Raw genomic sequence first — 115,343 nt, forward strand, 5'->3', positions numbered from 1 at the left:
GGTGCGCAATTCCGGGTGGGTGGTCAGGGCTGTGAGTCAGAGCAGCTGAGGCGGGTGAGGTTGCTGGCGCGGCCGCGGGTCCAGTGGATGCTCGGTCCAGTGGGCGTCTAGGCGGATGAGGTTGATCGCGGTGGCGGGAGAAGGCGTGCTGGAGGCGGACTCTTCGGCAGCCCGCGGTAGCGGGCCCGGCGGATGCCGGCGATGTCGAGTGCCTGTCGGGCAGCGGCGGCGCGTTGCCGCGCCGCCGCCCCCTGGAGAACCGTGCGGGCAGGCTGGCCCCGCACACGGCTCAAGCAGGCCCCTATGGCTCACGGGCGGGCGAAGAAGGCTGGGCCTTGCCGGTGGCGGTGACAAGCCGTTGTCGGCAGGTGGGCGTGCAGGAGTTGGGCGGGTGGGGCGTCCGGTGCGCCCGGCCCGGTGATGACGATCGCCTTGGCGGGCTGATCGCTTTGCGGGTCGCCCGCGGCCTGGGCGTGCTTCCCACGCGATGGGGCTGGACGGCGGATGGTCAGCGTGCAGCAGAAGAGCTCCCGCAGAGCGGACAGCGGCCGTTCTGGCGGTTGAGCAGGTGCCAGTCGGCCTTGTCGATCAGCGGGATCACGTCCTTGCGCCGCCGCCGGGCCCAGTACTCGGTCAGTGCCGGGTCATCCGGAGACGCCCCGAACTTGACGAGCTGGTGCCGGACGATCTTCGTCCACGCGAACTTGGTGAGGAACCGTCCGCTGCCGCCGGTCTCCGAAGACCCACCGGTCACCCCGGCGGGGGTTGAACTCTCCGAAGTAGCGGTGCACGATCCAGTCCTTTGGCTTGTTCGCGTGTTCGTGCTTGGCCCACTTGTAGGCGAGCTGCCACACGTAGAAGTCCAGCGAGCTGAAGACCCTGCTGGACACCCCGATCCGGAAGTAGGCGGACCAGCCCCGGATGATCGGGTTGAGGGTCCTGATCACCGCCTCGGCATTGGACCCGCGCAGGTCCCACATCTCGGCGGCGAGCCGTTTCCGGATCCGTTTCACGGACGCCTTGCTGGGTTTGATCAGCAGTTTCCGGTTGCGATACAGCCGGACGTGGAAGCCCAGGAAGCAGAAGCCCTCGGTGAGGCGCACGATGCGCGTCTTGTCCTCGTTGAAGGCGAGCCCTCTGGGTTCCAGCCAGGCGGCGAGCCGCTGCTTGACCTCCTCGGCCTGCTCACGGCTGTGGCACATCGCCACCAGATCGTCTGCGTACCTCACCAGCACGGGGCTCTTGCGCATCACGCTCCCGGCGTGGATGCCGCTCGCGTGATACCGCACCCCGGCGGCCTCCTCCATTCCGTGCAGAGCCACGTTCATCAGCGCGGGGCTGATCACGCCCCCAACGCAATGGGCAACTTCTGCTTCGAGGTGACGCTCGGCTACCGGCGCTTGGAACTCCTTCCTCGCGCGGAGGGTGGCGAGCGCCGCTACGGGTGGTAGGTTTGTGACATGGTGCGTGGTGATCGTGTCGATAGCGTCGAGTACGCCCGGCGGGTCAACGCCGCCGCGGATCTGGTCGGGGCGGGTGCGCCCGTGGCCGCAGCCGCCCGCACGTTGGCGAGTAGGTACGGGGTGTCGGTGCGTCAGGCACGCCGGTATCTGGAGCAGGCCATGGCCGCTGGACATCTCGAAGTCCCCGAGTCGAGCGTGGTGTTCACTGTCAAGCTGCCGGAATCGCTGGCAGGACAGATCCGCGCCCGTGCCCACGAGAGCGACCGGGCGATCTCCGCGGTGGTGGCCCAGGCCCTGGCCGAATTCCTTGAGCGGGGTGCCCCGAGGGGCGGCCGGGCAGGTGAGCGGCCGGCCGGTGGAGGTGGAGGCGGTCTTCGACCGTCATGCGGCGGCGGACTTGTCCGCGGCCTATGCGGCGTTGGTTCCGCAGCGGCGGGCCCGGATACGGGATCGCCTGGAGCAGGCAGGAGTGAGCGATGACCAGCGTGGCGATCTACGCCCGGGTGTCCTCGGCCCGGCAGAAGAAGGACCAGACGATCAGCTCGCAGACCGCGGCCCTGCGCGCGCACGTCGCAGAACAGCGTCTTGAGCTGCCCGAGGAGTGGGTGTTCGAGGACGAGGGGCACTCCGGGGCGACCCTGGTGCGGCCCGCGCTGGAGCGGTTGCGCGACCTGGTCGCCCAGGTCGGCGTGGATGTGGTGCTGTGCTATGCGCCCGACCGCCTCGCCCGCAAGTTCGCTTACCAGGCCCTGCTGGTCGAGGAGTTCGCCCGGGCAGGCACCCGGGTGGAGTTCGTCCGCGGCCCACGCGGCGACAGCCCCGAGGACCAGCTGATGGTCCAGTTCCAGGGCATGTTCGCCGAGTACGAGAAGGCCCAGCTGATGGAACGCTACCGGCGCGGGAAGACCTACCGGGCCCGCTCGGGGGCGGTGAACGTGCTGGGCGGAGCCCCGTTCGGCTACCGCTACCTGCGCAAGACCCCGCGAGTGCGGGGCCACCTACGAGATCGTCGAGTCCGAGGCGGCGCTGGTGGTCGAGCTGTTCCGCCGCTATACCGACGACGGGGTCTCCATCGCGGACCTGACCCGCTGGCTCACCGACAGCGGCACTCCCACCCGCACCGGCAAGACCCGCTGGGACCGCAGCGTGGTCTGGGGCATGCTCAAAACCCCGGCCTACCAAGGGCAGGCAGCCTTCGGCAAGACCCAGATCCTCCACGAGTCCCCGGGCCTGAACCGCCGGGCCCGCCTGGAGGGCCGCAGTACTCCGCGCGCCGTCAAGACCGCCGACCGCCCCCGCGAGGAGTGGATCACCATCCCCGTTCCCGCGCTCGTCACCCCGGCCACCTTCGAACGCGCCGCCCAGCGGCTCGCCGACAACAAGCGCTTCGCTTCGCGCAACAGCAAGGTCCCCTCCCTGCTTCAGGGGCTGTCGGCGTGTGTGAGCTGCGGATACGGCTACTACCGCACCTCGACCACTACTTCCTCCGGCAAGAAGATCTACTACTACCGGTGCCTGGGCTCCGACGACTACCGCTACGCGGGCGGCCGGGTCTGCACCAACAAGCCCGTCCGCGCCGACTACCTCGACACCGTCGTCTGGGACCACATCATCGGCATGATCGCCGACCCGCACCTGATCCGGTCCGAGATCGACAAGCGGCTGGACCGTGCCCGCACCTCCGACCCCGCCACCCGCCAGCGCAGCCGTCTCGAACTGGCCCTGGCCAAGGCCACCGCAGCGATCACGCGCATGATCGAGGCGTTCCAGGAACAGCTCGTCACCATCGATGAACTGCGGGCCCGGATGCCCGGCCTGCGGGCCCGGGAGAGTAACCTGCGTGGCCAACTCGACGCGCTGGAAGCCCAGCTCGCCGACCGCGACGCCTACCTCAAGCTCGCTGACGACCTCGAAGGCTTCCTCGCCCAGCTCCGCGAGAACGCTGGGACAGCCGAGGTCCCCGAGCGCCAGCGCGTCCTGAGGCTCCTCGTCAAGGACGTCCTCGTCGGCCCCGAGAAGATCACCATCCGGCACCGCATACCCGTGCGTGAGCGCACCGCCGACGACCAGCATCAAGATCAAGACGCTACGGAGGGTGACTCATGCCCGAGTTACCCATTGCGTTGGGGGCGTGATCACACCGCCCTGGGGAGTTCCTCCCCGGTCTCGGTGAGCCGACCGTCCTCGACCACACCGGCCCGCAGCCACTGCGCGACCAGTTCCCGCGCGGGAAACGTGCCGAGCCGCCGGAGCAAGTGATCATGGTCGATCCGGTCGAATGCCGCCGCCAGGTCCGCGTCAAGTACCCATGGCCGACCAGGGTTGGGGCCCCGGCAGGTCAGAAAGATGGACTCGATCGCGTCATGACAGCCACGGCCGGGCCTGAATCCGTAGGACCTCGGCTCGAACCGTGCCTCCCACTCGGGCTCCAGAGCACCAAGGACCACAGCCTGAAGACAGCGGTCCAAGATCACGGGAATGCCGAGCGGACGCCGACGCCCGTCGGGCTTCGGCACATACACCCGTCTGACGGGCCGGGCCGTCCACGACTCGGAGCGGTGCTGCACCCAGTCGGCCACCTCGGCCTTGCCGGGCGCGGTCAGCACCACCTTGCCGTCGACGCCCGCCGTCTCGCGGCCAGCGTTGACCTCCGTCACCCGCCGCACCGCATGCAGTGCGTTGGCGCGGGAACGGAGCATCAGCTTCTGCAAATTGCGGACCCTCTTCAGGTCCCCTGCCTGTGACGCCGTGAAGATCCTCTGCCGCAGCCGCCGTACGTCGTCATCCACCCGCTGCCAGTCGATCGACAGCCAGTCGGTGACATCGTCCTCGGGTCCGTTCACCACCGCGATCACAGCCGGAGCGGCATCTGCCATCCCGGCCTCCTTCACCGCCTTGGTGTCCAACTTGTCCCTCGGTTCCATCGCCTTCGGTCATCGTCACTTCACAGGCCCACCAGACCCACGTCAGCACCCTTTCGGGTCCGGGCAGCTGCCCGTATCCGGCCGGTTATACGAGACGACCGGCGGAGGGGCCGGTCATCGTGTCCCGCTTTCCCGCTGCCTTTCGGCCGCCGGCGTTCGCTTCTTGGGTCCTCCTGTTCCCGCCGGGGAGTTGAGCTCTCCTCGCGGTCGGCCAACCGGGCACCGGATAACCGGCCCCGGACCCCGACGGGGTTTCCGCGTTGCACACGTACGAGATCCGACTGGGGTGGGCGCCCCCTATGCCCCGGGAACAGCGGTGTCCTACGACTGCAACTCACCTCTTACAGTCGCCGCTTGCCGCCTCTCAACGGCCGGTTCCTGGACTCCGGCAGAGCGATCCATCATCCGGGCTGATACCTGACGAGACATCAACCAGGGGTTCACTCGTCGTTCGCCCGTCCAGTCTTCCCCTTCGCCTGTGGTCCCCGGATGGCACGGGCACCCTTGGGCTTGACCCCCTGAGCTCCGCACCCCGCGGTTACCCGCAACGCACGTCAGGGTGGGGACAGACCCTGGACACTGGCCCGGAACTACACCTTCAACATCGAACCTCCACTCGGTGTGTTCACTCGTATCGTGCGCCCTCGTGTCGCACGGTTGATGGTTCCTTCCACTCCGGCCCGCAGGGCGTACTTGTCCTTCCAGGTCTTGGTCTTCTGTTCGGCGCGGGCGGCGGCGAGGACGGTGTGCAGGTGCTCGGGGTAGAGGGTGAGCATGCGGTTGCCGCGCCGGGCCGAGGTGCACTCGGGTCGGACGGGGCATGCTTGGCAGTCCGTCTTAGCGAACTCGACGACGATGGCGTCTCGTTCGCGTTGTCGCACCGGGTGCCATCCGGTGCTGGTGTTGCCCTGGGGGCAGCGGACCCGTCGGGCTTTCCAGTCGATCCGGAAGGCGCTCTTGTCGTAGCCGGCGTGGCTCTTGGCCTGGGCGGATCGGTCGAGGAGGACGGGAGTGACCATGACGGTTCCGCGGCTGCGGGCGGTCTCGATCAGTTCGGCGGAGGGGTAACCGGAGTCCAGGTAGTGCTCGGCGGGCGGCAGGCCGCGGTCGGCGAGTTGTTGCTGGATCGGCGCGGTGGCCTTCACGTCCGGCACCGTCGACAGGGTGGTGGTCACATCCGTGATCAGGTTCGGCCGTCCCCGGACTTCGGCTTCGGCTTCGGCTTCGGCTTCGGCTTCGGCTTCGGCTTCGGGGAGTGTTGTCGCAGCTCTCGGTGAGATGGACCTTGTAGCCGAGCCAGAACAGGTCGTCGCCCTTGGCGGACCAGCGGGCGTCGGTGTCGTAGGGCGAGGCGAGGCGGAGATGGCCGGGCGGGACACCGTCCTCGTCGGCTTCCCGCTTGCTGACCACCTCCTTGCCCCGGCTGCTGGTGCGGACGGTGTAGGTCTGCACGAGGACTTGGCGCATGATGTCCACGGCCCCGATCTCCCGCAGCCAGGCCGGCGCGTCGGGCGACCAGACGGCCCGGCACAGCCGCAACGCGTCCTGTCCGTAGACCTGGGACAACTGGTCGCGCTTGACCTTGGAGCCGGGCAGTTTCCAGCTGTCGACCCGAGGTCCGTAGCGGTGGGCGAACTCCGGCACGTCCACGGCCCGGGCCAGCCAGTCCGGTGCCGCGACCGACAGCGCCTCCAGCGCAGCCCGCACGCTCTCCCCGGCCAGCTCCAACCGGTTCAAGTCCCGTACCGCGCTGACCACATGGGTGGAATCGGTGCGCTGCTTTCCTCCCGCGGCCACCAGCCCGGCGTCCACGCAGTACTCAAGGAGCCGGTCGAAGACGACACGCTCCATGCCGTTGCCGACCAGGCGGGCCCGGAACCGGGGCAGCACACTGTGGTCGAAGCCGGTGTCCGTCAGCTCCAGGCCGAGGGCGTACTCCCAGTCGATGGCCCGTATCGCCATCGCCGCGGCCTGCCGATCAGTCAAATTCTCCGCGAACTGCAACACCGTGACCAGCGACAGCATCCCCGGCGACAGACCCGGCGCCCCACGCACCCCGAACGCCTCGGCGAACGGCTCATCGGTGAAGACCTCCCCGAGCCGGTCCCGCACCCGGATCGCCAAACTCCCCTGCGGGAACGCCGCCCGCGCGACCCGCACCGTCTGCTCCGGCACCGGCGGCAGCCCCATCGGCCGCAACGACATCACAACCCACCCTCCACGGCCGGACGACACGTAACGACCGCAGGAACGATCATCACCTACCGGTCAAGCAGCCGCAGAGAATTGCGCACCAGAGTCCTCCAGGCCCGGGAGGTTCCTCACCCCTGCCCGGCCGAAGTGCTCCAGCCCGCGAGCGAGAAGCGTTGAGCAGGGGGTACCGGCTACGGCTTGTACACGTACGGGGTCGTGGTGCTCAGAGCGGCGAAGCCGAGCCGCTGCAGGATCGGGCGGCTCTGGTCGGAGGCGTCCACCTGCAGGTAGTGGTAGCCGTGCTCGGCGGCGATCTCGGCGCGGTGCGCAACCAGCGCCCGGTAGATCCCCCGGCCGCGCCAGGCGGGTACGGTGCCGCCGCCCCAGAGGCTGGCGAACTCGGTGCCCGGGTGTAGTTCCATCCGCGCCCCGCAGACCGGCATGTCGCCGGCCATCGCGACGACCATGCTGACCGCCCCCGGGCTCTCGGCCAGCATGTCGAGCAGGCTCGGCCGCAACCAGTCCGCAGTCGTCTCGAACGCCCCCTCGTGCGCGGACAGCATGAGCTCCACGTCGGCTGGGGTAGTCACCGGGTGCAGCCGGACACCCTCGGGCAGTCCGCTGCCATCGGGCAGGTCGGCGATCCGGGCGATCATCAGGGCCTCGTCGGGCTCAGCCTCGAACCCGGCCGCCAGCAGCAGCTCGCCGAGATCCTCCGGCTGGTCGTGCGAGTAGAGCTTCCACTCGAACTCACGGCCCAGCTCGGTGAAGTACTGCACCTGCTCGGCGATCGCCGGTCGCGCGCCGTAGGCTCGGTCGAGGCCGGACCAGACGACCGCGCTCCAGCCGCCCTCGACGCCGACCTGCCGCACCACCTTGCCGACCCGCTCGACCCGGGCGCCGGGCGCGTCGGCGAGGGTATCCCGCCGCATCTGACGGTCGAAGAGGGCGAGTACCTCAGAAGTATCCATCCGCGCATTTCAGCACGGGCGAGAGGGTTCACCAAGCGGATTTCCGCCCACCTGAGGGGGCCGGGTCAGCCGCCGCAAGAACAACGGATATCGCTGACCTGGGGCGATGCCGTGGTTACTTTGCCGACTGCGCTGGGCGGGGCAGTGCGGCTGCCCCTGTCGGCTCGGCGAGCGCGAGTCGTCCGCCCTTCAGCTCGGGCACGTACTTGCAGATCGTGTCGCGGGAGACGCCGAGGAACTTGGCGATCGAGGAGACGGAGTTCTCTGGGTGAGTGAGCAGGTCGCGGGCGTGGCGCACCTGTTCCTCGGTCATGGCCGGCGGGCGGCCGAGCCGGGCGCCGCGGGCGCGGGCGGCGACGCTCCGCCCGAATCGCCCCGCTCCCGGCATCTTGCGGGCGTCGCACGCCGGTGGACGCCCGGCCTCCACCGGTGGCCTTGGCCTTCCCGGTATCGACCACCGCAACCCGGGGCTGTGGGGTGGCTGGGGACTGCATCAGCGCCCAAACCAGGGCGGCAATACCGGTGGCGCCCTGGACCGAGGCGGCAACCAACTGGCCGGTATCTGGGCTGTCCAGCAGCCAGAAGAACGGCGTCGACACGGTCAACACGACCGCCGCCACCATGACCGTGATCTTCCTACGTCGCGACACACCCACTCGCCCCCTCCCCGCAGCCGACGAACGCGCGCCCTCAGCAGCATGGATGAACTTCAACTGTTAGCACAGGACGCCTCTGCACAACCACCAGGTCCCCGCTCGCGTTGGAACTCACCGTCCCAGCGCCGCCCGGCACAGGTGGCAGGGTTCAGAACGGCCCCGCTACCGCTTTGCCTGCATCGGCGGAAGCTCCGCCTTCTCCCGGTCCCGGGGTGGGGTCGGCTGGTCATCCAGCGGGGCCCGAGGGCCGGGCATGGTGGCCGCAGCGAGGTTGAGACGGGCGTCCATGTCGAAATTGGCCTCTCCGTACGGGCGGACATGGGACCAGAAGAGCGGGGTCGGTCGAAAGCGCCGGTCCGGCGGGCGTGGAGCTCTGCCGCACTCCGGTTCACCGAGGATGTCTTGGAGCATGAGGGTGTTGACGTAGACCGCTTCCTTGAGGTGGCCCCGGCGCCGGAGGCGTCGTCGCCCTCCGTACCGCCACATGGTCGGGTCCGGCGTCGTCGTCCTGGTCGGTTGCCGGCGGCCGCCGGAGCCGGCCAGCCGCTCGATGGTCCTCCGCCGTCAGCCGTGAGGAGATCTGCGCAGTCAGCGACTCCTCGGGCGCCCGCAGGGCAGCCGCCACGATCCGGTCGCACCGGCCCGGCGTGGGCGGTTCACATGCTCTCCATGCGGCAATGTGCCGGCAGCTCCACCCGGACCTGCTCGGGCCTGCGTTCCTTGTGCGCAACGTGCTCGGCCGGATACGCCGTCAGCTTCTCCGCGTCCGCGACGCTGCACTCGCGGAAGCCGAGGTGCTCCCGGACCTACGCACGGTGGTACTCGACCGTACGGCCCGTCCAGTCGTAGGAATCCAGCGCCGTGACCGCCGCACCTGCACAAGACCGTAACTCTCCAGAACCTGCCTGCACATGACCGGGACAGAGCCTCACATGCCTATAGAAGAGCGGGACTGCCTGCACATCGCAGAAACAGGACAGAAAAATCCGTCAACTCACCCTTTACGTACGGGTGTTCGCTTCTGACGCGCTCCTCTGACGTCAGATTGGCAGACTTGTGGACGGGTTAAATGTTTGAGTTAAACGCAAGGGTAAATTCTGCTACTGTCCAGACTGGAGGTAGAGACACATGGCATCCGAGGAAGAGCTGTTCGCGAACATCGACGCGCTGTTGAACGAGGAGCCGCACCTGCCGCCTCCGGCGGAGCGGGCCCGGCTGCGTGAGGCCGCCGGTATCACCCAGGCCCGCCTCGCTACCGCGTTGAAGACGACGACCCAGTCTGTGAAGAACTGGGAGAACGGCCGAAGCGAGCCGAAGTCGCCGCGCCTTGATGCCTACCAGCGGCTGCTGAACGGGTGGGCGGCGAAGTATCCGGCCCCCGGTGCCGTCCCGGCTGCCGCGACGGTGCCGGCAGCGTTGGCCGCACCGACCGCGTCCGAGGTGGAGTCGGCAGACGCCCCGCAGTCTGTCGACGTTCCAGGTGCGGAGCCGGCGCGTCTCGCCACCCGGGCCGGCGTGACATCGCGGCGTCCGGCCCCTCAAAAGGCTGCAAGGCCGGTAGCCGATCCGCGGTTCCCGCATGGCCCGCTCGCGGTGCTGGGCGGTGGCGGCTCCGCGTACGGTGTCGATGGCATCGTGCTCGACTGCCCGGCGACAAGCGTGGTGGAGCTGGTGGAGTGGACGCTGCGCGAGTCCGGGCTCGGTGCGGCGCGTCTGCACCGCAACGGCAAGGACAGCGACCCGCTGATCGTGCTCACCGCCGCGGCCGCCGTGAAGCTCGGACTGCCCGAGCGCTTGGAGGGCCATGAGCAGCGCCGCTCCCTGCGCCTTGCAGAGGATCACCCGGTGGTCAAGCAGGTGGTGGAGGCGAAATGGCGGCTCACCCAGCGCGGGTTCGGGCCGTGGGCAAGGATCTACCGCAAGGTCCAGGGGCGCGAGCGGCAGTGCGTGCAGCTGGCGATCCTGTCGTGGGACGCCCTCGATGAGCGGTCCTGGCCCGGCGTTGCGCAGATGGAGCCGGCCGACATCGCCCGCGTCCTGGGCATCTATGCCCAGCGGGTCATCACGCCGCGCGGGTCGACTGCCGTGTCCGGGCTGGAGCTGATGACGGCGCTGCGCCCGCCCACCCGCGCGGTGCAGGACCCGGCGACGGGGAACTGGGTGCCCGGCCACAATCCCGGCTCGCTGGGGGCGGAGCCGATGGACCCGGCGCCGCCGGAGGCCACCGCCGAACACCCCGTCGTCGTCGACAGCGGCTGGAGCGGCGGGTTCCTCAACGAGGAGGCGTACCAGTGGGTGCGCGACGTCAGCCTGCTGACGGATGAGGAGTGCACGCTGCCCTACGCGGTCGGCCTCGACCTGAACACCGCCTTTCTCGCCGCAGCGGCCCGCCTGGTCGTCGGCCTGTCCGCGCCGGACCACTTCCGTGCCCCGACGTTCAACCCGAAGATCCCCGGGAGCTGGCTGGTCGATCTGTCCCACGTCGAGGTGGACCCGCGTCTGCCCTCGCCGTTCACGCCGGACGGCAGCCGCCCGGCCGGGCCGGCCTGGTACCAGACGCACACCGTCGCCTACGCCCAGGAACTCGGCTACAACGTCGCTCCGCTGGAGGGGTACCTGCGCCGCGAGACCGGCGCCTACCTCGATCCGTGGCACGACCGGTTGAAGACCGCCTACGTCGACACCCTCGCCGACCTCGGCGTCACCAAAGATCTGGACGACGCTGAGTTCCTCGCTGCGATGGAGCAGCACAAGGACGTGGACCCGGCGATGGCGGCCGTCCTCGCGGCCATCAAGGCGACCGTCAAGGGCGGTATCGGCAAGCTGCGCGAACGCCCGCAGGGCAAGAAGTACCAGGAGGGCGAGCGGTGGCCGGCCCTCCAGCGGCCGACCTGGCGTCCCGACATCCGCGCCGCCGTCATCTCCAAGGCCCGCATCAACATGCACCGCAAACTGCGCAACATGGCCACCATGACGGGCCTGTACCCACTCGCCGTACTCTCCGACTGCGTCGTCTACCCCAGCCCGGGCGACTCGCCGCTGGACTTCCTGCCCTACGCCGCGTCCGGCAAGCCGCAGCCCGGCGGCTTCCGACTCGGACCCACCCCGGGCCTGGCCAAGCTCGAGGGCGTCCAGTCCATGCTCTGGGCCGTCGACCTCATGGAACAGGGCTACAACCCCGCCCGCCACATCAAGGGCGGCGACGCCGTCCTCGACGAAGGAGAGTAGGCCGTGGCCGGAGAGATCGACGAGGCGATCGAGCGGGCCGACCGGGAGAGCTTCACCCGCCAGCCGCCCAAGACCCTCAAGGGCCAGATCGGCTACCTGATCCGGCAGTTGGGCAGCGCCAAGGCCGTTGCGCAGGAAATCGGGGTCACCGCCGACTCCGTCAACCGCTACCGGCGCGGCGCCCGCAAACACGCCCGCCCCGACGTCGCCGCCAAGATCAACGACGCCGCACGGCAGCGCTGGCAGCCCCAGGTCCGCAAACGCCGACAGCAACAAGCCGCCACCACCACCGGGATCACCGTGGAGACCAGGGCCCGCTTCGGGTACACCGCATCCATCGGCACGACCGACGACGGGCGCTTCCGCCGCCTCACCGTGCACCTCCCCCCGGCGTACGCGCAGCGCCTCTTCGACGCCCGCAACACTGGCGCCGGCGACCAGCAGATGCGCCAGATCATCGCCGAAGGACTCAAAGAGATCTACTTCCAGGACGGCGGAGCCCGCGCTATGGGGCTCTCCGACGTCACCCTCAACGACATCGACTACCTCGACCTCGACTACTGACCTCGCGCCGGCTCGCAGGCCAACACCTGCTTGTGACTGAGCGCTTCAATTGGCCAGTGAGTAGCTGAGTTGGCCGGCTGAGCAGAGGTGGCCCTGTCTTCGCCTTCCGAGCGTTCACCTCACGAGCGGACTCGTGCGTACGACCGCGCCGAAAATGCGATGACCTGCGGTGACGGAACGTGGCATGCTCGCCGCATGTCCAACGACATCGCCTATCCCGTCTTTCGGACACCCGACCCCGCACTCGCCCTGAGCGTCGCGCGTCGCCTCATGGGGGTCTGTACGGTAACCGGTGTAACTCCCGAGCTGGAAGCGACAGTTGATGACTGACGTGATGAGTGACATCAAGGCCGGGGAGGCCGCCGTGGGTGCGCTGGATGCTGTGGATGACAGTCTGGTTGCCGAACTGGTGGCCCGGGCCCAGGCCGGCGGAGTGAAGCTGACCGGCGAGGGCGGCCTTCTGGCGGAGCTGACGCGCAAGGTGCTGGAGTCCGCGCTGGAGGGTGAGCTGACCGACCACCTCGGACACGAGCCCGGTGAACGGGTCGAGGGCGGCCGGGAGAATTACCGCAACGGCCACCGGTCCAAGACCGTGACCACCGAGGTCGGCCCGGTGGAGATCGCGGTGCCGCGGGACCGGGCGGGCACGTTCGAACCGCAGCTGGTCAAGAAGCGCCAGCGGCGCCTGGGCGGCGTGGACGAGATGGTCCTGTCCCTGTCCGCGAAGGGCCTTACCCACGGCGAGATCTCCGCCCACCTGGCCGAGGTCTACGGCACGGAGGTCTCCAAGACCACTGTCTCCACGATCACCGACAGCGTGATGGCCGGCATGGCCGAATGGCAGAACCGTCCCCTGGACAGCGGGCGGTTTCTAGCGGTGATTGCGAATCACGGAAACTGTGATGCTATGCCCCAGTCTTGCATGACCTCGGACGGAGTACGGTCTCCCAGGACCATTCGGGGGCGCTCGTTGAGCTGACGGGCCACGGCCGTCAGGTTGCGCAGGGAGTGGACCGTAAGGTCGGTGCCCTTGGGGAAGTACTGCCGCAGCAGCCCGTTGATGTTCTCGTTGGTGCCGCGCTGCCAGGGAGAATGAGGATCGCAGAAATAGATCCGGAAGCCGGAGAGGGCCTCTATCTCTTCATGGAGCACGAGCTCGCGCCCCTGGTCCCAGGTCAGGGTCCGCCGCAACGCTCGTGGCAGATCGGCGGTCTGCGAGACCAGGGCGTCGCGCATCGGCTGGGCCTTCCAGCCGTGCGGCAGGTGGATCAGGCGAACGAAGCGGGTCGTGCGGTCGACGAGGGTGCCTATAGCGGACCGCTGAGCGCGTCCGATGATGAGGTCTCCCTCCCAATCGCCGGGCGTTTCACGATCGTTGACCGTGGCGGGTCGGTCATGGACGAGCGTCATGTTCTTGATCTTGTTGGGTGAGACGACGCCACGGCGTTGCCGCTTGCGGCGGGTGCGTCCGGTGCGCAGTCGGCCCTCACGCTTGCCCAGAAGGCCAGCGAACAGGCCACGGTAGATCGTCTCCGGACAGGCCCGCATGCGAGGGTTGTTCGGGTGCTCGCGTGCGAGGTGTCGAGCAATCTGCTGCGGGGACCACTTCTCGTCGAGCTTCTCGCGCACTGCCGCGCGCAGGGGTCCGTGGTCGCGGAGTTTCTCTTCTTTGGGGCGTTGGCGACGCAGGAGCGCCTGGTTGTGTGCCCACCAGGGTTCGTACTCCCCGTTCTCCTTCCGGCCGCGTCCAATCTCCCGGTAGACCGTCGAAACGCTCTTGCCGATCTCGGCGGCGATGACGACCGGGCTCCGCCCGGCGCGCAGACCGTCGGCGATGGCGATCCGGTCGTCCTGGGTCAGGAAGCGTGGCGAGATGGGAGGGTCAGGAATGATCATGCTTCCAGCATCGATGAACCAGTTGGACCCGCAGCTCACCGATACGCCCACTTGGCGGGCGGCCGCTGCCCCCTTCAGGCCCTTGCGCCGCAGCTCGAAGTACCGCCGTCTGGCCGACGACGGCATGCGATTGGCTCCTCCACGAGGCATGCGAACCATCTCCCCTTGGATGTTCGCAACCACCGATCGAATTCAAGGCGTGTATCCGGTCGTCTTCATCGACTGCGTGAACGTGAAGGTCAGGGATGGGCAGGTCGCCAACCGGCCCGTCTACATGGCCTTGGCCGTGACGGCGGAGGGGCATCGGGACATCCTGGGCCTGTGGGTCGGCGACGGCGGCGAGGGCGCCAAGTACTGGCTGCAGGTCCTTACCGAGATCAAGAACCGGGGCGCCCGTGATGTGCTGATGCTGGTCTGCGACGGCCTGACCGGTCTTCCGGACGCGGTCAACACGGTCTGGCCTGCGACGATCGTGCAAACGTGCGTGGTTCACCTCCTGCGGAACAGCTTCCGTTACGCGGCCAGGCAGGACTGGGAGAAGATCGCGAAGGCGCTCAAGCCCATCTACACCGCGCCGACCGAGGACGCCGCCCTGGAACGCTTCATGGAGTTCAATGAGGCCTGGGGAAGGAAATACCCGGCGATCGTGCGGCTGTGGGAAAGCGCCTGGGCGGAGTTCGTCCCCTTCCTCCAGTCCGATATTGAGATCCGGAAAATCGTGTGCACCACCAACGCAATCGAGTCCGTCAACGCCCGTATCCGCAAGGCCGTGAGGGCCCGCGGGCACTTCCCCACTGAACAGGCCGCGCTCAAGTGCGTCTACCTCGCGGTGATGAGCCTGGACCCCAAGGGCACCGGAAGCAAGCGCTGGACCATGCGCTGGAAAGCCGCACTCCAAGCCTTCGACATCACCTTCGACGGCCGGCTCACTGCCGGACGCCGGTAGAAACAATCAACCGAGTCCCACCGTTCGCTGTACAGACCCCGAAGCGTCCGCGTCGTGATCGATGAGGGACATCTCGGATGCCAGAGCGCGGGCAGTGTCGGCGAAGTATTGCTCGTCGGCACCAGGGGCGAGACCGAGGGGGACGCCCTGGCTGAGGCCGACGAACAGTGCCCTGAGCGCGGTGGTCAGGCGTTGTGCCTGTTGCGACGTCACGGTGCTTCCGTTGTGCGGCCTTCCGGTGAACTGCGCAATCAGATGGTTCTCCTGCGACCGGATGGACGTGGCGAGCTGGGACCCCAGGTCTGGGTCATGCAGGGCCATGTCCAGCAAGGTGATCTGGAGCGACAGGCGAGACAACGCGTCCGGAGCGTCACAACTGCGCCGATAGTACCGGGCGAAGGCGTCGACCGCTTCCAGCAGATCAAGTCCAGCGGGAACGGCCTGCTCGATCTCTTCGTAGTACGGCCGCAGGTAGTCGGCGACCAGGGCGACCACCAGGCCGTTCTTGCTCCCGAACAGTGAGTAGATGGCGCCGGTGGTCAGGTCGGCGCGTTCGGCGATCTCCTCAAGCTTGGCCCGGTACCCGTCCCGGGAAACGACCTGGAACGCAGCGTCCAGCAAGGCCCGGCGGTTGCGTTCCTTGGCCTCCGCTCTCGTCATTCTCATAGTTTGATTATTGCCGTAATCTCGTTACGAAACCAATCGGGACGAGCTTCAAGGAGGACGCTCATGGCCCAGGTCATGGCATCGCGGGTGACCCGCCAGACGGTGGGGGCCATCGCCGATGGCGCCTTCAAGGTGCTGCTCGGCACTGTCTGCATCGCCGGCGCTGCCCCGTTCGGCCGGTTACTCGGCACGCCAGCTTGGCTGATGGCTGTCTCAGGCGTGGCCCTGCTGATCGGCGGCGGCATCGAGATCAAATACACGCGCAGCCGGTCGATGCGCACTTACACGCAGCTCATGATTGCCTACGACAGCGGCTGGGTGTTGGCGGCCCTGGCTGGCCTCCTGATGGCATGGCGGGGCAGCAGCGCCGGGGGTGAAGTCTGGATGGGGTACCAGACAGCCGCTCCCATCGTGTTCGCCGCACTGCTGGTCGCCGCTGCCCCTATGCAGATGGCCTCGGACACTCACGCAGAGAACACCGCCCGTTGACAGTGGGGTTGATCGCCGCCCATCCAGACTGAACGAAAGATCCTTCAGCCTTCAGCTCAGCCTGTCCTCCCGAAAGCGCGACACCTCGGATTGAGCGAGACAGCCAACCCATCCCCGTCTCGCTCAAACTGAGGCACCCCAGGTCATGAACTCACGCTGCCTCACCGTCATGCCGGACCTCGTCCAGGCAGTGGGCCGGGCGCTGCGGATGCAGCCGGGCGAGGGCAAGATGGCCTCGCTCGTGGTTCCGGTGCTGCTCGGACCCGGCGAGACGCCGGACAACATGCTCACATCCCGCGCGTTCGGCGGGCTCGCCAAGCTCCTGGAGGCGCTGCGGGCACACGACGCGAGGATCGTGGAGACCCTCGCGGAGCAGCAGGCCCCGAGCCGCTACAAGCCCGTGGAAAGGGACGAGAGCGGAAAAAGCACGGGTGGGATCGGCGAGGGCTCCGGTGGCGTCAGTGCCCCCGCCAAGGCGCTGCTGAAGTTCTCCACGCCCCGCGACCCGGCCGCCCTCACGGCGTTCATCAACCTGCGGGTCCTCAACCCCGAACACGAGCACTGGCGACGCGGCGTGGAGGCCGCCGTCATCTACGCCCGCGAACACGGCGACCTGCGCGTCCCGTTCACCTACCGCGTATCGAAGGGCGAGGAAGCCGAGGGGGTCGGCTGGCCGGCCTCGCTCGCGAACTTCCCGCTGGGGCAGTGGACCGCCGACTGCCGGCGTTTCTACGCCCGCGGGGACATGGACGAGGACCGCATCGCGCAGCTGGAGAAGCTCGGCATGATCTGGTCCCACTTCGACGTCGCGTGGGAGGAGGGCCTGTCCGCCGCCCGTGGATGGGCGGCCGAACACGGCCACCTCCTGGCCCCGCTCGACGCCGCCCACCAGGGGTACAAAGTCGGCATCTGGCTGAAGAACGCCCGCGCCGCCGCCCGGCGCGCCCAGGACCTCGAACAGCGCCAGGCAGAAGGGCTCCCGGTCTGAGGTTCCCCCGCTGTGCGGGAGGTGCTGATTAGCTGTTCAGGGCGGGTTGGCGGGGTTTGACGTTCGCTTGTTCGGTCGTCGCCTGGTTGGCGTAATGCTTCTCTTCGAACTCGATGGGGCTGAGGTAGCCGAGGCGTTTCTGGATGCGCCGGCTGTTGTAGAAGCCGTCGATGTACTCGAAGAGTGCGAGGTTCGCCTCGGCCCTCGTTTCGAAGACGCGGCCGCGGACGCACTCGGTCTTGATGAGCATCCACAGATTCTCGGCGAGGTCGTTGTCGTAGCTGTCGCCCACCGAGCCCATTGATGCCTCGATTCCCGCCCGCAGCAGGCGTGTTGTGAGCTTGATGGATGTGTATTAACAGCCGTGGTCGGCGTGATGAATGAGCTTGCCGGGCTCGACTTCCCGGCTGGCGAGGGCGTACTCCAGCGAGGAGAGGACCAGGTCGGCGTCCGCTCGGGCGGAGGTCTCCCAGGCCACCACGCGGCGGGAGAAGGCGTCCCGGATCGCGGAGAGCCACAGGGGCCCCTCATCGGTGGTGATCATGGTGAGGTCGGTGACCCACAGCCGGTTCGGTGCGGGTGCGGTGAAGTTCCTGTCCACGAGGTCGGGGGCGAGAGTGGCGGCCGGGTCGCGACGGGTGAAGCCTTTGCCGCGTGGGCGGGGGCTGATTCCGTGGAGGCCGGCCTCGCGCATCAGGCGCTCGATCCGTTTGCGGCCGGTCGCGGTGCCCTCGCGTTTGAGTACGGCGTGCACGCGCGGGGAGCCGTAGATGCCCCCGGAGTCGGTGTGGATCTCCCGGATCCGCTCGGTGAGTTCCGCGTCCCGGCGGTGCCGTTCGCACGGCTCGTGCCCGGTGCGGCGCCACCGGTAGTAGGTGGAGGCGGGGATGTGCAGTTCCCGGAGTACGGGCTCGGCCCCGAAGCGGTCCTGGTGCTCGTCGATGAGTTTCAGAACCGTCGCGCCCGCCAGTACTACGAACGAGAGGGGCACCTTCGGGTGCCCAGGGGACACGTCGAACGGATCGTCACCGGCGACGGCCGCGAGAACCAGGAGGAACGAGACCTCAAGCTGGGATCGTGGATCAGCAACCAGCGCAGCAGGGCCGCCACGCTGCCGCCGGAGCGGGTGCAGCAACTGTCCGAGATCGAAATGCGCTGGCCGTAAGCGGCGCCGGACGGGCAGCGGGGCAGGGCAGGGCCAGGGAGGCTCAAACCGACCCGCCGCGTCCAGCCGAAGGCCATCACCCTCGTACCCAAACTGGTTTAGCCATTCAAGCAACGGCATTGCCCGCGCCCTTCGCTCTTCTCGTCATCGCTGTCGGGGAGAGGTACGGATGTGTCACCTCTCAGCCGCACGCCCGGGGCCATTTGTCCCGCAGCCACGCCAGGTCGGTCTCGGCGCGGGTACGGGTCGCCTGTTCACGGGTGAAGACGGCGTCCGTCTTGGTCAGGACCAGAACGTAGGGGCGTCCCTGGCGCCGGGTGGTGTGGGAGACGGGCAGGCCGGCCTGGTCGATGCGGCTGTGGAGGTGGCGGCGTCCGTCCTTCGCGAGCGGCCACTCCATGACGTGGCGGGTACGGGAGGTGAGGAAGGCGTCCAAGTCGGGGCAGAGTCCGCAGCCAGTCCGGCATGTCCCGGCCGGGGTGAGGGACCAGTCGTCGGCCGCGCGTACGGGGCGGGTGAGGGCCGCGGCGAGCCGGTCCTCGCAGTGGTCGGCGAGGGTCTGGAAGGCGCGGGCGGCGGGTGCGCCGTCGCGTATGGTCGTCGGCTGGCGGGCCGCGGTGCGCAGGGCGGGGAGCAGGCATTCCAGGGCGGTGTCCGGCAGGCCGCGCAGCGTGGCGGCGATGGTGTCGGCGGTCTCGGGCCCTGCCGCCTGCAGGACGCGGGCCAGTGATGCGCCGAGCCCCTCCATGCCTGTGCGGCGCTCCGTCTCGCGGCCTACGCCGAGCCAGCTGGTGAGCTGCTGCTCGACTGCTTGCCAGGCACCCTCGGCCAGCGGCGAGGCCATCGCGTCCCCATCGCCGTCGACGGCCCGCAGCGCGGTGCACAGGCCGGGCAGCGATTCGAGCCACGCCGCGCGGCCGGCCCCGGTGTACGCGCCAACCGTGCCGAACCAGCTGCTGACGGCCCCGCGGGCCCACGTCCGTCCGTACCGCGCGGCCGCTGCCGCGAGACCCGGGGCGTGCCGCTAACCCAAGGCCTCCACTCCAAAAGGCGCGAGGAGCATCGTGGCAGTGTCCGCTTCCCGCAGTCCCACCGCGACGGGCAGGGCGGCGGCGAAGAGCGCCGCGGCCGCCTCGCCCGAACCGTGGTGCTTCCAGAACGGGGCGAGCGACTGGGCGAGCGTGCGCGCCCGGTCGAGGTCCCCGGCATCCAGGTGGCCCTGAAGTTCCCGCAGTGCGCCCTCGGAGCCGGCCTCGGCGCGGGCCGTGAACGAGCGCTGCCGGGGCCACAGGACCACGGCGGCCCGCCGGTACCAGCGGTCGAGGGTGTTGCCGTAGTTGCCCATGTAGCCCTCGTACTCGGACTGGTAGGGCGTCAGGTCCTTGTTCTCGGTGGTGGCGCACACCTCGGCGTACGCGACGGGCAGGTTGATCTGCTCGCCGCCGGTGCCGTCCGGGCGGGTCCACCAGCTTAGCGTGATCTCGTCGTCGATCAGCTCGTTCAGTTCGTAGCTGGAGAAGTCGCCGCTGCGGCTGCGCTCGGCACCGGGTTCCCCGTCGGGGTCCAGGAGACATTCACCCTCGCACTCCTCGTCCTCGCAGTCGCCGTAGTGCTCGACCTCGCCGTAGTAGTCGTAGCGGTCGTACGGCGCATGCGCGTCCCAGGTCTCCTTCACCTCGGCCAACGCGAGGACCGCTTCGCAGTCCGTCTCTGCGGCGGCCTGGCGGAGCAGGGCGGTGCGGGTGGCGTCGGCTCCCTTGAGGCGGTCCCAGTCCAGGCCGCGCTGGGTGTACTCATGGTCGAGGAGGTACACGAGGCGGTTCGGGGGCGCGGCCTTCTGGCGGCCGTAGGCGTAGCGCTCTTCGGCCGGCTCGGTGAAGTGTTCGGTCAGGCAGTGGGCCAGATCGGCGACCGAGTCCCCGTCGTCCTCGCCAGCCGGGCGGATGCGTTCGGCGAGGAGGTTCATGGTGAGGGTGACGCGGTAGCCGGACTTGACGGGCTTGACCTCGTGCAGGCAGTCCGCGTAGAAGGCGGCGAAGGTCAGCTTCTCCCGGGACGCCTGATGGACGACGCTGCGGCCGGCGTGCGAGACGACGAGTTCGCCGCCGGTGTGGTGCGAGGGCAGCGAGACGACCAGGGTGCCCACCATGGAGTCGTCCTTCTCGGAGTCCTGGTGCGGCAGGAAGAACTGGCCCTTGCCGTAGACGAGCAGTGCGTGCGGCTCGGCACGTAGGACGACGGTGGGCGGCAGACCGAGCGCGGTGCGGACACCGTCGAGGACGCCGTCCAGGGTGCGGTCCCAGTCGGTGCCGCCGAGCGTGATGCGGTCCGGGGTGATCTCCCAGGTGTCGCGGACGCTGGTGTCGGACAGGGTCTGCTCGCCGCGGCCGAAGGATGCCTGCCGGGCCTGCGCGATCAGTTTCTTGGTGACCGGGGCACGCAGCGGCAGCGGCAGTTCCCCCACCCCGTCGACCTCGATGCTCAGCGCGCGGGCCGACATCTCGATACGGGTGCTGAAGTCCCCGCGCCGCTGTGCGTCGCCGAGCAGCTCCGCCAGCTGCTTCCGCGCTCCGTGTCCCATACTGTTTCGTCCCCAGGGGTGCAGCGTGCCGTATGGCCTGTCCCGGAAACCCTAACGCCGCGGGCAGTCCTTGTTCCCGGGCTGTTGGTCATGCGGCGAGGGCGAGTATGTCGCGGTAGCGGATGGTGTGAACCGTAGGTGATCGCGTTGCTGGTGGTAGCGCCAGTAGGCGTCGAAGTCGCTGTCCACGGAGAGTGGGACGTCCGGGTGAGCGGAGAGTTGATCTCCTTGTGTGCGGACAGCTCATCTCCTTGTCCGGTATGACTTTTCATCCCTCGGACGGCGGTCAGTTGGACGGGGTGAGAGGCTGGACGCCCTGACCGCGGCCACCACAGACATCAACAGCCTCACCACCCGACGCCACCGCACCCGCCGCTCCCCCGCACGTACCCACACATGACCACGTGCCCATAGACGTGCCTGCACCCGGCCGAACCGTCCGAGCAGCACGCCCCGTACCTGGGTCAGTGACACCGGATACGCACCCCGGCCACAAGACGCGGGCGTCGGCGTCCGTGCAGAGCACCAGATCAACCATGCTGGGCGCCACGTGGAGGCACATCTGTACCGGATGACCATGGCTGCTGTCAGTCTTATGCCGATTCACGTCAGTAGGGTGCCGAAGGGCTGCGATACCTGGGGCCTGGAGGGCAGTTCATGCCGTCCGGTTCTCGTGGGAAGGGCCATGATGCAGGGAAGGCGTGATGGTGATCGCGAAAGCGGTCCGGTGGCCGTGTTCCCGCCAGCGTCGGGCCGGGCGGCGGCAATGCCCCGACTGCTGGACCTCGACAGCCGCGGTGAGCTGAGCGCCGCGCATGTGCGCCTGGTGGCAAAGGCGTTGGGGAAGTCGGAGCGGACAGTGTGGCGGTGGCTGGCCGCTGCCCGCGAGGATCACCGCCTCGCACGGGTGGAGGCGCCCCATTTCACGGTCACCACGGAAGTCCGGCGGCTGCTGGCGCTGTGGGGCGGTAACGCCTCCCGAGTCCACGCCGAGCTGGTACAGCGGGCGGCCGACGATCCGAACGCTCCCGCGGTGCCCTCGCTCTCCACGTTGCACCGGGCGATCCGCCGGGACCTGACCCGCGGCGAGCGGGCCGGGCTGAAGAGCGGGGAAGCCGCCCGCCGTGCTCACGACGTGTTCGGGCAGCGCCCGCCGACGCACCGCAATGCGGTGTGGGAGGGCGACCACAAGCACGTGCCTGTCGAAGTCGATGTAGAAGGCGAGCTGGCCACACCGTGGGTGACCTGGTTCATCGACTGCGTCACCAAGGCGATCACCGGGGCCGCGGTCACCGCGCACGCTCCGAGCCGGGACGCGGTGCTGGCGTCCCTGCGGATCGCGATCACCCGCAGCGAGCCGTTCGGTCCGGTGGGCGGGCTGCCGGGTCAGATCCGGGTCGATCGCGGCAAGGAGTTCCTGTGTGCGACGGTCACCGCGGCGATGGGTGCGCTCGCCGTTCCCGTGACCGATCTGCCTGCCTATACCCCGCACTTGAAGGGCTCGATCGAGGCGTTGAACGACGCGGTGGAGGAGATGTTCCTCGTCTCCCTCCCCCGCTACACCGGCCGTCAGAAACTCACCGGTGGCCGGCTCGCCGACCCCGACGCCCCGCCTCTGACGTATGAGGCGTTCGTGGGGCTGCTGCTGGACTGGGTGACCTGGTGGAACACCCGCCACCACCCGTCCGCGTTGAACGGCAAGACGCCAGTCGAGGCGTGGCAGGCCGACGCGACACCGCTCACGGATGTGTCCCCAGGGCAGCTGGCGACGTTCGCCCTGGAGGACGACGGCCGTACGTACACGATCAGCACCAGCGGGGTGCGGTGGCGCCGCCGGGACTACCTCGCCCCTGGATGAACGGCCGTACCGGCACCAAGGTCTCGGTACGGCACCTGCCCCATCACGACGACACCATCGAAGTCTTCGACGCCACGACCGGCCGCCACCTCGGATCGGCGTTCCTGGCCGCTGCGGCGAGCCGGGAGCAGATCCGCTCCGTCCAGGCAGCACGGACCGCGGCCGCCCGGCGGCTCAAGGCCGATCTGAAGGCCGCGGAGAAACTGCGCCGCCAGCGCTTCGAAGCCTCCACCACCGCCGCCCCGCCCAGGCCTCTCACCTCCCCGACCTCCGCGCAGGCCGAAGAGGAACTGGGCGCAGCAGCGCAGACGGACCGCCGCGCGCTGGCCCGCCCCGGTCTCGTTCCGCACGGCCCCGCGCCCGATACCTGGGCCCGCCCGAAGCCCCCGCGCACACCTACTCCTGATGAGGACCAAGGCTGATGATCGCTGATCTGGACTACGGGCTGCTGCCCGACGAGAGCGAAGACCACTTCCTGGGCCTGGAGCAGGGGCAGTTGGTCGGCACCGACACGCTGCTGACCACGCGGGACAACATCGAGGCCGTCATCGAGGCGAAAGCCATGATGTGCGTCTACGGGCCGGCCGGATCCGGCAAGACGATGTCGGTGAACTCAGCACTGCGGCATCTCGCCCCGGACATCACCCATCGCCTGGAGCTGCGGGCCGGACCGACTCCCCGGGACATCCGCCACGGTCTCTTCCAGGCGCTGGGGCTGCCGGGTGAGCCGCCGGCCCGCCCGATCGAGTTCGACACCCTCCTCAAGGAGGCGCTCGCCGAGGAGTTCCGGGTCCTGGTCTGTGACGAGGCGCAGTGGATGAAGAAGACCGGGTTCGAGTTCTGGCGCCATCTGTGGGACGACAAACGCACCAACATCGCGGTGATCTTCGCCGGGGGCGACGGCTGCTACAAGGTCCTGCGCCGTGAGCCGATGCTGGCCTCCCGGATCTTCATCTGGCAGGAGTTCACCCGGATGTCCAAGGACGAAGTGAGGGAGACGATCCCCGCCTTCCACCCCGTCTGGGCGAACGTGGACACCGTGTTGATCGACGCGATCGACAAGCAGGCCGCCCACGGCAGCTTCCGCAACTGGGCCAACATCACCACCCACATCCTCGCCGGCATGAAGAAACTGAACCTCATAGAGGTCGACGAAGACCTCGTGCGCTGGGTCTACAGCAAAATCGGCGGCATGTAGTGACCATCGGCGGCCCACCACCGGTCACCGTCATCCACGACAAGGACGACCACCCCGCATGGACGGCCGCCGCGCATACCGCACACGAACCCGTCCTGGGTCGTCTGACCGTCGACCCCAGCCCCGCCAACGGAGCACCCGCCGCCCTCGCCCACGACCTCCTCTACGCCCTGGGCAAACGACTCCCCCAAGACGGAGAAACGTACGGGACATGGGCCGACTCCCAGCGCCCCGCCTGGGACGCCGTCGCCACCTGGATACTCACCCACCGCACCGGGCACCTCATCGTCTGCCGCACCGACCGCCTCACCACCACCCGATTCAGACAACTGCTGACCCTGCGGGAACGGTGCGGTATCCGCCTCACCCTCCTCTGGCACCGACCGGCCGGCCTGGCCCTGAGAACGCTCCTCGAAGAAACCCCGCACCACATCATCGAGACCCTCCCCCAGGCCCGTATCGCTCTTGACCGGACAGACCCCTCACTGACCGGCACGCGAAACATCGGACAGCAGCGGCACATCGAACCAACCCCTCGCCAGGACGACGGGCAGTGGATCAGCCCTCAGACGCCGCCCGCCGGCATGGTCATAGACCGTCCCGCACGCGCCCGGTGCCAAAGCGCACCCGAGCTCGCCTCCACAACGAGCGGCGCACCGTCCGCGCGAGGGCGTGACCACACACCAGCAGACGTTCTCGCCGCACGGCTGACCACGGTGGCACACCCCCTGCACGCCACAGCGCTGACCATCCACGCGGTCACCGGGGCAGACATCGTGGCCTCCCCCAAGGTGAAGGTCAACCAGGGGTCCTGTTCGGCTCGGTCATATGGTCTCCCACTCGCTCGGGGGCTGAGTGATCAGTCGAGGACGCCGATCTGTCGATGGGCCTCGATGTCTCATCTGGCCGTGGACGCGGGTTGTGTCTCTCGGAGGGTTCAGGAGGGCCTCGATCTGTCTTGCTGTGGCCTCGGTGGTCGTGCTGAGCCATGTGCGGCTGGTGCCTCGGAGGGGCGCCTGCACCGGGAAGCAGCGGTGGAATTCGGCGATGGCCTGTGTGACGACGTGGAGGTCGTCGCTGTGCCTACACATGACCGAGACAGAGCCGTACACGCCTACAGAAAAGCGGGACTGCCTACACCTCACAGAGACAGGACACCCGTCCCCAACTCTCAGCACCCACCCCCTGCCAGCACAGCCCTGACCAGCAACAACACACCCATGCTGTACCGACCGGCAACAAACCGACCCGCATCATCACCAAAAACGTCAGCACGAAATCGGCAACTGTGTCACCACCCGAACTACTCACCGCGACCATCTGAACAGCACAAACACCGCAGCTACCGCACTGACATCACAATGCCGAACCACCACCGCCAAAAAATCGCAGATCATCAGGCAGTTTCCGCAGGGGAAGAAGCATGAGCGTCAGGCATTCGGGGTCGTGGTAGTGCTCGATCAGCAGCTGCTCGGCCGGTCCACGTCGCCGCCCGCGGTCTCCAGGACGGCACGCACCGCCGTGAGGGAAAGCCGGTCGTGGAAGATCCAGTGCTTGTCGCCGAGCAGCTGGTAGAAGGCATCGACGGTGTCCGCCAACTCACGCATCTGCGTCTCGATCGACGCTGCTTGTTCCCGGCCGGCCTTCCCGAGCAGACGCAGCAACTTCAGCTGCCGGTCCAGTTCGAGGAATGAGGGAAGATCGCGAGCTGATTCGTAGGACATGCGGCCGATCGGGGTGTGCACCATGACCGCGTTTGGGAAAGCGCTGGTCAGCCGGTCGGCGGCCTTCTGCCCGCGGTGGGAGGAGCCGTTTCCACGGTGATCCCGCCGGTCTCGGCGGCCTGCTTTCGGCGGCGCTTGCGGACCTGGGACTGCCGACGCGAGCGTACGGCGGCGTTGATCTTGTCGGCGATGGCCTTGGGCGGGTGCTTGCGGTCGCCTTTGAGGTAGCGCTCCACCGACCGCTGGCTGACCCCGAGTTCCTGGGCGACGGCCCGCGTGCTCTTGAGTTGCTTTATCAGGTAGCCTATCTGGCCCTTGAGGGTCTTGGACGGTTCCTTCGTGAACGTCTCCTGGCCGGCGCTGCCGGCGTCCACGGCTCTACTCGCCTTCGTCGAACTTGGCGTCGTGGCCGTCGCCCTTGATGGACGCCTTCGACCTTGGCCAGGCCCGGCGTGGGACCGAGGCGGAAGGCGCCCGGGATCGGCTTGCCGGAGGCGCTGTAGGGCAGGAAGTTAAGCGGGGAGGGGCCGGGGCTCGGGTAGACGACGCAGTCGGACAGCACCGCGAGCGGGAACAGGCCGGTGAACTCCGCCATCTTGAACATCTTGCGATGCATGTTCACCCGCGCCTTACTGATGACAACTGACGGGCCTCGCCCCGTTCCTCTTCGCCAGCCGGGAGGTCAAGTGTCAGGGGCAGCACCGTCGAGATCGTCTCCATGACCGTCTGGCGGGCCACGCCGTGCCGAGACGGCCAGGAACCTCGGCAGCCTGTCGCCCACCCGGTGAGATCGCGGCGGATCGCCTCGAACAGCTGGTTCACCGTCTCCGCCGAGCCTGGCCTGTATTCGCCTGCGGATCACCATCGGCAGAGCCGGGCGCAACATGTCCCAGAGGTTTCAACCCTCTGGGACATGCTGCTGGGGGATGATGCGCCCGGGCGTCAGTGCATAGCCGACGGCGGAACGTTGGTCAGGTTCTCCTTCGTCAGCATCGTCCGGAACTCCGCCGGGGCGACCGTCTTCGTCCAGGCCAGCGCCTTGAGCCGCTTGGTGAGGGTGAAGTGGTAGTAACGGTCGTCGGGGTCGGCGAAGCCGTAAAGAGGCGGCGTGAACGGCGCATCTTCCAGAGCCTGCCAAATCCGGCTGGCGGCGGCGCTCGTGGCGAGTCGGCCCGCGCGGATTTCCTCGGTCCACGCGAAGGTCTGCTCCAGCAGCTCTGGCAGGCCGCGGGGCAGTGCGAACCAGAATGCACCCTCGCTCAGCCGATGCGTCGGTCGCCAGTCGCCGTTGCTGAGAGCGTGGTTGCGGGTGCTCTTCAGCGACAGGGCCGCCAGCATCGACCACAGCAGCCACACCCGGCTGAACGCGTTCCACAGTCGGAAGTCTCGCGCGGCAATCTGGGCGGCAGCGATGATCCGGTCGTTGAAGGCGATCAGTTCCGCCTGGAAGGCGGCCACCGGAGCGAACCGCTGCGGGGACCAGTCGTCCGTCCGGGCCGCCTGGAGCAGTACGGGTGCAAGGGCATAGACCAACTCGGCCGCCATCGTGACGTCCCGGGAGAGGAACATGTCGTTGCGGCTGGCCGAGCGCTCGAACAGGAAGTGCCGACCGCCCACCGTCGGGGAGACGGTGCGCTGCCACACGTCGTCGGTGCTCCACGGTGTCGTGGCGACCGCGCCGGAGAATGTCTCCCGAAGCTGCGGGAACCGATCGATCAGTGACCGGAACCCGGCCTCGGGGTCCTTCGGGAGGTCGCCGAAGACATCGGGGTCGACACTCACGGCGACCGAGGCCCGCTGAGTGCCGGCCTCGGGGTGGTTATCGAAGTGGGCGACCTGGATCCAGCCGCCGTTGAACAAGTGGCTGATCGTGCCCGCCGACCAGGGCGACGCCTTGGGGTAGTTCTCCAGCGGCACCGCGTCCTCGAACTGTCGCAGCCCGCTGAAGTGCGCGGTCATCACACGGGAACGGGCACGCATGTCCGCCACCGGATCCGGTCCACCGAGCCTGGCGATGATCGGCGACTCCATACCGATCGCGTCCACCAGATAGCGGGCCTGATAGCGGACTCCGTCCGCGGTCGTGACGCTCACACCCGTGTTGCCGGGAAGCGGCGCGATGTCGGTCATCCTGCTGCGGTGCCGCGGCACGCGGGCGCCGTATTTGCGCGCCACCTCGTGTGCGTACGCGTCCACGTCCGGGCGGAACATGTGCCACTCGGAGTGCTCACCGGGCACGTTGAACTGAACCGTGTGAGCGGGGTTCTGCAGCTGCCCGGGCTGGTGGTGCAGGAAGCTCAGGCTGCGTTTGACACCACTGGTGCGCCTCACCGAGTCGGGCAGGTCGCAGGTGAGCCCGAACGACGCGATCTCTGGGACGTCGAACCGCCTGGCCAGGGTGAAGAAGACCTCGGCGGTGTACGGGACGGTGGTTTCCCCGGCCGGGGTCACGGCGTCTACCTCGGCGTCCACCAGCAGGACTCGCAGTCCGTGCCGGGCCAGGACGGCCGCCAGCAGGTTCGACGCCAGATGGGCTCCGACGAGTGCGATGTCGTACTTCTCTTCAGGGTCGGCGAACTCCTGCCGGCCGATATTCATGTGTTCTCCTCCACTAGGTCGCCGATGACGGACTGAGCGAGATCAGAACAGCTTCTTCCCCCGAAGCCTCGCCTTCGCCACCGCACGCGCGTTCGCGGTGAGCATGCGGGCCACCTGGGGATCCCCCTCCTTCACGGCCCAACGGACGAGGTTGAACATCTTCTTCGGCGTCGGAACGATGAAGCGGACCTCGCGCTCGGCCAGTCCGAAGCCCTTGGGGAAGTAGTCGGCCTGTTGGATCTCCTCGTACAGCACGTCGGCAGCTTCGGCCGCGGATGTGGTGCCCGCTTCGAATGCGTCGGTCTGCTTGACCATCAGGTTGTGCAGTTCGGCGAAGCCGTCGTTGTCGGGCCAGTACAGGCCGACGTGCGGGACGTCCTCCAGGTTGACGAAGTGTTCGTCACGGCCGTCCTCGCGGAACCTGGTGAGCGACTCCTGCATCCGGTAGGTGCCGGCGTTCGCCCCCCAGCCCCAGATCCGGAAGATCGCGCTCCATAGGCCGTAGTCGGCCCAGGAAATGAACGCCGCGTTGACGAGTTCGTCGTTCACGTCGAGCATCGACTGTTGGAGCCGGTCGACATGGGCGAACTGCTCTGCGGAGAAGTCGTCGTCCTTGAACGCTCGCAACAGCCGGTAGGCGAGGATGTTGATCGCCTCGCAGGTGTTGGACAGGCCCCGCGAGAACAGCGGGTCGATGAACCCCGCCGCGTGCGAGAGCAGCGTCCAGCGATCACCCACGGTGGCGCTGGAGGAGTACTGCAGGCGGTCGGTGGAAACCCACTCGCGCACCGGGATGGCACTCTCGAACTGCCGGGCGATGTCCGGGAAGGGGGCGCAGAGCCGGGCGAAGTCCTCCTCGGGGCTCATCCCGGGCACTTTGGGGTAGACGCGCGGGTCGACCGTCATGCCGATGCTGCACAACGGGTTCGTCGACCACTTGTTGTTGTCGAAGCCGATCACCCAGGCCCAACCCCGCTCGAACATGTGGTGGACCGTGCCCTCGTACCAGGGCAGTGGCGGCCGCAGCTCGGGGTGGATGTGGTCGAACAGTTGGTCGGTGGGCGTGACGTTCAGCGCGTGGTTCCACAGCGACCGTGAGTGGTGCTTGAAGCGCACCGGGTCCTCGCGCAGCCCGAACTTCTCGGCCACCGGCGAGCGGAAGCCGGAGGCGTCCACGATGTGGCGCGCACGGTACTCGCCGCGTCGGCCGCTGAGCGTCACGCCCGAGCCGTCGAAGTCGATGTCGTCGACGAGGAAGTTCTGCCGCACCTTCGCGCCGTACTTGGCGGCCACATGGAACAGATACGCGTCGACGTCCTGCCTGAAGTAGTGCGCGGCCTCGTGCAGGACCTGCGGCGGGGTGCCGAACTCGTTGACCTCACGAGGATTCTGCGGGGCGCCCTCGCGGTGCAGCAGGAACCCGAAGTGACGCTTGACGCCGAACCGTGCGCCCAGGGTCTTGGTCGTCTCGGTGAACGACGCCAGCGCGGATATCTCCGGAACGTCGTAGCGCTCGGCCAGGGTCCGCAGCGTCAGCAGCGTGTACGGGATGGTCGACTCGCCGATGGCGAACCGGGGGTGCTGTCCACCGTCGAGCAGCAGGACCTTGGCGCCCTGCCGCGCCAGGATCGCCGCGAGGAGCGAGCCGGCCAGGCCGGAGCCGAGAATCGCCACGTCATAGGTGACGGTCTCCGCAGCGCCGCCGTCCACACCCTCGCCTGTTGTTGTGATCACGTCAGCTCTCCTCGTTCTTCGTTCCGTCGTGGTCGGTCGTGGTAGGCAGCGGGATCACCGGCGGCCGGGCCGGGACACCATGTTCCGAAGACGTTCCTTGACGAGCCCGCTCATGGCGCCGTGCATCAGCTCGCCGACCTCCTTGGGAGCCTCGGTGCCCGCCCAGCGGGCGGCCTGGGCCATCTTGGGCGGCGTGATGAAGACGTAGCGCTCTTTCGGGTCACCGATCCGGAACGCCGCGGGTACGTAGTCGGCCTCCTGGAGCACGCCGAACAATCGGTCCGCCGCGTCCTTCGGGGCCAGCGCCCCCTCGTCCACCTGGAGGCACAGCTCCAGCGCCGTGAAGCGCATCTGGTTGTACGTCTCGCTGATCGGGAACGGTGATCCCGGATACCGGGTCTGCTCCAGGTCGCGGAAAATTTCGTCCCGGCCGTGCGTGGCGAACGCGAAGTACGCGTTCTCGAGCGAGAGCGCCGCCAGAACGGTGCTCAGCGCCCAGGTGCGGAAGACCGCGTTCCACAAGTCGTAGTCACGGAAGGCGACGAACGAGGTATAGACGAGGTCGTCGTGCACGTCGAACAGGCCCTGCTGAAGTTCTTCGACGTACTGGAACCGTTCCATCGCCCAGTCGCCGTCCCGGGCGGCGTCGATGAGCCGCCAGGCGAGGGCGTTGACCACCTCGAACGAGTTGGTCAGGCCACGGGAGTAGAGCGGGTCGATGAAGCCGGCTGCGTGCGAGGTGAGGCAGAACCGGTCGCCGATGACCTGCTTGGATGAGTACTGCAGTCGCCCTGTCGCCACCCACGGACGGGCGGCCCGGGCCCCCTCGAACTGCGTGGCCACATCCGGGAAACGCTGGAGGAAGGCGTCGAACTCCTCCTGCGGTGAGGCGTCGCCGGCCGGGTGGACCCGCGGGTCCAGCGTTAGGCCGACGCTGCACAGGGGGTTGAGGGAGTCCTTGTTGTTGTCGAACGGGATCACCCACAGCCACCCGCCGTCGAAGACGTGGTGCAGCGTGCCGTCGTGCCACCGACTGGGCTGGCGGTGCAGGCCTCCCGACATCGTCTCGTCGTACGGCTTGACCCCGACCATGTGTGTGAAGACCGACCTCGAGTGCGTCCGCGCGCGGGTGGGCTCCTCGCGCAGACTGAGCCGGTTGGCCAACGGCGAGCGGAATCCGGAAGCGTCCACGATGTATTCGGCGTGGAACTCCTCGCCGGACTCGGCGCTCAGGACCACACCGGTGCCACCGTCGATGTCGATGTCATTGATCCGCACCCCGGTCCGGGCGTCCGCGCCGTACTGAAGCGCGACGTTGAACATGGACGCGTCCACGTCCTGACGGAACAGGTGCGTCTCGGTCTGCAGCGCCACCGGCAGGACCAGCTGGTTGGCCTCGGACGGGTTCTGGGCGTGTCCGGGGCGGTGGTAGACGAAGCCGAAGTTCTTCTTCCAGCCGCAGTTGCGGGAGATGTTGTCGCGGATGTCCTTGTACGTGGCGAGGGACGCGATCTCCGGCACGTCGTACCGCGCGGAGATGAGCCGTACCAGCGCCGAGGTGTACGGGATCGTGGACTCACCGACCGCGAACCGCGGATGCGTGCCGGCGTCCAGCAGCAGTGCCTTCACCCCGTTGCGGGCGAGTACCGCCGCGAGCATGGACCCGGCGATGCCGGCGCCCAGGATCGCCACGTCGTACCGCTCCCGTGGAATGGGCGTTTTCATGGGCATGCTCATGTACCTCACCAGCCTTCTTCAGTCGCGGTGCCGTCCGCGGAGTCGGCGATCTCGGATTCGGGGTACCGCAACTCGATCCGTTCCAGGAGGAATACCGCCCAGTAGTTGGCGTCGGTCGCAAAGAACTCGGGGCTCTTGATCTCCACGGCGAGGTCCTTGCGGCAACGGCTGATCAGCTCCATCACCATCAGCGAGTCCAGGCCCATGTCGAGCAGGTGGAACTCTCCCGCCAGGTCGGCCACCGGCAGCCGCAGCAACTGCGCGAGCTGCTCACGGAGGTAGACGCCCAGCATGTCCAGCCGCTCCTCGGGCGCCGCGTCGAGCAGCTCACCCAGAATCGGGGCGGCCTCTTCGCCCTCTTCGCCGTCCGGGGCGGCGATCTCGATCCGGCGCAGCACGGGACGCTCCGCCCGAGCCTCCAGGATCGACTTGTACGTCGGCCAGTCGGCCGAGCACACGATGTGGTTCGTCTCCGTGCTGCCCAGCAGTGCACTCATCAGCCGCAGCGACTGAGGCGCGGACAGGGGACGCAGACCGGTGGCCGCCAGGAAGGCCGCGATCTCCCCGTCGAACAGCGCCGACTCCAGCTCCCAGGAGGACCAGTCGATCGTCAGCGCGGCCAGGCCCCGGGAGTGGCGGTGCCAGGCCAGCCCGTCGAGGAAGGCGTTGCCGGCCGCGTAACTCGTCAGGTGCTGCGAACCCCAGGTCGCCGCGATCGAGGACAGGCCGAGGAAGAAGTCCAGCGGGACGTTCTCGGTGGCCTGGTGCAGCACCCAGGCGCCGACCACCTTGGGCCGCCACACCTTGTCGTACTCGAGGCGGCTGACCTCACGGACGAACTGGGGCCCGGAGACGCCCGCGGCGTGCACGACTCCGGCCAGGGGCAGGGCCGCGTCTTGGGCAAGCCGCTCGATGAGCGTGGTGATCGCGTCCTGGTCGGCCACGTCCGCGGCGATGACCTCGACCTCGGCACCGATGCCCTCCAGCTCGCGGACCACCCGAATCCGCTCCTTGGCGCTCTCCTTCAGCCTCGCGTGGTTCCAACGCCTGCGGTCCGGCAGCTCGGTGCGGCCGAGCAGCACCAGCTTTCCGGCGCCGCGCAGCGCCAGCCAGCGTGCCACCTCCTGGCCGATCCCGCCGAAGGCACCGGTCAGCAGATAGGTGCCGTGGGGACGCACCGCGATCTCTCGGCGCAGGATGTCACCGTCGAGGTGACTGGCAACGATCCTGGCCGCCAGGCGGACGCCGCCTCGCAGCGCCTGCTGGTCCTCGGCACCGCTCCAGGACAGCGCCTCGACGAGCGCCTCGGCGGGGTCCTCGGCATCGGGATCGAGGTCGATCGCGCCGCCCCAGTGCTGCGGGTGCTCCAGGGCGACGACCCTGCTCAGTCCCCACAGCGGGGCCGCGGCCGGAGTGTGCCGGACCTGGTCCTCCCCCGTGGCGACCGCCCCGCGTGTGACGAGAGTGAGGGTGATCTGCTCGTCTGCGGGCTCGGCGTTGAGGGCCTGCACGACACCGACCGCGAGCAGCTCCGCCCGGTCGCGGAAGGTGACCAGGGAGCGGGCGTCGGTGGCGTCTGGCGCGGGAGCGTCGAGGCCGGTCAGGACGATCACCCTGCCAGGAACCCGGCCCGTGGCCGTGCCTCGATCGGCACGTGCGGTACGCCGGCGTCGCCACTCACCCAGCAGGTTCGACAGCGCCTCGTTGTGCAGGGCCCGGCCTGCCACGTCACTGGGTTCCGTTGTGGGAGCGGGAACGACCGTCGGTGCTGCGCCGGCCTCAGTCAGGGCCGCCGCGAGCCGCTCGGCCGCCCCACCGTCGTTGGCGATCAACAGCACCTCGGTGCCCCGCAGGTCGGCCTGGGGAGCGCCCCCTTCGGTCTCGGCGGGCTGCCACACCATGCGGTAGAGCAGCTCGTTCGGATCCCTCCATGGTTCGGGGGCGGGGCCGGGCGCGGGGAGAGCGATCTCGATGCCGTCCACCGTACCGAGCCAGTCGCGATCGGCGCCGTAGAGGTCGGCCCGGCCGCGGACCGCACCGTCCGCCGCGGTCTCGGCGGTGGCCTGTACGTAGTGCACGGCGCCGGGGTCGGCGCAGAGCGCCTCGGCGATCGCTCCCGGGCCGCCGATGACCGTTCCCCCGGCTGCCCAGGCGACGGCGGCGACGGCCGCGTCGATGACGACGGCCCGCCCCTGTCCGCCCCCGGCAAGCCTGAGCTCGGTGCCGCCGGTGCCACGCTCGGCATGCAGCACCACGTCAGCCGTGGCGAACGACAACCCTGCCTGCTTCCAGTCGAGTTCACTTCCGGTGCGGCCCTTGGCGGCGAAGGGTACGTACTCCCGTCCGTTCGGGCTGGGGCGCCGGCGCAGCTTGCCGCTCAGGTGCAGTCGCCAGGGTGCGGCCGAGGCCTCCTCCGCCTTCGAGGTGCTGCGGATCTGGAAGGCGGCGGAGATGCCTTCGTCGGTGAGGGTGAGGTGCAGGGTCCGCTCTCCGTCCAGGGGGAGCGGCTCGTCGGCCACCACGTCGCCGGCCGCGGCCCAGTTACCACCGAACCCGTCACTCGCCGCGACCAGCGCCGCGTCCAGGAGCGAGCCCGCCGAGATCCGGGAACCTCCCTCGGCTCGCGTCTGGGCCTCGCGCTCCCAGCGGGGCTCGGTCAGATCGAGCTGGTAGGCCGGGTGCGCCGAGTTCAGTCGCTGTCCGAGACCCGGTACCGGGTCCCCGGCGGGTGCGACACGTGCCTCGGATACGGGGGAGAACCAGTAGGACTCGCCTTCCCAGGCGTAGGTGGGCAGGGGCACGCGGCGGCCCCGGTCGCCGTCGTGGTAGGCAGCCCAGTCGACGGAGATCCCGCGCAGGTGCAGCGCGCCGAGCGCGCTGTAAGCCGACTGCCGGTCGTCCAGACGGCGGCGCAGTGTGGGAATGAACCGGCAGGCCGTGTCGTCCAGGCCGCGCGAGCCCAGACCGGACAGGACGGGCTGGGGGCCGATCTCCAGGAAGGTGCGGAAGGAGTCGTCGTACAGGGCCCGGATGCCGTCGGCGAATCGGACCGCGCCCGCTGCATGTCGTATCCAGTAGTCGGCATCGATCTCGCCGGGGCGCACGAACCTGCCGGTGGCGTTGGAGACCAGCGGGATGTTCGGTGCCCGGTAGGTGATCGACCCGGCCACCTCACGCAGCTCGGCGAGGGCCGGCGCCATCAGAGGGGAGTGGAAGGCGTGCGACACGGTCAACAGGCGGTGCTTGATCCCCTCCTTCTCCAGCGCGGTGGTGATGGTGGCAACGTCGTCTGCCGCGCCCGAGATGACCGTGTCGGCGGGGCCGTTGACGGCGGCGATGGCGACGGTGCCCGGGAAGTCGGCGATCGCCTCGCGGGCCCTGGTCTCGTCGCAGACGATGGTGGCCATGACACCGCCGGCGGGAAGGGCTTCCATGAGGCGGCCGCGGGCGGCGACCAGCCTGCACGCGTCGGCCAGGTCCATGACGCCTGCCGCGGTGGCGGCGGCGATCTCGCCGACGCTGTGCCCCATCACGGCGGCGGGAGTGACACCCCACGACTTCCACAGCTGGGCAAGCGCGTACTCGATGGCGAACAGGGCGGGCTGCGTGTACCCGGTGCGGTGCAGCGGTGAGGACGGATCGACGGGGTCGGGGTCGGTGGACGCTTGTGCGAGCAGGTCGGCCAGGGGACGGTCGAGGTGCGGGTCGAGGTGGCGGGCGACCTCGTCGATCGCGGTCGCGTACACCGGTTCGGAGCGCAGGAGTTCACCCATCCGCGGGTACTGCGAGCCCTGGCCGGTGAACAGCCAGGCCACCTTGCGCTGCCGGTGCGGGGCGAGGGATTCCGTCACCGTGCGGTCCTCGCGCCGGCCGGCGACGAAGGCGTCGAGGGCGTCGGCCAGCGCGGTGGTGTTGGTGGCGGCCACCGCGACGCCGGTCGACAGCCGGGACCGTCCGAGGTGTGTGGTGAAGCAGACATCGGCGAGCGACAGGCCGAGGTTCTCCCGCAGGGCGGCCGCGTAGTTGCTCGCCAGCTCGCGCAGCGCGCTCTCGCTGCGGGCGGAGAGGGTTAGCACGTCGACGTCGCGGGCCAGGGCCTTGGAGGAGTCGGCCTGCTCGGACGGCTCGGGCGGCCGGGGCGGTTCGGAGATGATCGCGTGCGCGTTGGTGCCGGACGCGCCGAAGCTGCTGACGGCCCCGATCTTGGCGGGCTTGTCGCCGGGCCAGGGGCGGCGCTCGGTGACGACCTCGATGTCGAGGGCGTTCCAGTCCACGTTGGGGTTGGGCTCGGTCATGTGCAGGTGCTTCGGAATCTCGTCGTGCTGCAGCGAGAGCACCAGCTTGAGCAGTCCGGCGACGCCGGCCGCCGGTTCCAGGTGGCCGATGTTGGTCTTCACGGAACCGATCAGCAGCGGACTGTCCTTGCTGTGGTACTGGCCCACCGCCTGCTGGAGGGCGCGTAGTTCGATGGGGTCGCCGAGCGCGGTACCGGTTCCGTGTGCCTCGACGTAGCCGATCTCGGCGGGGTCGAGCTTCGCCTGCTCCAGGGCCGAACGGATCACGGCCTGCTGGGCGGCCGGGTTGGGTACCGAGATCCCGCTGGAGCGGCCGTCGTGGTTGACGGCGGTTCCACGGACCACCGCGAGGATGTTGTCGTTCGCCTCCAGCGCGTCCGAGAGGCGCTTCAGGACCACGACACCGGCCCCTTCGCCGCGGGCGTAGCCGTCGGCGGAGGCGTCGAAGGTCTTGCAGCGGCCGTCGGGAGACAGCGCCCGGAACTTGCTGAGCAGCACGAAGTTGTACGGCGTCAGCATCAGGTTGACACCGCCGGCCAACGCCAGATCGCACTCACCGAGCCGCAGCGACTGGCACGCGTCGTGCAGGGCGACGAGGGAGGAGGAGCAGGTGGTGTCCACGACCTTGCTCGGTCCCATCAGACCGAAGGTGTACGAGACGCGGCCGGCGACGAACGACGGCTCACCGATCAGCTGGTAGCCGTCCACGTCGCGAATGTCGCCGACCTCCTGACGGGCGCGCACGTAGTCGGTGGTCGACACCCCGATGAATACGCCGGTCTGGCTGCCTTCGAGGCTGTCAGGTGCGTAGCCGGCGCGTTCCAGCACTTCCCAGACGACATGGAGGATCATCCGCTGCTGGGGGTCCATGCCGACCGCTTCGCGGGGCGAGATGCCGAAGACTCCGGGTTCGAACCGGTCGACCTCGTCGAGGAATCCGCCGCGGATCACATAGGCCTTCCCTGGCGCCTCCGGGTCGGGGTCGTGCAGCTGGGAGGCGTCCCCGCGGTCGGCGGGGAACTCGCGAGTGGCGTCCACGCCGTTCCGCAGCAGCTGCCAGAAGCCCTCGGGGGAGCTGACGCCGCCGGGCATCCGGCAGCCCAGGCCGATGATGGCGATCGGCTCCGCCGGCCGTAAGGCACCCGCAGCCGTGGCAGCGTTGAGCTGCTCGATCCGCCGCAGCGCCTCAACCAGCAACCGCCGTCCCTTGCCTGCGTTCTCGCCGGTCCCGGCCTCGAGCGAGGTGGGGCTCCCCGGGTTGTTCGCGGGAGCACTGTCGAGTGCCATGGACTCTGGACCTCCAGAATGACGGGAACCCACAGTTGATGAATTCAACGCTTGATGAATGCTCGACGATGTTACGGTGGTGTGTCAACACACCTCTCCAGAACGCGACTTGACCGTCCGGCCGAGTCGCCGCGTCAAGCGCGAGGGCAAGTCAAACAACCCCGGGAACCGGACGCAGGGCGGCACGGCGACACGACCGGACGGCTCCTGGCGGCGCGCCCGCAGGGTTCAGCGCAGGAAGACGGGGAGCGAGTCCAGGCCGCGGAAGGGGGTGCGCAGCTCCCAGTTGAGCTCTTCCTCGGGGATGGCGAGACGCATGTGGGGGAACTCCTGCAGCAGGGACAGGGTTGCCAGGCCCACCACCTTCAGCGCCAGCCGCGAGCCGACGCAGAAGTGGATCCCGGAGCCGAAGGCGATGTGGTCCGCGGCGTTCTCCCGCTCGAAGTCCAGCACATCGGGGTTGGGGAACCTCTTCGGGTCGCGGTTGGCCGCCGAGACGGACAAGATCACGAGCGAGCCCTTGGGGATCACCCCACCGCCGACCTCGATGTCCTCCGTCGCGTAGCGGTTCGAGCCGGGCTGCTGGGGCCCGTCGAAGCGGAAGATCTCGTCCATCGCGGCAGGCATCAGCGACGGGTCGGCGAGCAGTTTCTCCTTCATCTCCGGGTACTTGAGCAGCCAGTACACACAGTTTCCGATCATGCTCTGAATGCCGAAGTAGCCGGCCAGCATGACCTGGATCGCCGAGGCGAGGAGCTCGATCTCCTCCATCCGCCCCTCCTCCTCGGCCACCTGGACCAAAGTGGTCAGCAGGTCCTCGGCAGGGTGAAGACGCTTGTGGGCGATCTGCTCGGCCAGCAGCTCCTTGATCAGGTCCAGCCCGCCCTGGGCCGCCTCGACGTCCTTGCCGCCGGTCAGCTCGTCCATGCCCCGGGTGAACGCCTCGTGCTTGTCCGGCGACACGCCCAGCAGTTGCGACTGCACCATCACCGGCAGCGGCTTGGCATAGCGCTCGATGAGCTCCACCCGGTCCTCGCCGGCGAGGGGGCCCAGCAACTCGTCGGCTATGCGCAGGATGTGGGGCTCCATCGCGTTGACCCGCTTGGCCGCGAACGACGGCACCACCAGCTTGCGCAGCCTGGTGTGGTCCGGCGGGTCCTGATTGATCATCATGTGCCCGGAGGCCTCGTCGCGCCGCAGCACCAGGCCGCCGACCGGCGGGGCCGCGAGAGAGCCGGCCCCCTTCGGCTTGGGGGCGTCGTCCAGGCTGCTGCTCAGCCGCGGATCGGCGTAGCAGGCCCGTACGTCGTCGTAGCGGGTGATGATGTACGCCTCGGAGCCATCACGGAGGATCACCGGGCGTACCGGCCCGGCCTCCTGCACTTCCTTGTACACGGGGTACGGGGCGTTTCCGAACTCGTTGCCCAGATGAACCGGACACCCCGCCGCGGCAGCCGCCTCGGCAAGGGATATCGGCGCTTCGTCCGCGCCCACCGACACGCCTTCAGTTGACATTCAGCCCTCCAAACACTGGAGCCAGAGGCCGCCCGGGGTGGCCGGTGCGACAGGCCCGGCAGAACGGATTGGGACGTGGACTGCCGCGGCGCCGGATCGGGGTACGCCGACCGGGCTGCCCCAGAGCCCGCCACTCACCACTTGATGATTTCACTGCCCGTTGAAGGATACGCGTCTGGGCGGGCGTGTCAACGGAATGCCGTACAAGGAGGGGATGTCGTCCCGTCCGGCGGGGGCCACGAGGGGCCAGGGGCTCCACGCGACGGGCGGGTGCGGCACACGCCGAGCGCCCCGCCTTCCGGCCGAAGCAGGGAGACGGGGCGCCGGGTTGTGCACCAACACCGGTGAGACGGTGTGGGGTTCGGCTCTGCTCCAGGGCGGGGGGGTGACCTGCGACAGAGCCGGGCTGGATGCGGACGGTTGCCGGGGAAGCGATCCCGGGCAACCGTCCCGGGCGCGGACCGCAGGACTACTGGCCGCCCGCCTTGGCGCCGACGGAAGGGGTGGCCTGGGCCTGAGCGTCCACGGCCGGGGCGCCGGCCGGCGGACGGGCCCCCGGCGGCGGGCCCATCGGGCCACGCGGCAGCAGGAAGGTGGCCGCCAGCGTGAGGAGGCTGAGCCCGATGCCGTACCAGCCCACGACCTCCAGGCCCTGCACGTAGTCGCCCTTGGTCGGGCCGCTGCCCAGCGCGTTGAAGAAGAACACGCCGAAGACGGCGACACCGATCGTGTTGGCGAACTGCTGGGCGGTGCTCAGCAGACCCGAGGCGACACCCGCCTGCTGCGGCGCCACCTTGGACATGACCACGCCCGTGAGCGCGGGCAGTGTGACACCCGTACCGAGGCCGCCGAGAACCATCGGCACGACCATCTCCCAGGCGGACGTGTCCGTCCCCGAGAAGTTCAGCTGGAACAGCAGCACCACGGTGCTCAGCACCAGGAGCACCTGACCGATGGTGATGACCTTGACGCCGTACTTCATCAGCATCGGACGGGCCATCAGAGAGCTGAGCGCGAAGCCGAGGCCCATCGGCCCGAAGGTGAGACCGGCCCTCAGCGGAGACAGCCCCAGGCCGAACTGCAGGAACATCGTCATACCGAAGATGAACCCGGAATAGAAGGTCATCACGCCGACGATGATCAGGATGCCCACGCCGTAGGACTTGTTCTGGAACAGCGACAGGTTCAGCATCGGCTCGCCGCCCTTGGCGAGCAACGCCTTCTCGTACATCACGGTGCCGATCGCGAAGGGCACCGAGAGGCCCAGCATGATCCAGCCCCAGACCGGCCACCCCTCGGAGCGGCCGAGGACGACAGGCAGGATGGCGAGGCCGAGAGTGATCGAGATGCCGATGTTGCCGATCACGTCCTGCTTCGGCTTGCGGGCGGCCCTGGCGTTGGGGAGCAGCTTGGCCGCGAGCAGCATGGTGACCAGACCGATCGGAATGTTGATCAGGAAGATCACCCGCCAGCCGAGGCTGGCGACGTCGGCCGACAGCAGCACACCGCCGAGGATCTGGGCGGCGACCACGGCGAGACCGATCGTGGCGCCGAACCAGGACAGCGCCTTGGGTCGCTCCGGCGGCGGGAAGGTCACGGTGATGAAGGCCACCACCTGCGGCACCATGAGCGCGGCACCGACGCCCTGGATCAGACGGACGACCACGAGCTGCGAACCCGTCTGCGCGATCCCGCAGAACAGCGAGGCGACGGTGAACAGCCCCATGCCGATCATGAACATCCGCTTGTAGCTGAAGATGTCACCCCATCGGCCACTGGCGACCAGCAGGCTGGCGTAGGTGAACGTGTAGCCACCGATGATGAGCTCGAGCGTTGCCTCACCGATGTTCAGCTGGGACTGCAGCGACGGGGTCGCGATGTTGATGACGTAGAAGTCGAAGATGGCCATGAACATGGCCACCAGGGCCACGGCCAGCATGGCCCAGCGCCGGGGATTCAGCTCGGCCGCAGGCGCCCCCGTCGGCGCGCTGGGTGAACTCATTGGGTGCCTCCTGGATGGGGACGAGAGAACATCACTTGCCGACTAACGTTCTGCCGCCGACTGTAGGGACCGGGATCGATAGCCGTCAAGTCATTCGCTGGCTAGTGACTTACCTGCCCGGCGGTTAGACTGCGGACGCGGGCGCACCTGTCGCCCGGCCATCGGAGGTAGAGCGTGAGCGAGTTCATGGATGTGTACACCCGCGCCTCCAAGACGTTCCGCGCCGTCACGGACGCCGCTCTACGACGCCACGGACTGCACCTGGGGCAGAATCTGGTGCTCGCCGCGCTGCACAAGAACGACGGTCAGACGCCCGGGGCGATCGCCGCCGCGGTCAATGTCACGACTCCGACGATCGTCAAGATGGCCACCCGGATGACCGCGGCAGGACTGCTCACCCGCCGCCGCGACGATCGTGACAACCGGCTGGTGCGGCTCTACCTGACCGACGAGGGGCGGCTCCTGCACGAGCCGGTCGAGCAGGAGCTGCTCGAGCTGGAGCAGCATCTGACCAAGGGCATCAGCCTCGACGAGGTACGCCACCTCATGGACATACTGACGCGGGTCGCGGACAACGCCCAGGCTCTGGGTGACACGGCCCCCGAGGCCGGCTGAGCGAAGGCCGGCACTCGCCCGCAGGCGGCGTGCGGCCTCACACGGCGATCGGGTGGGCCAGCCGCGCGATCCGCTCGGTGAGGGCGCCGGCGAACTGCGGGCTGCCGAGGAAGAAGTGGCCGCCGTCCAGGAAGACCAGCTCGCACGTCTTGGTGGTCTCACGCTTCCAGGCCAGCATGCCCAGGTCGTCCGTCATCGGATCGCCCTCACCCGCGAAGGCCATCACGGGCACGGGCAGCGCGGGAACCCCGGGACGCGCATAGCGCTCCGCAAGCCGTAGATCGGCGCGGAGCGCCGGCAGGAACATCTGGAGCAGTTCGGGCTGCCGCAGTATGCCGTCCGGCATGCCGCCCAGCCTCTGCAGCATGGCGACGAGCTGCGCGTCCGGCAGCTCGTGCATGGGCGGGTGGGCCGGGTTGACGCCCGGCCCGTTCCGGCCGGCCACCACCAGCAGAGCGGGCGGCCGGCCTCGTTCCAGCATCCGGTGGCTGATCTCGAAGGCGAGCAGTGAGCCAAGGCTGTGCCCGAACAGCACGTACGGGCCGTCAGCCTTGGTCGCGACAGCTTCGGTCAGCTCGGTAACGAGCCGCTGCCAGTCCTCCAGCAGTGGCTCCTGGAGCCTGGTGCCGTGTCCCGGCAGCTCCATCGGGACGACCCGGGCATAGGGGGCCAGCCACTTCCAGCTCCGGAAGTGCACGCTGTTGCCTCCCGCGTGGGGCAGGCAGAACAGCGGCAGTCCGGCCACGAAGGGCACGGTCTGGTCTTCGCCTGGAGGCGCGGAGGTCATGGGCCGTTTCCCTCGTTTCGGGTTTCCTGCGGGCGATCAATTCCTGTACGGGTGTGGCGTGAAGGGCGGCGGGCCGTCTCGGCGCCGCGACCTGTCGCCGTTGACCACTTCTCGGCAACAAACATAAACTCCACAGTCGATGAAGTCATCATATGGTGAGTCGATGCGTGGCGGCCAGGGCATCCGGGCCTCGGAAAAATCCGTGCGGGGCAGTCGGTCACTCCGGTCCGGCTGCCACATCGAGCGAGGGGGAATGACCGTGGGCAATCGCGAAGACTCGAGCTCCGCTGAAGCGGCCTACCGCGGCGACATCGCCGTCGTCGGCGTCGGCTGCCGGTATCCGGGCGGCGTACGCGATCTGGACGGCCTCTGGCAGGTGATCTCACAGGGTCTGGACGTGACGTCCGACGTCCCCGCCGACCGCTGGGCTGAGCAGTTCCTCGACCGGGGCCGTGCCGAGGGGACCATGTACTGCGGGCGAGGCGGTTTCATCTACGACATCGACGTCTTCGACGCCCGCTTCTTCGGCATCACCCCGCGTGAGGCCGCCGAGATCGATCCCCAGCACCGGCTGTTGCTGCAGACCGCCTGGGAGGCGATGGAGGACAGCGGCATCCCCCGGGACCGCTGGGAGGGCAGCCGGACCGGCGTCTTCACCGGAATCCTCGGTATGGACTACACCCTGCTGCTGGCCAGGGCCAAGGGCCCGGCCGGTGTGGGCCCCTACTACGCGAGTGGAAAGGAAGCCAGTTTCGGCGCCGGGCGCATCGCGTACACCTTCGGTCTGCACGGCCCCTGCATGATGCTCAACGCGGCTTGTTCCTCCTCGTTGCTGGCGGTGCACCTCGCTTCACAGGCGCTGCGCGCCGGCGAGTGCGATGCCGCGCTGGCCGGTGGCGTCAACCTCATGCTCGCCCCTGAGCTCAGCATCTTCATGAGCCGGATCGAGGCGCTCTCCCCGACAGAGACCTGCCGCCCCTTCGACGCCGCCGCCGACGGCGTCGTGCGCGGCGAGGGATGCGGCATCGTCGTACTGAAGCGGTACGCGGACGCGGTGGCCGACGGGGACCGGATCCACGCAGTGCTCAAAGGCAGCGCCACCGTCCACGACGGCCGTAGCGCCGGGCTGATCGCGCCCAACGCCGAGGCGCAGCAGATGCTGCTGCGCTCCGCGCTCTCCGCCGCCGGCGTGGCGCCCGAGGACGTCGACTACATCGAGGCCCACTGCACTGGCACGTCGCTCGGTGACCATCTCGAAGTCAGCGCCCTGACATCGGTGTTCGGTGCCGGACGCGACCCGGATCGGCCGCTGCGGATCGGCTCCCACAAGGCAAACTTCGGCCACACCGACTCCGCTGCCGGGGTGCTCGGCCTGCTCAAGGGCATCCTGGTGGCGCGGCACGGTGTCGCGCCGCCGCAGATCAACGTCGACACCCCCATGGAGTTGCTGACCGACAGCGGTGTGCGGGTCGACACCGAGGCGACCACGCTGCCGGGCGACCGGCCCCGGCTGGTGGGCGTGAGCGCCTTCGGCCTGTCCGGCACCAACGTCCACGTCATCCTCCAGTCCCCGCCGGCCGACACCGCTGGGAGGGTCGACGAGGCGAGCACCCCGCAAGCCGAGCCGCTGCCCGTACTCGTGCTCTCCGGTCCCACTCCGGAGTCCCTGACCGCGCAGTCGGCCGCCTACCGGGACGTGTTCGCCGCGGCCGAACCCGACACACTGCCCGGCCTCCTGCACAGTGCCTCGGTCCGCCGCACCCACCACGACTACCGGCTCGCCGTGACCGGCGAGACCGGCGCCGCGCTGGCGGAGGCGCTCGACGCCCACCACGCCGGTCGAGCGGACGGCTCGGGCGCGTCCGGCGACGTGCTCGGTGGACGCGCGCCCCGCATCGTCCACGCGTTCTCCGGACAGGGATCGCAGTGGCCGGGGATGGCCCTGGACCTGTACGACAGTCAGCCCCTGGTGCGCCGTGCGCTGGATGAATGCGACGCGCTGGTCGGGGAGTTCGCCGGCTGGTCACTGGTGGAGGAGATCGGCCGCACGCGTGGCAGCCGGCTCGCGGACACCGAGTTCGCCCAACCCGCCATCTTCGCCGTCCAGGTGGCGCTCAGCCGCCTCTGGACGGCATGGGGCGCCGCACCCACCGCTGTGGTCGGGCACAGTGTTGGCGAGATCGCCGCCGCTCACACCGCCGGCGCCATCGGGCTGCGTGACGCCGTACGGCTGGTGGTGCGGCGCGGCCGCATCATGCAGGACGCCACCGGATCCGGCCGGATGGCCCAGGTCGAACTACCACCCGAGAAGGTACGTGCCGCGTTGGAGCCGTTCGGCGGCAGCGTGGTCGTCGCCACCGTGAACGGTCCGCACTCGGTCGTGATCGCGGGCCCGGCGGACGCGATGGAACAGGCAGTCGCCCACCTGAAGCGGATCGGCGCCCCGTGCATGCCACTCGGCGTCGACTACGCCTTCCACAGCCCCGCGGTCCGTCGGCACGGCGACGAACTCGAGGCGTCGCTGTCGGGCCTGGTGCCCGAGCCGGCCCGGATCCCCTTGCTGTCCAGCGTCGACCCGGAAGACTCGGAGCCGGTCACCGACGCCGCGTACTGGGGCCGCAACGTGCGAGAGGAGGTCCGGTTCTGGCCCGCGGTGGACCAGTATCTGACCGAACGGGACGCGCTGTTCATCGAGATCGGCCCCCACCCCGTACTCAGCCGGCCACTGCGGGACGCGCTCGCTCACCGTGGCCGCTCGGGCCTGGTCGTCCCCTCGCTTGCCCGAGGCAAGTCCGGGCCGTCGACCCTGGCGGCTTCGCTTGCCTCGCTCTACACGATTGGTGCGCCGACCGACTGGCAAGCCGTCCACCCCGCACGCGGCGGACATCGCGCGCTGCCGCCGGTCGCGCTGGCCAAAGACCGCCACTGGCTCCCCGGCCTCGTCCGTGGCGAGCAGGGCGACCCGGCCGCGTCAGCTGCTCGGCCCCTCCCCCTGCGCGCCGAGATACGCCTGTTCGACGCCGAGCACCGCCTGGTGGCCGCTGTCGAGGAGCTGTCCCTGGTTCCCTCGGCAGAGGTTTCGCAACGACCGCCCGTGTCCGCTCCCTCGGCCGTCCCCGCCCCTGCCCCTGTTCCCGCCCTGGCGCCCGCGCCCTTACCCACGTCATCACCCGCGGACGTACAGACCGCCGGCCTCGGCCACGAGCAGGCTGCCCGGACCGTCGCGCGGATCGCCGCAGAGGTTCTCGGTGCGCCCGACCCGCGGCTGTCGCGCGTCCGGGGCTTCTACGAGCTCGGCTTCGACTCCTTCTCCATTGTCGAGCTGGTGACGCGGCTGGGAACGGAGTTCGGTGTCGACCTGCCTGCTCGCGCCGGCGTGGAAAACCCGACCATCGAGGCGATGACCGATCGGATCCTCGGCGAGGCCGCTGCCCGCCCCGTCGCTGTGGCGCAGCTGGCCCCGTCCTCGGCTAACGCGCGGCCTGCCCCCGAAGCCGCCGCCGAACCCGCCCTCTGCGGACCTGCAGCCGACACCTTGTCCGCCGCACCGCGATCCATGGCTCCTCCCGCGCTTTGCGAGCCGGTCGCCATCGTGGGCATGAGCTGCCGCCTGCCGGGCGCCGTCGGTCTGGACTCCTACTGGTCGTTGCTGTCCGGCGGAGTGGACGCGACCGGGGACGTTCCGGCAGACCGGTGGAACGCGGCCGCGCTGCTGGACGACTCCGAGCGGGTGGCGCCCGGGCACGTGGCCACCGGCCGCGGAGGATTCATCGAAGACATCGACCAGTTCGACAACGCCTTCTTCCGCGTCTCCGCGCGAGAAGCCCGCAGCATGGACCCTCAGCAGCGCATCTTCCTCGAGGTCGCGTGGGAGGCGCTGGAGGACGCGGGACTCGGCGCACAGGCGCTGCGCGGCAGCCGTACCGGCCTGTTCGTGGGCCTCAACACGGTCGACTACGGGCAGATGCTCTCCCGGGATCCCGAGCAGGTCGACCTCTACTACGGCACCGGCAACACCTTCTCCGGCAGCGCGGGACGTATGTCGTACTTCCTCGGGGTGCGCGGGCCGAGCGTGGCAGTGGACACCGCCTGCGCCTCGTCACTGACCGCCGTACACCTGGGCTGCCAGAGCCTGCGCTCCGGGGAGTGCGACATCGCGGTGGTCGGCGGCTCCAACGCACTGCTGACCCCGACGGTGTACCAGTCGATGTCGGCCGGGGGCGCACTCGCCCCCGACGGTCGATGCAAGACGTTCGATGCCTCCGCGGACGGCTACGGTCGCGGCGAGGGCGCCGGTGTGCTCGTACTCAAGACACTGTCGCGGGCTCAGGCTGACGGCGATCGGATCCACGCGGTCATACGCGGCAGCGCGGTCAACCACAACGGCGCCTCCGGCGGCCTGACCGTCCCCAGCGCCGACGCGCAGGCCGAGGTGATCAGCGCGGCCCTCGCTCAGGCCGACATCGGCCCGGCGGAGGTGGACTACGTCGAGGCACACGGCACCGGCACCCCGCTGGGAGACCCCGTCGAGCTCACCGCACTGGACCGGACGATCGGCGCGTACCGGCCAAGCGACCGTCCGCTGCTGGTCGGTTCCGTGAAGACGAACATCGCGCATCTGGAGGCCGCGGCCGGCGTGGCCGGCCTGATCAAGACGGTGCTCGCGCTCAAGCACGGTGAGATCCCGCCCCACCTGCATTTCGAACAGCCCAGCCCGGAGGTCCCCTGGGACCGACTGCGGCTGAAGGTGACCGCGCAGGGCGCGGCCTGGCCCGCTTCCAGCCATCCCCGTACCGCGGGTGTGAGCGCCTTCGGCTTCACCGGCGCCAACGCCCACGTGGTGCTGAGTGAGCCGCCGACGCCGACGCCGACGCCGGAGGCCGTGCGCGGCAGCGCGCGAGCCTACGCACTGGCTGTCTCTGCGGCGAGTGCTGCTGCACTCGATGAGGCCGTACAGCGCGTGACGGCCCATCTCGAGAACGCGGCGGATGCCGGGCCGGAGGATCTGGTCCACACCCTCGGCGTCCGCCGCAGCCACCTGGAGCACCGCCTCGTGGCCGTCGGAAGGAATCGTGAGGAGCTGCTGACCGCTCTGAGCGGCACGCCGGTCACCGGAATCGCCCAGGTAGGCGAACCGGTCCAGTTCGCCCTGGTGTTCGGCCCGACGGTCGGCGGGCTTCCGTGGGAGCGGCTGTACGAACAGGAGCCCGCCTTCGCCGCGGCCTTGGACACCGTCGACGCCGAGTGCCGTGCGGTGCTCGGACGTTCGGTGCGCGCCGCTGTGCTGCGTGGCGCCACGGATCCAGTGACGACGGTCGCCGCGCAGATCGCGATGGCCGCCCTGTGGTCCGACCATGGGGTGCGGCCGGACGTGGTGACCGGACGCGGCTCCGGGGAGATCGCCGCCGCGCACGTCGCGGAGGTACTGGGGCTGGGTGAGGCCATCACCGCCGCGGCAGGTACGACGACTGTCCGCCTGTCCGGCCGGCCTGCCGTCGCGCTGCACCTGGCGTCGGCGCCCGCTGATCTGAGGGCGTGGACACCCGGCTCTGCCGCCGCCTTCGGACCGGTCCTGGTCCGGCAGCTCTCGGACCGTGGCATCGAGATGGTCCTGGACGCGAGCCTGGCCGACGCTGCCGACGAACTTGCCGCCCTCTCCCCTGAGTTGACACATGCCGGAGTGAACGGCCGGTTGGATGCCGCTGCGCCGGTACGGGCCGCGGCCGCCCTGCACGTGGCCGGCTGCACCGTGGACTGGACGGCGCTGCTCGCCGGGCGCGGCCGCCACATCTCCGCCCCGGGATATCCCTGGCAGCACCGCAGGCACTGGATCGACGCACCGGCCCTCGCGGCGACCGCGCCCTCCAGAGCGCCCACGTCCTCAGCGACCGCCGCGGAGCACGCGGCGCTCGGCGTCCCCGTCACCCCCTTCGACGCGCCGGCAGTGCGCTACTACCCGGTGGCCCTTCCCGGCGATGCGAGGGAGCCGGTCGGTGCTGCCGCCTTGACCGGGCTCCTGCTGGCCGCGGGCAGTGACCTGCTGGGCGGCGGTGCTGTCGAACTGCGCGACGTCGACTTCGCGGTGCCCGTGGTCTCGGCAGCGGCTCTCTCCGCGACCGCGGGCGCCCAACTCGTCGCGCACGCCACCGACACCGTCTGGCACCTCACCCTCGTCGCCGGCCGCCACGGTGCTCGTGACGCGCGGCCGGTGGCTCGCGCGACTCTGGTGCGGCCCGTGAACGAGCCCCCGGCCCGGGTCGAGCCGGCGGCATTGCGCGGGCGGCTGGTGGCCCCCGTTCGTGAGGGCTTTGACGACAGCGGGACGACACCGCGCCTGTCCGGTCCGACGGTCCGGTGGGGATGGTCGGCCGGGGGTCCGGAGGCCTCGCCCCTGGACGCCTCCTTCGAGGTGACCGAGGTGACCGAGGAGCCGGGCCGCCGGTTCGAGCGGCTCGCTTCGCTGCGGCCAACGGGCTCGACGGGCTCGTCCGATGACACGTACCGGTCCGGGACGGAGCGGAGGGCCTGGTTGTCGGGCCCGCTGCCGACGGCCGGGCTGGGGTTGCTCGCCTCCTGCCTGCCGCAGGGGGACCTGGTCGTGACCGGCGTCGGAGCGGTGCGGGTCCATGGCGCGCCCCATGGAGAGACCGTGCTCCTGCACGCCGTGGCCGATGGCGACAACACCGGGCTGGTACGGGTGCTCGCCGCCGGCGACGGCCGGGTCCTGGCCGAGCTGACCGCAGTGCGGTACGCGTCCGTGGCCGGTTCCGCGGTGACCGACACCGAACGCCGGAGGATCGCGCAGCGTCTCTACACCGTGCGATGGCAGCCCGTGGAGCTGCCAGTGCCGCAGGACCCGGAATCCGCGCCCGCCTCGGTCTCTGCCCGACGGTGGCTGGTCGTCGCCGGCTCGCAGGCTGTGAGCGCGGCGGGCGGGCTCGCAGCGGCACTCGCCCGAGCGGGGGCGGACGCACAGGTCGTGGGGCAGGAACCCGACTGGGCGGCGCTGCTCGCGGATCACACCGTCGGGGGGATCGTGCTCGCTGCGACCACCGCGGTGACCGGGCAGAAACCTGATGATTCCCCGGTGGTCCCGGCACTGGCTGCTGCCCGTGCGGCCGCCGCAGCGGAGCGGGCCGGCGGGACGCCGCCCAGGCTGTGGCTGGTCACCCGGGGGGCTCATGGCCCCGAGGGCGTGCTGCCCGTGGACCACGGCCAGGCGGCCGCGTGGGGCCTGGCGCGGGTGCTGGCGATGGAGGCGCCGAGTGCCTGGGGTGGATGCCTGGACCTGTCGGGCCTGACCGAGCGGGATTTCGATGCCGCTGCAACGGCGCTGACGGCCCGGACCTCCCCCGACACGGTCGAGGACGAGCTCGCGCTGCGGGACGGCAGCTGGTACGCGCCTCGCCTGATGCGAGCCGAAGCACCGACGGAGATCCTGCCCGCACTCCACTGCGACGAGAACCGCTGGTATGTGGTCGTCGGCGCCTTGTCCTCGGCCGTCCGTCCCGTGGTCGACCGTCTCGTGACCGCGGGTGCCCGGCGGCTCCTGGTGCTCCAGCCACGCGAGGAGGTGGCCTGGCCCCAGGACACGGCGTGGGCCGGGGAGACGTCAGCGGCCGGAGTGACCATCAAGGTCGTCGACCTGTCGGCCTCCGACTTCGACGACGACGGCACCGGCCCGGAGAACGACGTGCTCGCCGGCGTCAGCGGCGGTGAACCGATCGGGGGCGTCGTCGTCGCCTCGGTCCCGCTGCCCGGCCGGCCGCTGGCCGCGACAGAGCCGGCTCACCTGGCAGTCGGCCAGGCTCTCGTCGGCCTCGCCGCCAAGGTCGAACTCGCTGTGCGCTCCATGCCGCTGGAGTTCTTCTACGTCCTCGGCTCGGCCGCCGCCTCCTGGGGCTCGGTCGGCATGGCCGTGCCCGGCGCGGTGGACGGGGCGCTGGCCTCGGTGGCCGCCGCCCGCCGGGCCGCCGGGTACGCGGGCGCCGTCATCCGTTGGATGCCCTCCGCGGACGACAGCACGCTGACCCGCCGGGACCAACTGATGATGGAGAGCAGCGGCCTGACCGTACTCACTTCCAAAGACGTCTCCGAGGCCGTCGGCCTGCTGCTGCGAGGCGGGTACACGGACGCCGCGGTGGCCCGGGTCGACGAACAGCGGTTCACCGAGGTCTGCCGCAAGCAGACCGCCCGCGGCTTCTTCGACCTGCTGAACCGGCCTGGTTGCGGCCCGGCGGCCGAGGACGGAGCGCGGGCGCCCGAGGAGGTGGCGCAGGCGGATGGGCCGCCGCTGGTCGCCGAGTTGCTCGCCCTCAGCCCCCAGCTGCGCGGCGACGTCCTGCTGGGGCGGGTACTGCACCATGTCACCGACGTGCTGGGCGGGGACACGGGCAGCGAAGTCGCCCCGGAGCGAGGCTTCTTCGAGCTCGGTATGGATTCGGTGATGGCGGTCGCGCTCAAGGCCCGGCTGGACGCGGAACTGGGCGTAGACCTTCCCGCCACGCTGACCTTCGAGTTCCCCACAGCGCGGGCGCTGGCCCGTCATCTGCTGGACGGTCTCGCCATGGACGACAGCCCCGAAGGAGCCGACGAGGAGGCACAGGCGGACCTCTCGCCGGCGGGTGACAACCTGGAAAGTCTGCCGGACGACGAGCTGTTGGACCGGCTGATGGCCGCATTGGCCACCTCCGAGCAACTGCTCGCGGGCGAGGCCTGAGACGACGACAGCGGTCCCCGAGCCCGGAAACGGGCTTGGGGACCGCTGTCATGTCACGTCGCAGTCGGATTGGCGGCGGCTGTTCTCCTACGGGAGCGGATGACCGTGCGTGGACGGGGGCGAGCCGATGCCGTCGTGCTCCCGGCCGGCCCGACGCCCGGGGGAATCCGGGGGCACGCCGACGCCGGATCGGTACGTCGCACAGGGAGAGGAACACCGTCCGCCCCGGACACGCGAAGAGGCGGCGCTGGGGGCTCGGCACCCGCCATCACCGCCTGCGGCTGTGCCTCTGTCTAGAAACTGGCCTTTGCTGTCGGTGCCTTCAGCTCGCCGAGGAAAGGCCGCCACAGGTGGGTCGGATCGTTCTCCACGGCGGTGATCACCTCTCGCATCGCGGCGAGCGCACGCGGCTCCTCGTCGTCGTACACGTCGCCCTGAAGCATCTTGAGCACATCGAGTCGATACCGCGGATCCTGGACGAACGCGGTGAACAAAATGTTGAGGCGGTAGTAGATGGAGATGAACTCGTACCAGTTGTTCACCGCCTTGCGCAGTTTCGCCTCGTAGTTCGCGAACCGCTCCTTGCGGAAGTCTCCAGCCTGGTGCGCCGCGAGGATGTCCGCGGCCGCGATCCGAGCGCTGTTGAGCGCCACACTGACGCCACTGGAGAAGATCGGGTCCACGAAACGTGCCGCGTCGCCGACCAGCAGGAAGTTGTCCCCGGCGATCTGCTCCATCCCGTAACTGTAGTCGCCCTCGACCTTGAAGGGCTTGATCTGGTCGGCGTTCTTGAGGGCGTCGAGCAGGTCGGGCCTGCTGGCGACCGTCTCCCAGAAGAAGTCCTCCCGGGTGCCCTCCGCCTGCTGGAAACGCTTCTTCTGGGTCACCACGCCGATCGACGTGATGGTGTCGGTGATCGGGATCTGCCACACCCAGGTGTCGGTGAGGGGCAGGAAGTGGATGAAGATGAAGTCCGCCTGGTCACCCTTGGGGTTCAGCGCCTGGCGGTCGAAGTTGTCGAACCAGGTGTGGACCGCGTACTGGTTGAAGACCGGGTCGTTGACCTTCACCTTCAGCTGGTTGCCCAGCATCGTCCGCCGGCCGCTGGCGTCGACCACCATGCGTACGGGCACGTCGACCGACTGGCCGCCCATACGCGCCCGCACCACCGGGAATTCGCCGTCGAAGTCGACCTTGCCGACCCGGACGCCCTGGTAGACCGTGGCCCCCAGGCTCTCGGCATTCTTGAGCAGGATCAGGTCGAACTTGGAGCGGTCGACATGGAAGGTGTAGTCCCGGTCCACCCCGGGCTGGTCCCTCTCGTCGAAGCGGATCTCCGCGGTGCGGAAGTCGTGCGGGCCGGCACCATAGCCGAGCGCGTCGATCGAGCGGGTCTCGGCGGACGTCCAGGCCGCTCCGTACTTCTTCGGGAAGTTCGCGGCCTCGACAGCCGGCATCGCTCCTATCTCGAGCAGCACCGGGGTCGTGGCCGTCACCAGGGACTCCCCCACATGTTCTCGAGGGAAGTTCTCGGCCTCGAAGACCACGACGGACATTCCACCTCGCGCCAGGTATGAGGCGATGGTGGAGCCGGCGGGTCCGCCGCCGATGACCGCAACATCGAAGTCTGGACTCATGTCATTCTCCTGCTCCATCGGGGCGGTGGTCGAGTTCGGGGTGGACGGACGCGCCGTCAGTCACCCTGCGTGGAGCTCGACAACCATCGCGCTGATGCTGTCAAGGTCCGCGAAGTGGTTGCCGGTGATCCGGGTCGGCGGCACGGTGACGCCGAACTCCTCGTAGATGTAGGCGAGGAGCTGTCCGGTGTTCCGGGAGTTGAGGATCCCCAGCTGCAGCAGCGGCGTGGCCGCAGTCAGCTCAGTACTGCCTTCGGTCTCCTCCAGAAACGTCCGGCTCACGTATCCCGTGATCGCAAGGAGGACCTTACTTTCGGTCAGAGGGGCGGTTGTCACGGATTCCTCCTCGTATCGGCCGCAGGCACCACGCGTCCTCGACAGGACATGGCCGCCCGCTGCGACCCATTCACCATTCTCCTGATGATGAATTCTACAGTCGATGACTTGTTGGTCAAGGACAACTCGTCGAGGAGTCGTGCTGACCCATGCAGGAGTCGAGATCGGTGCGCGGGCGACGGAACCAAGACTCACCATCAGATGAGTTCATCGACCGTTGGAGGGTACGCCCTCGCGATGAGCTGTCAACGCAGCACCTGATCTTTCACCCACCGCCACAGAGAGGTCACTCCCCTCTCGACCAGCAGTTCCAGGTGTCGGAGGCGTGCATCTGGATGCCCGAAATCCTGTTGCTCAAAGGAGAGTTGGTTGTCGCAGTCCGTGGTGGGGTGATACATAGACCGACATGACAGAAGACAAGGTTCTTGAACAGTTCGACCAGGCAGCGGCGGCCCTGGAGAACGTGGTCGCCGGCGTGAAGCCTCTTCCCTTCGATGCCCCGACGCCGTGCAGCGAGTGGTCGGTTCGACAGTTGATCAACCACGTCGTCGGCGGAAACCGCATGTTCACCGGTTTGGTCACCGGCAGCGGACCGGCCCCGGAGCAGGAGCCGGGCGACGATCCACTGGAGGCGCTCAAGAGTTCCCGCGCCACGCTGCGCGAGGCGTTCTCGGCCGACGGCGTGATGGACAAGGTCTTCCAGACTCCGATGGGTGAGCGCCCCGCCCCCCGCCTCGTCACCACGCGCATTGTCGAAATGAGCCTTCACGGCTGGGACCTGGCCAAGGCCACGGGGCAGTCCATCGACCTGCCGCAGGACGTTGTCGACACCTGCTTCAACCAGCTTCGCGCCATGCTGCCGGCCGAACGTCAGGGACTGCCGTTCGGGAACGAGCAGCCTGCCGCAAAGGGCGCGGCCTCTGTTGACCGGCTCGCGGCGTTCGCGGGTCGAGTCATCGTGTAACACCTGTCCAGGTACCGGTCGCCACACCGGGCCACTGTTCCGAGAAGCGATTCCACGCGCCACAGGCCGACGACACGCTCACCCGAGCGCGTCGTCGGCCTTTTTTCGTCACGGACCCTCTCCATCCCCGAGAGTCGGGCGACCGGCTCATCACATGATGACTTCGTCGCTTGCATCCGGTCAGCGACCGCAGGCATACTCAACATCGCCGATTTCATCGAACGTTGAGTCGCGAGGGGGAGTGCGTAATGACCAGCCAACAGGCGGAAATGCTGCAGACCACCGTCCTAGCGGACGTCGCCATCATTCTGGCGGCCGGAGTCGTGTTCGTGTCCGTCTCGCGGTTCCTGCGGCAGCCCACTGTCATCGGCGAGATCCTGGCGGGCATCGCCCTTGGACCGAGTCTTCTCGGACTCCTGCCCGGGGATCTCACCGCACGTGTCTTTCCGACCGAAGCGCGCCCGCTGCTGTCGGCGATCGCTCAGATCGGCTTACTCCTGTTCATGTTCATCCTCGGGTGGGAGCTCGATCCGAGGCTCTTGAGCAAGTCGAAAGAAGCCGTGGCGGCGGTGACCGTCGGCAGTATCGTCCTCCCGTTCGCCCTCGGCATCGGCGCGGCAGCCATGTGCTACGGAGATCATTCGATTGTCGCCGGCAAGCAGGTGCCGTTCCTGGCGTTCGCGCTCTATGTCGGTGTGTCCATGTCGGTGACCGCGTTCCCGGTTCTCGCCCGAATCCTCACGGACAGCGGGCTCGGGCAGACCCGGGTAGGTGTCCTGGCCCTGGCAAGCGCCGCTCTCGGGGACATCGTCGCCTGGTGTCTTCTCGCCGTCATCATCGGCCTGGCCACGACCGGCAGCGCGACGGGCGGGTTCGCCGTCATCATCGGCTGGTCGGCCGTCTACATCATCGGCATGGCCGTGCTGGTCCGGCCTCTGCTCGCGAAGGTGACCAGCCGGCTGGTAGAGCGTGGTCGCACCCTGCACCTGGTGGCGCTGGTCGCGACCGGCGTCTTCCTCTCCTCCTGCGCAACCTCGCTCATCGGCATTCATGCCATCTTCGGTGCCTTCGCCTTCGGCATCGTGATGCCCCGTCATCCCCGGCGCACGCTGGAGCCGGCCGTGCAGCAACCACTGCAGAACATCGCGCGGTTCCTGCTCCCGGTGTACTTCGTCGTCACCGGGCTCTCCGTGGACGTCCGGGCCCTGGGCGCGAACGACTGGCTGGTTCTGGGGCTGCTCCTGACGGTCGCCTGCGTCGGCAAGGTCGTCGGCGCAACCCTCCCCGCCCGCTGGACCGGACTGCCCTGGCGGGAGTCGCTGGGCGTCGGCGTACTGATGAACACCCGCGGACTGACCGAACTCATCATCCTGAACGTCGGTCTGAGTCTCGACATCCTCGACGATCGGCTCTTCACCATCATGGTTCTCGTCGCGCTCATCACGACCGGCATGGCAGGCCCCCTGCTCCCGTCGCTGGTCAAGAAGCCGAAGACCGACACGGCGGCCCCCGTCTCTGGCACCGTGCAGCAGGAGACCGTCCCGAGCGGGAGCGTCCAGTGAACGCCTCTCGGTGAGACGGGCCGGCAACGGCAGAGGTGACGTCGAAGGCCCCTGGAAACCGCCATGGTGTCCGGGGCCTTCGACGTCGGGTGTGACTAGCCGGTAACGGTCCAGGTGTCCTTGCCGGTGAGGAGCTGTCCCAGGTCGCCCTTGCCATTCTGTTCGATGGCGGTGTCGAGCTGGTCGGCCATGAGGGTGTCGTAGACGGGCCGCTGCACGGAGCGGAAGACGCCGATGGGGGTCTGGTGGAGCGTGTCGGGGTCGGCGAGGCGGGAGAGCGCGAACGCGGTTGTCGGGGAGGTGGCGTGCGCGTCGTGGATCAGGACGTGGGCCTGGTTCTCGGGGATGACGGTGACGACCTTCAGGCCGTCGGCGGCCGGGTCCCGGACGACTCCGTTGGTGTTGTCGGTGCCGAAGCGGATGGGCTGTCCGTGCTCGAGGCGGATGACGGCGTTCTGTGCCTGGTCCTTGTCCTTGAGGGCGTCGAAGGCGCCGTCGTTGAAGATGTTGCAGTTCTGGTAGATCTCCACCAGCGCCGTGCCGGGGTGGTCGGCCGCGGCGCGCAGGACACTGGTGAGGTGTTTGCGGTCGGAGTCGATGGTGCGGGCGACGAACGACGCCTCGGCGCCGAGGGCCAGGGAGACCGGGTTGAACGGGGCGTCGAGGGAGCCCATCGGCGTCGATTTGGTGATCTTGCCGATTTCGGAGGTGGGGGAGTACTGGCCCTTGGTGAGCCCGTAGATCCGGTTGTTGAAGAGGAGGATCTTGAGGTTCACATTGCGGCGCAGGGCGTGGATGAGGTGGTTGCCGCCGATGGACAGGGCGTCGCCGTCGCCGGTGACGACCCAGACGGACAGGTCGCGGCGGGAGCTGGCGAGTCCGGTGGCGATCGCGGGGGCGCGGCCGTGGATGGAGTGCATCCCGTAGGTGTTCATGTAGTACGGGAAGCGGGAGGAGCAGCCGATGCCGGAGACGAAGACGATGTTCTCTTTGGCCAGGCCGAGTTCGGGCATGAAGCCCTGGACGGCGGCGAGGACGGCGTAGTCGCCGCAGCCGGGGCACCAGCGCACTTCCTGGTCGGACTTGAAGTCCTTCATGGACTGTTCGGCTTCGGCCTTGGGCACCAGGTTCAGGAGCGGCTCAGGCATCGATGGCCTCCTTGAGGACGGCGGCGAGCTGCTCGGCCTTGAACGGCATGCCGTTGACCTGGGTGCGGGACTCCGCGTCGACCAGGTACGTCGCGCGGATCAGGGTGGCGAGCTGCCCGAGGTTCATCTCCGGGATCACCACCTTCTCGTACCGCTTCAACTCCTCCCCGAGGTTCTTCGGGAAGGGGCTGATGTGGCGCAGGTGTGCCTGGGCGATCGGCAGGCCGTTGCGGCGGATGCGGCGCACAGCCGCGGTGATCGGCCCGTAGGTGGAGCCCCAGCCCAGCACCAGGGTGCTCGCCTGGTCGGGGTCGTCGACCTGGATGTCGGGGACCTCGATGCCGTCGGTCTTGGCCTGGCGGGTGCGGACCATGAAGTCGTGGTTGGCGGGGTCGTAGGAGATGTTGCCGCTGCCGTCCTGCTTCTCGATCCCGCCGATACGGTGTTCGAGACCCGGGGTGCCGGGCACGGCCCACGGCCGGGCGAGGGTCTGCGGGTCGCGCTTGTAGGGCCAGAACACCTCGGTGCCGTCGGCCAGTTCATGGTTCGGACCGGTCGCGAACCGGACCCGCAGATCCGGGAGGTCATCGACGTCGGGGATCTTCCAGGGCTCGGACCCGTTCGCGAGATACCCGTCGGAGAGGAGGAAGACCGGGGTGCGGTACGTGAGGGCGATCCGGGCGGCGTCGAGTGCGGCGTCGAAGCAGTCCGCCGGGGTCCTGGGCGCCACGATCGGGACCGGCGCCTCACCGTTGCGCCCGTACATCGCCTGGAGGAGGTCGGCCTGCTCGGTCTTGGTCGGCAGGCCCGTGGACGGGCCGCCACGCTGGATGTCGATGACGATCAGCGGCAGTTCGAGGGAGACCGCCAGCCCGATCGTCTCCGACTTCAGCGCCACCCCGGGCCCGGACGTCGTCGTCACCGCGAGCGACCCGCCGAACGCGGCCCCCAGCGCCGCCCCGATCCCCGCGATCTCGTCCTCGGCCTGGAACGTACGCACACCGAAGTTCTTGTGCCGGCTCAGCTCATGCAGAATGTCCGAAGCCGGGGTGATCGGATACGACCCCAGGTAGAGCGGCAGGTCCGCCTGCCGGGATGCGGCGATCAGCCCGTAGGACAGGGCCAGATTCCCCGAGATGTTGCGGTACGTGCCCGCGGGGAAGGCCTGCGAGGCGGGTGCCACCTCGTAGCTGACGGCGAAGTCCTCCGTCGTCTCCCCGAAATTCCACCCCGCCCTGAACGCGGCCACGTTCGCCTCCGCGATCTGCGGCTTCTTCGCGAACTTCGCCCGCAGGAACGCCTCGGTCCCCTCCGTCGGCCGGTGATACATCCAGGACAGGAGCCCCAGCGCGAACATGTTCTTCGAACGCTCGGCCTCCTTGCGCGAGAGCCCGAACTCCTTCAGTGCCTCGATCGTCAGCGTCGTCAGCGGCACCGGATGAACGCTGTAGGCCTCCAGCGACCCGTCCTCCAGCGGACTGGTCGCATAGCCGACCTTCGCCATCGGGCGCTTGGTGAACTCATCGGTGTTCACGATGATTTCACCGCCGCGCGGCACATCGCCGATGTTCGCCTTCAAGGCGGCCGGGTTCATCGCGACCAGCACGTTCGGGGCGTCGCCCGGGGTCAGGATGTCGTGGTCGGCGAAATGCAGCTGGAACGACGAGACACCCGGCAGGGTGCCTGCGGGGGCGCGGATCTCGGCCGGGAAGTTCGGCAGCGTGGAGAGATCGTTCCCGAACGACGCGGTCTCCGAAGTGAACCGGTCACCTGTGAGCTGCATACCGTCACCGGAGTCACCGGCGAAGCGAATGATCACCCGATCGAGTCGGGCCACGGGTTTGTGACGACCCGGCAGCGGCCGGTCAGTGGTGTTGGTCAGGGGCGGGCTCTCGCCCTGGGGCGTGGGGTTCACAAGAGACCTCCTCGACACTCCGCCGGGGCGATCCAACACCCCGCACAGATCGTATACTCAACACTCGATGACTTCAATGAGTGTAGAGTGGGGTGGAGTGCAGACGGGGCGGTCGGACCGGCGATCCGCCGTGCCGTAAAATGAGCCGCGCACGGGAGGAATCCATCGACAGAGGAGCGGCAGTGGAGCAGGAAGCCCGGCACCCCTCCCACAAGAAGCGCAGCGGACGCCGGACGGGCCCGACAAGCAGTCACGATCTGATCCTGGAGACCGCCCGCTCGGCGTTCAGCAAGCGCGGCTTCGAGGGCACCACGATGCGAGCGGTGGCCGACGCGGCCAATGTCGACTCGGCTCTGATCCACCACTTCTTCCTGTCCAAGGAAGGGCTGTTCATGGCGGCGGCCCACGACGCCTTCACCGTGCAGGACCTTCTCCCGACGGTCGTCTCGGGCGACATGGAGCACGTGGGTGAGCGCCTGGCCCGCGCGTTCATCACGCATTGGGAGGATCCCGAGATCCAGCCCCGGCTGGAAAGCCTGATCCGCTCCGCGAGATCGTTCGAGGGCGCGACCGCCGCCCTGCTCGACTTCCTCGGCGCCGAGATCCTCCTGCCGGTCGCGGCCGCTGTCGGGCACGGCAGGCCCGAGCTGAGGGCCTCGCTCGTCGGCACCCAACTGCTCGGCGTGGCCTACGCGAGGTGGGTGCTGAGACTCGAACCGCTCGCGTCCTTGAGCGCCGAAGAGTTGGTCGCCTGCGTGGCGGACACGTGCCAGAGCTATCTCACTGATCGCCTCTGACGTACCCGCTGGGCGCCGGGATCAGTCCCTTGAGGCGGGCCAGACGGGCGTTCAGTACGGACATGAACTCGCCTCCTTCCAGGAGGGAACAACCGCCGTCGACCCACACGGCCTCGCAGCCGCCGGCAGTCTCCTGCCTCCACACCTCCATGCCCACGCCGTCGGCCGCCCGGTCCTGTCGCCCGGCGACCGCCAGGACGGGGCAGGACAGGCGCGGTCCGAACCGGCGTACATACCGCTCCGCGAGCCGCAGATCCGCACGGAGTTCCGGCCGAAACATGCGTGCCACATCCGTCGCGTGCGGCAGGTCGCCGAGGCGCGGGAGACCAGGCAGGCATGTGCTCGCCGGCTCATGGACCGCGGTGCACGACAGCGGGGCGGAGGGCCCGTTCCGGCCCACCACGACCAACAACTCGGGCGGGGCGGCGCGTCCGGCAAGAGCTCGCAGGACCTCGAACGCCAGCAGGGCGCCAAGGCCGTGTCCCAGCACCGCGTACGGCCCGTCGATCTGCCGCACGAGCCGCTCGGACAAGTCCCGGACCAGCGCGTCCCACTCGTCGATCAGTGGTTCGCGGAGCCTGGTGCCGTGTCCGGGCAGGTCGATCGGGACGACGTCGACACCGCGGGGCAGCCGGGGGTGCCAGAGACGGTAACTTTCGGCGTTGCTGCCGGCCGGGGGCAGACAGAACAGCTTCAGCCGCGAGCCGCCCCCCTCCCCTGCCGGCCGGTCCGCAGCCGGCGGCGGACCGACGGTCGACAGCAATGCGCCTATAGACACCTGGCGTTGGCGAACCCGTGCTCGCGGTGCATGGACGGCGACGGATCCGGAGTACCCCGCGGCGACCTCCAGATCGCGCACGGTCCAGCATGGGATCGCGCCGGCCTCCTTTGGCAGTCCTTCCACGCGCACCGCCGCACCGGCCCGCCTCGGCAGTCGGGTGGCCACGGACCGCAGGTCGCCGGCCAGCCCCGTACCCAGCGCCTTGAGGACCGCCTCCTTGCGTGTCCAGGACTGGAACAGGAGGCCCTGGCGAGCAGATTCGTCGCTCCGATGCCACTCCCGGTACTCGGACGGGGAGAGCGCGATGCGGGCCATGCCGTCGAGCTCGGCGAGCGGGCGTTCCCTCTCGACGTCCACCCCGACCTCGCCGGCGGTGGTGAGGGCGACCGCCGCCAGGGTGCCCGAGTGCGTCAGGTTCACCCGCAGCGCCGGTACTTTCCCGGCGGGCGACGTGTGGGCCCGGAGCCCGGTCTCGGGCGACTCCTCTCCCGTAGAGCCCCATGCTTGGAGGACGGGTTTTCCGTTCTGGCCGCGCACCAGTTCGGGCAGTGGCAGGGCCGCGCTCGTGGCGGCGGCCACCAGGATGCGTAACGCGGCCTGCGCGCAGATACCGCGCCGCCGATGCGGTTCCAGCATCCGGTCAAGCCGGTCCTGTTCGGCGGCCGGCAGCACGGACAGTGCTCGACGGGCCGCCGCCTCGTCGTCCACATGGACCAGCCAGACGAGCACGTCGGGTCCGGGCGTGACTCGCGACGCCGCGGCGGAGTCAGCCAGTTCTCCGTTGACCATGCGGCTCATCATACGTAGACTTCAACACGCGATGAAATCTACATGCTGTAGATGCTCTGGCCGGTGGGGAGCGAACGATGCTGGACGAGCGGAGAGGACAGCCGTCCATGGCCGACGTCACGCGGACCGGACGTCGGACGGTGACCCATACGCCGTCGGCTAGGCCACCTCCGCGGCGCCCTCTTCCCGCAGGACGGACTCGGGCAGTGGCTCCGTGAGGTAGCGCTGGATGTTGCGTCCGACGACGCGGATCAACTCCTGGTGGCTTGCCGCCGCAAGGGCGGGCTCGTTCAGCAGATACCGGCTGAAGGCCAACGAGAACATCTGCGACGCGGCGAGCGACGCCCGCAGTTCGGGCCGGTCGGGGCTGACCGCCTGGGCGACGGTGCCGAAGAACGGGCCGACGAAGGCGTCCTTGGTGAGGTCCGCGATCTCGACACTGTTGAGCGTCGCCGACAGGCGGACCAGGGACTTCGCCGAGCCCGGGTCTTCCCAGAACCCCAGCATGAACTTCACGATCCGGCGGCCGACCCCGCCGGGAGCGCCACGCAGGATCTCGGCGGCGAACTCTTTCGGATCGACGCGGACCTGGACGGCTTGCAGGAGCAGTTTCTCCTTGGAACCGAAATAGTGACGCACCAGGCTCGGGTCGACTCCCGCGCGCCGCGCGATGCCGCGCAGGCTGGCGCCGTGGTAGCCCCGGTCGAAGATCTCCTGCTGCGCCGCCTCGATGAGCACCTGCCGCATTGCGGGCATCGGCTGCCCGCCAGCCGTACTAGTTTCCACTGCACCACCTCTGATCGTTTCACCTGGCCGCATTGTCCCACGGCCGATGACCTCTTGATCCTTGATCTCGCCTGGAAAACGAGGGAAGTGCTGTCGGCCTACGGTCGGATGCCGGCGCGCGGCCCGGTTCCTGCGCCACTGATGACGGTGATCTCACACCACAAGACAGGAGACCTCGTGGAATTCAGTTGGACTTCCGATCAGGTCGACAGGTACGACAGAACGCTGGAAGCGGTGGCGCGGGCATTCGGCACACGAGCTCGCGCGGCCGACTCCTTCTATCTTCGCAAGGAATGGGAAACCCTCGGCGAGCTGGGGCTGCTCGGGCTGTGCGTGCCCAAGCAGTACGGCGGCCAAGGCCTCGGGGCGCTGGAAACCGCCCGGCAGGTCGAGGCATTCGGGCGCGCCTGCCCGGACACCGGCCTGGTCTTCGCCGCCAGCGCCCATCTCTTCGCCTGCACGGTGCCGATTCTCGAGTTCGCCGAAGAACGGCTGAAGGAACGCCTCCTTCCCGCACTGTGCTCGGGGCGGTTGATCGCCGGCAATGCCATGACCGAGGACGAAGCAGGCTCCGACGTCTCCCGGCTGACCGTGACCGCGCGAGAGGTGGAGGGCGGGTTCCTCCTCAGCGGAGAGAAGACATTCGTCAGCAACGGGCCGGTCGCCGACGTCTATGTCACCTATGCGACCACGGACCCTGAGGCGGGCCACCTCGGCGTGACGGGTTTCGTGGTCGAACGGGGCGCAACAGGCCTGAGCGTGGGCGACCCGTTCGACAAGCTCGGGCTGCTGTCGTGCCCGGCCGGAACCGTTCGTTTCGACGACTGCTTCGTGCCTGACAAGCAGGTCCTCGGGGTACGCGGCGGCGGCGGCGCGATCTTCCAGCACTCCATGGGCTGGGAGCGGGCCTGCCTGTTCGCCGGCTATCTCGGGCTCCTCGATCGGCTCCTCGACAGGTGTGTCGAACATGCCCGGAAGCGACGCCAGTTCGGAAAGCGCATCGGCAGATTCCAGGCCGTGGCGCACCGCGTCGTCGAGATGAAGCTGCGGACGGAGAGCGCCCGCCTGCTGCTGTACCGCGCCTGCTGGGAGATGGACCAGCAACAGGCCTCCGCGCTCAGCATCGCGCTGTCCAAGCTCGCCGTCTCCGAGACAGCGGTCGCCGCCGCGCTCGACGCCATCCAGATATTCGGCGGCCGAGGCTACCTGCGGGATCACGGGATCGAGGCGTTCCTGCGCGACACCGTCCCCAGCACGATCTTCTCCGGCACCTCGGACATACAGCGGCTCCTCGTCGCGGAGGAGCTCGGACTGTGAAACTCCACGCACTCGTCATCGAAGCCGCCCAGCGCTCGCCGGACGCCCTCGCAGTCTCGGCGCAGGACGTGGACCTGACCTACGCGGAACTCGACCGTCTGGCGGGCCGGTTCGCCTTGGCCATGAGCAGCCGGGGGGTGCGCCCCGGCGACCGGGTGATCCTCTGGGGCGGAAAGAGCGCCCTGGCCGTGGCCTTCATGCAAGGGGCGCTGCGCATCGGAGCCGCATATGCGCCGGTCGCCTCCGCCAATCCCCCCGACCGGGTGGCCCGCATCGCCTGCGACAGCGACGCCGTCCTGGTCGTGGCGGACGAGGCGGCCGCCTACACGCTCTCCTCCGGACCGGCCCCCGGCGAGCTGGGCGGTGCCGCCGTCGTCACCCTGGACACCATGCTGGCCGAAGCGTCCGAGGACGCCGCGCCGGAGATCTTCGACAGCCACCCCGACGACATGGCGTACATCCTCTACACCTCCGGGTCGACCGGCACGCCCAAGGGCGTCTGTCTCAGCCATCGCAACGCGCTGGCTTTCGTCGACTGGGCGGTTCAGAGTCTCGGACTCGGTCCGGAAGACCGCCTGTCCAACCACGCCCCCTTCAACTTCGACCTGTCGGTCTTCGATCTGTACGGCGCGTTCCGTGCCGGGGCGTCCGTACACCTGATCCCACCCGAGATGGCCTACGCACCCGCCCAACTCGTCGCGTTCGTCCGGGAGCGGCGTATCTCCGTCTGGTACTCGGTGCCTTCCGCACTGACCCTGATGATGCGGGAGGGAGAGCTGCTCAAGGGAGCGAGGCCCCCCGCGTTGCGCGCCTGCGTCTTCGCCGGCGAACCGTTCGCCATCACGCAGGCCCAGACGATGCGCAGAAGCTGGCCCGACGTACGGCTGCTCAACTGGTACGGGCCCACCGAGTCGAACGTGTGCACCTCCTACGAGGTGACGGAGGCCGATCTCGAGCGGACAGGCCCGCTGCCCATCGGCAGCCCGGCCTCCGGGGACTCGATCACCCTCGACCCCTCCGACAAGGAAGGCGAGATCGTGGTGACGGGGCCCACGGTGATGCTCGGCTACTGGGGACGCGCCCGACAGGCTGGCCCTTACCGGACCGGGGACATCGGACGGATCGGCCCGGACGGTGAACTGGAGTACGTGGGCCGTATCGACCACATGGTCAAGGTCCGCGGTCACCGCGTCGAGCTCGGCGAGATCGAGGCCGTGCTCGCCCGCCACCCCTCGGTGGCGGGCGCGGTCGTGGTCGTCACAGGAGACGCGCTGGAATGCCGGCTGCACGCCGTGGTCGTCCCCGCCGGGGCCGAGCGCCCGCGCCTGCTCGGCCTCAAGCAGCACTGCGCGCGGCACCTGCCCACGTACATGCTCTTCGACGCCGTGCATGTGGTGGGCAGCCTGCCCCTGACACCGAACGGCAAGACCAACCGACCCGCGCTGGTAGCGGCGATAGAAGGGGGGACCTTGTGAACGGCATGACAGACACGACAACGGAGTCCGAGCTCGAGGGCATCGGGTACGCGGAGTTCCGCAACATCATGGGCTCGTTCGCGAGCGGCATCAGCGTGGTGACAACCCTCGACGACGACAATCAGCCGTGCGGTATGACCTGCTCCGCCGTGTGCAGCGTCTCCGCGGACCCGCCGCTGCTCCTCGCCTGTGTACGGACACCCAGCAGCACCCTCGACACGGTCCGTAAACGCGGGCAGTTCGCCATGAACTTCCTCGACTCCCAGGCCCGGGACCTCTCGGATCTGTTCGCCAGCCGCACCCCGGACAAGTTCGCCGCCGTGCAGTGGAGCCCCGGCGACACCGCCCGTATGCCCATACTCGACCGCACGCTGGCCCACGCCGAGTGCGAGGTGCACGACCTCATCAACGCCGGCGACCACGTCATCGTCCTCGGCCGGCTGGTGGGTGGGGGAACCGACACCACCAGGTTCCCTCTTGGCTACTGGCGCGGCAGTTACGTCCGGTTGTTCCGCATGACCGCCACCGCACGGTCCTGACGCACTATGGGGGCAGCGCCACAACCGAATCGGCGCTGCCTCCCTGTCGCACCGCACTCTCGAATCCGGACACCAGGCACACCGTCCAGGCGTTCAGTTCTTCCGGGGCACCTCGAAAAGAACGGGCTCTGGTTCAGCCGTTCCTGGGCCACGACGGATGGGCTGGCACCGAAGCGCGGGCAGACTACCGGGTTCACTTCGCAGGGCGACGGCCGGCCGCTGCCGGATGCGTGAGCCGCGCAAAGTCTTGCCGTCCACCGCGATCGCTTGCCGTTCGCCCTCCGCCGTGGCGGTGCGGGCGGCCAGAAAGGCGCCGACGGCCTGGTCGAAGCCGTCACCGTCCAGGCGGGACAGTAGTCGGCGCACGGTCGCCGGGTGCGGAACAGGGACGGCTCCGGTGAGCGGATCGGGCCAGAATCCCAGCACACGAAGCGCCCAGGCCGGAGCATCCTGGAGCCACTCGCCGATCGCGGCCAGGGACTTCGCCCCGGTCAGCACGGCTGCCGCGGCCGAGGCCACCAGCGCGGCCAGGGGTAGCGGCGTCCGCGCAGACCACGCGGATCAGGAACGGCGAGGAGGAACGGGGACAACGCCACCGCCACGGGCAGTGGTGCGTCCGGCTGCGACCGGGCCAGTTGGCCCAGGCCGCGAGGCATGGGAAAAGATACGGATGCCGGCACGGGCTCGCTCGGTACTCATGCGACGTAGACACTCACATGATCACCGGTACCGTGCCTGCACTCGTTCCCCCACCCTCGCAAACCAGGCGCGGTACCACTCCACCGGACGACCGCGACAGACCTTGCGTATCGCAAACACGCAATGCCCCTGTCTGGGGCACACCGCAGGAGACCTCCACCAGGGAATCGGCATCCGATATCGCCTTGCGCGTGGCACCGACCCGGGTCGTCGTGGTCAACATGGGCGCACTTCCCGACACCACGGTAGAGATCTCACCGCGGAGATCGTCATCACTGCTTCCGGCCTGCCCCCACACCACGTACCTGTACTCCACTGGCTCATCCAGTAGCGTCACGTACGTCAGCTGCACGCTCGGTATTCGCTGACGTGATCTCTCAGGGAATTCATCGACCGCCTCGACGCCGCTGAGCACCACCGTGCTGACACCGAGACTCCCCACGATCCGCCCGCCTCGGGAAGAATCCTTTTCGAGGCCGACGTGCACCGTGATCTCACCGGGCCCCAAATACCCGAGCTGGAACGTGAGCAGATGTTCTCGGTGCTGCCGATCTTTGGGGATCAGGCAGGAGCGCAGGAGGAGTCCGTCCGGCTCGTAGAAGAGAGTGGCCGCGCCCTCGCAACCCATGAGTGATGTGCGCATTTCCGCCTCCAGATTCAGGAATTACCGGGTCCGATGTGCAACGCTCAGTACAGGTGAGGTGATCACGACGCCGGGCCGGGGCACCCTCGGACCATCCGGTTGCGCCCCACTGGCGCCCGAACTCAACGACGCGGCGGATCAGGGACCACACCACGCTGCTCACGGACGTCCCCTCCAGCTCCCTCCCGGAACCGCTCGGGCACCGGACCCGCAAGGGGGCCGGCGCTTCAGCAACCGTCAGGGCGTCATGGACAACAACGACCAGGCCTGAATTTCCATTCGCGAAGACGTCCGCCCGCGTCAAGGCCTGGCAGGGGAGGCCTCACACCATCGTGAGAGAAGCTGCGCCGGAGAATCCGCATCGTGCCGATTCTCCAAGATCACCCAGCCGTGACCACTGGAGCTCCGCGCAGCCCGACGAATTCATTTCTGACGGTTTGCCGGAGCCACCCGTTACGGACGGGGTGATCGCAATCCGACTCGCGTGACCACCACTTCGCAGCCATACCGAATGGCTGCGACAGGTCGAGGTTGCGTTGCTTCGCTTCTTCAAGCGCGCAGCGTCGACTGGCGTACAAGCATCCCCCGCGATGGCCGAACCCCCCTTGCCCTACGACGCCAGTGTGCATCTTGGACTGTTCAACGATGCGTACCACGGTCGATTCGACAGTATCCAATCAGTTCAAGTCAACCGTGATCTCAAACCTGAAAAACCTTCCAAGGTGTCCGAATTAGGTGATGCGGGGGCCGTGTCGCGCAAGCCCCCGCTCGTCGGGAGTGCTGTGACCTCCGCAGCGGATCACACAGAGCCCCGGGGGCTCTGCCGCGTCGGCCTCGATACGCCCGCGATATCGCTTCCCGGCCGGAGAACCTCTCATCGCCCCCCACAATGTCGCTGGTGCCGGGGCAGGTGACCGGCCACCTTCGTCAGCACCAACCCCGGTGCGTCATGTCCGCACCGCCACGGTCGACACACGGAAGACGGGACGAACCGCGCTTCCTCGACAGCGCCCGGACACCGCGTCGACCTGATCCACAATCCCCCCGGCCATACCAGACAAAAGAACAGGCGACTGACTGCTCACGCCCAGTTTTCAGCCTCCATGAAACCGTCCCGAATCGACCCACGACCCACAGTCGATGATTACGGTGTGTCAGCACCACGTGTCGATAGAATTCCTGCAAGCGGAGGAGACCGTCCGGACCCATCCCGTATGGGAAGCGCATGCCCACGGCGGACAATCCGGCCGCAGCGGCGAAGAAGACCGTAGCCGCCCCGCAGGACGCGAGTATCCCCTGCCGTTCTGGCCCAGCGTCACCCTCGCCTGGGTGCCGAGTATGAATTCAGGACAGCTCACCTTTCTGTGGACGGGGTACTCCGACGGACCTGATTTCGCTCGTCCTGCCTCATTGTCCCACCGCAGCGGCCGGATGATCTCGTGCCCGTAATATCGCGGCCGCCGAGGAGAGCAGATACGTCTTCGATGAACCGTTCCGGGTTTGATCGAGGCTCGATTCTTTTGGAAGGATCGAGTCCGTTACGGCGAAGCAATACCTCAAGGATCTCAAGGAACGGGCCGTGCGCCCGGTCCTGGAGACTCGTGATCAGTACAGGACCGAGTCCGCGGCGATCCGCCCGATCGGAGCGAAGCTCGGCATCGGGCTGGAGTCCCTGCGGAACTGAGTGCGTCAGGCCGAGGTCGATGCCGGTGCCCGAACCGGGACCACGACCGAGGAATTTGCCCAGCTCAAGGCCCTCAAGGAAGAGGTCGCCTAACCTCAATACCGGTAACTTAGGGCGCTTTGGTCCGCTTGACCCGTTTGGGTTTGGTGGCGTTGACGATGGTGAGAGTCGGGATAGCTGGACGGTCCGTAACACGGTGGGCGGCGCGTTTGAGGGGCCAGGCGAGGACTTTGCGTTTGATGACGCGGGGGTTGGATCTGCGGCGTCGCGGTGGCAGGAGACGCTCGATGAGTTCAGCGTGGGTCGCTTTGACCGCGCGGGTGAGTCTGCCGGGGGGAAAATGCCGCCTGGTCGGTGACCTGGCGGCGCACGACGCGCACTGAACGGATGAAGGAGATGCGGTCGGGATCCTGACCGGCTTGGTTCGCGGCCTGGTGCATCAGGTGCCGGATAGCGTGGTGGACGAGCAGGAAGCCGTAAAGTTCCTGCTCGGCTCCGTCAGGGTGTTGTGAACGCAGCACCAGGTGCGACCCGCCGAGGTGGGTCTTGATCTCGTCGAGGGTGGACTCGAACTCCCATCGCTGGGCGTAAAGGGCTGCCAGTTCCGCGGCTGGGGCCATGGACGGGTCGAGGATGGTGGTGAGGAGCCGGTAGACACCCTCGTGGCCGGCGATGGTGTACTCCACCGCGCGCACCCGCACCCCACGACGAGTGTGGTGGATGTCGCTCCGATCGAAAATTTCGGTGAGGTAGGAGCCGTCCGGCAGTTGCTCCACCACCGGCAGCACCAGGTCCTTGCGCACGCGCCACAACAGGTCCGCCCCGGTGGCTGCCGCTTTGCACCACAGGTCCACGCCGTAGAAACCGCGGTCGGCCAGGAGCAGCATCCCCGGCCGCAGGGACCCCAGCACCGCCCGGGCCAGTGTCTGCTCTCCGGCGCGCAGACCTCCGACCGCAGCGTCGAAAACGACGTGGGTGCCGCATTCCACCAGGCCGACCATGCGCAACTGCGGGCGGCCGACCTCAAGTTCGCCCCGCCCGGAGCGGGGCGGGCGGCCGAACGCTTCCGTGTTCGCTTTCGTGTCCGGCAGGTCAAACGTGGTGCCGTCGATCGCGGTCAGCCGCCAGACGCCGTAGAAGGCGCCCTGCGTGTCGGGTGTGGCGACCGGACAGCACACGCGCGCGAACAGCCGCCGCAGAGGCGCCACACCCAGCCGGGACCTGGCTTTCCAGATCGCAGCCGTACTCGGCACCACCCACGTCCCACGCCAACGCCGCTCGTCCTGCAGACCAGCTGTCAGCAGCCGGGCGACTTCCTCATAGCTCTGCCCGGAGAACAAACACATCGCCAGCACGAAATAGACCACCAACCGGGCCGGCAGCAACCGGTTCCGCAGTTGCATCCGGCCCGTCTCCACCAGTACCTCGTCCACCAGCGACCGAGGAAACGCCTGCGTCAGCACTCCGACCGCAACCCGGTCCGACAACCGCTCACCAGATGACTTCAGTTGGCCCGCTCTTGGCATACCAACAACAACGAGCAGAATCTCCGTAAGTTACCGGTATTGCGCCTAACCTCGCCGTTTCGGTTGGGCTGAGCGGCTGCGTTGGTTATCAACTGTTGGGTGGCCGGGGTGATTCTGTTGTTGAAGCTTCCCCTTGATCGTGGACACCTGGAGACTGAGCCCGGATCCACCGGCTCGATGCCTGTGGATAGCCTCTCCGGAAACGAGGAAGTGCCCTGTGACCTGCGATGATGGGAGTTCTTCACGCTTCCAGCACGCACGACCACGAGGGCACTTCCGAGATGCAATCTTCCCATGCCGCAGCGAGGGTCTCCGCACGGTTTGATGATCCGAATCTGGTCGGCTACGGCGGGCTGGCCCCGGTGGTGCGGCTGGCTGAGCGGTGCGGACTGCCCGCACTCGTCGACGAGCACGTCCGGCTGCCGGCCTCGACGGACGGCACCGGGGCCTTCCCCGCGGCGAAGCTGATGTCGCTGGTCGGCGGCATGGTCGCCGGGGCGGACAGCATCGATGACATGGACCGGCTGCGGCACGGTGGGCTGCCGCGGCTGTTCAGCGGGGTGCGGGCGCCGTCCACGCTGGGCTCGTACCTGCGCTCCTTCAGCCACGGACACGTGAAGCAACTGCACGCGGTGGCCCGCCGGTTCCTACCCGAACTGGCCGCGCACACCCCGCTGCTGCCCGGCGCCGACCAAGTGGCCTACGTGGACATCGACGACACGATCCGTCGCACCTACGGCTACGCCAAGCAGGGCGCCGGCTACGGATACAGCAAGGTCAAGGGCTTGAACGCGCTGATCGGGATCGTCTCCACCCCGCTGGCCGCTCCGGTGATCGTCGCCACCCGCCTGCGCAAGGGACCGTCCAACTCCGCCCGAGGTGCGGCCGCGTTCGTCGCCGAATCGATCCGCACCGCAAGAGCGTGCGGCGCGAGCGGGCTGCTGGTCGTGCGGGCCGACTCCGCGTTCTACGGCGCCAATATCGTGAACGCCTGCCGGGCCCTGGGCGTCCGGTTCTCGGTCACCGTGCGGATGAACGCCTCGGTCAAGGCCGCGATCGCGGGCATCGACGAAGCCGCGTGGAAGGCGATCAAGTACCCCAAGGCCGTGTGGGACGAGGAGGGGCAGTGCTGGATCTCGGACGCCGAGATAGCCGAGACCACCTACACCGCCTTCACCTCCAAGCCGAAGAAGCAGCAGGCCACCGCCCGTCTGATCGTGCGCCGCGTCAAACGGCTCAACCCGGCAGCGGTGCCCGAGGGACAGGGCGCACTCTTCGATACCTGGCGCTACCACGCCGCGTTCACCGACTCTCCGCTCTCCCTGTCCGATGCCGAACGTGAGCACAGGCGGCACGCTGTCGTGGAACAGGTGATCGCGGACTTGAAGAACGGCCCGTTCGCCCACGCCCCCTCCGGGCACTTCCAGGCGAACGCCGCCTGGCTCGCGCTGGCCGCTCTCGCGCACAATCTGACCCGCGCCGCCGGCGCCCTGGCGTCCGCCTTCCACGCCAAGGCCACCACCGCAACGATCCGCGACCACCTGATCAACGTGCCCGCCCGCCCGGCCCGCTCCGCCCGGCGCCTCACCCTCCACCTGCCCGAACACTGGCCCTGGGCCGACGACTTCACCCAGCTCTTCGACCTCGTGCACGCGCCACCACCCACAGCCTGAGAAGCCCTGACCACCCCGCCCGCAAGGGCCCGAGACCGCCGAACACGTGGAAGAGCTGGACAGACCAGCGGATACTCCCTGCCCGAACAGCCAGATCATCTCGCCAACCGCCAAGACAACCCCGAAACGATCACTCCGGAATCAAGCCGGTGGATCCGGGCTGAAACCTGAACGGCTCCAGAGGAAGTAGTGCCAGGTGGGAAGCAAGTACACGAAGCGGTACTCGGAAGAGTACAAACGGGACGCGGTCGAGCTCGTGTGCTCGTCAGGGCGGACGGTGACCGACGTCGCCTGGCAACTCGACGTCAGTGCCGAGAGCCTGCGCGCCTGGGTCAAGAAGGCCAAGGCCGCCGAGGTCACGGAGACCGGCGGAAAGGGTCTGTACAGCGAACGGTGGGACTCGGTTGATTGTTTCTACCGGCGTCCGGCAGTGAGCCGGCCGTCGAAGGTGATGTCGAAGGCTTGGAGTGCGGCTTTCCAGCGCATGGTCCAGCGCTTGCTTCCGGTGCCCTTGGGGTCCAGGCTCATCACCGCGAGGTAGACGCACTTGAGCGCGGCCTGTTCAGTGGGGAAGTGCCCGCGGGCCCTCACGGCCTTGCGGATACGGGCGTTGACGGACTCGATTGCGTTGGTGGTGCACACGATTTTCCGGATCTCAATATCGAACTGGAGGAAGGGGACGAACTCCGCCCAGGCGCTTTCCCACAGCCGCACGATCGCCGGGTATTTCCTTCCCCAGGCCTCATTGAACTCCATGAAGCGTTCCAGGGCGGCGTCCTCGGTCGGCGCGGTGTAGATGGGCTTGAGCGCCTTCGCGATCTTCTCCCAGTCCTGCCTGGCCGCGTAACGGAAGCTGTTCCGCAGGAGGTGAACCACGCACGTTTGCACGATCGTCGCAGGCCAGACCGTGTTGACCGCGTCCGGAAGACCGGTCAGGCCGTCGCAGACCAGCATCAGCACATCACGGGCGCCCCGGTTCTTGATCTCGGTAAGGACCTGCAGCCAGTACTTGGCGCCCTCGCCGCCGTCGCCGACCCACAGGCCCAGGATGTCCCGATGCCCCTCCGCCGTCACGGCCAAGGCCATGTAGACGGGCCGGTTGGCGACCTGCCCATCCCTGACCTTCACGTTCACGCAGTCGATGAAGACGACCGGATACACGCCTTGAATTCGATCGGTGGTTGCGAACATCCAAGGGGAGATGGTTCGCATGCCTCGTGGAGGAGCCAATCGCATGCCGTCGTCGGCCAGACGGCGGTACTTCGAGCTGCGGCGCAAGGGCCTGAAGGGGGCAGCGGCCGCCCGCCAAGTGGGCGTATCGGTGAGCTGCGGGTCCAACTGGTTCATCGATGCTGGAAGCATGATCATTCCTGACCCTCCCATCTCGCCACGCTTCCTGACCCAGGACGAGCGGATCGCCATCGCCGACGGTCTGCGCGCCGGGCGGAGCCCGGTCGTCATCGCCGCCGAGATCGGCAAGAGCGTTTCGACGGTCTACCGGGAGATTGGACGCGGCCGGAAGGAGAACGGGGAGTACGAACCCTGGTGGGCACACAACCAGGCGCTCCTGCGTCGCCAACGCCCCAAAGAAGAGAAACTCCGCGACCACGGACCCCTGCGCGCGGCAGTGCGCGAGAAGCTCGACGAGAAGTGGTCCCCGCAGCAGATTGCTCGACACCTCGCACGCGAGCACCCGGACAACCCTCGCATGCGGGCCTGTCCGGAGACGATCTACCGTGGCCTGTTCGCTGGCCTTCTGGGCAAGCGTGAGGGCCGACTGCGCACCGGACGCACCCGCCGCAAGCGGCAACGCCGTGGCGTCGTCTCACCCAACAAGATCAAGAACATGACGCTCGTCCATGACCGACCCGCCACGGTCAACGATCGTGAAACGCCCGGCGATTGGGAGGGAGACCTCATCATCGGACGCGCTCAGCGGTCCGCTATAGGCACCCTCGTCGACCGCACGACCCGCTTCGTTCGCCTGATCCACCTGCCGCACGGCTGGAAGGCCCAGCCGATGCGCGACGCCCTGGTCTCGCAGACCGCCGATCTGCCACGAGCGTTGCGGCGGACCCTGACCTGGGACCAGGGGCGCGAGCTCGTCCTCCATGAAGAGATAGAGGCCCTCTCCGGCTTCCGGATCTATTTCTGCGATCCTCATTCTCCCTGGCAGCGCGGCACCAACGAGAACATCAACGGGCTGCTGCGGCAGTACTTCCCCAAGGGCACCGACCTTACGGTCCACTCCCTGCGCAACCTGACGGCCGTGGCCCGTCAGCTCAACGAGCGCCCCCGAATGGTCCTGGGAGACCGTACTCCGTCCGAGGTCATGCAAGACTGGGGCATAGCATCACAGTTTCCGTGATTCGCAATCACCGCTAGAAACCGCCCGCTGTCCAGGGGACGGTTCTGCCATTCGGCCATGCCGGCCATCACGCTGTCGGTGATCGTGGAGACAGTGGTCTTGGAGACCTCCGTGCCGTAGACCTCGGCCAGGTGGGCGGAGATCTCGCCGTGGGTAAGGCCCTTCGCGGACAGGGACAGGACCATCTCGTCCACGCCGCCCAGGCGCCGCTGGCGCTTCTTGACCAGCTGCGGTTCGAACGTGCCCGCCCGGTCCCGCGGCACCGCGATCTCCACCGGGCCGACCTCGGTGGTCACGGTCTTGGACCGGTGGCCGTTGCGGTAATTCTCCCGGCCGCCCTCGACCCGTTCACCGGGCTCGTGTCCGAGGTGGTCGGTCAGCTCACCCTCCAGCGCGGACTCCAGCACCTTGCGCGTCAGCTCCGCCAGAAGGCCGCCCTCGCCGGTCAGCTTCACTCCGCCGGCCTGGGCCCGGGCCACCAGTTCGGCAACCAGACTGTCATCCACAGCATCCAGCGCACCCACGGCGGCCTCCCCGGCCTTGATGTCACTCATCACGTCAGTCATCAACTGTCGCTTCCAGCTCGGGAGTTACACCGGTTACCGTACAGACCCGCTGCAGCCGCACTCAAGCGGGCCGGCCGCCAGCGCGGCATCGACGCCGAGACCGAACGGCTCCGGGAGGTCTTCCGGGCCGACTGGGCCCACCAGCCGCCGCTGGTCGAAGACGCGCTCGGCAAGCAGATGCTCGCCCTCCTGGTCCAGCTGGAAGCCGCCTGCACAGCAGCCGACGACCTCGCCAAGGCGGTGGAGGAGACGTTCCCTCGACACCCGGACGCTGAGATCATCCTCAGCTTCCCCGGCCTCGGCACCCAGCTCGGCGCCCGGGTGCTCGCCGAGATCGGCGACGACCGCAAACGGTTCGCCGATGCCCGCGGCCTGAAGGCATACGCCGGCGCCTCGCCCATCACCAGGGCCTCCGGGAAGAAATCCAGCATCACCCGCAGGTGGGTCAAGAACGACCGCCTCAACCACGCCGGCTACCTCTGGGCCTTCGCCTCCCTCACCTCTTCGCCCGGCGCCAAAGCCCATTACCGACGGCGCCGCGACGACCACGGAGACTGGCACGCCGCCGCCCAGCGCAACCTCTTCAACCGCATGATCGGCCAGCTCTACCACTGCCTCCAGCACGAAGAGCTGTTCGACGAACACACCGCCTTCCCCGTCGAACTTGCCGCCGCAGCTTGACGAGTTACGCGCCTGAGGTGTCTACATCCCCACCGCCGAGGGCTGGCTCTACCTCGCCGGCTGGCTCGACCTGGCCACACGGGAGGTGATCGGCTACTCGATGGCCGACCACCACCGCGCCGACCTCGTCGTCGACCCCCTGGACATGGCCGCCAACCTGGGCCGCCTGGAACCCGGCTGCGTGATCCACTCGGACCGCGGATCCGAGTACACCTCCACCCAACTTGGCTCAAAAATCTGCCAGTTGGAATGCCGCCAGAGCATGGGGCGGACTGGAATCTGCTACGACAACGCCGCCGCCGAGAGCTTCTGGGCCGTCCTCAAGGAAGAGATCGGCACTCGCTTCTGGCCGGACCGGGCCACCGCCCGCGCCGAGATCTTCGCGTTCATCGAGACCTTCTACAACCGCCGCAGGCTCCGCAAGCACATCGTGTGGGGATACCTCACACCCCACGAAACGCGCCTGCGTCACCAGCGGGAACAAGCCCTCGCGGCATAACAGGATCGTGTCCAGGATCACGGGGAAACTTCAGACGGAAGGTGGACAGGTGAGGGTCCGGATCGGGTACTCGGCTTGGATCGTGGGCGTGGTGCAGTTCTTCGTCATCCACGGGATTGCCGAGTCGGCTTGGGCGAGACCATATAGCTGGGCACGGAACAACATCAGCGACTTAGGAAACGCTCACTGCGCCCTGCAGCCAGAGCCTGAGCCGCGGTATATCTGCTCCCCCGAGCACAGCCTTATGAATGCCTCGTTCTTCACCCTGGGAGCGCTGCTCGTTGTCGGCGCCGCCCTGACCGGTGGTGTCCTATGGCGCAGAGGCCCGGCCGCTGCCGTGGCTCGTCTGCTGCTCGCCGGTGCCGGCGTGGGATTCGTGTTGGCCGGGCTGGCTCCCGCGGACGTCAACGAGAACCAGCACGTCTTGGGCGCCCTTCTCATCATGGCGATGGGCAACATCGGTCTTTTCCTGGCAGGGTCGGCATGGCAGAACACGTTCCTGCCCCATTGCGGTGGGGCACCAGCCTGCTGGGCGTCACCGCGATCACGGCTTTTGGGCTCTTCCTCTCCCACCACTACCTCGGTCTCGGCATGGGAGGTATGGAGCGAGTTGCCGCGCTTCCTCTCCTGTTCTGGGCGCTCGCTGTTGGCGTTCGTGGCCTCATCCGTCGGGCAGTTCGTCTGCAGGAGGCGATGCCGGCGGAGCGTCTCAGCCGCGCTGGTTGAGAGCTCTGGTCAGGTCCCTGTTGGCCTCCCTCGGCGCGCTGCTGTAGCGCGGGGCTCGCAGGATCGGTTCTGTGGAGTTCCCGATCAAGGTGGCGCTGGCCCAAGCGGTCCCGACCCTGCCCGACGGCCCTGGCTGGTGGTACGAGCCGAAGCTCGACGGCGGCGCTGGGTGGAGATGAGGCCTCAGTCGTCGGCGCCCGCCGGGGTGCGGGGGCGGGGCACAGCTGCGGGGCCGACACCGTCGAGACGCTTCCCTGTGACCAGGCGGAAGGTGTCGTGCGGGTTGGTGTTGGACCAGAGGAACGTGCCGCAACCCGCACGAGCCAACAGCCCTGAAGTGCGGCCCCACCGGCCGTTCGACCCCCGCGACAGACCCCGGGTGATCAGGCCCTTGACGCCGGCGCGGGCCCGTGCCCGGCTCCCTCGACTATCAAAGGCCGCACCTCGGTGGCCACAGGCAGAGGCAGACGGGTGAGCGCGGTCCGGTACTCGGCGACGATGCGCTCGACGACGGCGGTGGCGGGGAGAACCGCGTCGATCAGACCCGCGGATTGCCCTGCCTCGACCTTGCCCTCACGCACGCGGCCGTGCAGGGCGGCGTCCTTGAGACTGGCGGACTGGAACTCCTTGCGCCGTACGCCGAGTTCGGCGGCAGACTCCTCAAGACGCTGCATGCGGACGGTGAAGTCGTTCTCGACAGCGCGGATGAGGCCGAGGCCGTGTCCGACCGTGCGGGTGTCCTCCACCCCGGCAGCGAGGACCACCTCCTTGTACTCGGGATGCACGGTCGCTTCCTCGGTGGCGAGGAACCGTGTGCCGAACTGGGCGGCGCCCGCTCCCAGGGCCAGCATCGCGGCCAGCCCGGCACCGTCCGCCACACCACCGGAGGCGACCACCGGAAGGCCCTCGACGGCCGAGACCACAGCCCGCACGAGGACCTGCGTGGCCACCATCGCGGGCGGCGGGTGCCCGCCGGCCTCCCCGCCGACGACGACCAGACCGTCGACTCCCGCGTCGGCAGCCTTGCGGGCATGCTCGACGCCGGCCACGACGTGCAGACAGACGGTACCGACGTCGTGGAACCGTTCCAGGTAGCGGCGCGGTCCGCCCTGGGACGCGATCAGCACCGGTGGACGCCGCTCGAGGAGCAGATCGATGACGTCGTCGGCCCCCGCCCGGTAGAGCGGCAGATTGACCCCCCAGGGGTCGTCGGTTCCCGCGGCCATCTCGTCGAGCACGCGAGCGAGGTCGTCCAGACGCATGGGTCCCGCGGCGACGACGCCCAGCCCGCCGGCCCGGGTGACCGCGAGGGGCAGGGCCGAGCTGGACGAGGCCCAGGACATGCCCGCCTGGATCACCGGGAGACGGACGCCGAGCAGGCCGGTGACCGGGGTGGGGATACTGGTCATGCCGATACCTCGTGGTCCTGCTGGGCGAGAAGGGTGCGGCCGTGTGCGGCGAGCCGGTTCTTCTGGACCTTGGAGCTGGCGGTCATGCCGATGTCCTCGAAGCCGTCCACGATGCGCAGATACCGTGGAACCTTGAAGCCCGCCATGCGGGTACGCGCCCAGGCGATCAGCTCGTCCTCGGTGGTGCCCGGCTCGGTAAGGACGACGAACGCGAACGGCACCTCGACCAGCCGTTCGTCGGGAACACCGACCACGACGGCCTGCCGGATACGCGGATGGCGGTGGAGGGTGTCCTCCACGTCGGCCGGTGCGACGTTCTCGCCGCCGACCCGGATGATGTCCTTGGTCCGCCCCATGAAGTGCAGGCGTCCGGTGGCGTCGAGCGCTCCGACGTCGCCAGTGGCCAGCCAGCCGTCGGAGTCGATGACCGCCGCGGTCTCCTCGGGGGCGTCCAGGTAGCCCTGCATGACGTTCCATCCGCGTACCAGGATCGAGCCGGGCTCGTCCGGAGCGCAGTCCCGGGTGCCGTCCGCGGCGCGGATGCGGACCTCGACGCCGGGTTGCACCTGCATCGCGCCGGATGCCCTCACCTCGTCGTCCTCCCACCAGCAGGACTGGGAGACGTTCGGAGAGGCTTCCGACAGCCCGTATCCGGCGACGCACTCGGCCGCGCCCAGCTCATCGATCACCCTGCGGATGACGGTGGCGGAGGCCGCGACCCACGCGCCGCGCAGATGGAGCGTGCGGTGGGCGCGGTCGGGGTGGTTGAGCAGCATGAGGGCGATGGTGTCGTTGCCGGAGAAGTGGGTGCACCGTTCGCTCTCCAGCAGCCGCAGCGCCTCGGCCGGCTCGAACTTCGGCATCGTGACCAGGGTGGTGGCGTGCTGGATGGACGCCAGCACGGACAGGGTGCTCCCGGCGACGTGGAAGAAGGGCCGGGCGCTGTGGAAGCGGTCCCCGGGGCGCAGGCCGAGGCGGGCGCCGGAGAAGAACGCGTCGGCGCACATACTGCGCTGGGTGAGCAGTACGCCCTTGGGTCGGGAGGTCGTGCCGGAGGTGTATTGGACGAGCAGGATGTCGTCCGGGGTACCGGTCGCGGGGACCTGGCCGGTTGCTTCGGACAGGAACCGCGGCCATGGCGTCGCCCAGCCGGGCACCTCTTCCCCGCACACGACGACCCGTTTCAGGTCGGGCAGGCGGGCGCTGGTGGCGGTGCCGTCCGCGCCGAGGCCGAGAGCGCTCAGGATGGCGAGGAAGTCGACGCGCAGCACTCGGTCGGCGACGAACAGGGTGGAGACCTTGGCGTGGGTGAGGGTGTGCTCCACCTCGTCGGCGGTGTAACGGGTGTTGACGGGAACGGTCACCGCGCCGACCGATCCCAGGGCGACGAACAGGGCGACCCAGCGGGGGCCGTTGCCAAGACACAGCCCGACACGGTCGCCCGGGCCGATGCCGGCGGCGGCGAGAGCGGCCCGGATCCGGGTGACCTCGGCGGCGAGCGCACCGTAGGTGAGGCGTTCCTCGGCGGTGACCACGGCCTCCACGTCGGGGGCGAGAAGCGCGGCGCGCTCCAGTGCCTCGTGGGCGGTCAGGGGACATGTCTGCCTGAGGTTCATCGCTGCTCCACCTCGCTGGTCACGGAGTTGTCAAGGCCGCCGCGGGCGAACCGGTCGACGCCGTCGCGCCAGCCGCCGTCGGACAGGCACTGTTCGATGGCCGCCATCTCGATTCTGATGCCGCGGTCGAGATCGGTCTCGCCGCCGAGGTCGACGGCTCGCTTGGTCAGCGCGATGGCCAGCGGCGGCGCCTTCGCGATGGTGGCCGCGACATCCGCACCGGTCTGTGCCAGCAGGTCATCGGGTACGACGCGGGAGACGACGCCCAGGTCGAGGGCCTCGGCGGCGGCCATGGCACGTCCGGTGAAGAGGAGCTCCTTGGCGCGGCGCTTGCCGATGGCCCGTTGCAGGCGCTGGGTGGCGCCGACCGTGCCCCAGTGCGGTTCGGGGAAGCGGAACGTGGTGCTCTCCGCGGCGACGGCGAAGTCTGCGGCCAGGGTGATCTCACCACCGGATCCCACGACCGCACCGTGCAGGAGGGCGACGACCGGGTGGCGGCACTGTTCGATGGCCTCGTAGGCGGCGAAGGAGGCGAGCCGCCTGCGGCGGACCCAGGCGGCGTCCCGGCCGGACCGTTCCTTGAGGTCGGCCCCAGCACAGAAGGCGGGCCCCTGGGCGGACAGGAGTACCACGCGTACGTCATCGTCCGCGTCGAGTTCCTCGAAGACGGACCGCAGCTCCCGGCACATCGGCAGGTCGACGGCGTTACGGGCGCCGGGCCGGGCCAGTTCGACGCGGGCGATGCCGTCCGCGACCACGCAACTCACACGCGGTGCGTCGGATCGGGACGATTTGTCGGCCGTGGTCATCTCAGATCACTCCCGCGGCCCGCAGGCCCTCGATCTCGCGGTCGTCTAGTCCGGCGAACTGCGCGAGGACGGTTTCGGTGTCGGCGCCCAGCAGTGGTGGGGTGCCGGCGGGCACGGGCTCGCCGCCGGTCTCTCGCAGCGGCGTGCGCAGGGCTTTGAAGGTGCCTTCGGTGGGGTGCTCGAAGTCGGTGACCACGCCCCGTGCCTGTGCTTGAGGGGCCGTCAGGGCCTCGCGGACGCCGCGGATCTCCCCGGCCGGGACGTCGGCGGCGCGCAGTTCCTTCAGGAGCGGTTCGCGGTCCCGTCCGGCGATGGCCGTGCGCAGGGCGTCCATGACGCGGTCGCGCTGGGCGACACGTCCCGTGTTGTGCCGCAGGTCCGGGTCGGCTCCGAGTTCGGCCAGGCCGAGCACGGAGCACAGCGGCGACCAGTGCTGATCGCTTCCGCTGATGTGCAGCCATCCGCCGTCAGCGGTGCGGAAGGCCGCGGACGGGACACGCCCGGGGTGCTGGGTGCCGGTACGCACCGGGTCCTCGTCGAGGGCGAACAGCCGGGCCGCGTTGAGGGCGTGCAGACTGAGCTGTACGTCCATCATGGAGACGTCGAAGTGGCGGCCGCGTCCGGTGACGCCGCGGCCGGCCAGGCCGGTGAGGGCGGCGATGGCGATCCAGAGACCGGATGTCATGTCCGCCACCGGGATCCCCGTCTTGCTGGGCGGGCCGTCGGGCTCACCGGTCATTGCCATGACACCGGACAGCGCTTGGAAGACGGTGTCGTAGCCCTTGCGCAGGCGGTCGGGGCCGCTCTGTCCGAAACCGGTGGCGGAGATGTACACGAGCCCCGGATTGGCGGCGCTGAGATCGTCGTATCCCAGTCCCAGTCGCGCCATGGCACCGGGGAGGAAGTTCTCCACGACGATGTCGGCCCGGGCGGCAAGCCGGCGGGCGGCGTCACGGCCGCGGGGGTCCTTGAGGTCCAGGGTGACCGAGCGCTTGCCGCGGTTGAAGGCGAAGAAGTAGGCGCTCTCGCCGTGCGGCAGGCGGGGTTCGAAGCTGCGGGTCTCGTCGCCGCCGCCCGGGCGTTCGACCTTGATGACCGTGGCTCCCTGTTCGGCGAGGATCTGGGTGGCCATCGGGGCCGCGAGGACGCGAGAGAAGTCGAGGACGGTGATGCCGTCGAGTGGGCCGGGCGTGGTGCTCTCGTTCACCGGCGAAACCCCCGCATCAGCGCGTTGACGTCCTGGCCTGCCCGCATCGCCGCCTCGGTGGGCAGGTCCGCGACACGGTAGAACAGGTCCTTCGCCGCGCGGAGGGCGCGGGGCTCGACAGCGGCCCACTGCTGCGCCGTCCCGAGCGCGGACTCGACCACGTCGTCCGGATCCACGACGCGATTGGCCAGGCCGTGCTCCAGGGCCTCGGCGGCGGCCAGCAGCCGTCCCGTACTGACGAGCTCGAAGGCGAGCTTGCGGCCCAGATGCCGCTGGAGTCCGGTCATCACCAGGGCCGGAACGATGGAGTGCCGCAGTTCGGGATAGCCGAACTTCAGGTCCGTGCCCACGACCGTCATGTCGGCGCCTATGGCCAGTCCGGCGCCGCCGCCCACGGCGGCACCGCGCACGGCGGAGATGACCGGCGTACCCATCCGCTGCATCTGCGTCTGTACGTGGGCGGTCAGTGCCGCCCGTTCGAGGACGGCCTCCGGCTGATCGGGGGTGAGGGCCGAGAACTCCGAGAGGTCGGCGCCCGCGCAGAAGGCGCGCCCTGCGCCGGTGAGGACGACGGCGCGTACCTGGGTGTCGTCCTCGGCCGCGGTGAGCGCGGTGCTCAGGGCGCGGGTGAGCGCGGTGTCGAGGGCGTTGAGCTTGTCGGGGCGGTTGAGGGTGAGGACGCGGACGGGTCCTCGGTCCTCGACGAGCAGTACGTCGGTGGCGGCTGCGTCCGCGTCGGTCGGCTGCCCGCTGGTCGTGACAGTCACGGAAGGTTCTCCTCGGTCGGGCGGTGGGGGTCAGGCTGCGGCGGCGGAGCGCCGGAATCCGGCGCGGGCCACCATGCTGTGCAGGGGGCGGCCCAGTGCCTCCTCGCAGGCCCGGGATGCGGCGGCGAGCGCGTCCAGGTCGATACCGGTGTCCACGCCCATCGCGTCGAACAGGCACACCAGGTCCTCGGTGCAGACGTTTCCAGTGAGGCCGGCTCCGTAGCCGATCTTCGACGGATGGCCGCCGACGCCTCCGAAGGCGCTGTCGAAGTGGCGGCAGCCGGCCTCCAGGGCGGCGACCGCGTTGGCAATGGCCGTTCCGCGGGTGTTGTGGAAGTGGGAGATCACCGCAAGGCCGGGGTGGGCCCGGTCCAGGCGGTTGAAGAGGGCGGCGACGGCGGCGGGGGTGGCGACGCCCGTGGTGTCCCCCAGGGTGACGGCGTCCGCGCCGAGGTCGGCGAAGCGGGCGACGTCCTCGGCGACGCGTCCGGGATCGACGCGCCCCTCGAAGGGGCAGCCGAACGCGACGGACACCACGCCCACCAGCCGGAAGCGGCCGTCCGCCAGGGCGACCATCTCCTCGACACGCTCCCACTGCTGCGCCCGTGTGGTGCGCAGGTTCTTCTGCGTGTGGCTCTCACTGGCCGATACCAGCAGGCTCAGTTCCTCGGCGCCCACGCCGCGGTCGAGGTCGCTCATGGCCCGTTCGACCGCCCTTGGATTGGGGCACGTCGCCTTGAACGCCACGCCGGGTCGGTGGGTGACACCTGCCAGGACCTCACCGGCGTCGGCGAAGGCGGGCACCCACTTCGGATGGCTGTAACTGGTCGCCTCGATACGGCGGAAGCCCGCATCGGCAAATGTTTCCAGCAGGGCGATTTTTGTTGTGGTCGGCACGAACGTGGGTTCGTGTTGCAGCCCGTCCCGGGCGAAGCACTCACAGATGGTGACCGTGTCGGTCATCGAGCCACCTCCTCAGGATGACTCGACAACTACTACCCCCCAGCTGTTGATAACGTCAACACCTAATCTTCATCGAGGTGCTCCCGCTCCCGCCGCTCCAGGGACAGTGCCAGGTCGGCCAGCTTCTCCAGGGCGCGCCCCAGGACCTGCGCCTCCTCGTCGGAGAGCAGCGCAGCGAAAGCCGCGTCCCGCTCGTTCGCGGCCTCGATGAGGCCCCGGTAGACCTCGACCCCGGAATTAGTGAGGGCCAACTGTCGGCTGCGGCCCACCCCCTCGGTGCGGTTCACGAGGCCGCGTTCGACCAGGCCGCGGACGACGCGGCTCATCTGGGCCTTGTCCAGACCGGCCCGTCGGGCCAGCCGGTTGAGCGTCAGCGTCGGATCGGCCGCGATCAGGGCGAGGGTGCGCCACTCACCGAGACTCACGTCGAACTCGCGGCGGTACCTGAGCGCCGCACTGCGCGACAGGGCCGAGGACGTCCGCGAGAGCCGGTAAGACAGCAGCTCGGAGATCGGCGCAAGGTCTCGGCCGTCGTCACGTTTCACCATGGGCGGCATGGTATCTCTGCCGAGGGTGTTGACTTTATCAACTTGAGCGTCGGAAACTCGCCATGCCCGCCGCTCTTGGCGACATACCTCGACAAAGGAGTCGTACGTCGTGGCCGACCCCTCGACCTCCACCGCACCACAGGACGCAGTCGACGCCTCCGCAGTCGACCGCGCCGCGACCTATCGCACCATCGCCTGGCGCGTCATGCCGCTCCTGGTCATCTGTTACATCGTCAGCTTCATCGACCGCACCAACATCGGAATCGCCCAGCACGGGCTCGAGCGGGACCTCGGCTTCGGCTCCGCCGTCTACGGCCTCGGCGTGACCCTGTTCTTCGTCGGTTTCATCCTCTTCGAAGTACCGAGCAGCGCTCTACTGGCCCGGCTCGGGGCCCGCAAGACGCTCGTGCGCATCATGGTGTCCTGGGGCGTCGTCACCCTCGCAACCTCACTGGTCCACAACGAGATCACCTTCTACGTCGCGAGGTTCCTCCTCGGCGTCACGGAGGCCGGCTTCTTCCCCGGAGCCCTCTACTTCCTCTCGCGCTGGTTCCCCTCCGCACGGCGTACGCGCATGACCGCGGTGTTCTTCGCGGGCGTCCCCGTCTCCGGTGTCCTGGGCTCCCTCATGTCCGGCGCCATCATGAAGGCCTTCGACGGCGGCACGCGGATCGCGGACTGGCAGTGGCTGTTCATCATCGAGGGGATTCCCCCGATCCTGCTCGCCGGCGCCGTCCTGCTGTGGCTCGTCGACGAACCCGAGCAGGCACGCTGGCTGACTCCCGCCCAGCGGGCGGCCGTCCGTCTGGACCTGGACGCGGACCAGCAGCGCAAGAAGGCCGAGCAGACGGCCGGCAAGGGACACGGCGGGCTGCTGCTCGCCCTGAGAGACCCCAAGGTGTGGATCATCGGCCTCTGCGCCTGCGGGGCCTACACGCTCGCCAACGCCGTGTCGTTCTGGACGCCGCGGATCATTGCCGACGCGGGCGTCGGGGATGTCCTCGACCTGGGCTTTTTCTCCGCCCTGCCGCCCTTGTTCGGCATCGTCGTCATGCTGATCGTGGGACGGCACTCCGACCGCACCCTGGAACGCCGCTGGCACGCGGCCCTCAGCTGGACCGTCGCGGCCCTGGCCATGGTGGCGATCTCGGTGTCCGGAGACGATGTCGCCGTGGTCGTGGTGCTCCTGGCGATCCTGGCCGCGGCCCACTATTCGGGCCTCACCGTCTTCTACTCCATCCCCTCCATCTACCTGAGCGAACGCGCGGCGGCCACCGGAATCGCGCTCGTCACCTCGATGGGGTCCTTCGCGGCGGCCGCGTCGCCATCCCTGCTCGGATTCATCCAGGCCAGCACCGGCAGCCTGTCGCTCGGCCTGCAGATCAGCGCCGGGATTGTGCTGCTCGCCGTCGTCCTGCTGCTGGTCGGGGTCAAGGCGAAGGACTTGCGAGAACAACGCCCCTCCTGACGCGCCGGAAGCGAGCTGCCGGGCCGGACGAGGACGACGAGGACGCGGGGTGGCCGCGGGGGTCTCCGCCTCCTCACGTAAGCCGGTTGATGTGCTTGCCGCCGGCGCCTGTCGGGTTCCGCGCCTCCGGGTTTGGGGACCCGGAGGCGCGGCGGCCGGCCTGTGGCAGCCCACACGGCCACCATGTGATGTCGACGCCGTCGACGTGGTCCGCCTTGGCGCCGACGGAAGACCGGAAAGCCGCGGTCACCCCGCAGGAACTGTCGGCCGGGGCCTTGTCACGTTGGCTGGCATGCCTGCAATGCCGGTGATTTTTCGTGTTTCCGCAGGTCGGATGGGGTGCCGGGTAACTCTGAGTGCGTAGCGGACGTTACTCGGCGTGCGGGGCTGGTCGCGTTTCCTGACCTCGAAAGTGTTCTTGGTCGGCTTCTTGATGCGCTGGCACTGCCGGTTGCGAGCGAGCGTTTCTGATCACCAAGAGCCGCCTGGCCCGGCGAGGCGCACCGCCGTCGCCGTGATGGACAAAATGCTCGACGACGCCTTCGTACGGCGTGGCGCGCCTCTGGAGCACACCCTCGCCACGCTCGCCGAGCTGACTGCCAAATGGTCCCACCCGTACGGCGTGTCCGAACGGTTGCGTCGCAGGACTTCGAGGGAATTCTTCCGCCGTGTCCCCTGGGGCAATCCCATTTGAGCAACATCTGCGGTTGCCACTGCGAGTTACAGGTCAGAGGGCATGCTCACATGGTGTGCCCCGGAATGGACGGCGCGGTGAGGACGCCGGGATGCCGTGACCGAGGGGGTACCCGACCTGGCTCTTCGCCGCCGACGGTACCGAGCTCGCCCGCGGCTACTCCCGCGAAATCAACCTTCACGAGCCCGCAGAGAAAGACGCCCCCGGCAAGCTCCAGGGCGGCGAGACGCGCCTCGCCGACGCCACGATCTACTGCTCCCTCGAACCGTGTGCGAAGCGCACCTCCCGACCCTGCTCCTGCGCCCGGCTCATCCGCGAGACCAAGATCCGGCGCGTCTTCATCGCCCGGCGGGAGGCGGACACCTCGCCCCCGGCGCGACGCGCCGAACTCCTCGATAACGCTGGCATCACTGTCATCGAGCTGGCCGAATACACCGACGCCTGCCTCCGTCGTCAACGCCGTTGCGGTCCACCCCGGGGATGGCGGGCACAGGAAGTTTTGGCGACCCAGGTCGAGTTCCATGGCACAGTGCTGCTGATGCCGCGTGGAGACGCCGGTTGTGCGGGTGACAGCGGTAAAGGCGATTGTCGCCCCGTCGAGTTCGAGAGCGGCGAGGACGGTCAGGGTGCGCTGCCGTTCGTCAAGGCTGGCTCGGCGGCGTTCCCATCCGGTGCGGGCGGGTTCGGTGGCAGACTCCTTGAGGAGAGAAGGAGTTGCCATGGGGTTTGGCTTCCGGGTCGGTGTGCCGGGAATGAGTGTGCGGGTCTCAACACGAGGTGTACGTACGTCGGTCGGTCCCCGCGCGGCACGCATCAGCGTCGGCAGCGGAGGAGCCCGTATCTCGTCCGGCCTCGGCCCCTTCTACGCCTCCAGCTCGCTGCGCGGCGGAGGCAGCCGCCGCGGGACAAGTACTCGCCGCACGGCCTCGCGCCCCAGGTCCGTGGCGCCTTCGGCGGCGCAGCTCGACCGGGCACGTCGGCAGGCGGAGCGGGCACAGCAGGATGCCCAGCGGGATGCAGCTATTGCCCAGTTGACGGAGCTTCGTCGGCAGATGACCAGCGTGCATCTGCAGTCCTTCCCGATGGCGCGCCAGCCCGTCGTGCCTGGGCCTCCCCCGCTGGGCCTGCCCTGGGCGCAAGCCGAGGCTCAGGCGTTCCATCTGCAGGGAGTGGGCCGTTTCGCCCGTGCCGAACGCAGCGCGGCCAAGTCCCGTGCGGCCTTGGAGGCGCCCTCCTTTCTGGCCGCCGAACAGGCACGTCTGCATGCCGCGCACGCATCGCTGTGCGCCGAGGCGGAGCACTGGTGGCAGGCACTCGCGGCGAACGACGAGGAGACCGTCTGCGAGGCGGTGAACACCGCGTTCTCCGACAATCCGGCCGCTGGGTGCGCGGTCGGTGTCGACGGTTCGGTGCTGTCGGTCGTCATGCGCCAGCAGGATCTCGACGCGATGCCCACCCAGACTCCGGGCCTCACTCCCAGTGGGCGCCCCACCCTGAAGAACCTCACCAAACGAGACCGGACCCTGTGGTGGCTCACCTCCATGGGCTCCAACATCATCGCCACCCTCAAGGAAGGATTCGCCACCGCACCCGGCATCACTGCCGTCGATCTCGCTGTTCTCACCCGCCTCCCTGACACCCAGCTCCTCGGCTTCGTGGCCTACGGGCGCTGGACCAGCCAGGCCGTCGAGTCGGCACCCTGGCACGAACCCGAGGACGCCCTTCGGCTCCTGGACATCGGGCAGGACGTGGCGTGTTCGGTCACCACGACGGCCTCCGGGAATTTCTCCAGCACGGTCAAGCCGCTCGACATCAGCCGCACTACCGGACTCCAGGACCTCCTCGACCACGCCCAAGAGGACCCGGACACACCGGAAACTTCCCTGGCCGACCTGGACATCGGCCTCGGTGCCAACAGCACGCCAGGTGGTCGTACGCCGACCACGGGATCCGATCCGTACCGGATCCGCACCTTCGCGGAATGGCAGAGCGACATGGCAACCTCACCAATCTCACCCCATCCTCCGAACCCGGCCCCGCAACCACACCGCGAGCCGCCCACGTCTCTCACCCCCGGCCAGACAGTGGTGCTGCCGAAAGAGGCCTGGCAAGGAATGCTCATCGCGTTCACCTTCGCCGGAGCGGACGCCGACCTGACCCTCTTCCTGACGGGCACGGACGGCCGCGTGTCCGACGACCAGGACTTCGTCTTCTACAACCAGCCCTCTGCCGCCAACGGCGCGTCCCGCCTCCTGGGCAAGCAGGCCGAAGGTCCCCACGTCACCGAGAAGGCCGCCGTACACCTCACCGCCCTGCCCGAGCACGTCCAACGCGTCGTCGTCTCCATCAACATGGACGTGGACACCGGCCTGACCTGCGCCGCCCTCACCCACGCGGCGCTCTACATGGACTGTGGCACCGGCGCCGCCTGGACATTCCAGCCCCCAGCCGATCCCCACATCCGCGCCATGGCCATCGCCGAGCTCTACCGGCACCACTCAGACGGCCAACCCGTATGGAAACTACGGGCCATCGGCCAGGGATGGGCTGACGGCCTCGACGGACTCGCCCGCGCACACGGAGTCGATCGAGTAACCAACCCCGCTCGACCGTCGGGACGCCCGAAGCCGTCCTCCCCGACGCCCAAGCGAAGGATCGACGACACCCGGTAGGTCCTCACCGCGCCACCACTCCCTTGGCGAGATCACTCCCAGGCGCAGCCAGCGTCTTGGTGATCGGTGTGATGCCGCATCCAGACCACGACGTCGCAGACCCGCAGCACGCTGACCGTTTCGGGTAGTCCGGCAGCCTGCCGCAGGGTCAGCAGCTCGCGTTGGAGGGCGTAGTCGTCGGCGCGTAGGGCGCTGTGCAGGGCGTGCCAGAAGGAGCGTGGTTGGCCGACGGCGCAGCGTACGACGCGGTCGTAGACGGGCAGTAGTCGGGGTCGCTTGCGGGCGAGGAGCTTGCCGGCGGTGGCCCATCCGATGCCTGGCTGGTCACGGAGTAGGTGCCACGCTTTGTGTGCCGGTGAACCGGGAGCCAGGTCGGCTTCCGTGGCGTCGGCCATGTCTATGTCCCGGGGAATGGCACGAAGCAGTGTGGAAAGTTGTATCCCGGCGTAGCCTTCCAGAAGATCCAGTGCGGCAGCCGCGGGAACGGTGACTGACAGGGTTTGCACTGCGATGAGGTCCTCAGCAGTTACCGCGTCGGCGACTGCTGGGTGGTCACCTCCACCGCCCAGAGCCTCGAATCGGGCTCCCGTGAACGCAGCGGCCCCTGGGCTTCGGTCCAAGCCGAAGTAGCGGCGCAGGTCCGCGACGGAGCCCGCGTCGGTGACGAGGGCATGGAGCCGTTCCGCAAAAGGATGGGGAAGATCAGGTAAGGACACCAGCGGCTCCAGGTCAGGCAGGTTGACAGGCAGTACTCGGAGCCACTTCATCTCTTTCGCAACGGTCGCATTGGGTAAACGCTGCTTTTGGTCAGCAGCGAGGCGTCACCATGAGGGGATGACCGCGACGAACGGCATGCAGCGAGCACCAGCTATCAGCCTGTCCAAGGTGCAAGAACGTGCGCCCGACCTGGTCAGCCTGTACAAGGTCGCGGGCGACAGTATCCGCGGGCATGGGCTGGAGGGCGTGCGGGCCGCGGTGTACCTCGTGCTGGACCGGTCCGGGTCGATGCGGCCCTACTACCGGGACGGGACCATGCAGCATCTGGCCGAGCAGGTCCTGTCGCTGTCGGCTCATCTCGACGACGACGGGATCGTGCCCGTGGTGTTCTTCTCCACGGATGTCGACGGGTCCACTGACCTGACGCTCGGCGGGCACCGCGGCCGCATCAACAAGCTGCACGAGAACCTCGGTCATATGGGGCGCACGAACTACCACTGGGCCATGGACGAGGTCATCGACCACTACATGGAGTCCGGCAGCCGGTCACCGGCCCTGGTCATCTTCCAGACCGACGGCGGGCCCACCAGCAAGCTCGCCGCCGAACGCTACCTATGCAAGGCAGCACGACTCCCCCTGTTCTGGCAGTTCGTTGGCTTCGGTGACCCCGACAGTAACGAGTTCGCGTTCTTGCGGAGGCTGGATACCCTCGCCGTGCCGGCCTGCCGCGTCGTCGACAACGCCGGCTTCTTCCACGCCGACCGCACCCCGAAGGCCACTGGCGACCACCAGCTCTTCGACCGGCTGCTCCACGAATTCCCCGACTGGCTGGCCGCCGCCCACACCGCCCACATCGTGCAGTGAACGCTCAGGACGCAGTCGTCGACGGCCTCGCCTTGCCCTGGAGCTCCGGCGTCGTCGAAAACCAGGTCACACGCATCAAGCTGATCAAACGCCGGTCATACGGCCGTGCCTCATTCGCACTGTTGCGGATCCGGAATGGTGCGGTACCTGTGTCCGCGCCTTGACGAGTGGTTGGAAAGCGAGGAGATACGGCCGGGACGCCTTCAGCACCTGGTGTCGGATGTGCAGCGGCGACTCGTGGACGCTCGCAGCACGGCGTGAGGCACATCGGCTGCACTGTCGGTCCGAAGCTGACCGGCCGACCAAGGAAACCGCCAGCTACCAGGCAAAGCACCCGCCAACTGCGAATCGACACAGCCTTCTGACGACCGCCTACCGAGGACCAACTCGCCACCCTCGCCAGCCTTGGGTGGGTGGGCTGCGTAGAAAGAATGGCTTGGTCCAGCCGCCGAGCACCCGCTTGGGGAAGGTACTTTGGCCGCTCGACTGGCGCCTGGTAGACGGAGCCGGATCACCGAGAACCTGCTCCTGAGAGCGGGAGCAGACTGATTGCTGGCGGGGCTGGTGCCTGGCGCGGGGGCGCGGCAGGTTGAGTGACGGGGGTGCGGGGATGTCGGGGTCGGAACGTAGGGGTCGGTCGCGTGGTGAGTTGATCCGGCAGCGTACGCGGGCGCAGTTTGTGGGGCGTCGGGCGCAGTTGTCGTTGTTTGCGGAGAATTGGTTGAAGGATCCGGAGTCCGAGGAGGATCCGGCGGAGTTTTTGTTTCATGTGCGTGGGGTGGGTGGGGTGGGGAAGTCCACGCTGCTGCGGCAGTGGCAGGGGGCGGCCCGGCGGGCGGATCACGCGAAGGCAGGACCATGGTGGGGCTGACCGCGTATGCCGGTGCGAAGCCAGCGACCGCGGGAACGGTTCTGGTCGCAACCGCGTTGAAGTCGGCGGGCGACCGTGATCGTGGTGGCCCGGGTCGGAGGGGGAGTGCCTGTGCACACCAGCACGGTGCCGGACAACCCGGCGCAGCGGCGCGTCGAGGAAGTCCTGGCGGAGTTGACGGGATCGGGCGTGGAGGCCGGGGTGCAGGTGGCGGCCTGGTGCGACGGCGAGTTGGTGGTCGACGCGTGGGCGGGGACGGCCGACGTCGCCGAGGGGCGGCCGATGGGGCCGGACACCTTGGTGCCGGCCTGGTCGACTGGCAAGGGCGTGGCGGCGGCCCTGGTCGCGATACTGGTGGACCAGGGGGTGCTGGCGTACGACGCGCCGGTGGCGCGGCACTGGCCGCGGTTCGGCGCGGCGGGGAAGGAGCGGATCACCCTGGGGCAGGTGCTCGGTCATATGGCCGGGTTGCCCCAGCTGCCGGCGGATGTGACCCCGGAGCGGTTGCTCGACCTGCCGGCCATGGCCGACTGGATCGCCGGGCAGCGGCCGCGGTGGGAGCCCGGTAGCGCGTTCGGTTACCACGCCTGGACTTACGGGGTGCTGCTGGCCGAGATTCTGCGCCGCGCTACCGGCCGGACCTGCGACCAGCTGCTGCGCGAAGAGCTGGCCGGTCCGCTCGGGATCGGTGACGAGTTGCTCTTCCACGTCCCTGAGCACCTGGCGTCGCGGGTGGCCACCTGTTACGACGGCGGCTGGGCGGCTCGGCTGGAGCGGATGCCACCCGAGGCGCCGTTCTTCGATTGCGTTCCCCACGGGGTGCTGCCGGTGGCGGAGTTGGGTAACCGCGACGATTTCCGGCGTACGGCACTGCCTGCAAACGGGATCATGACCGCGCGCGGGGCCGCCCGTCTGTACGCGGTGCTGGCCTGCGGCGGTGAGCTGGAGGGTGTACGGCTGCTGTCGGCGGCGACCTTGAAGGAGGCGACCACGGGGTGGGTGAGCGGGGTGGACAGGATGATGGGCACCACCTGCACGATGGGTGGCGGCTTCGTGATCGGGGACAGCGGAGCGAAGCCGGTGCGCCCGGCGGGCGGCTTCGGCCACAGCGGGTCGGGCGGCAGCACGGCCTTCGCCGACCCGGCGCATCGGTTCTCCTTCGCTCTGGTCAAGAACCGGATGACCACGCCCGGCCTGGACGCGCGGCTGACAAGCGAGATCCGTACGGCGCTCGGCATCGCGAGCAACTGAGTACCCGCAGGCAGCAGGAACCACGAGATCGTCGCCGGCTCTCGCACGTCTACAACGGCCCGACGATGCTGACCGGGCGCTGGTGGCCGCGCTGGGCGAGCTCGAAGCCGATCCTGTCGGTACCTCGCCGGGAAGGTTCGGGTTCGATGAACCGGAGCTCGCTCTCCACCAGGCGGAAGCCGATCTCGTTCTCGGACGTCATCAACAGGCCCGTACCCGTGCCGAAGCGTCCGCAGCAGCGTGCCCGAACGGTACGGGCGGCTGGGCGGCTGGGCGGCTGCCACCCTCGTCCTCGCACAGAGCGAAGCTCTCGGCCAGCCCCAGTACGCCGTCCAACGCGCCCTTCACGTTTTCGACCACGTCCCCGCTGCCCGGCTCCGCTCCACAACCCGCACCCGCCTCCACAAACTTGCCACAGCGCTCCCCGCCGGACACGCAGCCGACCTCACCGAACGGCTCGGTACTCTCCCCGTAGCCATCGACCACCACGGACACGCCCTCTGAGTCCCTCAGCGACGTTCAGCTCGGCATATCCGCTTTGTGCCCATCCGCGTGTTCGGCAAGAGAGTCGAGCGCGCCGGCGGTGAGCTCTCGATGACGACGGCAACGACGAGTGAGCCCGGCTCAGCGCTCCAGGTCGCCAGGCATGGTGCTCAGCCCGGCACGAGCCGACGGAAGCGGCGGAGTGGCAGTCATCCGACGGGCCAAGCCAACGAGGTGCTGACGCAGGTCAGTATGCTCGTCGGCCGTGGAGCCGAGGATCAGTCGGGTGATCTGGGGAAAAGCGGAGGGCAGTACAGCAATCCCGATGAGAGCCAAAAGGGTGCCTGCAGCGCGATCGTCCGGCTTCGTACCCAGCGCTGCGGCCAGTGAGCCCTTTCCAATCTGACGGCGGCACTGTCGAGACGGGCAGCTGTACAACGCGAAGAAGCTCCTGGTAGACGGGTTCACGACCAAGATCACCCGTGTCCGCCAGGAGCTTCGCGTGCTTGTCTACCCGTCGTCGATCGATCTGTCCAGCCACACCCTGCGCTATCTGACAGGACAACTCCGTGCCCGGCAGCGCGAGATCGGAACGCGGTGGCGACGGTTGCCGGTGGGCCGGCAGGCCCTGCTCGCCCTGGCCCACTTGAGGTGCGGTGACACCTACGCCCAGCTCGCGGCCGGGTTCCGCATTGGTGTCGCAACGGCCTATCGCTACATACGCGAAGCCGTCGCCGTCCTGGCCGCCCTCGCCCCGACCCTGGCCGAAGCGATGAAGACCATGCAGACGAAGGCGTTCGTGATCCTGGACGGCACCCTGCTACCTATCGACCGGATTGCCGCAGACACCCCGTACTACTCCGGGAAGCATAAACGCCACGGCATGAACGTCCAGGTCCTCACCGACCCGTTCGCACGCCTGTTGTGGGCCTCGCCCGCACTACCGGGCTCGACCCACGACCTGACCGCCGCACGTACTCACGGCATCATCGATGCCCTCGTCGACGCGGACGTGAAGTGCTGGGCGGACAAGGCATACCAAGGCGCCGGCCGCCCGGTCCGGGTCCCGTTCCGCGGCCGACGGCTCAAGCGGTGGAAGCGACGGCACAACAGCACCCACGCCAGGATCCGCTGCCTCGGCGAGCAAGCCATGGCCACCCTGAAGAGCTGGCGCCTCCTGCGCAAACTCCGCTGCAGTACCAACCGGATCAACGACATCGTGAAGGCCATCGTCGCCCTTCATCACGCCTCAACCTGAGGTTGGAAAAGGCTCACTGCTTGGTGCCGAAGTGGTGGATCTCGGCGATCGCGTCCCAGGCCCGCCGCCCGGGCCTGAAGCCATAGGAAACCGGCGTGAAGTCGGTCTCGAAGATCGGCTCCAGTACGAGTTTCAGCGCGGCCTGCACGATCCGGTCCGCCACCGTCGGAATCCCGAGGGCGCGGACGTTCCCCGACCCGCCCGGCTTGGGGATCTTGCGTTCCCTGACCGGGAGAGGCCGGAACGAGCCGCCCTTGAGGGCGATACGTAGATCGTGCAGGAACCCGGGCACCCCGGTGTACTCCTCAATGTCGGCGACGGTCAGGCCGTCGACGCCGGAAGTGCGGGAGCCCTTGTTGCCCGCGACCCGCTCGAACGCCACGATCAGCGTCGCCGGGTCGTGCACGAGGTTGAACAGGTCGTCGAACCGGCGGCCGGGATCGGCCGCCGCCCAACGGTGCAGCTTGGCCTGCATCTCCGATACCCGCTGTCGGGGACCGACGGTCCCGGTGGGCGGAGCGCTGCCGTTCGGCGGCGCGTCTTTCGGCATTGCAGCCTCCTTGTTGCTCGTCTTCCGCTGCCGCCCTTCCCCATGTGGCCGGCTTTCCCGGCCTCGGAGTACTACGGCGGCTCCGCCCCGTCCCCGGCCGATCGGCGGTCGATGCGCCCAGCCCCCGCCGCCGCGCTGGAGGCACGGGCGGAGGCGAGGCCGGGGACGGTTCCCACGTTCACCGTGATTCGCTGGATGGAGGAGGAGCCCGGCTGTGCCCCAGCGGCATCGCCACGAGTACGCCGTAGACCTTCCTCATGACCTCCCACTCCGTTTAGGGATACTTCGTGGGAGTTCTCCCGTTTTCGGTACTTCCTCCGCACGGAGGATGCCCGTCAACGCGATACGCACCGCGTCCGGCCCAGATCCGCCAGGTTCGAGCCGGTGTCCAAGTTGAAGGACGTAACAACGCCGGTTCCTCGCGTACTCCTCTCCATCTCGCCGACCGGACCCACACCATCTGGCAGTGCTGGCACGTCCCGGCCGTGTCGGGGCTGCTTGCCGCCCTTCCCGGCATCACCCGGATCAGGCTGCCCCCAGCTTCAATCCACCTGCTACGACAGGCAGATGACGGTGGTCTTTCACCTCCGTACGAATCACAGCGCCTCGTGGCGCAACCCTCTGAAGTGGACAGCCTGGTACTCACCCCGTGAGTTCTACCGGCGGCAGAATCGGTGGTATGGGCAAACCGACGAGCATCAAGACCAGCGAGGAAGTGCGCGACCGGCTCCGGGTTCTCGCCGCGGAGCGCGGCACGACCATCACCGAGCTGTTGGAGGAGCTCGCCGGCTGCGAGCTCACGGAAGCCGAGCGTGAGCAGCGTGCTGTCGAGGCTGCCCGTGAGCTCGGTATCGAGTACACCGAGCACGTCCAGCAGGCCGGGCAGGACGCCTGGGCGAGGATCCGCGCTCATCAGGGCGGCGCCGCCGCGTGAACCTGACGGTCGTCCTGGACCACACCGCTCTGATCGCGCTGTACCGGGCGGATCCCTTCCTCACCGGCCTGTGCATCGAAGCCTCCCGCGGTACCGGCCGCGTCATCGTCCCGTCGCTGTCGGTCCTGCTGCGGAGCAGCAGGACGCGGGTGCGGGCCAGCACGCGGCGGTTTCGCGGAGAACGTTCCGTTCACCACCGGGCACGCAGGACCACAAGCCAACAAGGACCTGACCAGGACTCGCGAAGGTGAGATCGGGTGAAGGGCAGCCTGGGGGCGGGGGACTCCGCCCCCAGACGTGTCGTTCGAGGCATCTCTCTTCGATACAACGGTGTTAGGCAAATCGTCATTGTTGAGCAGTGCGGCTATGCACGCCAGCTACCCGTGCTTCGTCCGGTGCCCTCCTCTCCAGCTCAGGTGTGTTCTCGTCCTCTTCGCGGCTCACCTTCTGGGTGTTGCGCTCGGTCGCTACCCTCAGCTCATTGAGTGCGTGTACCACAGGGATGCAGGCCTGAATGAGTTCCGCCACCGCCTTCGGGACACGGGCGGCAGCGCCGATGATGATCACGATTCCGCCGATCACGGCCAGAATGGTCGTCAGCGCCATCACTTCCTCCGGAAGTTAAGGCCAGGCCGGGTGCCTGGCACGATGAGGATCCGCAAGCTGGGTACGGACGAGCCACTCCGGATTGGCTGGAACAAGGGAATCCGTGCTGGTGGGCGGGCTACGGTGAGTTTTCCGGTCCGGATCCGGACCGGAGAAACGGGGAAGGCACATGGCTGGAACGCGGAGAGTTGAAGGGGCACGCAAGTGGTTCGGGGACAGGCTGAAGGAGCTGCGAACCGTCTCGGGGCTGGATCAGGAAGCGGCCGCGAGAAGGGCGAACGACAGGGCTAGGTCGGCGCGGCCCGTCTCCCCCGGCAAGCCAGTGAAACAGCTCACCGCTAAGGGGATCAGTTCATGGGAGCTTGGCGATCATCTGCCGCGGTCGGAAGCGGCGGGGAGGCTGGTTCAGGTGCTGATCGAACGTGCACGGGCTCGGGGCGTTCGTCCGGATGATCAGAACCTGACCCCTGGACTGCTGGACGAGAACAAGTGGGAAGCCTGGTGGAATGCCGCCCAAGCCCAGCCACAGCCGACCGCCAGTGCCGGCAGTAAGTCGAAGTCATCGCCTACGGCCCTGCCTCCGGACGTCTTACGCGCGGCTGCTGAGACGGACGCTCCCGCGGGCCTGAATAACCTCCCCTTCCGAACAGATCACTTCGTCGGGCGTGCCGCTGAACAGGAACAACTCGACTCGGCATTAAGCACCACCAGCGCGGCGCAAGTCGTGTTCGGGTTGGGCGGCGTCGGCAAGAGCACCTTGGCTGCGCACTGGGCTGCCACCCGCCCCCACGGCTGTACTCCCGTTCGTTGGATCACCGCTGACAGCCCCGCTAACATCCGGCAGGGTCTGGTAGACCTCGCCACCGCTCTCCAGCCGGCCCTGGTGTCTGCTCCGACCGCAGAGGTGCTCGCCGAGTTCGCCTTGCAGTGGCTCGCCAGCCACCGAGACTGGCTGCTGGTACTGGACAACGTCGAGGATCCCGCTGACATCGCCCCGCTGCTGGCCCGCGCCCCTGGCGGCCGGTTCCTCATTACCACCCGGCGCTCCAGCGGCTGGCGTGGCATGACAATGCCCATGTGCCTCGGCGTACTCGCTCCGACCGAATCCCGCAGCCTGCTCGCCACCGGGACCCATGGCGAAGGGGATCCGGATGCGGACGGCGTGCAAGAACTCTGCGATGAACTGGGGCATTTGCCACTGGCCATCGAACAGGCTGGTGCCTACATCACCGAAGCCGGCCTCACCCCGCGCGCCTATCTGGACCTGCTTGCCAACCTCCCGGCGGACATGTATCGCCGAGGGGAAGAAGGCCGCGCTGTTGATCAGACCATCGCCCGTATCTGGCACATCACCCTTGAGCACCTCACCGACACGCCCCTCGCAGGACATGTCCTACGCACGCTGGCCTGGTACGCCCCCGACCGGATCCCCCGCACTCTGCTCGAATCCCTGGGAGAGCAGCCCGCCGTGCATGACGCCGTGCGGCGTCTTGCCGCCTACAGCATGATCACCGCAGCCCCGGACACGGTGACCGTGCACCGGCTCGTCCAGGCCGTCGCCCGCACTCCCGATCCCAGTGATCCCCACCGCCATCCGCACGACATCAGCCGAGCCCTCAGCGACGCCACCGCTGGTCTGGTCTCAAGAAGTTTGGATAACGGAGACGACCCGACTTCCTGGCCCGCCTGGCGGGAGCTCGTTCCTCACATCGACGCCATCGTCGACCACGCTCCGCCGGGCACCGATACTGAGCGCACTGCGCTCGTACTCAACCAGACCGCACTCTTCCTTGCAGAACAAGGCCTTATCGCCCGTTCCACTGCATACCGTCAACGGGCCCTTGCAGCCAGGGAACGTATCTTTCCTGCTGACCACCCACACATCCTGACCTCGCGGCACAACCTCGCCTGCGCGTTCCACGCTGCAGGTGACCTGGAGAAGGCGATCCCCCTCTACAAGTCAACTCTGGAGGCGCGGGAGCGGGTGCTCCCTGTCGACCACCAGCACACGCTGGTCTCTCGGAACAACCTCGCCTGTTGCTACCACGATGAAGGCGACCTGGAGAAGGCGATCCCCCTCTACGAGCAGATCTTGCAAACCCAGGAGCGGGTGCTTTCCAACGCCCACATCGACACGCTGACTTCGCGGCACAACCTCGCCTGTTGCTACCACGATGCAGGTGACCCGGGAAAGGCGATCCTCCTCTGCGAGCAGGGCCTGAAGGATGCGGAACAGGCCCTTCCCATCGACCACCCTCTCACTCTGACTTTGCACAGAAGCCTGGCCGACGTGTACCGCTCTAAAGGTGATCTGGAGAAGGCAATCCACCACTACAAACAGGCTCTGGCTGGCCGAGAGCGAGTTCTTCGCGCAGGCCACAGCCACACGCTGGCCTCGCGGAAAGCCCTGGCTGACGCGCACCACGCTGCAGGCAACCTGAAGGAGGCGATCCCCCTCTACGAGCAGAACCTGGCCGATGTGGAGCGGTTCCTTCCCGTCGACCACCCGGTCGGGACTCAGTTGAGATTCACACTTGCTGGTGTATACGAGGAGGCAAACAACCCGGAGCGGGCACTTGCCTTATACGAGCGTGCCTTTGCGGATGCTCAGAAGTTCCTCTCGGACAACCATCCCGACGCACAACGGGAGGCACTCGACGGCAATCCGGACTGAGTGAGCCCTTTTGGGTGCTGACCGCGACGTGCCGTGGCGTCGGCGGGAGGGTAGTTCTCATCGCGCTGCCGGCGGCGGTCAGGTGCGGTCGGCCGCCATGACGCGCAGGATGTCGTCGGTGAGCTGCTGAGGGTGGGCGGTCCTCAAAGTCGTCCCCAGGGTCTCCCAGGCGTTGTAGACCGTGGAGCCGTCGGACAGCTTCCGGCCGTCCGACTCTCTGATGACCGACCTTTCCGAGTCACCGCGGTGGAAGTTGTACTCCTCGTCGCCGCTGACCATCGTGACGTCGCAGCCGCACCCGAAGCCGTCGTCGGGATCGTCCTCGTACGCCCCGTCCTCGTGACGGGTGTTCAGCCTCACTGCTCCGTCGTGCTGCTCGGTGAGCAGGGCCGCCACGGCCTTCACGGTCTGGTGGGCGTCGGCGGGCATGGGAGCGGAGCTGGGGGCGGCGTGCAGGGCGCGCACGGTGGTGGAGGCGTGCCGGTCGGCCAGGCTGTGGATCGTGTCGGATACCGACCGCAGGGTCTCCAGGGCGTCGCTCAGGTTCGCCGGCTGCCCGGCGCCGGCCGGGGCGGGCAGTTCGGCCTCGCCGCGCTCGACGATCCGGCCGACCGCGCACGCGAGTTCCTGGAGGGCGTCGGCGCTGTACTGGAGCTGAACGAAGAGCGCCGAGGCGACCGTCGCGGCATCCTGCGGGGTGTAGAGGGACCAGGGGCCCGACAGGGCCTGGACCGAGACCCCGGTGGTCTCCGCTGCCGCACAGGCCAAATCCATCGAGTCCTCGGGGTCGTGCGCGGTTACGGTGCGCACCTGCGAGACGAAGTCGTTGCATTGGTCGGCGGCCTGCTCGTACAGGGCGTCCCAGGGGGTGTTGTCGTCGAGGCCGGCCGTCGGGGCCTGGTTGATGAGCATGCCCCCGATCCTTCCAGACCCCGACGCAGGGCGGCCGCGCGAAAAGACGGCTGGCCTCTGTCCGCAGGGCCAACCCGGTGGCCTGCCCGCATGACTGATGACGCACAGCAGGCGGCCCAAACGTGCGACGCTGACCGCCGACAGTGACGTTGATCCTCCCCCAACAGGCGCGACACTCCAGACGACTTGGCGGGGTTTCTTGGCCGGGACATCGGAAGGCCGGGACGTCGGAAGATCGAGGACCACGCGACGGCGTGCCGCTCGGCCGCACAGTTCCCCGTCACCAGCAACACGGTGATGAGGAACCGCTGTATCCGGGGAAGGGGAGAAGCTGGCCGCTATCGGATCAGGCCGCGAGACCGCCGAGCAGGCCCAGCAGCCCGAAGGCATCTCGCCTGGCAAGCCGGGCCGAAAGCTGGGGCCGATCGCCGACAGTGTCGGCAGCGCCCACCGGGCATGGCTGAAGCCGCTGCGCAAAAGCTTTCTGCGCAGCGGACAGACCATCAGCGACCTGAGCGCCCGTACGGGCTGGGCGAAGTCCAAGATCTCCGAACTGCTGCGCGGCACTGGCCTGTATCTGAGGTGGGAGATCACCTACAGCCTGCTGCAGGAGCTGAACATCCCGGCTTGGCCCATGCGTCGCCTGTGGTCTGCGGCCGTACTTGAAGCGCAGAAGAAGCCGGACTGGATCGACCGGTGCATATACAGGCAGGTGCTGTCGACCGGCTCCGACCGCCCGCCGCTGGAGCACCGCGCTAGGCGGAGACGAAGAGTCGCATCAGGCCGTGACGGAGGCGTTCGACATTCTCTGGCTGTGCTGGGACGAGGCCCTGGCAAGTTCAGATGTCGTGAAGTTCGCCTGGTCTGTGTTCCGGCGCAGGGTGATGGCCCGTGCCCGTCACGTGGACGGTCGGCCCGAGTTCGTCATGGCCGCGTTCGACACCGTCACGCTCAGCACCCTGATAACTGACGAAGCACGGTTCGCGCAGGTCGAGGAAAGCATCGCGCTGTTCAAGACGATGAGCCGGCTGCCCGACCACCAGCTCGACGTCATGGTCCTGCGGCACCTGCGCGGCATGCCCACCTCCGCCGTGGCCGATGTCCTCGGCGTGCCGACCGCGGCTGTCCGCTCCGACGAACGGCATGCCCGGCACGCCCTGGAGATCGCCCTTGGCCCTGACAATGACTCCGAAGGGAACGCCCCATGACACGCATCGATGAACTCCTGGCCCGCGCTCTGCTCCTCGACGAACCCAGCCGGCCTAAGGACATCGTCCCCCGAACCGCAGTGGAGACGCCGCCGATGGGCAACGCGCCCGAAGCGGCACCCGGATCCGGCGGCAGGGACGCACTGGCCGCTGTGGCAGTACGTGATCTGCATGCTCTTTGCGAAGTTCTGGTCTCCCAGGCACCGGCAACGGCTCTGCAGGGATTTGTGACCGAGCAGCTCCCTGCTCCCCCAGGTGCCCGGGTGCTGGGCTGCGTCCTCCAGCTCGCCGACGCCGACGACGGCGCCCGCTCCTGGTGGCAGTACGCGGCCGGAGCGGGCGACAGAGCAGCTGCGTACTGCTTGTACCTGCATCACCTCTCACTCGGGGAGAGCGACGCGGCGGCATGGTGGTACCAGCAGACGCAGATCGACACCTGCCCGACGCCCGACCACACAGCCAAATCCGCACGCACGCAGGCCGAGAAGAGTTCGCATTCCCTGAAAGTCCCGGAACCGATCAAGAATCTCGATACCAGCACTCCCACCGTGCTGCGCGTCTTCAGGAACCTCATGAGGCGGGCTGACCGGCCCCGCACCGAAGTCGTCGACGCCTTGATGCACTACCTGCCGACCGCCGTCGCCGTCGGCTACGTCAACGACGAACCGGACATCGACCTGCCCTTGCCCGGCCCGGACTTCGCCGAACGCATCAGCGTGCTGCTTGCCGCAGCAAGCAGCATCAGTGGCGTCCCAGGGACAACTCGGCAGCGGGCCGCCGAGCCACCACTTCAAAGCCGCCAGGACCATCGAGCACACGAGGGCAGCCCTGAACACGAACGCTCGGAAGAGGCGACGGAGGAGGTGGTACGAGGATGCCGGTAATCAGAATCGCTATGACTCTGGTGCGCAATTCCGGGTGGGTGGTCAGGCTGTGAGTCGGTAGCTGAGGCGGGTGAGGTTGCTGGTGCGGCTGCGGTCCAGTGGATGCTCGGTCCAGTGGGCGTCTAGGCGGATGAGGTTGATCGCGGTGGCGGAGAAGGCGTGCTGGAGGCGGACTTTCGGCAGCCCGCGGTAGCGGGCCCGGCGGATGCCGGTGATGTCGAGTGCCTGTCGGGTAGCGGCGGCGCGTTGCCGCGCCGCCGCCCCCTGAGAACCGTGCGGGCGGGTTGGCCCCGCACACGGCTCAAGCAGGCCCTATGGCTCACGGGCGGGCAGAAGGCTGGGCCCCTTGCCGGTGGCGGTGACAAGCCGTTGTCGGCAGTGGGCGTGCAGGAGTTGGGCGGGTGGGGCGTCCGGTGTGCCCGGCCCGGTGATGACGATCGCCTTGCGGCTGATCGCTTTGCGGGTCGCCCGCAGCCACTGCTCCCACGCGATGGGGCTGGACGGCGGATGGTCAGCGTGCAGCAGAAGAGCCCCGCAGAGCGGACAGCGGCCGTTCTGGCGGTTGAGCAGGTGCCAGTCGGCCTTGTCGATCAGCGGGATCACGTCCTTGCGCCGCCGCCGGGCCCAGTACTCGGTCAGTGCCGGGTCATCCGGAGACGCCCCGAACTTGACGAGCTGGTGCCGGACGATCTTCGTCCACGCGAACTTGGTGAGGAACCGTCCGCTGCCGCGGTCTCCGAAGACCCACCGGTCACCCCGGCGGGGGTTGAACTCTCCGAAGTAGCGGTGCACGATCCAGTCCTTTGGCTTGTTCGCGTGTTCGTGCTTGGCCCACTTGTAGGCGAGCTGCCACACGTAGAAGTCCAGCGAGCTGAAGACCCTGCTGGACACCCCGATCCGGAAGTAGGCGGACCAGCCCCGGATGATCGGGTTGAGGGTCCTGATCACCGCCTCGGCATTGGACCCGCGCAGGTCCCACATCTCGGCGGCGAGCCGTTTCCGGATCCGTTTCACGGACGCCTTGCTGGGTTTGATCAGCAGTTTCCGGTTGCGATACAGCCGGACGTGGAAGCCCAGGAAGCAGAAGCCCTCGGTGAGGCGCACGATGCGCGTCTTGTCCTCGTTGAAGGCGAGCCCTCTGGGTTCCAGCCAGGCGGCGAGCCGCTGCTTGACCTCCTCGGCCTGCTCACGGCTGTGGCACATCGCCACCAGATCGTCTGCGTACCTCACCAGCACGGGGCTCTTGCGCATCACGCTCCCGGCGTGGATGCCGCTCGCGTGATACCGCACCCCGGCGGCCTCCTCCATTCCGTGCAGAGCCACGTTCATCAGCGCGGGGCTGATCACGCCCCCAACGCAATGGGCAACTTCTGCTTCGAGGTGACGCTCGGCTACCGGCGCTTGGAACTCCTTCCTCGCGCGGAGGGTAAGGAGCGTCACAATGGGTAGTAGGTTTGTGACATGGTGCGTGGTGATCGTGTCGATAGCGTCGAGTACGCCCGGCGGGTCAACGCCGCCGCGGATCTGGTCGGGGCGGGTGCGCCCGTGGCCGCAGCCGCCCGCACGTTGGCGAGTAGGTACGGGGTGTCGGTGCGTCAGGCACGCCGGTATCTGGAGCAGGCCATGGCCGCTGGACATCTCGAAGTCCCCGAGTCGAGCGTGGTGTTCACTGTCAAGCTGCCGGAATCGCTGGCAGGACAGATCCGCGCCCGTGCCCACGAGAGCGACCGGGCGATCTCCGCGGTGGTGGCCCAGGCCCTGGCCGAATTCCTTGAGCGGGGTGCCCCGGAGGGGCGGCCGGGCAGGTGAGCGGCCGGCCGGTGGAGGTGGAGGCGGTCTTCGACCGTCATGCGGCGGCGGACTTGTCCGCGGCCTATGCGGCGTTGGTTCCGCAGCGGCGGGCCCGGATACGGGATCGCCTGGAGCAGGCAGGAGTGAGCGATGACCAGCGTGGCGATCTACGCCCGGGTGTCCTCGGCCCGGCAGAAGAAGGACCAGACGATCAGCTCGCAGACCGCGGCCCTGCGCGCGCACGTCGCAGAACAGCGTCTTGAGCTGCCCGAGGAGTGGGTGTTCGAGGACGAGGGGCACTCCGGGGCGACCCTGGTGCGGCCCGCGCTGGAGCGGTTGCGCGACCTGGTCGCCCAGGTCGGCGTGGATGTGGTGCTGTGCTATGCGCCCGACCGCCTCGCCCGCAAGTTCGCTTACCAGGCCCTGCTGGTCGAGGAGTTCGCCCGGGCAGGCACCCGGGTGGAGTTCGTCCGCGGCCCACGCGGCGACAGCCCCGAGGACCAGCTGATGGTCCAGTTCCAGGGCATGTTCGCCGAGTACGAGAAGGCCCAGCTGATGGAACGCTACCGGCGCGGGAAGACCTACCGGGCCCGCTCGGGGGCGGTGAACGTGCTGGGCGGAGCCCCGTTCGGCTACCGCTACCTGCGCAAGACCCCCGAGTGCGGGGCCACCTACGAGATCGTCGAGTCCGAGGCGGCGCTGGTGGTCGAGCTGTTCCGCCGCTATACCGACGACGGGGTCTCCATCGCGGACCTGACCCGCTGGCTCACCGACAGCGGCACTCCCACCCGCACCGGCAAGACCCGCTGGGACCGCAGCGTGGTCTGGGGCATGCTCAAAAACCCCGCCTACCAAGGGCAGGCAGCCTTCGGCAAGACCCAGATCCTCCACGAGTCCCCGGGCCTGAACCGCCGGGCCCGCCTGGAGGGCCGCAGTACTCCGCGCGCCGTCAAGACCGCCGACCGCCCCCGCGAGGAGTGGATCACCATCCCCGTTCCCGCGCTCGTCACCCCGGCCACCTTCGAACGCGCCGCCCAGCGGCTCGCCGACAACAAGCGCTTCGCTTCGCGCAACAGCAAGGTCCCCTCCCTGCTTCAGGGGCTGTCGGCGTGTGTGAGCTGCGGATACGGCTACTACCGCACCTCGACCACTACTTCCTCCGGCAAGAAGATCTACTACTACCGGTGCCTGGGCTCCGACGACTACCGCTACGCGGGCGGCCGGGTCTGCACCAACAAGCCCGTCCGCGCCGACTACCTCGACACCGTCGTCTGGGACCACATCATCGGCATGATCGCCGACCCGCACCTGATCCGGTCCGAGATCGACAAGCGGCTGGACCGTGCCCGCACCTCCGACCCCGCCACCCGCCAGCGCAGCCGTCTCGAACTGGCCCTGGCCAAGGCCACCGCAGCGATCACGCGCATGATCGAGGCGTTCCAGGAACAGCTCGTCACCATCGATGAACTGCGGGCCCGGATGCCCGGCCTGCGGGCCCGGGAGAGTAACCTGCGTGGCCAACTCGACGCGCTGGAAGCCCAGCTCGCCGACCGCGACGCCTACCTCAAGCTCGCTGACGACCTCGAAGGCTTCCTCGCCCAGCTCCGCGAGAACGCTGGGACAGCCGAGGTCCCCGAGCGCCAGCGCGTCCTGAGGCTCCTCGTCAAGGACGTCCTCGTCGGCCCCGAGAAGATCACCATCCGGCACCGCATACCCGTGCGTGAGCGCACCGCCGACGACCAGCATCAAGATCAAGACGCTACGGAGGGTGACTCATGCCCGAGTTACCCATTGCGTTGGGGGCGTGATCACACCGCCCTGGGGAGTTCCCTCCCCGGTCTCGGTGAGCCGACCGTCCTCGACCACACCGGCCCGCAGCCACTGCGCGACCAGTTCCCGCGCGGGAAACGTGCCGAGCCGCCGGAGCAAGTGATCATGGTCGATCCGGTCGAATGCCGCCGCCAGGTCCGCGTCAAGTACCCATGGCCGACCAGGGTTGGGGCCCCGGCAGGTCAGAAAGATGGACTCGATCGCGTCATGACAGCCACGGCCGGGCCTGAATCCGTAGGACCTCGGCTCGAACCGTGCCTCCCACTCGGGCTCCAGAGCACCAAGGACCACAGCCTGAAGACAGCGGTCCAAGATCACGGGAATGCCGAGCGGACGCCGACGCCCGTCGGGCTTCGGCACATACACCCGTCTGACGGGCCGGGCCGTCCACGACTCGGAGCGGTGCTGCACCCAGTCGGCCACCTCGGCCTTGCCGGGCGCGGTCAGCACCACCTTGCCGTCGACGCCCGCCGTCTCGCGGCCAGCGTTGACCTCCGTCACCCGCCGCACCGCATGCAGTGCGTTGGCGCGGGAACGGAGCATCAGCTTCTGCAAATTGCGGACCCTCTTCAGGTCCCCTGCCTGTGACGCCGTGAAGATCCTCTGCCGCAGCCGCCGTACGTCGTCATCCACCCGCTGCCAGTCGATCGACAGCCAGTCGGTGACATCGTCCTCGGGTCCGTTCACCACCGCGATCACAGCCGGAGCGGCATCTGCCATCCCGGCCTCCTTCACCGCCTTGGTGTCCAACTTGTCCCTCGGTTCCATCGCCTTCGGTCATCGTCACTTCACAGGCCCACCAGACCCACGTCAGCACCCTTTCGGGTCCGGGCAGCTGCCCGTATCCGGCCGGTTATACGAGACGACCGGCGGAGGGGCCGGTCATCGTGTCCCGCTTTCCCGCTGCCTTTCGGCCGCCGGCGTTCGCTTCTTGGGTCCTCCTGTTCCCGCCGGGGAGTTGAGCTCTCCTCGCGGTCGGCCAACCGGGCACCGGATAACCGGCCCCGGACCCCGACGGGGTTTCCGCGTTGCACACGTACGAGATCCGACTGGGGTGGGCGCCCCCTATGCCCCGGGAACAGCGGTGTCCTACGACTGCAACTCACCTCTTACAGTCGCCGCTTGCCGCCTCTCAACGGCCGGTTCCTGGACTCCGGCAGAGCGATCCATCATCCGGAGCTGATACCTGACGAGACATCAACCAGGGGTTCACTCGTCGTTCGCCCGTCCAGTCTTCCCCTTCGCCTGTGGTCCCCGGATGGCACGGGCACCCTTGGGCTTGACCCCCTGAGCTCCGCACCCCGCGGTTACCCGCAACGCACGTCAGGGTGGGGACAGACCCTGGACACTGGCCCGGAACTACACCTTCAACATCGAACCTCCACTCGGTGTGTTCACTCGTATCGTGCGCCCTCGTGTCGCACGGTTGATGGTTCCTTCCACTCCGGCCCGCAGGGCGTACTTGTCCTTCCAGGTCTTGGTCTTCTGTTCGGCGCGGGCGGCGGCGAGGACGGTGTGCAGGTGCTCGGGGTAGAGGGTGAGCATGCGGTTGCCGCGCCGGGCCGAGGTGCACTCGGGTCGGACGGGGCATGCTTGGCAGTCCGTCTTAGCGAACTCGACGACGATGGCGTCTCGTTCGCGTTGTCGCACCGGGTGCCATCCGGTGCTGGTGTTGCCCTGGGGGCAGCGGACCCGTCGGGCTTTCCAGTCGATCCGGAAGGCGCTCTTGTCGTAGCCGGCGTGGCTCTTGGCCTGGGCGGATCGGTCGAGGAGGACGGGAGTGACCATGACGGTTCCGCGGCTGCGGGCGGTCTCGATCAGTTCGGCGGAGGGGTAACCGGAGTCCAGGTAGTGCTCGGCGGGCGGCAGGCCGCGGTCGGCGAGTTGTTGCTGGATCGGCGCGGTGGCCTTCACGTCCGGCACCGTCGACAGGGTGGTGGTCACATCCGTGATCAGGTTCGGCCGTCCCCGGACTTCGGCTTCGGCTTCGGCTTCGGCTTCGGCTTCGGCTTCGGCTTCGGGGGGAGTGTTGTCGCAGCTCTCGGTGAGATGGACCTTGTAGCCGAGCCAGAACAGGTCGTCGCCCTTGGCGGACCAGCGGGCGTCGGTGTCGTAGGGCGAGGCGAGGCGGAGATGGCCGGGCGGGACACCGTCCTCGTCGGCTTCCCGCTTGCTGACCACCTCCTTGCCCCGGCTGCTGGTGCGGACGGTGTAGGTCTGCACGAGGACTTGGCGCATGATGTCCACGGCCCCGATCTCCCGCAGCCAGGCCGGCGCGTCGGGCGACCAGACGGCCCGGCACAGCCGCAACGCGTCCTGTCCGTAGACCTGGGACAACTGGTCGCGCTTGACCTTGGAGCCGGGCAGTTTCCAGCTGTCGACCCGAGGTCCGTAGCGGTGGGCGAACTCCGGCACGTCCACGGCCCGGGCCAGCCAGTCCGGTGCCGCGACCGACAGCGCCTCCAGCGCAGCCCGCACGCTCTCCCCGGCCAGCTCCAACCGGTTCAAGTCCCGTACCGCGCTGACCACATGGGTGGAATCGGTGCGCTGCTTTCCTCCCGCGGCCACCAGCCCGGCGTCCACGCAGTACTCAAGGAGCCGGTCGAAGACGACACGCTCCATGCCGTTGCCGACCAGGCGGGCCCGGAACCGGGGCAGCACACTGTGGTCGAAGCCGGTGTCCGTCAGCTCCAGGCCGAGGGCGTACTTCCAGTCGATGGCCCGTATCGCCATCGCCGCGGCCTGCCGATCAGTCAAATTCTCCGCGAACTGCAACACCGTGACCAGCGACAGCATCCCCGGCGACAGACCCGGCGCCCCACGCACCCCGAACGCCTCGGCGAACGGCTCATCGGTGAAGACCTCCCCGAGCCGGTCCCGCACCCGGATCGCCAAACTCCCCTGCGGGAACGCCGCCCGCGCGACCCGCACCGTCTGCTCCGGCACCGGCGGCAGCCCCATCGGCCGCAACGACATCACAACCCACCCTCCACGGCCGGACGACACGTAACGACCGCAGGAACGATCATCACCTACCGGTCAAGCAGCCGCAGAGAATTGCGCACCAGAGTCCGCTATCAGGTCAAAGCCTGCGCGCACGACGGTCGGAACGTGGCGGCGAAGTTCGCCGGCGATGAGACGCGCAACGCTCTGCCGAGATCGCCCACGGGGCGGTGCGGCGGTGGCGTTCTCGTCGGCCGTGCCGGGGTAATGAGCCGGGCCGGCCTGCCGTGTTCGCGCCTGGCACGCTTCTGCCGCGCTTCTCTGGCGGAGTGAACGCGTAGGAGATTGCCCGCATCCGGGCGGGGCCAACCTCGTCTTCCGTCAGACGGCAATAGAGGAACTCGACCAAGGGCTTATGCCACCGTCACTCGGGGTCCGCTGCCCGGAGCAAGAAGCCCGGACACCGTCCATGGCCCCGGCCCGACGGAGGAGCACAGGTGACCACGCGCCCCTTCCTCGTCCGCCCGGCCCCGGCCTCGGTCAGAGCGCGGACAGGGCTGCGCGCAGCAGTGCGGGTAGGTCCGCCGGGTCGGCGAGCGTCACCACAATGCCGCCGAGGGCACTGTCACGTTGACTGGCCGGGTGGGATGATCTTCTGGTTGGTCGTGCCGGGGAGGGATTCGTTCGTGTCGTCCGCGTCGCCGTCGTACAAGGGCCACCGGTACCCGGTGGAGGTGATCGCGCACGCGGTATGGCTGTACTTCCGCTTCCTGTCCTTCCGCGAGGTCGAGGAGCTGATGCTCGAGCGCGGCGTCATCGTCTCCTACGAGACCATCCGCCGCTGGTCCGCCAAGTTCGGCCAGGCCTACGCGGACGGACTGCGCCGCCGTCGGCCACGGCCCGGGGACAAGTGGCACCTGGACGAGGTCTTCGTGAAGATCAACGGAGAGCAGAAGTACCTGTGGCGGGCCGTCGACCAGGACGGCAACGTGCTCGACATCCTCCTGCAGAGCCGCCGGGACAAGGCCGCGGCAGGACGCTTCTTCCGCCGCCTGATGAAGAAGACCCGTACGGTGCCGAGGGTGGTCGTCACCGACAAGCTCCGTTCCTACGGCGCGGCGCACCGCGAGGTCATGCCCTCGGTGGAACACCGTTCCCACAAGGGCCTGAACAACCGGGCCGAGAACAGTCATCAGCCCACCCGGCAGCGCGAACGCGCCATGAAGAAATTCCGCTCCGTAGGCGGGGCCCAGCGGTTCCTGTCCGCGTTCAGCGGCATCTCACCCCACTTCCGCCCTCGCCGCCACCTGATGACAGCCTCCGACCACCGAGCCGAGATGACCGTCCGCTTCGCGATCTGGGACCAGATCACCGGCGCTGCCGGCCGGCCCACCACGGCCTGACCACAGGCCCGGACCGCGGGCCCCACCAGGCCACGACGCACCGTCAGGCACCGGCAACCCAACAACGTGACAGCACCGCCGAGAGTGATGCTTTGGGGTCTGCTCTCTTGGGTGAGGCTGACCCGATAGCTTGCCACCGGAAGACCTTGCAGGAGGTGTGGAGCTGGTGGCGAAGCGGTGGGTCCGGTACGTGGTGCCGGTGATGGTTGAGGTCGATGTCGACGACGACGACAAGGTGACCCGTGTGGTCTCACTGCCGGTTCGCGAGGACCGCGATGACATGGGCCACTTTCTGATCTACGACGAGGAGTTCATCCGCCGGAGCGGTGACGACCAACCCCAGGTGCCGTCTTCTGCGTGGGGGAACCTCGGTGGGCAGACGACCGGTTCCGCGTCGGCGGCCCGGCGAACTGGCCGGAGCGCTGGGAGGAGAGCTTCGGCCAGGATGAGTCCGACGATCGGTACGAGGAGATCAACCCGTACGAGCTACGCGCGCGGTAGAACCCCGCTCGGCCCGGTACTCCCAGAGCTGCTGTAGGGCGACGAGGAGACACAGCAGGGGCCCCGGATGGTCGATCGTCCGGGGATCCTGTGCTGATGGGGATTCCCAGGCGACCGGCAGAAGACCCCGGCAGACATGACCGACCGCAACGCGGCCAGAGAAATGCTCTTCCGGCTGCGGCTGATGCACCCTGTTGGGGATCTCCTCGTCAGGAGAGATCGGCGCATCGTAGCTACGGCCGGTAATCCCCTCCTGGAACGCGTCAACGCCTACGTGATGCGGTGGATGCGCAAGAAGTTCAAACGGCTGCGGGGCAGGAAGAGAGCCCAGACGGCGTGGAACCAGGCCGTCACACGACGGCCCCGGTTCTTCGCCCACTGGGTCTTGACCACCCACGCCCCCCGCGTCTGGTGACCAGAACGACAAGAGCCGTATGACGAGAGATCGTCACGTACGGATCTGTGAGGGCCGAGGGGTGAAAATCCCCTCGGCTACTCGGCGGCTTTGGTGATACAGCCGTCCACGGACAACTCCTCCAGCTCCAGGCCGACCATGCGGTCGTACGCCTGTAGCGCCAGTGCATGGACGTGTTCGGCGATCCCGAGCTCTGCCCAGTGACTGATGCGTCGTCGGATGGTGCGATCCGAGCAGCCGGGGCTCGCTATGCGCTCATATCCGGAACCGTGCACCAGCGCGGCGATCACGTGCTCGAAGACGGTCCGGTCGGAGATGCGCGGGTTGTGGCAGCTGAGCGGGTGGGTATCCACGTGCGCGGGCAGCAGCGCGGAGAACTGGTCCCACAAGGGGTCGAGCAGGCATGATGGCAGGACAGGCACGAGCCCTCCGGTGATCACTGAGCGTAGAGAACTCCATGATCACCCGGGCTCGTGCCTACCTTGCGTCAGGGGCATTCGACAGCGGTGACTCCCGCCTACTGCCGGACTCTCTTAAACTCGCGATTTCTGGCGCTTCACACTAGCTGGCGTACGCCTCGATCTCTGACAGCCCGACGTTCGCGCCACTGCCGCCGGCGACCTGGAACGTGACCCAGGTGATGCCGGTCTTGGCCGGGAACTTGACCTGGTACGCCGAACCGTCATTCGGGATCCCGCTGACGCTCACGGTGCTGCCGTCACTGAACGTCAGCGTCCCACCTGGGGCCCAGTCGGTCGAGTTCGGCCGGTCGAAGAAGATGATCCTCCCGATGGTCTGCGTGCTGGTCCAGTCCAGCCGGATCCACGGGTTCAACTCGCCGCTCGAGGCCCACTCCCCGGAGCCGTTCATCCCACGGACTCCATCGATGGCGTTGCTAGGCAGGTACCGCGAGCTATAGGAGGAGGATGCCGTCGCCGAAGCGCTCATCGCGAGGTTGACCGGACCCTGGACGTCGATCGAGCCGGTGCCCTCGTCGCTGCTCTTGGCGTTCTTGAAGGTGGCCTGCGCGGACAGCGCGTAGCCACCAGTAATGGCGTCCGCGGAGGCGGTAACCGCCCAGGTGGTCTTCACCGACTGGCCGGGCTCGACCGTGGGGAACGTGGTCGGCGAGGTGGCTTCAGCCGTCCAGCCGCTGGGCACGGTGAGGTTGACGGAGGCGTCCGAAAGCGCCACGGGGCTGCCGTCGTTGGTGTAGGTGGTCGTCACCGTGGCGGTGGCGCCGGGCTTGACGGTCCACGGCGCCGGCGTGTCGACCGTGAGCGAGTGGTGCGCGTTGTAGCTGGGCACGATCCACTTCTGGTCGACCTTGCCGTCGCAGTCCCGGAGTTCCGCGGGGGTTCCGTTGGCGACCTTCGGGCCGGGGACGGTCAGGCAGTGGTCGGATGCCGGGTTGAGCAGGGAACCGTCGGCCTTGGGCTGCCAGGTCTGCGCGGGGGTGCCGTCGCATTCGGCGAGGTCGGTCTTCCCGTTCGCGGTGGCGGTCAGGCACTTGTCGGACTGGCGGATCGTGCCGTCCGCGTGCCTGGTCCACTGCTGGTTGGCGGCGGCTTCGCAGTGCCACAGGCCGAGCGCGCCCGGCTCAGCCGGGTTGGTCTGGTGGTTTTCCAGGCAGCGTCCGGCGATGCCGCGCAGGCGCGCGGTCTCCGACGTGTCCCACACGTCGGTGATCGTGGAGATGTCCGCGTCGGCCGTGTGGTTGATGTGGTCCAGGCCGTACATGTCCAGCAGCGTGCGCAGGACGTTGTAGTGGTTGATCTTCTGGTCGTACTCGCCGGCCCTGGCCATCGGCCCGACCATGATGGTCGGGATGTGGTTGGCGGGGGTGAAGTCGTCCTCGTCCCAGGTCAGCACGAACAGGCTGTTGTGCGTCTTGGCCCACTGGATGTACGAGTCGAAGGTGTTTTTGACGAAGGCGTCGCCCTGCGCGAGGGTGCCGTCGTGCATGCTCTGCTGGCCGTTGCCCACGTAGAAGGAGACGGTGGGCAGCTTGGCGAACCCGTCCGGCGTGGTCGGGAACTCCTCCTGCCGCTTGTCCATCGGGTTCAGGTGGTCTGCAGTACCCGGCGTGGTCTTGTAGCGGAGCCACTGGGTGGGGAGGCCCTGGTTGGCGTAGTCCGCGAAGCTGTACCCGTGGGTCACCAGCTGGTTGGGCAGGTTGTCGGTGTCGACGGACGACGGCGCGGGATAGTCGTTGGTCGTGACGATGTCCGAGGCGGACAGCAGCGCGTAGTAGTTGGGCAGGCTCGGGTGCGTAATACCGTACGAATTGGTGAACGACGCGCCCTGGGCCTCCAGGGACTTGATGTACGGCACCTGGTCCGCAGGCTTGGTTGACGGGTTCCGGAGGATGTCGTCGTAGCCCTTGTTCTCCATCATCACCATGACCACGTGGTCAGGCTTGGGAACTGCGGTGGATCCCACGACAACCGAAGACTTGGCGTCCGAAGACCCGGCGTCCGGGGTCGCCGCGACCGCGGAGACCGTACCCGGAAGGGCGATGCATGCCAGCAGGGCCGAGGCCATCAGGCCACGGATGCTTGGGCGTGGTATGCGCATGTTGGTGCTTCCTTGTTAGTGCGACAGCACACGGGCCGACATCGCGGCCAAGACCACCGGAATCGCAAACAGCGGTGCATGCGTTGTGCTTTCGCGTTCATTCATGGCAGCCAGGAGCGTAGATGTACGCTGCATCTGCCCCGGTAACGGTCAGTGAACTTCTCTCCAACACAGCCACGCAGGGCTGGTCAGTCGGCCCGCCGGGGGATCGGGCAGCCCGGTGCTCGTGTTGCGCGTCGATGTGGCCTCCGCGCTGGTCCGGCCGCCCCAGGGCGTCCGGACGAAGGAGGAGGCGGCGGGCAGCGGCGCGAGGCAACCGACGTGTTGATGGGACGCTGCCCCTGCGCCAGCCGCCATCGGCACGCATGCGCACGGGCTGGCACCCGCGTGCCGTCTCCTGCCCGGGCAGACGAATACTGGCGGTGGCTGGTCACGCTAGAGATTGCGGCAGGGTATTGCACCGGAGGTTGCGCCGTCTTCTCTCAGCTCGGTGTTTAAGGTGCGCCCCGTGCTCAGCTCGTTGAGCCGACCACGGGCTTCGTCGTTCTGCAGACAGCGGGCGGCCTTTGCGTGATCATGTCTTCTCGCTGAAGTCGACGTTGATCACAACAAAAGCCGTGAGGGTGAGTCAGCTGGACGATGCCACCCACGTCGAGTCCCTCACCGGCCCGCACCACCACCAGCTCGATCAGCCGCTACGGCCAGGCCGCCGCCACCGCCTGGGACCGGCTGCATTCGCTGCTGAGCCGACGCTCGGCATGGGCCGACTACCCCGAGGGCGAACTCCCGGTCATCCCGGGCACGGTGATCCGCCTGCAGGTCAGCCGATTTCGCTGTGGCCGGTCTTCACTCCCAGGACAAGTGCACGCAGCGCGACCCGGCTTGTCACCAGAACGGCATCGGGGCTCTCGCTCTCGCGGATTGCAACGCCGCCGGCTCCCGCCGCAGCGACCTCGACGCAGTTGTTGCCGCCGCCTGCGCAGAACGATGAGCGCTGCCAGTCACGTTCGGGCATATCTTGACCTCTCACAGCTCGCGGGCAATGGACCGGATGAGCCCTCGTGACTCTTCAGGAGGGAGCGCGGAGCGTTCCATCAGGTCCAGAAGGGAACGATAGTTCCCCAGCGGCGTCGGGGCATCAACGAATTGGCCGCCGAACGATGTGTCGAGTTGGACCGTGTCAAGCTGTGGGACGGAGCCCTCGGCGTAGAGGACCGACTGTCCGGCGCCGTGGAAAGGGCCCGCACTGAACGGGATGACCAGCAGAGTGACGTGATCCAGCTCGGATGCGTCCGCGAGATAGTCGAGCTGTCGGCGAGAGACATCCCGACCGCCGAACTCCAGCCGCAGTGCGGCCTCATGGATGATGCCGAGGTATGGAGTCGGGTTCTCTTCGGTGATGACGGCCTGGCGACCCATGCGGTGGGCTACCCGGAGTTCCACCTCCAGTCGGGGCAGCTGTGGCACCGCGAAGTCGAAGATCGCCCGCGCGTGCTCCTCGATTTGAAAGAGGCCTGGCAAGTGGACGGTCTGTGCCGTGCGGATGCGCGTAGCGAAGTGCTCGATCTCGGAGACGTCAAGATGCCCGTCGGGGAGTTTGCCTCGGTACTCGTCCCACCAGTGCCGCGCTCTTCGACCGCCCGCCATCGAGGCGAGTGCATCGATCAGCGCTGAGTCCGGGCACCCGTAGTGGCAGGCGATCTGGCGGACGCGTCCCTCGCTGAGCCCGGTGCGGCCGGCCTCGATGTTGGAGATCATCGTGCGGTCCGCGCCGAGCCCAGACGGTGGTGGCCGGGGTGCTGGAGGCGAAGGCCGAGCCGGTCTTTCATCCGGACTCCTACGGGGTGTCATTCCTTGCGGGTCGTTCTGCGGGGTGTACGTCTTCATTGCCTTGTCTGTCATGAGTGGTGAGATCCGGCGCCATTCCTGGTGTTCCGCTTCGGCGGTGCGGAGCCATTCCTCGGCTCGGTAGCTGTCCAGTGCCTGCCCGGCGATGTCGCGCTGGTATTCCTGTGCGTCCTCAGCGGCGCGAGCGACGTCCTGGACCGTCATCCCGGTGGCCTGTGCCTGTACTTGGGCAGGACGATTTCCCAGGACGAGCTGCGCGAGAAGTGGCGGTCGCCCTTCGGGGCGGCAGAGGATCGCAACAACCGGGTCGATCAGGTCCGCGCCGAATCTGCCGCGAGTGGCGACCAGTCTCGCGGTTGGTGTCGGAGACCGCCCTCGTGACCTGCTGCTTCTTCCGTTGCCTCACGGCGTGTCGGACATCGGAGCCTCAGCTTCGTGTCGCTTCCTCGGCGGTCTGTCCTGATCGGAGCAGACCGCCGGGCTTGTGACCTGGGCTGTCGCGCACCTTCCGAGTCAGCAGCCCGTAGGTCTCCCACCTGTGCGGTTGCCAGGTGGTTCGGGGACGAGCGCGGTGTCGGGTCGGAAGTGCGGGCACGCATCGACGCCGCCGGCGAGGGACTGGACGCGGGCTGCCGGAGCGGAACTCGCGTGGGCAAGCCTCCGGGTGTGTGACCCGCTCGATGCGCTTTCCCGGCCGGGCGGACGGGCGGATCAGCGCAGTCCGGCGAAGAGATCGTTCTCGGGTATGGCCGCGTCGGTT

85 protein-coding genes and 12 pseudogenes (1 of these 97 running past the window's edge) are annotated in these 115,343 nt (G+C 68.3%); 42 read left to right on the forward strand and 55 right to left on the reverse strand.

Annotation, left to right across the window (positions count from 1 at the left end; all coding sequences use genetic code 11):
• Positions 1–644 precede the first annotated feature (644 nt).
• Positions 645–1,346, reverse strand: coding sequence for a group II intron maturase-specific domain-containing protein (locus OG306_RS00005; protein WP_371665007.1), 702 nt, complete (start codon positions 1,344–1,346; stop codon positions 645–647).
• Positions 1,347–1,460: 114 nt separating this feature from the next.
• Between OG306_RS00005 and OG306_RS00010 the strand changes: the two genes are divergently transcribed.
• From OG306_RS00010 to OG306_RS00020, 3 genes and pseudogenes are all read left to right on the forward strand, one after another.
• A complete protein-coding gene (locus tag OG306_RS00010; protein WP_371665008.1) occupies positions 1,461–1,943 on the forward strand; it encodes a hypothetical protein in 483 nt (160 codons plus the stop codon).
• A pseudogene (locus OG306_RS00015) lies at positions 1,940–2,380 on the forward strand (recombinase family protein); the annotation flags it as partial. The gene OG306_RS00010 and the pseudogene OG306_RS00015, both read left to right, overlap by 4 nt.
• A gap of 109 nt (positions 2,381–2,489) precedes the next feature.
• Positions 2,490–3,062, forward strand: a pseudogene (locus OG306_RS00020) (recombinase family protein); the annotation flags it as partial.
• Positions 3,063–3,598: 536 nt separating this feature from the next.
• Here the strand turns inward: OG306_RS00020 and OG306_RS00025 are convergent.
• The 5 genes from OG306_RS00025 to OG306_RS00045 form a co-directional block, all read right to left on the reverse strand.
• Positions 3,599–4,387: a reverse transcriptase N-terminal domain-containing protein gene (locus OG306_RS00025; protein ID WP_371665009.1), complete on the reverse strand. Its 789-nt coding sequence runs from the start codon at positions 4,385–4,387 to the stop codon at positions 3,599–3,601.
• 590 nt (positions 4,388–4,977) lie between these two features.
• Positions 4,978–5,268 (reverse strand): transposase, encoded by a 291-nt coding sequence (locus OG306_RS00030; RefSeq protein WP_371665010.1) that lies wholly within the window; start codon positions 5,266–5,268, stop codon positions 4,978–4,980.
• Entirely contained in the window at positions 5,225–6,592 is a 1,368-nt protein-coding gene (locus OG306_RS00035; RefSeq protein ID WP_371665011.1) for a transposase, read from the reverse strand. Before OG306_RS00035 ends, OG306_RS00030 begins: the two co-directional genes overlap by 44 nt.
• A gap of 179 nt (positions 6,593–6,771) precedes the next feature.
• Positions 6,772–7,551, reverse strand: a complete 780-nt coding sequence (locus OG306_RS00040; protein WP_371665012.1) for a GNAT family N-acetyltransferase — start codon at positions 7,549–7,551, stop codon at positions 6,772–6,774.
• A 115-nt stretch (positions 7,552–7,666) separates the two neighbouring features.
• Positions 7,667–7,939 (reverse strand): helix-turn-helix domain-containing protein, encoded by a 273-nt coding sequence (locus OG306_RS00045; protein ID WP_266752904.1) that lies wholly within the window; start codon positions 7,937–7,939, stop codon positions 7,667–7,669.
• Between the two features lie 1,396 nt (positions 7,940–9,335).
• Here OG306_RS00045 and tap point away from each other — a divergent pair.
• The 3 genes from tap (at position 9,336) to OG306_RS00060 (ending at position 12,978) form a co-directional block, all read left to right on the forward strand.
• Positions 9,336–11,435, forward strand: coding sequence for a telomere-associated protein Tap (tap, locus tag OG306_RS00050; protein ID WP_371665013.1), 2,100 nt, complete (start codon positions 9,336–9,338; stop codon positions 11,433–11,435).
• A gap of 3 nt (positions 11,436–11,438) precedes the next feature.
• On the forward strand, positions 11,439–11,999 hold the full coding sequence (gene tpg, locus OG306_RS00055; RefSeq protein ID WP_327258282.1) for a telomere-protecting terminal protein Tpg: 561 nt from the start codon (positions 11,439–11,441) through the stop codon (positions 11,997–11,999).
• 322 nt (positions 12,000–12,321) lie between these two features.
• Positions 12,322–12,978: a transposase gene (locus OG306_RS00060; RefSeq protein ID WP_353963819.1), complete on the forward strand. Its 657-nt coding sequence runs from the start codon at positions 12,322–12,324 to the stop codon at positions 12,976–12,978.
• On the opposite strand, the gene OG306_RS00065 is transcribed toward OG306_RS00060, so the two are convergent.
• The gene (locus OG306_RS00065) at positions 12,888–14,045 is read right to left on the reverse strand and encodes an IS30 family transposase (protein WP_432762221.1); all 1,158 of its coding nucleotides are present in this window, start codon (positions 14,043–14,045) and stop codon (positions 12,888–12,890) included. The two genes, OG306_RS00060 and OG306_RS00065, sit on opposite strands and share 91 nt — an antisense overlap.
• A 49-nt stretch (positions 14,046–14,094) precedes the next feature.
• Here OG306_RS00065 and OG306_RS00070 point away from each other — a divergent pair.
• Positions 14,095–14,841, forward strand: a pseudogene (locus tag OG306_RS00070) (IS256 family transposase); the annotation flags it as partial.
• Between the two features lie 6 nt (positions 14,842–14,847).
• Here the strand turns inward: OG306_RS00070 and OG306_RS00075 are convergent.
• Positions 14,848–15,501, reverse strand: coding sequence for a TetR/AcrR family transcriptional regulator (locus OG306_RS00075; protein ID WP_266908927.1), 654 nt, complete (start codon positions 15,499–15,501; stop codon positions 14,848–14,850).
• A gap of 69 nt (positions 15,502–15,570) precedes the next feature.
• Here OG306_RS00075 and OG306_RS00080 point away from each other — a divergent pair, with 69 nt between their 5' ends.
• Together OG306_RS00080 and OG306_RS00085 are read left to right on the forward strand one after the other, a co-directional pair.
• Positions 15,571–15,996 carry a hypothetical protein gene (locus OG306_RS00080; protein WP_266908870.1) on the forward strand — a complete coding sequence of 142 codons (426 nt, stop codon included), beginning with the start codon at positions 15,571–15,573 and terminating at the stop codon, positions 15,994–15,996.
• A gap of 145 nt (positions 15,997–16,141) precedes the next feature.
• Complete coding sequence (locus OG306_RS00085; RefSeq protein WP_405680158.1) at positions 16,142–16,984, forward strand: helicase associated domain-containing protein; 843 nt, start codon at positions 16,142–16,144, stop codon at positions 16,982–16,984.
• A gap of 28 nt (positions 16,985–17,012) precedes the next feature.
• On the opposite strand, the gene OG306_RS00090 is transcribed toward OG306_RS00085, so the two are convergent.
• Together OG306_RS00090 and OG306_RS00095 are read right to left on the reverse strand one after the other, a co-directional pair.
• Positions 17,013–17,330, reverse strand: coding sequence for an IS3 family transposase (locus OG306_RS00090; protein WP_371666197.1), 318 nt, complete (start codon positions 17,328–17,330; stop codon positions 17,013–17,015).
• Positions 17,331–17,339: 9 nt separating this feature from the next.
• Entirely contained in the window at positions 17,340–17,975 is a 636-nt protein-coding gene (locus OG306_RS00095; RefSeq protein ID WP_371665014.1) for an IS3 family transposase, read from the reverse strand.
• 6 nt (positions 17,976–17,981) lie between these two features.
• On the opposite strand from OG306_RS00095, the gene OG306_RS00100 reads away from it, so the two are divergent.
• Positions 17,982–18,149 (forward strand): helicase associated domain-containing protein, encoded by a 168-nt coding sequence (locus tag OG306_RS00100; RefSeq protein WP_266908874.1) that lies wholly within the window; start codon positions 17,982–17,984, stop codon positions 18,147–18,149.
• 181 nt (positions 18,150–18,330) lie between these two features.
• Here OG306_RS00100 and OG306_RS00105 read toward each other — a convergent pair whose 3' ends face one another.
• Positions 18,331–18,993, reverse strand: coding sequence for a hypothetical protein (locus OG306_RS00105; RefSeq protein WP_371665015.1), 663 nt, complete (start codon positions 18,991–18,993; stop codon positions 18,331–18,333).
• Between the two features lie 180 nt (positions 18,994–19,173).
• Complete coding sequence (locus tag OG306_RS00110; RefSeq protein WP_371665016.1) at positions 19,174–20,730, reverse strand: 2OG-Fe(II) oxygenase; 1,557 nt, start codon at positions 20,728–20,730, stop codon at positions 19,174–19,176.
• Between the two features lie 766 nt (positions 20,731–21,496).
• Between OG306_RS00110 and OG306_RS00115 the strand changes: the two are divergent.
• Positions 21,497–23,010: pseudogene (locus tag OG306_RS00115) on the forward strand (Mu transposase C-terminal domain-containing protein).
• Entirely contained in the window at positions 23,010–23,786 is a 777-nt protein-coding gene (locus tag OG306_RS00120) for an AAA family ATPase (protein WP_266908880.1), read from the forward strand. Before OG306_RS00115 ends, OG306_RS00120 begins: the two are co-directional and overlap by 1 nt.
• A gap of 1,460 nt (positions 23,787–25,246) precedes the next feature.
• Here OG306_RS00120 and OG306_RS00125 read toward each other — a convergent pair.
• The 9 genes and pseudogenes from OG306_RS00125 to OG306_RS00165 form a co-directional block, all read right to left on the reverse strand.
• Complete coding sequence (locus OG306_RS00125) at positions 25,247–25,510, reverse strand: hypothetical protein (RefSeq protein ID WP_371665017.1); 264 nt, start codon at positions 25,508–25,510, stop codon at positions 25,247–25,249.
• Positions 25,511–25,596: 86 nt separating this feature from the next.
• Positions 25,597–25,884: pseudogene (gene tpg, locus OG306_RS00130) on the reverse strand (telomere-protecting terminal protein Tpg); the annotation flags it as partial.
• Positions 25,815–26,153: pseudogene (locus tag OG306_RS00135) on the reverse strand (hypothetical protein); the annotation flags it as partial. The pseudogenes tpg (OG306_RS00130) and OG306_RS00135, both read right to left, overlap by 70 nt.
• Positions 26,154–26,452: 299 nt before the next feature.
• The gene (locus OG306_RS00140; protein ID WP_266908886.1) at positions 26,453–28,108 is read right to left on the reverse strand and encodes an NAD(P)/FAD-dependent oxidoreductase; all 1,656 of its coding nucleotides are present in this window, start codon (positions 28,106–28,108) and stop codon (positions 26,453–26,455) included.
• Positions 28,109–28,150: 42 nt separating this feature from the next.
• A complete protein-coding gene (locus tag OG306_RS00145; RefSeq protein ID WP_266908888.1) occupies positions 28,151–29,842 on the reverse strand; it encodes an NAD(P)/FAD-dependent oxidoreductase in 1,692 nt (563 codons plus the stop codon).
• A 54-nt stretch (positions 29,843–29,896) separates the two neighbouring features.
• Complete coding sequence (locus tag OG306_RS00150; RefSeq protein WP_432762222.1) at positions 29,897–31,579, reverse strand: NAD(P)/FAD-dependent oxidoreductase; 1,683 nt, start codon at positions 31,577–31,579, stop codon at positions 29,897–29,899.
• Positions 31,580–31,584: 5 nt separating this feature from the next.
• Positions 31,585–37,161 (reverse strand): type I polyketide synthase, encoded by a 5,577-nt coding sequence (locus OG306_RS00155; protein WP_327258289.1) that lies wholly within the window; start codon positions 37,159–37,161, stop codon positions 31,585–31,587.
• Positions 37,162–37,389: 228 nt separating this feature from the next.
• Entirely contained in the window at positions 37,390–38,676 is a 1,287-nt protein-coding gene (locus tag OG306_RS00160) for a cytochrome P450 (protein WP_266908894.1), read from the reverse strand.
• Between the two features lie 469 nt (positions 38,677–39,145).
• Positions 39,146–40,678: an MFS transporter gene (locus OG306_RS00165; RefSeq protein ID WP_266908896.1), complete on the reverse strand. Its 1,533-nt coding sequence runs from the start codon at positions 40,676–40,678 to the stop codon at positions 39,146–39,148.
• Between the two features lie 174 nt (positions 40,679–40,852).
• Between OG306_RS00165 and OG306_RS00170 the strand changes: the two genes are divergently transcribed.
• Positions 40,853–41,293 (forward strand): MarR family winged helix-turn-helix transcriptional regulator, encoded by a 441-nt coding sequence (locus tag OG306_RS00170; RefSeq protein ID WP_266908897.1) that lies wholly within the window; start codon positions 40,853–40,855, stop codon positions 41,291–41,293.
• A 37-nt stretch (positions 41,294–41,330) separates the two neighbouring features.
• Here OG306_RS00170 and OG306_RS00175 read toward each other — a convergent pair whose 3' ends face one another.
• Positions 41,331–42,080, reverse strand: a complete 750-nt coding sequence (locus OG306_RS00175) for a thioesterase II family protein (RefSeq protein WP_266908899.1) — start codon at positions 42,078–42,080, stop codon at positions 41,331–41,333.
• Between the two features lie 259 nt (positions 42,081–42,339).
• On the opposite strand from OG306_RS00175, the gene OG306_RS00180 reads away from it, so the two are divergent.
• The gene (locus tag OG306_RS00180) at positions 42,340–50,799 is read left to right on the forward strand and encodes a type I polyketide synthase (RefSeq protein WP_266908901.1); all 8,460 of its coding nucleotides are present in this window, start codon (positions 42,340–42,342) and stop codon (positions 50,797–50,799) included.
• 293 nt (positions 50,800–51,092) lie between these two features.
• Here OG306_RS00180 and OG306_RS00185 read toward each other — a convergent pair whose 3' ends face one another.
• Positions 51,093–52,436 (reverse strand): NAD(P)/FAD-dependent oxidoreductase, encoded by a 1,344-nt coding sequence (locus OG306_RS00185; RefSeq protein ID WP_266908903.1) that lies wholly within the window; start codon positions 52,434–52,436, stop codon positions 51,093–51,095.
• A 60-nt stretch (positions 52,437–52,496) separates the two neighbouring features.
• On the reverse strand, positions 52,497–52,772 hold the full coding sequence (locus tag OG306_RS00190) for a phosphopantetheine-binding protein (protein WP_266908905.1): 276 nt from the start codon (positions 52,770–52,772) through the stop codon (positions 52,497–52,499).
• A 406-nt stretch (positions 52,773–53,178) separates the two neighbouring features.
• Here OG306_RS00190 and OG306_RS00195 point away from each other — a divergent pair, with 406 nt between their 5' ends.
• Together OG306_RS00195 and OG306_RS00200 are read left to right on the forward strand one after the other, a co-directional pair.
• Positions 53,179–53,736: a TIGR03086 family metal-binding protein gene (locus OG306_RS00195; RefSeq protein ID WP_266908907.1), complete on the forward strand. Its 558-nt coding sequence runs from the start codon at positions 53,179–53,181 to the stop codon at positions 53,734–53,736.
• Between the two features lie 248 nt (positions 53,737–53,984).
• On the forward strand, positions 53,985–55,298 hold the full coding sequence (locus tag OG306_RS00200; protein WP_266908909.1) for a cation:proton antiporter: 1,314 nt from the start codon (positions 53,985–53,987) through the stop codon (positions 55,296–55,298).
• Between the two features lie 95 nt (positions 55,299–55,393).
• Here OG306_RS00200 and OG306_RS00205 read toward each other — a convergent pair whose 3' ends face one another.
• Positions 55,394–56,446 (reverse strand): 2-oxoacid:ferredoxin oxidoreductase subunit beta, encoded by a 1,053-nt coding sequence (locus tag OG306_RS00205; protein WP_266908911.1) that lies wholly within the window; start codon positions 56,444–56,446, stop codon positions 55,394–55,396.
• Positions 56,439–58,328, reverse strand: coding sequence for a 2-oxoacid:acceptor oxidoreductase subunit alpha (locus tag OG306_RS00210; protein ID WP_266908931.1), 1,890 nt, complete (start codon positions 58,326–58,328; stop codon positions 56,439–56,441). Before OG306_RS00210 ends, OG306_RS00205 begins: the two co-directional genes overlap by 8 nt.
• Before the next feature lie 215 nt (positions 58,329–58,543).
• Between OG306_RS00210 and OG306_RS00215 the strand changes: the two genes are divergently transcribed.
• Positions 58,544–59,158, forward strand: a complete 615-nt coding sequence (locus OG306_RS00215) for a TetR family transcriptional regulator (protein ID WP_266908913.1) — start codon at positions 58,544–58,546, stop codon at positions 59,156–59,158.
• Here OG306_RS00215 and OG306_RS00220 read toward each other — a convergent pair.
• Positions 59,142–60,728, reverse strand: coding sequence for an alpha/beta fold hydrolase (locus OG306_RS00220; protein WP_266908915.1), 1,587 nt, complete (start codon positions 60,726–60,728; stop codon positions 59,142–59,144). The genes OG306_RS00215 and OG306_RS00220 overlap by 17 nt on opposite strands.
• 159 nt (positions 60,729–60,887) lie before the next feature.
• Positions 60,888–61,466, reverse strand: a complete 579-nt coding sequence (locus OG306_RS00225; RefSeq protein ID WP_432762223.1) for a TetR family transcriptional regulator — start codon at positions 61,464–61,466, stop codon at positions 60,888–60,890.
• 225 nt (positions 61,467–61,691) lie between these two features.
• Here OG306_RS00225 and OG306_RS00230 point away from each other — a divergent pair, with 225 nt between their 5' ends.
• Genes OG306_RS00230 through OG306_RS00240 form a run of 3 tightly spaced genes read left to right on the forward strand, consistent with a single transcriptional unit; the run spans position 61,692 to position 64,845 of the window.
• Positions 61,692–62,831 carry an acyl-CoA dehydrogenase family protein gene (locus tag OG306_RS00230; RefSeq protein WP_371666198.1) on the forward strand — a complete coding sequence of 380 codons (1,140 nt, stop codon included), beginning with the start codon at positions 61,692–61,694 and terminating at the stop codon, positions 62,829–62,831.
• Positions 62,828–64,306 (forward strand): amino acid adenylation domain-containing protein, encoded by a 1,479-nt coding sequence (locus tag OG306_RS00235; RefSeq protein ID WP_266908917.1) that lies wholly within the window; start codon positions 62,828–62,830, stop codon positions 64,304–64,306. Before OG306_RS00230 ends, OG306_RS00235 begins: the two co-directional genes overlap by 4 nt.
• Before the next feature lie 5 nt (positions 64,307–64,311).
• On the forward strand, positions 64,312–64,845 hold the full coding sequence (locus OG306_RS00240; RefSeq protein WP_266908919.1) for a flavin reductase family protein: 534 nt from the start codon (positions 64,312–64,314) through the stop codon (positions 64,843–64,845).
• A 93-nt stretch (positions 64,846–64,938) separates the two neighbouring features.
• Here the strand turns inward: OG306_RS00240 and OG306_RS00245 are convergent, their stop codons facing one another.
• From OG306_RS00245 to OG306_RS00255, 3 genes are all read right to left on the reverse strand, one after another.
• Positions 64,939–65,364, reverse strand: coding sequence for a transposase family protein (locus OG306_RS00245; RefSeq protein ID WP_266908921.1), 426 nt, complete (start codon positions 65,362–65,364; stop codon positions 64,939–64,941).
• Positions 65,365–65,557: 193 nt separating this feature from the next.
• Positions 65,558–66,187: a hypothetical protein gene (locus tag OG306_RS00250; protein ID WP_266908923.1), complete on the reverse strand. Its 630-nt coding sequence runs from the start codon at positions 66,185–66,187 to the stop codon at positions 65,558–65,560.
• A gap of 1,977 nt (positions 66,188–68,164) precedes the next feature.
• Positions 68,165–69,397, reverse strand: coding sequence for an IS4 family transposase (locus OG306_RS00255; protein ID WP_266908925.1), 1,233 nt, complete (start codon positions 69,395–69,397; stop codon positions 68,165–68,167).
• 281 nt (positions 69,398–69,678) lie between these two features.
• Here OG306_RS00255 and OG306_RS00260 point away from each other — a divergent pair, with 281 nt between their 5' ends.
• Together OG306_RS00260 and OG306_RS00265 are read left to right on the forward strand one after the other, a co-directional pair.
• Positions 69,679–71,070 (forward strand): IS1380 family transposase, encoded by a 1,392-nt coding sequence (locus tag OG306_RS00260; protein WP_266745780.1) that lies wholly within the window; start codon positions 69,679–69,681, stop codon positions 71,068–71,070.
• Positions 71,071–71,266: 196 nt separating this feature from the next.
• Entirely contained in the window at positions 71,267–71,611 is a 345-nt protein-coding gene (locus tag OG306_RS00265) for a transposase (protein WP_353963846.1), read from the forward strand.
• Here OG306_RS00265 and OG306_RS00270 read toward each other — a convergent pair.
• Positions 71,497–72,231 (reverse strand): annotated as a pseudogene (locus tag OG306_RS00270) (IS256 family transposase); the annotation flags it as partial. The gene OG306_RS00265 and the pseudogene OG306_RS00270 sit on opposite strands and share 115 nt — an antisense overlap.
• A 49-nt stretch (positions 72,232–72,280) precedes the next feature.
• On the opposite strand from OG306_RS00270, the gene OG306_RS00275 reads away from it, so the two are divergent.
• Complete coding sequence (locus OG306_RS00275; protein ID WP_432762224.1) at positions 72,281–73,438, forward strand: IS30 family transposase; 1,158 nt, start codon at positions 72,281–72,283, stop codon at positions 73,436–73,438.
• Here the strand turns inward: OG306_RS00275 and OG306_RS00280 are convergent.
• On the reverse strand, positions 73,348–74,004 hold the full coding sequence (locus OG306_RS00280; protein ID WP_353963819.1) for a transposase: 657 nt from the start codon (positions 74,002–74,004) through the stop codon (positions 73,348–73,350). The genes OG306_RS00275 and OG306_RS00280 overlap by 91 nt on opposite strands.
• A gap of 54 nt (positions 74,005–74,058) precedes the next feature.
• Between OG306_RS00280 and OG306_RS00285 the strand changes: the two are divergent.
• From OG306_RS00285 to OG306_RS00295, 3 genes and pseudogenes are all read left to right on the forward strand, one after another.
• Positions 74,059–74,685: pseudogene (locus tag OG306_RS00285) on the forward strand (transposase); the annotation flags it as partial.
• A gap of 25 nt (positions 74,686–74,710) precedes the next feature.
• Positions 74,711–75,184, forward strand: coding sequence for a DDE-type integrase/transposase/recombinase (locus OG306_RS00290; protein ID WP_266908127.1), 474 nt, complete (start codon positions 74,711–74,713; stop codon positions 75,182–75,184).
• 91 nt (positions 75,185–75,275) lie between these two features.
• Positions 75,276–75,662: pseudogene (locus OG306_RS00295) on the forward strand (DUF998 domain-containing protein); the annotation flags it as partial.
• Between the two features lie 431 nt (positions 75,663–76,093).
• Here OG306_RS00295 and OG306_RS00300 read toward each other — a convergent pair.
• From OG306_RS00300 to OG306_RS00335, 8 genes are all read right to left on the reverse strand, one after another.
• A complete protein-coding gene (locus tag OG306_RS00300; protein WP_266751799.1) occupies positions 76,094–76,237 on the reverse strand; it encodes a hypothetical protein in 144 nt (47 codons plus the stop codon).
• Positions 76,238–76,293: 56 nt separating this feature from the next.
• Positions 76,294–77,319, reverse strand: a complete 1,026-nt coding sequence (locus OG306_RS00305) for an NAD(P)H-dependent flavin oxidoreductase (protein ID WP_266751798.1) — start codon at positions 77,317–77,319, stop codon at positions 76,294–76,296.
• Positions 77,316–78,935: an AMP-binding protein gene (locus tag OG306_RS00310; RefSeq protein ID WP_266907957.1), complete on the reverse strand. Its 1,620-nt coding sequence runs from the start codon at positions 78,933–78,935 to the stop codon at positions 77,316–77,318. The genes OG306_RS00305 and OG306_RS00310 overlap by 4 nt, the downstream gene beginning before the upstream one ends.
• The gene (locus OG306_RS00315) at positions 78,932–79,702 is read right to left on the reverse strand and encodes an enoyl-CoA hydratase/isomerase family protein (protein ID WP_266751795.1); all 771 of its coding nucleotides are present in this window, start codon (positions 79,700–79,702) and stop codon (positions 78,932–78,934) included. The genes OG306_RS00310 and OG306_RS00315 overlap by 4 nt, the downstream gene beginning before the upstream one ends.
• Before the next feature lie 43 nt (positions 79,703–79,745).
• The gene (locus OG306_RS00320; protein WP_266751793.1) at positions 79,746–80,951 is read right to left on the reverse strand and encodes a CaiB/BaiF CoA transferase family protein; all 1,206 of its coding nucleotides are present in this window, start codon (positions 80,949–80,951) and stop codon (positions 79,746–79,748) included.
• Positions 80,948–81,718, reverse strand: coding sequence for an enoyl-CoA hydratase/isomerase family protein (locus tag OG306_RS00325; RefSeq protein ID WP_266751791.1), 771 nt, complete (start codon positions 81,716–81,718; stop codon positions 80,948–80,950). Before OG306_RS00325 ends, OG306_RS00320 begins: the two co-directional genes overlap by 4 nt.
• A gap of 30 nt (positions 81,719–81,748) precedes the next feature.
• On the reverse strand, positions 81,749–82,681 hold the full coding sequence (locus tag OG306_RS00330; RefSeq protein ID WP_266907959.1) for a hydroxymethylglutaryl-CoA lyase: 933 nt from the start codon (positions 82,679–82,681) through the stop codon (positions 81,749–81,751).
• Between the two features lie 62 nt (positions 82,682–82,743).
• A complete protein-coding gene (locus tag OG306_RS00335) occupies positions 82,744–83,229 on the reverse strand; it encodes a MarR family winged helix-turn-helix transcriptional regulator (protein ID WP_266751787.1) in 486 nt (161 codons plus the stop codon).
• Positions 83,230–83,338: 109 nt separating this feature from the next.
• Here OG306_RS00335 and OG306_RS00340 point away from each other — a divergent pair, with 109 nt between their 5' ends.
• Positions 83,339–84,697, forward strand: a complete 1,359-nt coding sequence (locus tag OG306_RS00340) for an MFS transporter (RefSeq protein ID WP_371665018.1) — start codon at positions 83,339–83,341, stop codon at positions 84,695–84,697.
• A 514-nt stretch (positions 84,698–85,211) separates the two neighbouring features.
• Positions 85,212–85,391: a hypothetical protein gene (locus OG306_RS00345; protein WP_432762225.1), complete on the forward strand. Its 180-nt coding sequence runs from the start codon at positions 85,212–85,214 to the stop codon at positions 85,389–85,391.
• 46 nt (positions 85,392–85,437) lie between these two features.
• Here OG306_RS00345 and OG306_RS00350 read toward each other — a convergent pair whose 3' ends face one another.
• Positions 85,438–86,112, reverse strand: coding sequence for a hypothetical protein (locus tag OG306_RS00350; protein ID WP_323187897.1), 675 nt, complete (start codon positions 86,110–86,112; stop codon positions 85,438–85,440).
• A gap of 331 nt (positions 86,113–86,443) precedes the next feature.
• On the opposite strand from OG306_RS00350, the gene OG306_RS00355 reads away from it, so the two are divergent.
• The gene (locus OG306_RS00355; RefSeq protein WP_371665019.1) at positions 86,444–88,063 is read left to right on the forward strand and encodes a TerD family protein; all 1,620 of its coding nucleotides are present in this window, start codon (positions 86,444–86,446) and stop codon (positions 88,061–88,063) included.
• A 32-nt stretch (positions 88,064–88,095) separates the two neighbouring features.
• Here the strand turns inward: OG306_RS00355 and OG306_RS00360 are convergent, their stop codons facing one another.
• Positions 88,096–88,830, reverse strand: coding sequence for a DUF6308 family protein (locus OG306_RS00360; RefSeq protein WP_266904186.1), 735 nt, complete (start codon positions 88,828–88,830; stop codon positions 88,096–88,098).
• A gap of 67 nt (positions 88,831–88,897) precedes the next feature.
• Here OG306_RS00360 and OG306_RS00365 point away from each other — a divergent pair, with 67 nt between their 5' ends.
• Positions 88,898–89,644, forward strand: a complete 747-nt coding sequence (locus OG306_RS00365; protein ID WP_371665020.1) for a vWA domain-containing protein — start codon at positions 88,898–88,900, stop codon at positions 89,642–89,644.
• Between the two features lie 982 nt (positions 89,645–90,626).
• Complete coding sequence (locus OG306_RS00370; protein ID WP_371665021.1) at positions 90,627–91,766, forward strand: serine hydrolase domain-containing protein; 1,140 nt, start codon at positions 90,627–90,629, stop codon at positions 91,764–91,766.
• A gap of 49 nt (positions 91,767–91,815) precedes the next feature.
• Here the strand turns inward: OG306_RS00370 and OG306_RS00375 are convergent, their stop codons facing one another.
• The gene (locus OG306_RS00375) at positions 91,816–91,968 is read right to left on the reverse strand and encodes a hypothetical protein (protein ID WP_266752997.1); all 153 of its coding nucleotides are present in this window, start codon (positions 91,966–91,968) and stop codon (positions 91,816–91,818) included.
• A gap of 38 nt (positions 91,969–92,006) precedes the next feature.
• Here OG306_RS00375 and OG306_RS00380 point away from each other — a divergent pair, with 38 nt between their 5' ends.
• Both OG306_RS00380 and OG306_RS00385 read left to right on the forward strand, forming a co-directional pair.
• The gene (locus tag OG306_RS00380) at positions 92,007–92,270 is read left to right on the forward strand and encodes a hypothetical protein (protein WP_266907967.1); all 264 of its coding nucleotides are present in this window, start codon (positions 92,007–92,009) and stop codon (positions 92,268–92,270) included.
• A gap of 481 nt (positions 92,271–92,751) precedes the next feature.
• On the forward strand, positions 92,752–93,507 hold the full coding sequence (locus OG306_RS00385; RefSeq protein WP_266907969.1) for a transposase family protein: 756 nt from the start codon (positions 92,752–92,754) through the stop codon (positions 93,505–93,507).
• Positions 93,508–93,526: 19 nt separating this feature from the next.
• Here OG306_RS00385 and OG306_RS00390 read toward each other — a convergent pair.
• Positions 93,527–94,057: pseudogene (locus tag OG306_RS00390) on the reverse strand (reverse transcriptase domain-containing protein); the annotation flags it as partial.
• Positions 94,058–94,736: 679 nt separating this feature from the next.
• Between OG306_RS00390 and OG306_RS00395 the strand changes: the two are divergent.
• Complete coding sequence (locus tag OG306_RS00395) at positions 94,737–94,991, forward strand: ribbon-helix-helix protein (RefSeq protein WP_266907971.1); 255 nt, start codon at positions 94,737–94,739, stop codon at positions 94,989–94,991.
• A gap of 345 nt (positions 94,992–95,336) precedes the next feature.
• Here the strand turns inward: OG306_RS00395 and OG306_RS00400 are convergent, their stop codons facing one another.
• Positions 95,337–95,597: a hypothetical protein gene (locus tag OG306_RS00400; RefSeq protein WP_266751765.1), complete on the reverse strand. Its 261-nt coding sequence runs from the start codon at positions 95,595–95,597 to the stop codon at positions 95,337–95,339.
• A gap of 322 nt (positions 95,598–95,919) precedes the next feature.
• Here OG306_RS00400 and OG306_RS00405 point away from each other — a divergent pair, with 322 nt between their 5' ends.
• Entirely contained in the window at positions 95,920–98,271 is a 2,352-nt protein-coding gene (locus OG306_RS00405; RefSeq protein ID WP_371665022.1) for a tetratricopeptide repeat protein, read from the forward strand.
• A 78-nt stretch (positions 98,272–98,349) separates the two neighbouring features.
• Here the strand turns inward: OG306_RS00405 and OG306_RS00410 are convergent, their stop codons facing one another.
• Positions 98,350–99,183, reverse strand: a complete 834-nt coding sequence (locus OG306_RS00410) for a hypothetical protein (RefSeq protein WP_371665023.1) — start codon at positions 99,181–99,183, stop codon at positions 98,350–98,352.
• Positions 99,184–99,968: 785 nt separating this feature from the next.
• On the opposite strand from OG306_RS00410, the gene OG306_RS00415 reads away from it, so the two are divergent.
• Positions 99,969–100,391 (forward strand): sigma-70 family RNA polymerase sigma factor, encoded by a 423-nt coding sequence (locus OG306_RS00415; RefSeq protein ID WP_266907977.1) that lies wholly within the window; start codon positions 99,969–99,971, stop codon positions 100,389–100,391.
• Entirely contained in the window at positions 100,388–101,275 is an 888-nt protein-coding gene (locus OG306_RS00420) for a hypothetical protein (protein WP_266751756.1), read from the forward strand. The genes OG306_RS00415 and OG306_RS00420 overlap by 4 nt, the downstream gene beginning before the upstream one ends.
• Before the next feature lie 312 nt (positions 101,276–101,587).
• On the opposite strand, the gene OG306_RS00425 is transcribed toward OG306_RS00420, so the two are convergent.
• Positions 101,588–102,622, reverse strand: a complete 1,035-nt coding sequence (locus OG306_RS00425) for a group II intron maturase-specific domain-containing protein (protein ID WP_266904718.1) — start codon at positions 102,620–102,622, stop codon at positions 101,588–101,590.
• Between the two features lie 114 nt (positions 102,623–102,736).
• On the opposite strand from OG306_RS00425, the gene OG306_RS00430 reads away from it, so the two are divergent.
• Positions 102,737–103,084 (forward strand): hypothetical protein, encoded by a 348-nt coding sequence (locus OG306_RS00430; protein ID WP_266744339.1) that lies wholly within the window; start codon positions 102,737–102,739, stop codon positions 103,082–103,084.
• Between the two features lie 132 nt (positions 103,085–103,216).
• Positions 103,217–104,338, forward strand: a pseudogene (locus OG306_RS00435) (recombinase family protein); the annotation flags it as partial.
• A 501-nt stretch (positions 104,339–104,839) separates the two neighbouring features.
• On the opposite strand, the gene OG306_RS00440 reads toward OG306_RS00435, so the two are convergent.
• Positions 104,840–105,664 (reverse strand): reverse transcriptase N-terminal domain-containing protein, encoded by an 825-nt coding sequence (locus tag OG306_RS00440; RefSeq protein ID WP_371666199.1) that lies wholly within the window; start codon positions 105,662–105,664, stop codon positions 104,840–104,842.
• A gap of 591 nt (positions 105,665–106,255) precedes the next feature.
• Positions 106,256–107,872, reverse strand: a complete 1,617-nt coding sequence (locus OG306_RS00445) for a transposase (protein ID WP_371665024.1) — start codon at positions 107,870–107,872, stop codon at positions 106,256–106,258.
• 614 nt (positions 107,873–108,486) lie between these two features.
• Here OG306_RS00445 and OG306_RS00450 point away from each other — a divergent pair.
• The 3 genes from OG306_RS00450 (at position 108,487) to OG306_RS00460 (ending at position 110,158) form a co-directional block, all read left to right on the forward strand.
• Positions 108,487–109,242 carry an IS6 family transposase gene (locus OG306_RS00450; RefSeq protein ID WP_266751754.1) on the forward strand — a complete coding sequence of 252 codons (756 nt, stop codon included), beginning with the start codon at positions 108,487–108,489 and terminating at the stop codon, positions 109,240–109,242.
• Between the two features lie 157 nt (positions 109,243–109,399).
• Entirely contained in the window at positions 109,400–109,780 is a 381-nt protein-coding gene (locus OG306_RS00455) for a hypothetical protein (RefSeq protein ID WP_266907981.1), read from the forward strand.
• 99 nt (positions 109,781–109,879) lie between these two features.
• Positions 109,880–110,158 carry a hypothetical protein gene (locus OG306_RS00460; protein WP_327350058.1) on the forward strand — a complete coding sequence of 93 codons (279 nt, stop codon included), beginning with the start codon at positions 109,880–109,882 and terminating at the stop codon, positions 110,156–110,158.
• A gap of 86 nt (positions 110,159–110,244) precedes the next feature.
• Here OG306_RS00460 and OG306_RS00465 read toward each other — a convergent pair.
• The 5 genes and pseudogenes from OG306_RS00465 to OG306_RS00485 all read right to left on the reverse strand — a co-directional run.
• Positions 110,245–110,580 (reverse strand): annotated as a pseudogene (locus OG306_RS00465) (transposase); the annotation flags it as partial.
• Between the two features lie 139 nt (positions 110,581–110,719).
• The gene (locus OG306_RS00470) at positions 110,720–112,735 is read right to left on the reverse strand and encodes a DUF7402 domain-containing protein (RefSeq protein ID WP_371665025.1); all 2,016 of its coding nucleotides are present in this window, start codon (positions 112,733–112,735) and stop codon (positions 110,720–110,722) included.
• An 820-nt stretch (positions 112,736–113,555) separates the two neighbouring features.
• The gene (locus OG306_RS00475; protein ID WP_266907985.1) at positions 113,556–113,750 is read right to left on the reverse strand and encodes a DUF397 domain-containing protein; all 195 of its coding nucleotides are present in this window, start codon (positions 113,748–113,750) and stop codon (positions 113,556–113,558) included.
• 11 nt (positions 113,751–113,761) lie between these two features.
• Positions 113,762–114,493, reverse strand: a complete 732-nt coding sequence (locus OG306_RS00480; protein ID WP_266907987.1) for a DUF5753 domain-containing protein — start codon at positions 114,491–114,493, stop codon at positions 113,762–113,764.
• A gap of 801 nt (positions 114,494–115,294) precedes the next feature.
• A protein-coding gene (locus OG306_RS00485; RefSeq protein ID WP_266907989.1) for a PIG-L family deacetylase crosses the window boundary here: on the reverse strand, positions 115,295–115,343 show its 3' portion. Its footprint extends 785 nt past the window's final position; the window shows 49 of its 834 coding nt (coding positions 786–834); its start codon lies off the right edge, out of view — the gene reads right to left on this strand; the stop codon is at positions 115,295–115,297.

This window comes from Streptomyces sp. NBC_01241, from assembly GCF_041435435.1.
In the GTDB taxonomy this organism is placed as follows: domain Bacteria; phylum Actinomycetota; class Actinomycetes; order Streptomycetales; family Streptomycetaceae; genus Streptomyces.

Excerpts from the sequence above, each read along its gene's own strand:
- OG306_RS00365 (WP_371665020.1), top strand. The coding sequence starts at position 88,898 with ATGACCGCGACGAACGGCATGCAGCGAGCACCAGCTATCAGCCTGTCC.
- OG306_RS00120 (WP_266908880.1), top strand. The coding sequence starts at position 23,010 with ATGATCGCTGATCTGGACTACGGGCTGCTGCCCGACGAGAGCGAAGAC.
- OG306_RS00140 (WP_266908886.1), bottom strand. The coding sequence starts at position 28,108 with ATGAATATCGGCCGGCAGGAGTTCGCCGACCCTGAAGAGAAGTACGAC.
- OG306_RS00410 (WP_371665023.1), bottom strand. The coding sequence starts at position 99,183 with ATGCTCATCAACCAGGCCCCGACGGCCGGCCTCGACGACAACACCCCC.
- OG306_RS00125 (WP_371665017.1), bottom strand. The coding sequence starts at position 25,510 with ATGTCCTACGAATCAGCTCGCGATCTTCCCTCATTCCTCGAACTGGAC.
- OG306_RS00255 (WP_266908925.1), bottom strand. The coding sequence starts at position 69,397 with ATGCCAAGAGCGGGCCAACTGAAGTCATCTGGTGAGCGGTTGTCGGAC.
- OG306_RS00475 (WP_266907985.1), bottom strand. The coding sequence starts at position 113,750 with ATGCCCGAACGTGACTGGCAGCGCTCATCGTTCTGCGCAGGCGGCGGC.
- OG306_RS00200 (WP_266908909.1), top strand. The coding sequence starts at position 53,985 with ATGACCAGCCAACAGGCGGAAATGCTGCAGACCACCGTCCTAGCGGAC.
- OG306_RS00185 (WP_266908903.1), bottom strand. The coding sequence starts at position 52,436 with ATGAGTCCAGACTTCGATGTTGCGGTCATCGGCGGCGGACCCGCCGGC.
- OG306_RS00330 (WP_266907959.1), bottom strand. The coding sequence starts at position 82,681 with ATGACCGACACGGTCACCATCTGTGAGTGCTTCGCCCGGGACGGGCTG.
- OG306_RS00060 (WP_353963819.1), top strand. The coding sequence starts at position 12,322 with ATGACTGACGTGATGAGTGACATCAAGGCCGGGGAGGCCGCCGTGGGT.
- OG306_RS00195 (WP_266908907.1), top strand. The coding sequence starts at position 53,179 with ATGACAGAAGACAAGGTTCTTGAACAGTTCGACCAGGCAGCGGCGGCC.
- OG306_RS00065 (WP_432762221.1), bottom strand. The coding sequence starts at position 14,045 with ATGCCTCGTGGAGGAGCCAATCGCATGCCGTCGTCGGCCAGACGGCGG.
- OG306_RS00310 (WP_266907957.1), bottom strand. The coding sequence starts at position 78,935 with ATGAACCTCAGGCAGACATGTCCCCTGACCGCCCACGAGGCACTGGAG.
- OG306_RS00150 (WP_432762222.1), bottom strand. The coding sequence starts at position 31,579 with ATGAGCATGCCCATGAAAACGCCCATTCCACGGGAGCGGTACGACGTG.
- OG306_RS00035 (WP_371665011.1), bottom strand. The coding sequence starts at position 6,592 with ATGTCGTTGCGGCCGATGGGGCTGCCGCCGGTGCCGGAGCAGACGGTG.
- OG306_RS00040 (WP_371665012.1), bottom strand. The coding sequence starts at position 7,551 with ATGGATACTTCTGAGGTACTCGCCCTCTTCGACCGTCAGATGCGGCGG.
- OG306_RS00360 (WP_266904186.1), bottom strand. The coding sequence starts at position 88,830 with ATGAAGTGGCTCCGAGTACTGCCTGTCAACCTGCCTGACCTGGAGCCG.
- OG306_RS00160 (WP_266908894.1), bottom strand. The coding sequence starts at position 38,676 with ATGTCAACTGAAGGCGTGTCGGTGGGCGCGGACGAAGCGCCGATATCC.
- OG306_RS00105 (WP_371665015.1), bottom strand. The coding sequence starts at position 18,993 with ATGGCCTCGCCGCTGGCCGAGGGTGCCTGGCAAGCAGTCGAGCAGCAG.
- OG306_RS00280 (WP_353963819.1), bottom strand. The coding sequence starts at position 74,004 with ATGACTGACGTGATGAGTGACATCAAGGCCGGGGAGGCCGCCGTGGGT.
- OG306_RS00220 (WP_266908915.1), bottom strand. The coding sequence starts at position 60,728 with ATGGTCAACGGAGAACTGGCTGACTCCGCCGCGGCGTCGCGAGTCACG.
- tap (WP_371665013.1), top strand. The coding sequence starts at position 9,336 with ATGGCATCCGAGGAAGAGCTGTTCGCGAACATCGACGCGCTGTTGAAC.
- OG306_RS00080 (WP_266908870.1), top strand. The coding sequence starts at position 15,571 with ATGGCCCAGGTCATGGCATCGCGGGTGACCCGCCAGACGGTGGGGGCC.
- OG306_RS00480 (WP_266907987.1), bottom strand. The coding sequence starts at position 114,493 with ATGATCTCCAACATCGAGGCCGGCCGCACCGGGCTCAGCGAGGGACGC.
- OG306_RS00155 (WP_327258289.1), bottom strand. The coding sequence starts at position 37,161 with ATGGCACTCGACAGTGCTCCCGCGAACAACCCGGGGAGCCCCACCTCG.
- OG306_RS00240 (WP_266908919.1), top strand. The coding sequence starts at position 64,312 with ATGACAGACACGACAACGGAGTCCGAGCTCGAGGGCATCGGGTACGCG.
- OG306_RS00075 (WP_266908927.1), bottom strand. The coding sequence starts at position 15,501 with ATGACGAGAGCGGAGGCCAAGGAACGCAACCGCCGGGCCTTGCTGGAC.
- OG306_RS00375 (WP_266752997.1), bottom strand. The coding sequence starts at position 91,968 with ATGACGTCCGAGAACGAGATCGGCTTCCGCCTGGTGGAGAGCGAGCTC.
- OG306_RS00010 (WP_371665008.1), top strand. The coding sequence starts at position 1,461 with ATGGTGCGTGGTGATCGTGTCGATAGCGTCGAGTACGCCCGGCGGGTC.
- OG306_RS00440 (WP_371666199.1), bottom strand. The coding sequence starts at position 105,664 with ATGGAACCGAGGGACAAGTTGGACACCAAGGCGGTGAAGGAGGCCGGG.
- OG306_RS00250 (WP_266908923.1), bottom strand. The coding sequence starts at position 66,187 with ATGCGCACATCACTCATGGGTTGCGAGGGCGCGGCCACTCTCTTCTAC.
- OG306_RS00085 (WP_405680158.1), top strand. The coding sequence starts at position 16,142 with ATGAACTCACGCTGCCTCACCGTCATGCCGGACCTCGTCCAGGCAGTG.
- OG306_RS00470 (WP_371665025.1), bottom strand. The coding sequence starts at position 112,735 with ATGCGCATACCACGCCCAAGCATCCGTGGCCTGATGGCCTCGGCCCTG.
- OG306_RS00305 (WP_266751798.1), bottom strand. The coding sequence starts at position 77,319 with ATGACCAGTATCCCCACCCCGGTCACCGGCCTGCTCGGCGTCCGTCTC.
- OG306_RS00350 (WP_323187897.1), bottom strand. The coding sequence starts at position 86,112 with ATGGCAACTCCTTCTCTCCTCAAGGAGTCTGCCACCGAACCCGCCCGC.
- OG306_RS00400 (WP_266751765.1), bottom strand. The coding sequence starts at position 95,597 with ATGGCGCTGACGACCATTCTGGCCGTGATCGGCGGAATCGTGATCATC.
- OG306_RS00395 (WP_266907971.1), top strand. The coding sequence starts at position 94,737 with ATGGGCAAACCGACGAGCATCAAGACCAGCGAGGAAGTGCGCGACCGG.
- OG306_RS00110 (WP_371665016.1), bottom strand. The coding sequence starts at position 20,730 with ATGGGACACGGAGCGCGGAAGCAGCTGGCGGAGCTGCTCGGCGACGCA.
- OG306_RS00275 (WP_432762224.1), top strand. The coding sequence starts at position 72,281 with ATGCCTCGTGGAGGAGCCAATCGCATGCCGTCGTCGGCCAGACGGCGG.
- OG306_RS00335 (WP_266751787.1), bottom strand. The coding sequence starts at position 83,229 with ATGGTGAAACGTGACGACGGCCGAGACCTTGCGCCGATCTCCGAGCTG.
- OG306_RS00205 (WP_266908911.1), bottom strand. The coding sequence starts at position 56,446 with ATGCCTGAGCCGCTCCTGAACCTGGTGCCCAAGGCCGAAGCCGAACAG.
- OG306_RS00460 (WP_327350058.1), top strand. The coding sequence starts at position 109,880 with ATGACCGACCGCAACGCGGCCAGAGAAATGCTCTTCCGGCTGCGGCTG.
- OG306_RS00445 (WP_371665024.1), bottom strand. The coding sequence starts at position 107,872 with ATGTCGTTGCGGCCGATGGGGCTGCCGCCGGTGCCGGAGCAGACGGTG.
- OG306_RS00045 (WP_266752904.1), bottom strand. The coding sequence starts at position 7,939 with ATGCCGGGAGCGGGGCGATTCGGGCGGAGCGTCGCCGCCCGCGCCCGC.
- OG306_RS00025 (WP_371665009.1), bottom strand. The coding sequence starts at position 4,387 with ATGGAACCGAGGGACAAGTTGGACACCAAGGCGGTGAAGGAGGCCGGG.
- OG306_RS00430 (WP_266744339.1), top strand. The coding sequence starts at position 102,737 with ATGGTGCGTGGTGATCGTGTCGATAGCGTCGAGTACGCCCGGCGGGTC.
- OG306_RS00175 (WP_266908899.1), bottom strand. The coding sequence starts at position 42,080 with ATGACCTCCGCGCCTCCAGGCGAAGACCAGACCGTGCCCTTCGTGGCC.
- OG306_RS00355 (WP_371665019.1), top strand. The coding sequence starts at position 86,444 with ATGACCAGCGTGCATCTGCAGTCCTTCCCGATGGCGCGCCAGCCCGTC.
- OG306_RS00420 (WP_266751756.1), top strand. The coding sequence starts at position 100,388 with ATGACACGCATCGATGAACTCCTGGCCCGCGCTCTGCTCCTCGACGAA.
- OG306_RS00165 (WP_266908896.1), bottom strand. The coding sequence starts at position 40,678 with ATGAGTTCACCCAGCGCGCCGACGGGGGCGCCTGCGGCCGAGCTGAAT.
- OG306_RS00260 (WP_266745780.1), top strand. The coding sequence starts at position 69,679 with ATGCAATCTTCCCATGCCGCAGCGAGGGTCTCCGCACGGTTTGATGAT.
- OG306_RS00450 (WP_266751754.1), top strand. The coding sequence starts at position 108,487 with ATGATCTTCTGGTTGGTCGTGCCGGGGAGGGATTCGTTCGTGTCGTCC.